The organism is Actinophytocola xinjiangensis (assembly GCF_001921215.1).
Taxonomy (GTDB): Bacteria; Actinomycetota; Actinomycetes; order Mycobacteriales; family Pseudonocardiaceae; genus Actinophytocola; species Actinophytocola xinjiangensis.
This window is the reverse complement of the sequence record NZ_MSIF01000002.1, coordinates 287,047-402,389: the sequence shown is the minus strand read 5'-3', so window position 1 is coordinate 402,389 and position 115,343 is coordinate 287,047. Positions and strand designations below refer to the sequence as shown.

Here is a 115,343-nt window from a genome sequence, read left to right as displayed (position 1 = left end):
CCTGCGTCCCGTCCGGCAGCTCCCGAGTGGTGGCCACCACGTCGTCCAACTGCAGGAACTGCCCCGGCGCCACCCCCACCGAGAACTCCAACGGACTGGCGGCGACCGTACCCACCACCAGCCCCACCGGGACTTCGCCCTGGTCAGGCCCGGTACGCACAGCCCCGTTGGGGTTCGGCTGGGTCACGCCTGATCGCTCCTCGGGTCGGGGAGCCGCCAGTCTATGTCCGCCCCCCGACGCAACCGAGCAGCGTCCGCTGGCCTGTCGCGCCGCGCGACCCGACCGTCACGGACACAGTCGTCTCCAATGACGGAACCAGTGCAGGACTTGCCGAATTGATCCACTCGGGTGAACGCCCGACAACGGGCTCATGCGGGGAGTAGATTACCCAATTCGCACGCGCCGAAAACACTGCCACCACAACCATTCCCGGCACAACCACTCCATCCGGAGCAGCAACAAGAAATCGCAGAAATACCCTGGATGAGCGCTACTCCAACTGAGTACATCCTGTAACAAGAATATGAGCGATGATGACAATTAATAGGAAGGTGATCCAGCCGACGGAGGTTCGAATGGCATTACGTCACGCAGAGGCGCGGACGCACACCGGCACCATCCGAGTGTTGATCGCCGAGGACATGCGGCTGCTGCGCACGGCGCTGGCCAGCATCCTCGGCGACGAGGAGGACATCGAGGTCGTGGCCGACCTGAAGTGTGACCTCAAGGTGGTGTCGGTGGCGCAGCGACTGCGCCCGGACGTGGCGGTGGTGTCGGCCGACGCCGCGCAGTCCGCGGATCCGTCGACCGTGTACGAGTTGCGCCGGCGGCTGCCGGACTGCCAGATCGTGGCGTTGACCTCCGCCAAGCCGCCCGGGCTGCTCAAGCACCTGTTGGCGGCCGACATTCCCGGCCTGATCGACCGCAACGCCCCGACCGCCCGCCTGCTGTCGGCGATCCGCGGGGTCGCCAGGGGCGGCACGGTGATCGACAGCAACCTGTTGGTGGCCGCGCTCGGCGCCGCCCGCAACCCGTTCACACCACGGGAACGGCACGTCCTGCGGCTGGCGGCCGACGGGGCCAGCGGGCCGGAGATCGCCAAGCAGCTGTCGCTGTCGCAGGGCACCGTGCGCAACTACCTGTCCAGCGCCATGAGCAAGGCCGGCGCCCGCACCAGGATCGACGCCATCCGCATCGCGCGGGAGTCCGGCTGGTTGTGACCGCCTCAGCCACCGGCGTGGGCGGGGACGTCGGCCGGGCGCCAGTGGCCGACCAGCTCACGGTAGAGAGCGGAGTTCTCGGTGAGCGCCGCGTGGTCCCCGTGCGCGGCCCCGGCTCCATCGAGAACCAACACCCGCCCCGCCCGCAACGCCGAACTGATCCGATGCGCGATCACGACCAGCGTCCGCCCCCGGTCGGCGAACGCCTCCTCCGCGACCCGCTCGGCCGCCGGATCGAGATGACACGTCGCCTCGTCCAACACGACGATCGGGGCCGGGGCGAGGTAGGCCCGCACCAGCGCCACCAGCTGCCGCTCCCCGGCCGACAGCCCGGCCGGCGCGAGGTCGGCGTCGTAGCCGCCGAGACGGTCGAGCAGCGGCCGGGCGCCGACGGCGTCCACCGCCGCGTCGAGCTCGTCGGGGGAGGCGTCGTGCAGGTAGGTGAGGTTGCGCCGGACGGTCGCGGTGAAGACGTACGCCTCCTGCGGGATCAGCACCCGATCGGCCGGTGGCAGCCGGGTGGCGGGGATCCCGCCGACCGTGACCGTCCCGGCGTCGGGCTCCACCAGCCCACACACCAGGCTCACCAACGTGGACTTCCCGATCCCACTCGGCCCGACGACCGCCAGGTGATCCCCGGCGGGCACGGTCAGGTCGAGATCCCGCAGCACCGGCTCGGCCCTCGGCCCGTAGGCGAACGTGACCCCCCGCAACTCGATCTCCCGACGACCCGCCCCGGACCCCGGCGACGGATTCGCGACCGGTGACGACCTTGCCCGCTCCCCCGGCCGCCCGGACGGCGGCGGTTCGGCGGCGTCGAGCAGGCGACCGAGGGTGACGACGAACCGCAGGCCACTGCCGCCGACCCCGCCGACCAGGTTCTGCAGGGCCGGCTGGAGGCCGAACAGCACATACGTCAGCCCGCCCATCAGCGCGCCGGCGGTCAGGCCGCCGTCGACGAGCCACCGGCCGGCGAACAGCAGCACCAGCAGCGGCGCCCACCCGCCGATGGCGAAGCACAGCGTGCGCAGCGCCGCCACCCCGGCCAGCCGGCGCTCGGCGTTGGCCTGGGCCGCGATCGGCGCGGCGACCAGGGCGGCGGCGTGTTCCTCGGTTCCGGTCGCCGTCACGTCCCTGGCTCCGGCGAGCACCGAGGACGTCACGGCGGCGAGCTGCTCGTCGGCCAGGACGGCGACGCGGTGGCGGCCGGCGGCCAGGCCGAGCATCCCCGCGAACGCGAGCAGCCCGAGGAGGAACGGCGGCACGATCAGTACGGCGATCACCGGCGACACCGACAACGACCCCACCACCACGGCGACGGCCGTCACCACGAACCCCCGGATGGCCACCAGCAGGCCGCCGAACGTGTCCCGCACGATCTCGACCTGGCGGGTGAGCCTGGCCAGCGCGCCGTCGTCACCGCGTCCGGCGACGGCGTTGCCCAGCGCCCCACCGACGACCCCGCGCACCAGCTCGTCGCGGAAGGGTTCGGTGACGTCGCCGAGGTGGCCGAACACCATCCGGGTTCCGAGCGCGCCGACGGCCGACACCAGCAGCAGCCCCGCCAGCCACACCAGTCCCCGAACCGGGTCGCCGGCGAGGAAACCGTCGTCCACCGCGCGCGCCACGACGATGCCGGACAGCGCCGTGGGCAGAACCTCCGGCAGCGACCACAGGCCCAGCCGCCACAACGACCCCGCCCGCACCTGGCCGGCGGCGAACCGGATCTCCCGCCTCATCGCGCCGCCAGGAGATAGCGCCGTCTCATCCGAACACCTTCCGGTAGTCCTGGTCCGCCCACAGCGTCCGGTGCGGCGCCAGGGCCCGCACCCGGCCGTTCTCCAGCCACAGGACCAGGTCGGCGCGGGCGGCCGTCGCCCGCCGGTGGGTCACCACCAGACGGGTGCGGTCGCCCTCGGTCAGGGTGTGGGTGATGTGCATTTCCGTGACCATGTCGAGACTTGACGTGGCGTCGTCCAGCACCAGCAGGCGGGTCGCGCGCCAGGCCCTGGCCAGGCCGAGTCGCTGGCGTTCACCGCCGGACATCGGCGCGGACGACAGCGGCGTGGCGTAGCCGTCGGGCAGGCGGGCGACGAAGTCGTGGGCGTGCACGGCCCGCGCCGCCGCCTCGACCTCCTCCGGCCCGGCACCGGGGTCGATGGCCTCGGCGACGGTGGCGCCGACCAGCACCGGACGTTCGAACGCGCAGCCGACGGCCGCCCGCAGCTCGCCGGGTGACAGGGCCGCCAGCGGCACGCCGTCCAGCAGGACCTCGCCCTCGTCGGGGTCGCGCAGGCGGACGGCCAGCGCCGCCAGCACGGACTTGCCGGCCCCCGACCTGCCGACCACCGCGACCGTCGCCCCGGGCGCGACGTCCAGGTCCACGTCGGTCAGCAACGCCACCTCGCCGGCCCGGACGCTCACCCCGCGCAGCTCCAGCCGGCCGGCGCCGGGGCCGAGAACGGCCTGGCCGTGCGGGGGTACGGGCACATCGAGGACCTCGCCGGCCCTGGCCGCGCCCGCCCTGGCCCGGGCGAGGCGGGAGAACACCCCGGTCAGGCCACCGAGGCCGGCGCCGAGCAGCGCGTACTGGCCGGCCGCGAACAACTCCCCCGGCGTGATCCGCCCGTGATAAAGGCCGAGTCCACCCGTGGCCAGCACCGCCACCAGCACCAGCGGCCCGGCGACCGCGCCCTGGGCGGCCGAGCTGGCCAGCACCTGCCAGGTGCGCCGGCCCTGCGCGTGCAGCTCGGGCAGCGGTTCGAGCACCCGCTCCCGCTCCCGCTCGACGGTCCCGGCGGCGGCGATCGTGCGGGCGCCGGTCAGCGATTCGCTCAGCCGCGCGGCCAGCCGGCCCTGCACCTCCAGGTACGCGGTGATCACCTCGGCGGTTCGCCGGGTGAACGTCCGCAGCACCACCCCGACCAGCGCCACCCCGGCGAGGAACGCCACGGCCAGCCACACGTCCAGGTAGGTCAGCAGCGCCAGGCTGCCGACCGGCGGCAGCAGCGCGGTGCCGACGGTCACCACGCTCGGTCCGGCCTGCGCGGCCTCCGCCGCGTTGCCCGACACCCGGCCGACGAGGTCGCCGGTGTCCAGCCCGCGCCGGCCGGACTCGCCGGCGGCCAGCACCCGGCGCACCAGCCGTTCCCGCAGCCACGCCGTGGTGCCGGCCACGCACGCGGTCCCGGCGAACGCGTCGGTCAGGTCGGTCGCGAGCCCGAGCACGACCAGCCCCGCGGCCAGCCCGATCCACAACCCACTGTCCACACCAGACACCAGGGCGTCGACGGCCCGGCCGAGCACGATCGGCAGCGCCAGCATGCCCAGCGTTCCGGCCAGCGCCGAGACTCCGATCACCGGCAACCACGGGCCGGCATGCCGAGCGATCGAGGTGAATGCGGTCAACGAGTCTCCCGAGGCTTAAACTCCTGCGTACGGGCCGCGGCCCCGGACGAACGCCAGTCGTCCGGGACCGCGGTTCCGCCTTCGGTTCAGCGCGTCACGCAGACGTCAGTGCCGACGTCGGTACCGACGTCGGTGCGGACGTCAGTGGCAGAGCAGCAGGCTCAGGCCGCTGGTGCCGCCGCAGAGCGCGGCGCTGACGTTGCTGGGGCAGCTGTGGCCCGACGAGGAGCTGCCACCGCTGTTGGTCTGCGGGGCGTTGTCCATACCTTGCAGGTCGAGAAGCGCCATGATGCTCTCCTTGGATCGGGTTTCCTACAGACCCGCACCGGTCGGCGCGGGAGACTTGAGGCCGAGGCCGGGCAGGCGCACCGGCCGGTCGTGCAGGGCGGCGCCGAGCGCGAGCAGGACCCCGGCGGTGCCGGTGGCGAGGTCCATCGACAGCCGCAGCAGGCCGTCGCCGGGGAAGGCCATGCCGCCGCCGTAGGGCAGGGCGTGCCAGGCGAGGTTGCGGACCTGCCGGTCCAGCGGCTCACCGGTGGCGGCGCGGCCGGCGAGGTAGAACAGGATCCCGGCGCGGCCGGTGAACAGTCCGGGCAGGATGTACATCGTGGACTGTGCCGCCCGCCAGGCGCCGGCGGCGGCCTCGGTGAACTGGTCGGTGAACGGGCCGTCGGGATCGCGGGCGAGGTAGGCGTCGAGCACCATGCCGATGCCGACGCTGCCGCCGTCCAGGTAGGGCATCGTGCGCCAGCCCTCGTCGACCTCCAGGGTGCCGCTGTCCCGGACGACGCAGCGCCGCAGGTCGTGGCGCAGGGCCAGCGCCGCGCGGTCGAGCAGCTCCCGCTCGCCGGTGAGGTCGTGGGCGCGCAGCAGGAGCATCGCCTGGCCGGCGCACCCGCGCAGCAGCCCGGCCCGTGGCTGGCCGCCGCCGGAGATCGGCCGGGGTTCGTCAGGGTCCGGTTCGGGCAGTGGTTCCAGTCGGGCGGCGACCAGTTCGGCGGCCCGCAGGCCGGCGGTGCGCAGCCCGGTCTCGCCGGTGGCGTCGGCCAGTTCGAGCAGGTTGAGCCCGACGCCGGACAGACCGCCGAACAGGTCGGGGCCCAGCTGCTCCCAGTCCTCGGCCAGGCACACCTCGACCAGGTCCAGCGCCGGCTGGCGGTGCCCGAGGTGGTCGAGGGCGAACGCGACGCCGTGCAGCCCGTCGTAGAGCCCGAGCCGGCTGCCCGAGGGCGGGTTCGCCGCGCCGCGCAGCAGCCACCGCTCGTGCTCGGGGTAGCGGCCGGCGCCGGTGACGTCCAGGGCGTAGAGGACGCCGGCGGCGCCGTGGGCCAGGCCCAGCCCGCCGACGGCGAACTGGCGGGGGTCGCCGGGGAAGAGCCGGTCCTCGCGGTGCGGGGTGGCGCTGGCCAGCACGGCCCTGGCGAGCTGGTCACGCACCTCGGTCCAGTCGGCGGGGTCGGTGCGCGGGTCGGGCGCGGCGGGCGTGTCCGGCGGCACGATGACATTGACGCCCCGGTCGAGGAAGGACCGCGAGATGGGGAAGTGCCCGGCGATGATCTCGGCGAAGTGGCGGGCCTTGAGCCGGTGCAGGCCGAGCAGGGTGGTCATCGGCAGGAACAGCGCCAGGCGCAGGCAGGCCAGCGAGTACCGGTCGATGTCGAACCCCCTGGCCGAGGAGGGCGCGGCGAAGCCGGGGTTGCCCAGTCCGGGCCGGCTGACCTCGTCGACCTCCGAGGTGACCTCGAAGTCGAGCAGGGCGATCGTGTCGTCGGGGCGCACGATGATGTTGAACAGGTGCAGGTCGCCGTAGACGATGCCCCGTTCGTGCACCTGCTCGATCGTCCGCGTGACCTGTTCGTGGATGCGCACGGCCCACTCGGTGAAGTCGGCGTACCGCTCGGGGGTGGCCGTCGGGTCGATCAGCGGGTACCGGGAGACGACGGCCTTGCCGAGCACGTCCCCGTCGATGTACTCCATGGCCAGGAACCGGTGTTCCCCCAGCCAGAACAGGTCGTGCACCCGGGGGATGCCGGGGATGCCGGCCAGCGCGCGCAGGGTGTCGTACTCGCGTCCGAGCCGCTGGACGGCGTCGTGTTTCCAGGCGTCGAGCCCGGCGTGCGGGCGGCCCTCCTTGAGCACGACCTGCTCGTCGGTGCGGGTGTCCCGGGCGAGGTAGATGCCGCCGCCGTTGGAGAAGTGCAGGACGCGCTCGATCTGGTAGGGCAGCTCGGTGGTGGTCACCGCGTTGCGCGCGGCGAGGTGCGGGGCGAGGAAGTCGGGCAGGGTCGCCCAGGCCGGCGGACGGAACACGGGGTCGCGCCGGTCGGGCACGAGGGTGCCGTCGGGGTCCTCGATCGCCTCGACGACCTCTCCCCGGTCGTCGACGGTGTAGCGGTTGGCGAAGGCGCCGTAGCGAACGTAGAGGGGGCCGGCGCCCCAGCGCAGGTCGCTGAGGATGTAGGGGCTGGGTTCGCCGTCGAGGAGGCGGCCGAGTTCGAGCAGGATGGTTTCGCAGGCGGTGTCGTTCTCGGGGTAGATGGTGACGAGCTTGCCGCTGTAGCCGCGCGGGGCGTACTTGGAGACGCGGGCGGTGAGCGCGGTGAGCGAGCGCAGGAACTTGAAGGAGATGCCCCGGGGGACGCAGTAGTCCCAGACGGCGCCCAGGACACGTTCGGCGTTGTCCACCGTGGCGGAGGCGTGGATCTTCCAGCCCTGCTGGGGGATGTCCTGGCGCTGGGCGGGGTCGACGACCAGCCAGTCGTCCTGGTCGCTGATGGTCCAGCCATCGGGCAGGGTCCGCGAGGCGGTCGCGAAGGACTCGCCGGCGGTCTGCTCGGAGTGCATGGCGTCGTAGAACGACGGGTCGGCCATGCAGAACTGTTGGTAGTCCTGTTCCATTCGACATCGCCCCGCTCGTCGGCCACAGTGGACGGGGCAATCCTGCGTCACGGTCGGACCCGACCATCAGTGCACAACGTCATGCCACGACCACGCATCTGTCATGCCCCAGGCCGTGCGAACCGCACGTAGTCTCGTGGCATGTGCCGAAACATCACCGCCCTCCGAGGCCTGGAACCAGCCGCGACACCCGAGGAGATCGAGGCGGCTGCCCGTCAGTACGTCCGCAAGGTGACGGGGGTCCAGTCGCTGTCCGACAGCACCCGGGGGCCGTTCGAGGCCGCCGTCGCGGCGGTCGCCGAGGCTACGGCCGCCGTTCTCGCCGAGTTGCCGGCCCGGCGCCAGCCGCCGACGACCGTTCCGCCGTTGCGGCGCCCCGAGGTTGTGGCCCGGATGGCCGCGCGACGGGGGTAGTGGGCCGGTCGTGGCTGGTCACCGCAGCGCCAGGTCATCCACGACGTCGGAGAGCAGACGACGACGTGAGTAGATCCGGCGCTGCCGATCGGCCCCGCCCCCCTGTTCCCGCAGTTTCGCCAAGCCGGCCCGAACGAACTCCGCGTCGTCCCCCAGAACCCCGGAGATCATCGCCAACAGGTCCCCCAGCTGTTCGTGAACAGGCACCGCCTCCCCGGTGACCGGATGCAGGCAGCACCCGCCCAACCCGTCCCGGGAGGCCCGCCACAGGTTGGCCCGCAGCACCGCCGGCGACACGTCGGAGCACACCGAGCCACCGTCGAGCACGTGGGCCACCAACCCCCGGACCAGCGCCGCGAACAACGCCGCGTCCCCCGCCGTGGCGGCCACGTCGGAGACCCGGAACTCCACTGTCGGCTGGTGTTCGGAGAGCCGAACGTCCCAGTAGACCATTCCCCGGTCGAGGATGGCCCCTGACCGCAACAGGCCGTCGACTATCGAGTCGTATTCGTCGAGGGAGGCGAACCGCGGCGGTGGGCCGGCGGACGGCCAGCGCGACCAGTTCTGGTAGCGCCAGCTCGCATAGCCGGTGTCCATGCCGTCGAAGGGCGAGTTCGCGGTGACCGCCAGCAGGGTCGGTAGCCACGCCCGCACCCGGTTGATCACCCATACCCCCAGCGCCCGGTCGGGCATGCCGATGTGGACGTGGCAGCCGCAGGTGGCACCGGCGCGGGTCGCCGCGCCGAAGTGTTCGGCGATGAGCAGGTACCGGGGCTTGGGGGTGATCGACAGGCGTCGTTCGGGCAGGACCGGCACCCCGCTGGGCACCAGCCGCAGCCCGTGGCGGCGGGCCGCCCCGGCCAGTTCGCCGCGCAGGTCGGTCAGCTGACCGAGGACGCCCTCGGGGGTGTCGCAGACGCCGGTGACCGCCTCCACCTGGCTGCACGTCAGCTCGGTCTCCAGCACCCCCTGGGGATCGTGTGCCGCACCGACCACCTCCACGCCCAGGCCCGCCAGCTCCCCATCAGCGTCCACCAGCAGGAACTCTTCCTCGACACCCATGGTCAGCGCCACCCGTGCGCCTTACCCCGCCACCCGTTCCGGCAAACGTTGCTGACAGAAAGTGTCGAGTAGGGGCAATACTGTGAAAATCTCCACCTTGACGGGTGATTGCTCTGTCCACACGCGACATCGCACTCTGTGTACAGCCCGGATCCCTGCCCCGGCACACCCGTGTGGAGGACCCATGCGAGCACTCAGAGCGCTCCTGCTCACCGCCCTCACCGCCGCCCTCGCCCTCACCGGCGCCCAGGCCGCCCAGGCCGCCGCCGCCCCCTACACCGCCCTCGGGGACTCCTACGCCTCCGGTGTCGGCACCCGCACCTACTACTCCGACAGCGGCGACTGCAAGCGCTCCCCCAGCGCCTACCCCGTCCTGATCTCCCAGCAGATCGGCGCCCCGCTGACCTTCGCCGCCTGCTCGGGCGCACGCGTCCCCGACGTGCTCAACCAGCTCGGCAGCCTCTCCGCGAGCACCGGCTTCGTCTCGGTCTCGGTCGGCGGCAACGACGCGGGCTTCGCCGACGTCATCACCCGCTGCGCCCTGCCGTGGCCGTGGCAGTGCACCGGCGAGATCAACAACGCCAACACCTTCATCCGCAGCACGTTGCCCGGCCTGCTGAACAACCTCTACACCCAGATCCGCACGAAGGCCCCCAACGCGACGGTCGCCGTGGTCGGCTACCCGCGCCTGTTCAACGGCGAGGAGTGCAACTTCGGCGCCCGCATCAGCTCCAACGAGCAGGCCCAGCTCAACGCCACCGCCGACCTGCTGGCCACCACCATCGGCGCCCGCGCCGCCGCGCACGGCTTCACCTTCGTCGACGTCCGCCAGGCCTTCATGGGGCACGCGGTGTGCGACGACGCCGAGTGGATCAACGGCCTGTCCAACCCGATCATCGAGTCCTACCACCCCAAGGTCGTCGGCCACACCTCCGGTTACGCCCCGGCGGTCCGGGCCGGGCTGACCTCGGTGCCGGTCAACGCCTGAGGGTCCGGCAACGGCCGGGCGGTGCTCCACTGCCCGGCCGTTGGCCACTCGTCCGGGTTCACCCGATCCAGGGTGCCAACCGGGGATCCGACCGCACAGCGGAGTCGCTGCCGCCTACGGTGTGACCTGAACATCCCGGGACTGGGCTGAAGGGTTTAACCGTGCGAGGATCAGGGAACGCGCCGGCAGCGGGGACCGGCCGGCCCTGCCAATCGACTTCAGTGCGGGGAGCCATCGTGGCGAAACAGCGACTGTCCGAAGACGTCCAACGGCAACCCCACGCTGACCCCACGCCCCGGCGACGCCCGCGCCCCGGCGACCGGCTGCGCCAGGCCGTCGACACCGTCCTCGTCGAGCTCGCCGCCGACGGCAACCCGGACGGGCCGGCCCGCCACCGCCTCGACGACCTGCTGGTCAGCGGCCTGGCCTGGGCCGCGGCCACCGGCGACACCTGCCGCATCGAACACGCCGTGCACGCCGTGCGCGACGCCAGGACCCACCTCGCCGACGCCGACCCCGACGGCGCCCGCACCGCGCTGCTGACCGCCAGGGAGGACCTCGCTCCTCCGGTGGCCCGCTGAACAGCCGGGGAATGGACGACCAACTGCGCGCACTGGCCGCCGCGCACGGCGTCGCGACCAGCTACGAGGACACCGAACACCGCCGGGTCGAGGTCGCGCCGGACGTCGTCGCCGACGTGCTCGCCCAGCTCGGCGTGGACGCCAGCACCCCGGCCACGGTGCGCACCTCGCTGTCCGACGCCCTGCGCCGCCACGGCCGGATCACCGTGCCGGACCCGCTGGTGGTCCGCGCCGGCCGCACCCCAGCGCTCGGCGAGCCGGGCGAGCTGACCCTGGAGGACGGCACCGTCCGCGCGGTCTCCGGCCGGCTGCCCGAGGACCTGCCGCTGGGCTGGCACACGCTCACGGTCGGCCGGCGCCGTGAACGGCGGATCCCGGTCGTGGTCACCCCGCCGACGCTGCCGCCGGTGCCGCCGGCCTGGGGCTGGATGGTCCAGCTCTACGCCCTGCACTCGGCCGGCTCGTGGGGCATCGGCGACTTCGCCGACCTGCGCACGCTGCTGACCCGCTCGGCCGCGCAGGACGCCGGGGTCGTGCTGGTCAACCCGGTGCAGGCGATCACCCCGGTCCCGCCGCTGCAACGTTCCCCGTACTCGCCGTCGAGCCGCCGCTTCGCCAACCCGCTGTACCTGCGGATCACCGAGACCGACGCGTTCCGCGACGCGCCGCCGGCCGTGCGGGCCGAGGTCGCCGCGCTCGCGCCGCGCCCGGGCGCCGAGCTGATCGACTACGACGCCGTGTGGGCCGCCAAGCTCGCCGCGCTCGAACTGTTGTGGCGGCACACCGCGCCGGACGTCGGGGACGTCGAACCGGACCTCGCCGAGTTCGCCGCGTTCTGCGCGCTGGCGCAGGAGCACGGGCCGGACTGGCGGACCTGGCCGCCGGCGCTGCGCCATCCGCGCGGCGCCGACCGGTCCGGTCCCGGGGTCGCCTTCCACGCCTGGGTGCAGCGGCTGTGCCGCGAGCAGCTCGCGTCGGTGCGGGCGGCCGCGCGTGAGGCCGGGATGGCCGTGGGTGTGGTGCACGACCTGCCGGTGGGCGTCGACCCGGCCGGCGCGGACGCGTGGGCGTTGCAGGACGTGCTGGCCTCGGAGGTGACCGTCGGCGCGCCGCCGGACGCGTTCAGCCAGCAGGGCCAGGACTGGAACCTGCCGCCGTGGCGACCGGACCTGTTGGCGCGCAACGGGTACACCCCGTTCCGGGACGTCATCCGGGCGGTGCTCGCGCAGGCAGACGGGATCCGGATCGACCACGTGATGGGCCTGTGGCGGCTGTGGTGGATCCCGCCGGGCCGCCCGGCCAGCGAGGGCACCTACGTGCACTACGACGCCGAGGCGCTGCTCGGGGTGCTCGCGCTGGAGGCCCACCGGGCGGGCGCGATCGTCGTCGGCGAGGACCTGGGCACGGTGTCGGCCGGAGTGCGGACCACGTTGCGCGAGCGGGGAGTGCTGCGCTCGGCGGTGCTGTGGTTCCAGCGCGACGAGGAGACCGAGGGCGAGCCGCTGCTGGACCCGGCGCGGTGGCCGGCCGACGCGCTGGCCTCGGTCTCCACCCACGACCTGCCGACCGCCGCCGGGTTCCTGCGCGGCGAGAACGTGACCGTCCGCGCCGAGCTGGGACTGCTGGAAGACCCTGCGGCGGAACGGAAACGCGCCGACGACGACCGCGCGGAACTGCTCGCCGAACTCGCCGCGCACGACCTGGCGCCGGCGGATCCGGCCAGCGAGGCCGACCTCGTCGTCGCGCTGCACGAACTGCTCGCCACGGCGGCCAGCACGCTGCTGCTGACCTCCCCGCAGGACGCGCTCGGCGAGCCCCGGCAGCCGAACCTACCGGGGACAATCGATCAATACCCCAACTGGCGGATCCCGCTTCCGGTGACGGTGGACGAACTTCTCCAGCACCCAGTAGTCGTTCGCGTGGTGGCTGCCCTCCGAAAGGCGCGACCCTCAACCCCGATCGAATGATCATTCGATCAAAGGTTCCGTTCGCGGTTTCGGCCCCCGTCCAGCATCTACCGTGGACAGGGAAGATCACCTCAGCCCCACCGAGGAGCACCCGTGCAACCCTGGCCCGGTTCCCCCTACCCGCTCGGCGCCACCTACGACGGCGCCGGCACCAACTTCGCGCTCTACTCGGAGGTCGCGGAGCGGGTCGACCTGTGCCTGTACGACTCCTCCGGTGAGGAGAAACGGGTGCGGCTGCCCGAGGTCGACGGTTTCGTCTGGCACGGCTACCTGCCGGCCGTCGGACCCGGCCAGCAGTACGGCTTCCGCGTGCACGGCCCGTGGGACCCGCAGTACGGGCAGCGCTGCAACCCGCACAAGCTGCTGCTCGACCCGTACGCCAAGGCCGTCGCCGGGACACTGCGCTGGGACGAGTCGGTCTTCGGCTACCCGTTCGGCCGCCCGGACGAGCGCAACGACGCCGACTCGGCGGCGTCCACCATCCGGGGCGTGGTGATCAACCCGTACTTCGACTGGGGCACCGACCGCGCGCCGAGGATCCCGTACAACGAGACGGTCATCTACGAGGCCCACGTGCGCGGGCTGACCAAGCTGCACCCGGCCGTGCCGGCCGAACTGCGCGGGACCTACTCCGGCCTCGCCCACCCGGCCATGATCGACTACCTGCTGGACCTCGGCGTCACGGCCGTGGAGCTGATGCCGGTCCACCAGTTCCTCGACGACCACGGCCTGACCGAACGCGGCCTGTCGAACTACTGGGGCTACAACACGATCGCCTACCTCGCCCCGCACGACGGCTACGCCACCAGCGACCTGCCGGGCAGCCAGGTGCCGGAGTTCAAGGCGATGGTGCGCTCACTGCACGAGGCCGGCATCGAGGTGATCCTCGACGTCGTCTACAACCACACCGCCGAGGGCAACCACCTCGGGCCGACGCTGTCGATGCGCGGCATCGACAACGAGTCCTACTACCGGCTCGTCGACGACGACCGGCGCTTCTACCTCGACTACACCGGCACCGGCAACTCGCTGAACGTGCGCAGCCCGCACACCCTCCAGCTGATCATGGACTCACTGCGCTACTGGGTCACCGACATGCACGTCGACGGCTTCCGCTTCGACCTGGCGGCCACCCTGGCCCGCGAGTTCTACGACGTCGACCGGCTGGCCACGTTCTTCGACCTCGTCCAGCAGGACCCGGTGATCAGCCAGGTCAAGCTGATCGCCGAGCCGTGGGACGTCGGCCCCGGCGGCTACCAGGTCGGCAACTTCCCTCCACTGTGGACGGAATGGAACGGCAAGTACCGGGACACCGTGCGCGACTTCTGGCGCGGCGAACCGGCCACGCTGGGCGAGTTCGCCTCACGCATCACCGGCTCGTCGGACCTCTACCAGGACGACGGCCGCCGGCCCTACGCGTCGATCAACTTCGTCACCGCCCACGACGGCTTCACCCTCACCGACCTGGTGTCCTACAACCAGAAACACAACGAGGCCAACGGCGAGGGCAACCGCGACGGCGCCGACGACAACCGCTCGTGGAACTGCGGCACCGAGGGCCCCACCGACGACGAGAAGATCCGCGACCTGCGGGCCCGCCAGCGGCGCAACCTGCTCGCCACCCTGCTGCTGTCCCAGGGCGTGCCGATGATCCTGCACGGCGACGAGTTCGGCCGCACCCAGCACGGCAACAACAACGGCTACTGCCAGGACAACGAGCTGTCCTGGGTCGACTGGTCGCTGCTGGCCGAACACGGCGAGCTGGTCGACTTCACCGGCGCGGTGATCGCCCTGCGGCACAACCACCCGGTGTTCCGCCGCCGCCGGTTCTTCGCCGGACGACCCATCCGCCGCGGCGAGGAACTGCGCGACATCGCCTGGTTCACCCCCGGCGGCGAGGAGATGACCGAACGGGACTGGGAGTCGGGCTTCGGCCGCTGCATCGCCGTGTTCCTCAACGGCGAGGGCATCCCCGACCTCGACCCGCGCGGCGTGCGGGTCACCGACGACTCGTTCCTGTTGTGCTTCAACGCCCACGACGGCGCCATCGACATCAAGGTTCCCGACCCGAGCTACGGCACCGGGTGGACCGTGGCCATCGACACCGACTCCGGCGAGGTCTTCGACGAGTCCGGCGGCCCGCTGGTCGGCGTCGGCGGCCCCGCCCGCACCGTCACCGCCGACGCCACGGTCACCGTCGCCGCCCGGTCCCTGCTGGTCCTGCGCCGCACCGGGGACCCGGCATGATCCCCACCTCCACCTACCGCGTCCAGGTCCAGCCGGCCTTCGACCTCGCCGCCACCGCCGGGCTCGCCGGCTACCTCGACCGCCTCGGCGTCGGCGCCGTCTACACCTCCCCGCTGCTGGCCGCCACGCCCGGCTCGGCCCACGGCTACGACGTCGTCGACCCCACCCGCACCGACCCCGACCGGGGCGGCGAGAATGGCCGGGCCACGCTGGTCGCCGCCACCCGCGAGTACGGCCTTGGCCTGGTCGTGGACCTGGTGCCCAACCACATGTCGGTCGAGGTGCCCTCGGCCAACCCGTGGTGGTGGGACGTGCTGACCCACGGCCGCGAGTCCCGCCACGCCACCTACTTCGACGTCGACTGGGCCCGCGGCCCGATCCTGCTGCCGGTCATCGGCGACGACACCCCGCTGGAGGTGCGCGGGGGCCGGCTCGCCTACCACGAGCACGAGTTCCCGATCGCCCCCGGCACCGGAGACGGCACCCCCGACCAGATCCACCAGCGCCAGCACTACCGGCTGGTCGACTGGCGGCGGGGCAACACCGAACTGACCTACCGGCGGTTCTTCGACGTCACGTCGCTGGCGGCCGTGCGGGTCGAGGACCAGGAGGTCTTCGACGCCACGCACGCCGAGGTGCTGCGCTGGGTGCGGGCCGGCGAGGTCGACGGGCTGCGCATCGACCACCCCGACGGTCTGTCCGACCCTGGCGGCTACCTGCGGCGGCTGCGCGAGCACACCGACTGCTGGCTGGTCGTGGAGAAGATCCTCGCGCCGGGCGAGGACCTGCCGGTGTCCTGGCCGGTCGACGGCACCACCGGCTACGACGCGCTGCGCCAGCTCAGCGGCGTGTTCGTCGACCCGGCGGGCCGCGCGGTGCTCACCGAGCTGGCCGCCACGCCCGCGTTCGCCGTCGAGGAGCACCGCAGCCGCCGGCTGATCACCGAACGGTCGCTGGTCGCCGAGGTGCGCCGGATCGCCGCGCTCGCGCAGGACGTCCCACCGGAGGCGGTCGCCGAGCTGCTGGCCGCTTTCCCGGTCTACCGCTCGTACCTGCCGGAAGGCGCCGCGCACTGGCACGCCGCCGTCGCGCTCGCCCGCGACCGGCGCCCCGACCTGGCCGGCCCGATCAACGCCCTCGACCACGCGGTGCGCGCCGACCCGCACGGCGAGCTGGCCACCCGCGTCCAGCAGACCTCCGGCATGGTCGTGGCCAAGGGCGACGAGGACACCGCCTTCTACCGCTACCCCCGGCTGACCGCGCTCAACGAGGTCGGCGGCGACCCGGCCCGGTTCGGCGTCGACCCGGCCGAGTTCCACGCCGCGTGCGCCGCCCGCGAGGCCACCTGGCCGGCCGGGATGACCACGCTGTCCACCCACGACACCAAACGCTCCGAGGACGTCCGCGCCCGGCTCGCTGTCCTGTCCGAGCTGCCGCACGAGTGGGCGCGGGCGGTGGGCCGCTGGTCGGCCCGGCACCCGCTCGGCGAGCCGACCCTGGCCCAGCTGGCCTGGCAGACGCTGGTCGGCGCGTGGCCGATCACCCCGGCACGGCTGGCCGCCTACCTGGACAAGGCCGCCAAGGAGGCGAAGCTGCGCACCAGCTGGGTCGACCGCGACGAGGGGTTCGAGGCCGCCGTGCGCGCCTGGCCGGCGGCGGTGCTGGCCGACCCGGTCGTGCGCGGGGAGGTCACGGCGTTCGCCGACCGGATCGCCGGCCCCGGCTGGTCCAACGCGCTGGGCCAGAAGCTGCTGCACCTGGCCGGCCCCGGCGTGCCCGACGTCTACCAGGGCACCGAGCTGTACGACCTGTCGCTGGTCGATCCGGACAACCGCCGCCCGGTCGACTTCGCCGCCCGCGACGCCCTGCTGACCAGGCTGGAGACCGGCTGGCTGCCCGGCGTGGACACCACCGCCGAGGCCACCGGCGCGGCGAAGCTGCACGTCGTGCGGACCGTGCTGCGGTTGCGCCGGGCCCGGCCCGACCTGTTCACCGGCTATCGCCCGCTGCCGGCCGACGGCCCGGCCGCCGGCCACGCGCTGGCCTTCGCCCGCACCGGCGTCGTCGCGGTCGCCACCCGGCTGCCGGTCACCCTGGCCGACACCGGCTGGCGCGACACCGTCCTGGCGTTGCCGCCCGGCCCGTGGACCGACCAGCTCACCGGCCGGGACGTCCCCCAGGTCGTGCCGCTGGCCGACCTGCTCGCCCGCTATCCCGTCGCGCTGTTGGTCAGGGAGCCGCGATGACCGACGAACACTTCTGGGTCTGGGCCCCGCACCGCGACCGGGTGCGGCTGGCCGTCGGGCCCGCCGAGCACCCCATGACCCGCGACGAGCGCGGCTGGTGGCACGCGCACGTCCCGGGCACCGGCGACGGCACCGACTACGCCTACCTGCTCGACGACGACCCGACCCCGCTGCCCGACCCGAGGTCACGCTGGCAGCCGGCCGGCGTGCACGGCCCGTCCCGCCGCTACGACCACCGCGCGTACCGCTGGGGCGACGGCGCCTGGACCGGGCGGGCGCTGGCCGGGTCGGTGATCTACGAGCTGCACATCGGCACGTTCACCGGGCAGGGCACGTTCAACGCCGCGCTGGAGCACCTCGACCACCTGGTCGACCTGGGCGTCGACTTCGTCGAGGTGCTGCCGGTCAACGCGTTCGACGGCACCGCCGGCTGGGGCTACGACGGGGTGGCGTGGGGCGCGGTGCACGAGCCCTACGGCGGGCCGACGGCGTTCAAGCGGTTCGTCGACGCGTGCCACGCCCGGGGTGTCGGCGTGCTGCTGGACGTGGTCTACAACCATCTCGGCCCGTCGGGCGCCTACCTCGACCGGTTCGGCCCGTACTTCGCGGGGCGCACGATCTGGGGCCCGGCGCTCAACCTCGACGGCCAGGACTCCGACGAGGTCCGCCGCTACGTCATCGACAACGCCCTGAGCTGGTTGCGCGACTTCCACGTCGACGGCCTGCGGCTGGACGCGGTGCACGCCCTGGTCGACCGGGGCGCGACCCATCTGCTCGAGGAGCTGGCCGCCGAGGTCGACGCGCTGTCGGCCGGCCTGCGCCGCCCGCTGCACCTGATCGCCGAGTCCGATCTCAACGACCCCAAGCTGGTCACCTCCCGCGACGCCGGCGGCTACGGCCTGACCGCCCAGTGGTGCGACGACCTGCACCACGCCCTGCACGTGGCACTGACCGGCGAGACCGACGGCTACTACCGGGACTTCGCGCAGCCGGGCGCCCTGGCGACCACGCTGCGCCGCGCGTTCTTCCACGCCGGCACGTGGTCGTCGTTCCGGGGGCGCACGCACGGGCGGCCGATCGACCCGTCGCGCCATTCCGGGCACCGTTTCCTGTGCTATCTGCAAACCCATGACCAGATCGGCAACCGGGCGCGGGGCGACCGTCTCAGCGCGACGATCTCGCCGCGACGCCTGCTCTGCGGCGCCGCGATCGTGTTCTGTTCCCCGTACACGCCGATGCTGTTCATGGGCGAGGAGTGGGCGGCGAGCTCACCGTGGCAGTTCTTCGCCTCCTTCACCGACCCGGCCCTGGCCTCGGCCGTCCGCGACGGTCGCCGAGCCGAGTTCGCGGCCCACGGCTGGGGCGAGTCGGAGGTGCCCGATCCCCTGGACCACCGCACGGTCGTGCGCTCGACCCTGCCGTGGGCCGAACTCCACGACCCGGCCCACCGCGCGGTGTACGAGACGTACCGGTCCCTGATCGCCCTGCGCCGTGCCCATCCCGCCCTGGCCGACCCCCGCCTGGACCGGTTCGGCGTCCACACCCGGGACAACTGCCTGATCCTCCGTCGGGGCGATCACCGGGTGCTGGTCAACCTGGGCCCGGACGAGACCACGGTCGTCCTGGACGTGCCCCCCACGCCCCCTCTTCTGACGGTGGGTGACGTGGAGACGACGGACCAGCGGGTCCGCCTGGCGCCCGACTCGTTCGCGGTCTTCTGACCCCCGTGCCAGCATGGATGCCATGGACGACCAACAGATCTCAGCCAGGATCACCGACCTGATCAAGGAGGAACACTCCCTCGAACAACACGACGAACCGGACCAGTCCCGCCTGCGCGACCTGGCGGTGGAGCTGGACCAGTGCTGGGACCTGCTGCGCCAGCGCCGAGCCCGCCGCTCCGCCGGCGAGAACCCCGACGAGGCCCAGGCCCGCCCAGGAAACGTCGTGGAGAACTACCTGCAGTAACCACCCGTTCGCCCCCGACCGTCCGCCACGGCGCCGGTCGCACCCCCCACCGGCGCTGCGTGAGCCACGCCTGTCGTGATCGCCGCACCGCCGCCACGGGCCCTGTTCACCCGCCCCGGCGCCACGCTCCGACAGCGCCCCTGGACCGGCTCTGCCGCCGCGGCTGGCGGGGCCGTGGGACCACGGGCCGTGCGTGCTGATGGTGAGCGGCCGACCGGGCGGGCTAGGTGATCGGGGGGAGGACCGCGCGGGCTTCCTCGTGACGTAGGCCGGTGGCCTGGAGGAGGTCGACGGCCACCGAGCGGAGTTGGGCGGCCACGACCTGGGCGGAGAATCCGCCGCCGGCCAGGTCGTCGGCGTCGATGGAGGCCGCGGCTTCGCCGATGGCCTGCCGGACCGCGCTGCGGTCGTGCCAGAGGTGGTCGCCGAAGGAGGTGGTGGCGGCGGACAGTTGGCGCAGGGCGGCGGGGATGGCGGCGGGAACGGGTTCGTCGTCGGCGAGGGCGGATCTGGTTCTGCGGAGCAGGACGCGGACGTTGCGCAGGGCGCTGTCCAGCGGCTCGGCCGCACTGATGTAGGCGCGCAACGGCTGACGCTGCCGCCAGTGGACCGGCGCGATCGCCAGGATGTCGCGGGCGGTGCGCAGCGCGTCCCGGTACTCCTCGATGGCCTGTTGGGACTGGATGCGCCGCAGTTCCCGCACGGCGACGTCCGGGTCGCGCGCGTCGATGGCGTCGGCCGCGGTGGTCAGACCGCTCGCCAGGGCCATGATCATCTGCCGGGCGTGGCGGCGGGCGACCTCCGGCGGGTTCCCCGGCAACAACGCGACGGCGGCGAGGCCGAGCAGCCCGCCGATGAGCGCGTCGACCATCCGGTCGAGACCGGACTGGTTGGCCGGCAGCAGCGCGGCGACCAGCACCGCCGACGCGCCGGACTGCACGGTGATCAGCGGCCCGCCGTCGAGCAGCACCGCCGCGGTCATCGCCAGCACGACGACCAGCGCGATCTGCCACGGCCCGGTCCCGATGGCCAGCACGATCAGGTCGCCGATCCCGATACCGACGCTGACGCCGACCACCAACTCGACCACGCGCCGCAGCCGCCGCTGCCCCAACCCGACCCCGATACAGATGATCACCGCGATCGGCGCGAAGAACGGCCGCTCATGCCCGAACACCCTGGTGGCGACCAGCCAGGCGACCCCGGCGGCGATCCCGCACTGGAGGATCGGCAGGGCCATGTAGCGCAGCGCGCGCACCCGCCGGCGCCCCGCCGACCGAACCCTGGCCCTGCTCACCAACCGCACGAACTCCGAGGCTAGCAACGCCCGGCCCGGGCCGCGGGTTTACCGAAGACACCCCCGGGTAGCCGAACAACAGCCGACGACCGGCGATGTGAGGTAGCGATGGACTACGACCCGGACAGGACCAGCCGACTCGACCCGTACACGGGAGAGCCACCCCCGTACGAGGACGAGTACGTCGAAGAGGGCGTCGTCAACTCCGACTACCGCCGAATCCGCACGGTGAACATCGTCTGCACCGTGATCAACGTGGTGACCGTGCTGTTCGCCGTGGTGCTGGCCGTACACATCGTGCTGGTCCTGGGGTCGGCGAACATGGGCAACGGCTTCGCGTCCTTCGTGGACAGTTGGGCCTCCGGGATCACCCTGGGCCTGACCGGTTTGTTCACACCCGCCAACGCGAACCTCGCGACCCTGCTGAACGAGGGACTGGCCGCGCTGCTCTGGCTGGCGATCGGCGGACTGCTGACCTACCTGGTCCGACGCTTCGCACTACCCAGCCGAGTACGCCACTACCGACGCGTCGTGCGGTGACCAAGGCGCCACCGCAGCCACTGCCAGCACCAGCGGGGAAGGCTTGAGCGAGGGCGCCGGCGGGGCACGGCGGGAAAGGCTTGAGGCACGAAACCAAGGCGCGAAAGAACAAAAGCCGGGCCTCGGCAGCCGAACCCCCGGACCGGCCGCCGAGACCCAGGTCCTCACACCCGCGGTGATCGCCTCAGTCCTCCGGCAGGCGCAACGGCCGCAACACGGCCCACAACGTGAACGCCACACTCACCAGGATCATCCCGAGCCCGGCCCACAGGTTGATGTTGACGCCCGCCGACCGATCGATCTCGGAATCCGGTGTGAACGCCACACCCATCACCGTCAGTACAACCCCATAGACACCGATCAGCAAAGCGATGACCAATCGGATGTCGAAGGCAGCAACGCGACTTCGCTTCGTAGTCATCAACAACTCCTAGAAGATGATGTTGAGCACGATCGTGATCACCAGGACGATCCCCGCCAACAGACCGGGGTTGCGGTACCACCCCGCGTCCTCACCGGTCGTGGACCGCTGGCGGGATTCCTTGGGCGTCAGCGACCAGACCAGCCCGACCAACTGGTCGGCCGGCTTGGGAGCCGTCACAGCGGTGACCGCGACGCTGACGACGATGTCGACCACGAACGCCGCGCCGGCGCCGACGAACGCACCGCCCTGCCCCGGAAGGACCCAGACACCGGACTCCGTGAGGACGAAGACGAGGACGGCCGTCGCGGTGCCGGAGACGAGGCCCACCCAGCCCGCCGCCGGGGTCATCCGGCGCCAGAACATGCCGAGGATGAACGTGGCGAACAGCGGCGCGTTGAAGAACGAGAACAGCTGTTGCAGGTAGTCCATCAGGTTCGCGTAGGTGGACGCGATGAACGCCGTGCCGATGGCCAGCACCGTGGCGATCACCGTGACCACCCGGCCCACGCGCAGGTAGTAGTCGTCGGGGCGGTTCCTGCGCAGGTAGGTCTGCCAGATGTCGTAGGTGAACACCGTGTTGAACGAGCTGAGGTTGGCGGCCATGCCGGCCATGAACGACGCCAGCAGGCCGGCGATCGCCACGCCGAGCATGCCGTTGGGGAGCAGGTCGCGCATCAGCAGCAGCAGGGCGTTGTTGAAGGTCGCTCCGCTGGGGGCCGGGTCACCGGCCAGCAGGGCAGCCTTGTTCTCGCCCTGCAACTCGGTCACGGCAACGCCGGCGACCATGCCGGGGATGATCACGATGAACGGGATCAGCAGCTTCGGGAACGCGCCGATGATCGGTGTGCGCTGCGCCGCGGACATGCTCTTGGCCGCCAGCGCACGCTGGACCTCGACGAAGTTCGTCGTCCAGTAGCCGAACGAGAGCACGAAACCCAGGCCGAACACGAGACCGAGAACCGACAGGAAGTTGTTCTCGAACCCGGTCAGCTGGTTGCCCGGCCAGCTCGACAGCTGCTCCGGACCGCCCGGGCCGGCACTCACCTTGTCGACCAGACCCTGCCAGCCGCCGACCTTGTACAGGCCGACGATGGTCAGCGGCAGCAGCGCGGCGACGATCACCACGAACTGCAGGACCTCGTTGTAGATGGCGGCCGACAACCCGCCCAGCGCCGTGTAGCTGAGCACGATCATGGCGGCGACGACGACCGACACCCACAGCGGCCAGCCCAGCAGCAGGTTCACCACACTCGCCAGCAGGAACAGGTTCGCGCCCGCGATCAGGACCTGGGCGGTGGCGAAGCTGATCCCGTTGACCAGGTGGGCCGTCTTGCCGAACCGGCGCAGCATGAACTCCGGGACGCTGCGGACCTTCGAGCCGTAGTAGAACGGCATCATCACGATGCCGAGGAACAGCATCGCCGGGACCGCGCCGATCCAGAAGTAGTGCGCGGTCGGCATGCCGTACTCGGCGCCGTTGGCCGACATGCCCATGACCTCGATCGCCCCGAGGTTCGCCGAGATGAAGGCGAGACCGGTGACCCACGCGGGCAACGACCGCCCGGACAGGAAGAAGTCGAGGCTGGTCGAGACCCGGCGTCTGGCCATGTAGCCGATACCGATGACGAGGAGGAAGTACATCGCCAGCAGCATGTAGTCGACCACGTTGGCGTTCAGCCGCAGGTCCGCGTCGGCCAGAACGGTCACCACAGCACCTCCTCGAGTCCGACCGCACTGGTACAGAGCCAACACCAGAACGCCGCCGGTCGCCCGCCGAGCGACCATCCACATCGGACGCGAAGTCGTCTTCAGTTGTGGGAAGGGCTCCTTTCGTCAGTCGGGCAGAACGGGCACCGAGAGGCCGGGGTCGCGGCCGAGCAGGGCCGCTCTGGTCACCGAGGACGTGCCGAACCGTTCACGGACACCGTCAAGGGCGGCGTCCAACGTGCCCGCCGGGGTGCCGTCGAAGGGCAGGGCGAGCTGGATCGCGTTGTCCCGGTCCAGGTTGGACAGCGCGACGCCGATGAGCGTGATGCCGCGCTCGTCGATCGTCGGCCTGGCGTCGTGCAGCAACCTCCTTGCGGTGTCGAGGATGAGTTGGGTGTCGTCGGTCGACTGGATCAGCGTGTGCGAGCGGGTGACCCGCGTGAAGTCGGCGAAGCGCAGCCGCAGCACCACCGTCCGGCAGACCCGGCGAGCGGTACGCAGCCGGCGGGTCGTCCGGTCGACCAGCGCCGCCAGGAAAGCCTCCAGGTCGTGCCTGGTCCTGGTGGAACGGCCGAGCGCGCGCTGGGCACCGATGGACCGGCGACGCTGGCCCACGCGGACCCGGCGGGGGTCCTGGTTGTGCGCCAGCGCGTGCAGGTGCCGGCCGGAGGCGCGGCCGAGCATGCCGACCAGGGTGGACTCCGGCAGGGCCGCCACCTGCCCGACGGTCAGCACGCCGCGCGCGTGCAGCTTCTCCGCGGTCACCTTCCCGACGCCCCACAGCCGTTCGACCGGCAGGGGGTGCAGGAAGTCCAGTTCGCCGTCCGGAGGCACCACGAGCAGGCCGTCCGGCTTGGCCACCCCGCTGGCGACCTTGGCCAGGAACTTCGTCCTGGCCACGCCGACGGTGATGGGCAGGCCGACCCGCTCGAGGACCTCCCCGCGTAATCGCTCGGCGATCTCGCGCGGGGTCCCCGCGATCCGGCGCAGGCCACCGACCTCCAGGAACGCCTCGTCGATCGAGATGCCCTCGACCAGCGGGGTGGTGTCGCGGAAGACCTCGAACACCGCCTTGCTGGCCGCGCTGTAGGCCGACATGCGCGGCGGCACGACGATCGCGTGCGGGCACAGGCGTAACGCGCGACCACCGCCCATCGCGGTACGCACGCCGTGGGACTTCGCCTCGTAGCTCGCGGCCAGCACGACACCGCCGCCGACGATCACCGGCCGCCCGCGCAGGCGGGGGTCGTCACGTTGCTCGACGGAGGCGTAGAACGCGTCGAGGTCGGCATGCAGGATGGTCGCTCCGGTCACGAACACATGTTCGCATCGGGCACCGACAACCGCGACCCGAAAGCGGCCTACGCCATGGTCAGGGGCCTACGCCATGGTGACGGTGACCAGCCAGGCCGGGTGGTCGGTGGTGCCCGACATGCTGATCGTCCGGCCGCTGACGAAGGCCAGGTCCTTGCTGGCGAACACGTGCTGCACCGACCCGTCGCCCTTGCGGTAGAAACCGCTCGGGTTGCAGTCCTGGACGTTGGGGCTGCCCCCGTAGCGCAGGTTCATGTCGCCGGACACCACGGCCGGGCCGTTGGCCGTGTAGCCGACGGCCCTGGCCAGCAGCTCACGGCACTGGGCCAGCGCGGTGGTGCCGCTGCGGGCCGAGAGGTGGCCGGTGCACGCGCTCAGCGCGCCGGCCGGCAGGCACGCCCACACCCGCATCTCGTTGCCGGTGTCCTGGGCGGTGAACCGGCCGCTGACCGCCGCGCCGCCGGCGAGGGACTCGGCGACCAGCACGATGTTGCCGTACTCCTGGCCGTTGGCGCAGCGCACGGCGGTGCCGTCGGGCCGCTGCGCGGCGACGAAGACCGACCGCGCCTGGCCCATCGCGGTGCGCAGCCGGGCGACGTCACCGGAGCAGGCCTCGTTGACCGTGACCACCTGCGGGCGCGTCGAGACGATCACCGAGACCGCCTTGACCATCACCGCGTCGCCGCTGAAGCAGGACACCGCGCCGCTGTGACACAGGTTGAGCTGGAGCACGCGGACGGTGGTCGCGGCCGAGGCCGCCGGACCGGTCGGGCTCACGCAGGCGAGCAGGGCCAACGACAGCACGGCGAGCAGCCGGGTGAAAGTGCGCACCCAGTGAGACAAGCAGGTGGGCGGGCCTGTGGCAATATCGGGACCGTGGCGGTATCGATCGAGGCGGCGAGGCGATTACTGGCGTCGCAGCCGTTCAGTGTGCTCGTCGGCGCGCGGCTGACCGCGTTCACCGACGGGGCGGCGACCATCGAGATCGACATCCGCGAGGAGCTCACCCAGCACGACGGCCTGGTGCACTGCGGGGTGCTGGCGTTCGCCGCCGACACGGCGCTGATCTTCGCCGGCGGCAGCGTGCTGGGTGCCGGGGCGCTGACCGGCGGCGTGAACATCTCCTACCTGCGGCCGGCGCGCGGCACGACACTGCGCGCGCACGCCGTGACCGGTGAGACGACCGGCCGGCGGGCCGAGTGCCGGGCGGAGCTGACCACGCTCGGCCCCGGCGGGCAGACCGTCGTGGCGACCGCCACCGGCACGATCGCCCTGCCGCGATGATCCGTCGGCCCAACCCGGTGTTGTGGGTGTACTACCAGTTCGGCGGGCGGCTGCCCGGCCGCTACCGCGACTGGGTGCGCCACGACGCCACCAGCCGCACGTGGCTGGTGCGGGTGCTGCTGCGGGTGCTGGTCCAGTTGGCACCGTTGTTCGCGGTGTTGCTGGTGGTGCTCTCCGGGCTGGAGGGGTCGTGGCCGATCGCGCTGGGGGCGACTCTGCTCGGGGTGCTGGTGAGCCTGCGGCTCGCCGTCGCGAACGCGCAGGAGAGCGTGGACGCGCGGCTCGCGAAGTACGGTTTCCCACAGGGACACGCCACGGCACTGCGCCGGCTGGCGGACGCCGAGGCGAACGCGGACCAGGCGGCGCGATACCAGGACAGGTGGCGGCGGGACGACAGTTCCACCTGAACGAGACCTCTGCTAGGCCATTCCCGTGTATTTCGGGGGGCCAGGGATACCGGCCGCGACAATTTGTTCAGCCGGCCCGGGGAACGACAGGTCCCGGTTTTCTCCGCTAGCGTCGAAAGTGGTTTCGCGAGGTGCGGAACTGTCCGGAGTACAGGGTGGAGGTGCTGCTGATCATCACAGGCTGGGCGGATTCGCCGGGGGCGGTGGCCACTAGTGGAAACATTGCCGCACACCGGTTTCTTCGCTTCCCCGTGGGCGCCCGGATCCCCGCCCCCCGATCGGTCCGGGCGCCCTCAGCCGTTTTCTTCTGACCGAGAAAGGCGCAGGTCACGGTGTTCGGATGGCCCGGACTCCGGAGCCTGAAGTGGTTTCGGAGAATGGTGAGGTCGCCGAAGCCGTTGGCGGCGAGCGCGGCGGCGACGACGGGGGTTGCGGAACGCGAACCGGTGGGGGCGGCGCCGTAGAGGACGAACAGTTCGCCGCCGGGGCGCAGGAGCTGGTGGAGGACGGACAGCTCCTGGACGGCGTCGGTCGTCCAGAAGACGTTCACGTTGACGGCGAACACCGTGTCGACAGGGGTGGGCGACGGATCGCGGGCAGGCGACGGAGACGCGAGACGCGGGTCGGTGGCACGTGGGTCAGCGGAGCGTGGGCCGGCAACGCGCGGCTCCGGAGCGGGCAACGGATCCGTGGCGCGCGGGGTGAGCAGGCCGGCGATGGTGGACTGGCGGACGGTCAGGCGACCGGCGGCCACGGAGGCCGCGTTGCGTTCACGGGTACGGGCGACGGCCACCGGGGAGCGGTCCACGGCGAGAAGGTGCCCTGTGGTGAGACGGGCACAGACCAGGGCCGCGGCGGCGCCCGGGCCGCAGCCCAGCTCCAGGCGGTGGTCATCGCCCGCCGGGGCGATGATGTCGACGGCCCAGCGGACACGGGGCGGGATCGCGGACATCAGGGGCCGACCTCCGGCGCGGTGGGCATCAGGGGTTGCCTTCCGAGGAGAGCCAGGTGGCGGCGTCGAGGCCGAAGAACGTGGCGGGGACGGCGGCGCGCAGGACCGCTTCCAGGTCGCGGATTCGTCGGGCGCCGAAGGTTCTGACCCATTCCGCGCGGAGGTCGTTGAAGATGGCGGCCGAGCGGGTGAGCATCTCCACCCCCAGGGGGGTCAGGCGGACGAGTTTGCGGCGGGCGTCGTGGTCGTCGTCGGCTCGTTCGACGTAGCCGAGGCGTTCGAGGCGGTCGACCGTTTTGCCGGCGGCCTGTTTGGAGACGCCGAGGCGGCGGCCCAGCTCGCTCGCGGTGGCGCCGTGGCGGCCGATGGCCTGGAGCGCGAACCCGTGCGCGGGCCTGGCCTCGGGGTGGCCCTGTCTGGCCAGTTCGGCGTGCAGCCGGTCGATGAGCAGGCGGAAGCCGGCGAACAACAGCAGCGGCAGCTCGAAACCTTGCCCATTGTCGTCAACCTGGTTTACTATCTCGTCAACCACGTTGTCCAACTTAGCGGGAGTGCGCCATGTTCGTCGACCACACCATCGACTCCGCCCCGCCGGCCGCGCGCCGCGCCATGACGGCCGTCGCGGAACGGCTGGGGTACCTGCCCGCGGCCGTGGGGCGGCTCGCCGAGTCACCGGCGGCGCTGGAGGGGTTTCTGCGGATGAGCGGGATGTTCGAGGCGACCTCGCTCGCGCCACTGGAGCGGGAGACGGTGATCATGACCGTCTCGGTGCGCAACCAGTGTGCGGTGTGCGTGGCCATGCACACGGCAACGCTGGTTCGGCTGGAGGCCGACGACGGGCTGGTGGCCGGCCTACGAACCGGGGCAGCGCTCGCCGCTCCGAGACTGGAGGCGCTTCGGCGGTTCACCGTCGACGTGCTCGACACCGCCGGCGGAGTCAGCGACGAGCAGCTGAACGCCTTCCTGGGCAACGGCTTCAGCCGGGAACAGGCACTGGAGGTCGTCCTCGGGATCGGCGCCTACACACTGTCCACAATGGCCAACCGACTGACCGGGGCCCCGGTCGACGAGGCGCTCACGCCTGGCGCGTGAACAGCACCATCGGGTACTCCTCGACCTCGAAGTTGGCCTCCGCGCGCCAGCCGTCGTGGCGGTAGAGGCGGGCCGCCGGTGCGTCGGGGTGGGTGCACAGCCACGCCGAGGGCCAGTCGGCCACGAACCGGGCCAGCAGCTCCCGGCCGATGCCCGCCCGCTGGTGGCCGGGGTCGACCATCAGCTCGGCGACGATCAGCGCCGGGGCGACGAGCCGGGCCGCCACCTCCGGGGTCACCGCCTCGGCCAGGGCGTCGTCGAAGGTCGAGCCGGTGGCCAGGTACGGGCCCGCCGGCCAGCCGTAGACCGCGCCGACGAGCTGGTCGCCGGCCTCGGCGACGAGGCCGGCGAACCCGCTTCGGCCGAGGTGGGCGGTGAGGCGGGCGGGGAAACCGGCGAGCCGCTGCGCCGACGCCAGCCACGGCGGCTCGGTGAAACACCTGCGGTACAACGTGTCCAGCCGCGTGGCATGCCGGCCGAGCTGGATCGCGTCGGTCGACCGCACCCTGATGCCCCTGTGCACAACCTGCAGGTTAACCCCGCGAAACGATCAACGATCGCCGCCCTTGTCGTCGTCCCGGTCGTCGTCCCAGTCATCGTCGTCGCCGTGGCGGTCGTCGTCACGGTCGTCGTCGTAGCGGTCGTCGTCGCGGTCATCGCTGTCATCGTCGTCGGTCTCGACGCGGGTGACCTCGCCGCTGCTCGCGTCGACGCGGATGTCGTAGGTGACGCCGTCCTTGGTGATCTCGACCTTCCACTCCAGGCGGCCGTGCTCGTGCTCGCGCTCCACCTCGTGTACCTGGCCGCCACCCAGGCGCTTCTGGACCAGGGCCACGGCGTCGTCGGGGCCGAGACCGGGCCCGGCGGGCGTGACCGAGGAGGAGGACGAGGAGGACGTCGGCGAGGTCGACGTGCTGGACGTGTCGCCGGTGGTGGACGTGGTGGTCGAGGACGTCACGGTCGGCTGGAGGGCCAGCGAGTCTGCGGCGTTCACGCTACGGTCGTTGGCCGCGAGCGCGATGGCGCTGCCGGCCGACACGACGAGTACCCCCGCGGCGGCCGCGACGATGATGGTCCTGCGGTTCATGGTGGATCCTTCCTCCTGGGATCGCGTACCCCACCACTGTCGCCGGCACCGGCCTAGCGCCGCGCTGCCCGCCGGTTAACGCGACCCTAAGAACGTGACGGTCACCGTCAGTCCGCCGCGCCGCCCGGGCGACAGCTCGACCGCTCCGCCCGTCCGTTCGGCCGCCCGCCGCACGATGTCCAGGCCGAGGCCGCTGGACCCGGATCCGCTGACGCCGCGCCGCAGCACCGGTCCGGCCGGCAGGCCCGGCCCGGAGTCGGCGACCACCAGCCGCGCCCCGCCGGGCACCGGGTCGAGCCGCACGGCGAACGCCGTGCCGTGCGGGGTGTGGGCGAACACGTTGCCCAGCAGGGCATCCACGCACGCCTCAAGGTCGGCCTGGCTGAGGGGGACCGGCAGCGGGCCGGGCCGCACGTCGACGGTGAGCGCGCGTTCGGTGTCCTCGGCGAGCACCGCCCAGAACGCGACGCGGGCGGTCACCACGGCGGCGGCGTCGGTGACGGCGGCCTCGGGGGCCACACCTCGGCGGCGGGCCTGCCCGATGACGTCGGTGACCGCGCGGTTCACCGCCTCGACCCCGGCGATGATCCGTTCACCGTCCTTCTCGGACAGTGACTCGGCGTCCATGCGCAGTGAGGTCAACGGGGTGCGCACCCGGTGGGACAGGTCGGCGATCGTCTCGCGTTCCTCGCGCAGGGCCTCGTCGATGCGGGTGGCCAGGCCGTTGAGCGCGCCGGCGACCACGCCCAGTTCGCCGGGGGCGGTCTCGTCGGCGCGGGCGTCGAGCTGGCCGGCGCCCAGCCGGTGGGACACCGCCGCGAGGTCCACAGTGGACTTGACGAAGGTGCGGGCCAGCCGGTCGGCGACCACCAGCGACACCGCCAGCAGCAGCAGTCCGAGCCCGCCGAGCAGCAGCCACGCCCTCGGCACGCCCTTGGTCAGGTCGGCGTCGGGCACGAACGTGCGGATCACGGCGGTCGTGGATCCCGGGCGCTGCACGGCGAACACGATCTCCTGACCGCCGGGCACGCTGGCCGACTCGCTGCGCCCGCGCCGCGCCAGTTCGACCAGCGGCGTGGGATCGACCGCGACGCCGAGGCGGGTGTCGTCGAGGAACACGGTGACGTCCTGGTCGGTGCGCGCGTTGACCTGCCGCACGGCCAGGTCCAGCGCCTCCCGGTCGGTGGTCACCACGAGCGCGGTCAGCGCCTGGGCCTGCACGGTCGCGCGCTGCACGGCCTGGTCGGCGGCGGCGTTGCGCAGCAGCATGGCCAGCGGCACGAGGAACGCGACCAGCACGAGGGTGGTGGTGGCCGCTACCAGCAGCAGCACGCGTCGGCGCACCGTCGCTCACTCCCCCGGCGCCGCGAGCCGCACACCGACCCCGCGCACGGCGCGCAGGTAGCGGGCCTGCTGGGCGGTCTCGCCGAGCTTGCGGCGCAGCCACGACAGGTGCACGTCGACGGTCTTGTCGGCGCCGCCGTAGGGCAGTTGCCAGACCTCGGTGAGCAGTTCGCGTTTGCTGACCACCTCGCCGGCGCGGGCGGCGAGGTAGTGCAGCAGGTCGAACTCGCGGGGGGTCAGTTCCAGGACGCGGCCGTCGAGCGAGGCGCGCCGCGAGCGCGGGTCGACCCGCAGGCCGCCGACGGTGACGGTCTGGTCGACGGGTTCGTCGGGGCCCCGGCGCAGCACGGCGCGGATGCGCGCGTCGAGTTGGGCGACGCCGAAGGGTTTGACGACGTAGTCGTCGGCGCCGGCGTCGAGCACGGCGACGATCTCGTTCTCGTCGTCGCGGGCGGTGGCGACCACGACCGGCACGGCCGACACGCCGCGCAGCATCCGCAGCATGGCGGTGCCGTCGAGGTCGGGCAGGCCGAGGTCGAGCACCACGACGTCGGGCCGGCCGCTGACGGCCAGTTCGAGGCCGGCCATGGCGGTCGGCGCGGACACCACGGCGTGGCCGCGTTCGGTGAGCCCGCGGATGATCGACGAGCGGATGGTGGCGTCGTCCTCGACCACGAGTACCTGGGCCATGTGGTCGAACACTAAGGCACGGACCCGCCGTGCACGTACCCGACAGGGGGCCGATAGGGCGGCGTTAGGACCACGTTAACCCTGGCGGCGGGCATACTCGGGGCATGCGGCGCGGACGGGTCACCACCGGTGTGCTGCTGTGGCTGGTGGCCGCGGCGGCGGCGACCGCGGTCGGCATGACCGCGGTCTCGGCGATCGGCACGGACATCTTCGGCAGCGGCCCGACGCCGCTCAGCCAGTCCGAAGTGGACAGCGAGCTGAGCACGGCGCCGTCGCCGACGTCACAGCCGCCGTCCTCGACGACCTCGCCGCCGTCCTCGCCGCCCGGCGGGGCGAGCCGGGAGACCACGACGGCCGGCGGCACGGTGATCTCCCGGTGCGAGGGCGGTCTGGTGCGGCTGCTGCAAACGGTGCCGGCCCAGGGTTTCCAGGTCGACGCGGACGACGACGACCTCGACGACCACCCGTCGGTGAAGTTCCAGTCCGGCGACCGGGAGATCGAGGTCCGCCTGCGCTGCGTGGACGGCGTGCCCCACGCCACGGTCGAGGAGGACGACTAGCGTCCGACCCGGTCCTCCAGCCGGTCCAGGCGCGCCAGGATCTGCTCCAGCGCCTTGTCCATGACCTGCGCGAGTTGGTCGCCCTGGTCGTGGTTGGTCCGCAGGTGCACCGCCCCGGACAGGGCCGCCGCCACGATCTGCCTGGTGCGCCGGGTTTCCACGCCGAGCCCGCGCAGCACCTCGCCGCCGGCGCCGTCCGGTTCGGCGACCAGGCCGAGCAGCAGGTGCTCACAGCCGACGTAGTTGTGGCCGGCGAGGATGGCCTCGACGACGGTCAGCTCCAGCGCGTTGGCGGCGGTGCGGCCCAGGCGGGTGCCCTCGCCGCCGGTGTCCTCGGTGGGCAGCCGTTCGACCTCGCGCAGGACGATCGCGGGGTCGACCTCCAGGGCGGCCAGCATGCGCAGGGCGAGGTTGGCGCCTTCGGTGAGGATGCCGTGCAGCAGGTCGCGGGTGCCGATCTCGGCGGCACCACGGTCGCGGGCGCGCGTGACGGCGAGCCGGAAGGCCTGCTTGGCCCTGGGGGTGAACTGGGTCAGCCCGGCGGTCGGGTCGGCCTGGTCGAGGTCGCCGATGGTGGTGGCGCGGATGGCGCCGACGCGTTTGACCGACTGTTCCAGTGCGCGCTGGCAGATGGCCGAGACCGGCAGGCCGGTCTCCTTGACGCTCTCGGCGAGGTCGTCCGGCACGTACACGTTCAGCTTCGGCATACACCCAGATATACCCCCTAATGGGGTTACGGGACAACTCCAGCTCATTGGTTAGGCTCCCCTTACCGAACTGGGGAGGAGCCCTTGTGCGCGAGCTGACCGGTGGCCGCCTGCTGCGCAGGTCGATCGGCCGACACCGCCGCCGGATGGCCGCCGCGGTGATCCTGCTGGCCGGTCACCAGGCCGCCGAGGCGCTGGTGCCGGTGATGATCGGGGTGATCATCGACCGGGCCGTCGGCACCGGCGACACGCTGGCCCTGCTGCTGTGGGTGCTGGTCCTCGCGGCCCTGTTCACCGCGCTGACCCTGTGCTGGCGGCACGGCGCCCGGCACGGCGTCATCGCCATGGAACGGGAGATGCACCAACTGCGGATGGAGGTCGTCACCCGGGTGCTCGACCCGCGCGGGCACCGCACCGGCCTGCGCACCGGCGAGGTCCTCCAGGTCGCCACCTCCGACGCCGAGAAGGCCGCCGCGGTCATGCACGCCGTCTCCATGGCCGCCGCCGCGACCACCGGGCTCGCCGTGTCGGCGGTGTCGCTGCTGACGATCGACGTGCCGCTCGGGATCACCGTCCTGGTCGGGGTACCGGTGCTGGTCGCCGGCCTGCACCTGCTCAGCCCGCTGCTCACCCGCCGCGCCGCCGCCGCCCAGGCCGCCGCCGGCGAGACGACCGCGCTGGCCACCGACCTGGTGCGCGGCGTGCGGGCGCTGCGCGGGATCGGCGCCCAGGCCAGCGCCGCCGACGCCTACCGCACCTCCAGCCGCACCGCGCTGCGCGCGAGCCTGCGCGCGGCCACCACCACCGGCGTCCAGCAGGGCCTCACCGCGGCGGTCAGCGGGCTGTTCCTCGCGGCGGTCGCCGGGTTCGCCGGCTGGCTCGCGCTCGACGGGCGGATCACGATCGGCGAGCTGATCACCGTCGTCGGGCTGGCCCAGTTCATCGCCGAACCGGTGCGCGTCCTCGGCTTCGCCGGGCCGATCCTGGCCAGGGCCCGCGCGTCGGCCGACCGGCTGGTGCGGGTGCTGACCGCGCCGCCGGTGGTCGCCCCCGGTACCCGCACCGCACTGCCGGACACCGGCGTCACGCTGCACGACGTCGGCTACCGCACGCTCGCGGACCTGAACCTCGACCTGGCGCCCGGGGAGACCGTCGGCGTCGTCGGCTACGACCAGCGCGACTGCGACGCGCTGCTGGAACTGCTCGCCGGGACCGTGCCGGCCGGGGACTACCGAGGGTCGGTGTCGGTCGGTGGCGTGCCGCTGGCCGAACTGGACCTCGCGGCCAGCCGGGGCATGGTGCTCGTCGAGCAGCACGACGTCGCGCTGTTCGAGGGAACGCTGCGCAGCAACCTCAACGCCGGCACCGAACACCCGGCGCACACCGTCGAGGCGGCCCTGGCGGCGGCCGCCGCCGAGGACATCGTGGCCGCGCACCCCGACGGGCTCGACCACCCGGTCACCGACCGGGGCAGCACGCTCTCCGGCGGGCAGCGCCAGCGCCTCGGGCTGGCCAGGGCGCTGGCGACCGGCCCGCCGGTGCTCGTGCTGCACGAGCCGACCACCGCCGTCGACGCGGTCACCGAGGAGCGGATCGCCAGGGGCATCGCGCAGTTACGCGGCTCGGCGTGCACGCTGCTGGTCACCGCGAGCCCCGCGCTGCTCGCCGTCGCCGACCGGGTCCTGGTGCTCGACGGCGGCCGGATCACCGCCGCCGGCACCCACGCCGAACTGTCCGAAGTGGATGAACGCTACCGGGAGGCGGTGCTGCGATGACCCGCGAACTGCTGCCGATCGCCTCCCCCCGCCGGACCTGGGCGGCGCTGTGGACCGAGGTCCGGGCGCTGCGCTGGCTCGGCGTCGCCACGCTGGTCACCGCGATCGGGGCCAGCGCCGGCGGCCTGGTCGCCCCCTGGGTCCTGGGCACGATGGTCGACGACATCGCCGGCGGCGCCGGCATCAACGACACCGCCGGCGGCGCCGGACGCGGCCCGGTCGTCACCGCCGCCGTGATCATCGCGGTCGCCGCGCTGGGCACCGGTGTGCTCACCGCCCTGTCCTCGGCCCTGCTCAGCCGCCTCGGCGAGACCGTGCTGGCCAGACTGCGGGAACGGGTGCTCGACCGCGCGCTGCACCTGCCGGGCGCCACCCTCGACCGGGTCGGCACCGGCGACCTGCTCTCCCGCGTCGGCGACGACGTCTCGTCGGTCACCACCGCCCTGGTCACCACCGGCCCGCAGCTGGTCTCGGCGCTGCTGACGATCGGGCTGACCGCCGGCGGCCTGTTCGCCCTGGACTGGCGGCTGGGCCTGGCCGGGCTGGTCGCCGCGCCGTTGTACGTGCTCGCCGTGCGCTGGTACCTGCCCAGGTCCGGCCCGTTCTACGCGCGGGAACGGGTCGCGGTCGGCGAGCGGGCGCAGGCGATGGTCAGCTCGTTGCAGGCCGGTCAGACCGTGCGCGCCTACCGGCTGGAGGACGAGCACACGTCGGCCGTCGAGCGGCGTTCGCGGGCGGCGATGGACCTGTCGGTCGGGGTGTTCCGGCTGTTCACCCGGCTGGTCGGGCGACTCAACCGGGCCGAGTTCGTCGGCCTGGCGGCCATCCTGGCCAGCGGTTTCCTGCTGGTGCGCGCGGATCTGGTGACCGTCGGCGCGACCACGGCCGCCGCGCTGTACTTCCACCGGCTGTTCAACCCGATCGGCGCGGTGATCCTGCAGTTCGACGAGATCCAGTCGGCCGGGGCGAGCCTGGCGCGGCTGGTCGGCGTCGCGTCACTGGACCGTCCGCGACCGCCGGCGGTGGTCCGCGAGCCGGAAGGCGCCGGGCTGGAGCTGACCGGGGTCGGGCACCGCTACGAGGACGGGCCGCGGGTGCTGTCCGGGGTGTCGGTGCGGGTCGCGCCGGGTGAGCGGCTGGCGGTGGTCGGCGCGTCCGGGGCCGGGAAGTCGACGCTGGCGGGGATCGTCGCCGGGGTGCTCGACCCGGTGGCCGGCGAGGTGCGGGTCGGCGGCGTGCCGGTCGGCGAGCTGGACCGGGGCCGGCACCTGGCGATGCTCAGCCAGGAGGTGCACGTGTTCTCCGGGCCGCTGGTCGCCGACCTGCGGCTGGCCTGCCCGGACGCCGACCTCGACGACGTGCGAGCGGCGTTGTCGCTGGTCGGGGCGATGGACTGGGTGCGGGCGCTGCCCGAGGGGCTGGACACCGTCGTCGGCGAGAGCGCCCACCGGCTGACCGCGGCGCAGGCCCAGCAGGTGGCGCTGGCCAGGCTGGTACTGGCCGACCCGACGGTCGCGATCCTGGACGAGGCGACGGCCGAGGCGGGCAGTGCCGGCGCGCGTGACCTGGAGCGGGCGGCGGTCGCCGCGACCAAGGGCCGCACGACGGTGATCGTGGCGCACCGGTTGACGCAGGCCGAACTCGCCGACAGGGTACTGGTGCTCGACCACGGTCAGGTGGTGGAAACCGGGACGCACGCGGATCTGGTGGCGGCCGGCGGACGCTACGCGGAACTGTGGCGGAGCTGGACGGGTGCCGGGTAGGGTTGCCTGGCTCCGATGCGCTTCCAGGGAGGCAGATGGGCGCCCCCACGGTCTACGACGTCGCCAAGCGGGCACAGGTGTCGATCGCCACGGTGTCACGCGTCTACCGCAACCCCGACACGGTCCGGTCGCAGACCAGGGACCGGGTGCTCGCGGTGGCGCGCGAACTCGGCTACGTGCCGAGCGGGAACGCGCGCGGGCTGGCCAGCCGCAGCACCGGTGTGCTCGGCCTGTGCTTCCCCGACTACGCCGACCCCGAGGTGGAGGACGACGGCGCGGCCGACGATCCCGAGCAGATGCTCTACGCCGACGAGATCACCCGGGGCATGGAGCGGGCCGCGCGCCGGCACGGGTACGCGCTGCTGATCGCCGCGTCGCTGGCCGGCGGCCCGGAGAGCCTGGTGGCGAAGGTCGCCGGCCGGGTCGACGGGTTCGCGGTGCTGGCGCGGACGGTGCCGACCGAGGACCTGGAGATCATCTCGCGGCGACTGCCGGTGGTGATGATCGCCGGGCCGCGCGAGATCGACCACCTCGACCACCTTGAGGTCGCCAACGCCGACGGCGAGTACGAGATGGCGACCCACCTGATCAGGGACCACGGCCTGCGGAGGCTGGCTTTCCTCGGCGGCACAACGGATTCGCCGGACGCGGAGGCCCGGTTCCACGGCTTCCAGCGGGCGTGCGCGGCGGCCGGCCTGGCCGTGCCGGACGAACCGGACACGCGCGGCAACTTCACCCAGGCCGACGGCCGGGCGGCGACCGACCGGCTGCTCCAGCGCGTCGGCCAGCCGCCGGAGGCGATGGTGTGCGCGAACGACCAGATGGCGCTCGGCGCGTTGCAGGCGTTGGAGCGTCAGGGTTTGCGCGTGCCACAGGACGTGGCGGTCGTCGGCTTCGACGGGATCCCGCTTGGCCGCATGGTGCGCCCGTCGCTGACCACCGTGACCCAGCCGATGCGCAAGCTCGGTGAGGCGGCGGTGGACCTGCTGGTGGAGCGACTGGGCGAGCCGAACCGGTCGCCGAGGTCGATGCTGCTGCCGGTGACCCAGACCCGGCGGGAGAGTTGCGGGTGCCCGTCACCGGCGCCGGAGGCCGGCCTGTCCCGGCTCGGCTGATGCCAGGCGAGTGGCTGCGCTGAGGTTTTCGTGCCTTGCCGGTGGCCGCGCGGGCCGCCTAGTGTATGCGCTTACAGGATGCGGGTACACGCGACGAGGGGCCGCCGTGAGCCAGGCTTGCGCAGCGAACCGACCACCACGCCGACCCCGGGGGCACGCGTCATGACCGACGCCCGCCCGCTGGCCGGGACCACCGAACTCCCCCCGCCGGCCACCCTCACCGCCACGGCCGGCACCGGCCTGGTCCGGCTCGACTGGCCCAGGGTGGAGCACGCGCTCGGCTACCTCGTCCACCGCGCGAGCCACCAGGACGGCCCGTTCACGCCGCTGGACCACCTCGGCGGCGACGTGCTCGCCGTCCCGCACCCGCCCTACGCCGACACCCTCGTCGAGCCGGGTGTTCGGTACCACTACCGGGTCGCCACCTGGTCGGACGGCTCGGCGGGGCCGCTGTCGGCGACCGCGTCGGCCGTCCCGCTGGCCGCCGGGCCGCTGCCGTCGCGGGCGCGGGTCGCCGTCGACGCCGGCGCGCCGCCGGGGCCGTTGCCGGACGTGTGGCGGCGGGTGATCGGGTCCGAGCACCTGTCCCTGCTGCTGTGGGACGGGCCCGGCCCCGGCGGTTCGGACGTCGCCGCCGAGTTCGCCGAGGCGTTGGGGATCATGCGTGACGAGATCGGGGTGGCGGCGGTCCGCGCGCACGGCACGTTCCTGCCGGAGACGGTCACCGTCAACGCCGACGGGACGTTCGACTTCACCGGGCTCGACGCCGTCTACGACCGGTTCCTCGGCCTCGGTCTCAAGCCCGTCGTCGAGCTGTCGTTCCTGCCACGGGAGCTGTGCGCGGACCCCGACCACACGGTCTTCGCCTACGGGGCGCAGGTGTCGGTGCCGGCCGACTGGTCACGCTGGGGCGACCTGGTGCGCGACCTGACCGTGCACCTGCGCGAGCGCTACGGCGCCGACGAGGTCGCCGGCTGGGACTTCGAGGTCTGGAACGAGGCCAACCTGGCGGTCTTCTGGAACGGCACCCAGGCCGACTACCTGCGCCTGTACGAGGTCGCCGCCCGCGCGGTCAAGGGCGTCGACCCGCGCATCCCGGTCGGCGGGCCGTCCTCGGCCGCCGCCGGCTGGGTCGGGGCGCTGCTGGAACACTGCCGGGCGGGCGAGGTCCCGGTCGACTTCGTCTCCACCCACACCTACGGCAACGCGCCGCTGGACCTGCGGCCGCTGACCCGCTCGTTCGCCGAGCACACCGGGCGGCCGGAGCCGAGGATCCTGTGGACCGAGTGGGGCGTCACGCCCACCCACTTCCACCGGGTCAACGACACCGTCTTCGCCGCGCCGTTCCTGCTGCGGGGCATGAAGAGCGCGTTGGACACCACCGACTGCCTGGCCTACTGGGTGGCCTCCGACCAGTTCGAGGAACAGGGCTGGGCGCCGGAGCTGCTGCACGGCGGGTTCGGCCTGCTGACCGTCGGCAACCTGCGCAAGCCCCGGTTCTGGGCGCTGGCCCTGCTTTCCGGGCTGGCCGGCGGCCGGGTCCCGGCGGCGGTCACCGGCGACGGCGCCGAGGCGATGGTCGAGGCGCTCGCCACCACCACGGAGTCCACAGTGGACGTACTGGTGTGGAACGGAACCCTCGACCAGTCCAAAATCGACGGTTGCCCGGCTCTCGACCGGACGGTCGACGTCGAGGTATCGGGCCTGACACCGGGAACCTACGAGCTGACCTCCCGGCGGGTCGACGAGCGGCACGGCAACATCGGCCGCACCTGGCGTGACCTCGACGGCCACACCTGGCCGACCGACACCCAGTGGCAGGCACTGCGACTCGGCGACACCCTCGGTGTCGACTACCTTGGCAGGGTGGAGACGACGGGCACCGCGACGGTGACCGTGGAGCTACCCATGCCCGGTATCCGATCCCTGCGCCTCACCCGGCGGCAGTGACGAGGAGGTTCGCATGCCCGACTGGTTGGCCGACGCCGTCCTGTACCAGATCTACCCGCAGAGCTACGCCGACAGCAACGGCGACGGCATCGGCGACCTCGCCGGCATCGAGTCCAGGATGGACTACCTGAGCTGGCTGGGCGTGAACACCGTCTGGCTCAACCCGTGCTTCGTCTCCCCCATGCGCGACGCCGGCTACGACGTCGCCGACTACCTGGCGATCGACCCCCGCTACGGCACCACCGACGACCTGGTCAGCCTCGTCGAGGCGGCCAGGGGACGCGGGATCCGGGTCCTGCTCGACCTCGTCGCCGGGCACACCTCCGACCAGCACCCGTGGTTCACCCACTCCGCCAACGACCCCGGCGACCACCGCTACATCTGGTCCGACCGCCCGGCCGAGGGTTTCCAGCCCTCGCCCGGCAGTCGCGAGGGCTACTACCTGCCCAACTTCTTCCCCGTCCAGCCCGCGCTGAACTTCGGCTACGCGCGGATGGACCAGGCCCAGCCGTGGCGCCAGCCGGTGGACGCCGACGGCCCGCGCGCCAACCGGCAGGCACTGCGCGAGATCATGGACCACTGGCTGCGCCTTGGCGTGTCCGGTTTCCGCGTGGACATGGCGGCGTCGCTGGTCAAGGACGACGCCGGCAAGGTCGAGACCGCCAAGCTGTGGCGCGAGCTGCGGTCGTGGATCGACACCACCCACCCGGACGCGGCGCTGCTCAGCGAGTGGGCCCAGCCACAGGTGTCGGTGCCCGCCGGCTTCCACGCCGACTTCTTCCTGCACTTCGGCTCCAGCCGGGCGTTCCGCTCGCTGTTCCACAACGGCGCGGCCTACGACAGCACCTGGCGGCCCCGGCCGTGCTTCTTCGACGCCTCCGGCGAGGGTTCGATCGCCGACTTCCTGGCCGAGTGGGCCACCGCCAGGACGATCATCGGTGACGGCGGGCACATCATCCTGCCCTCGGCCAACCACGACTTCCCCCGCCTGGTCGCCGGCTCCCGCACGCCCTACCAGGCCCGCACCGCCCTGGTGTTCCTGCTGACCTGGCAGACCCTGCCGGCGATCTACTACGGCGACGAGATCGGCATGCAGTACCAGCCGGGCCTGCCCGACTTCGAGGGCAGCGTGCTGGGCCCGGTGCACGCCGGCTACAACCGGGCCGGCTCGCGCACGCCGATGCAGTGGGACGCCGCCGACCCGGACGTCACCTACCTGCCGCCCGACCCGTCGCCGGAGCGGGCCAGCGTCGCCGGCCAGCGCGACGACCCGGGCTCGCAGCTCACCCTGGTGCGTGAGCTGATCGCGCTGCGCCGGGACAACCCCGCCCTGGGCACCGGCGGCGGCCTGGAGATCGTCAACCCCGGTCTGCCCCTGGTCTACCGGCGCGGCGAGTTCACCGTGGCGATCAACCCGGGTTTCACCCGGGCGACCGCCGACATCCCCGCGCCCGGCGACCGGGTGCTCGGCGAGGGCGTGCGGTACGAGGGCGGCCGGCTGGTGGCCGACGGTTTCGGCTACGCCGTGTTCCGCCGCTGACCACCTGGTGGGAGCCCCACCAGCGCGAACGTAGGCTGGGCGCATGGTGAGCTGGACGGCCGCTGCCGGGATCGCGCTGGTGTCGCTGGGCATGGCCCTGTCCCCCGGGCCGAACATGATCTACCTGGTGTCCCGGTCGATCACCCAGGGTCGCCGCGCCGGGCTGGTGTCGTTGCTCGGCGTGGCGGTCGGTTTCCTCGTCTACCTGGCCGCCGCGACGGCCGGGCTCACGGCGGTGTTCGTGGCGGTGCCGGCGGCGTACACGGTGCTCAAGATCGCCGGCGCCACGTACCTGCTGTACCTGGCGTGGCAGGCGGTGCGGCCCGGCGGGCGGTCGGCGTTCGAGCCGAGGGAGCTGACGGTGCAGCGGCCGCGCCGGCTGTTCACCATGGGCCTGGTCACCAACCTGCTCAACCCGAAGATCGCGGTGCTCTACGTGGCGCTGCTGCCGCAGTTCATCGACCACGAGCGGGGGTCGGTGGCGTTGCAGAGCCTGACCCTGGGGTCGATCCAGGTGGTGGTCGCGGTGCTGGTCAACGCCCTGGTGGCGCTGGGGGCCGGGTCGCTCGCCGGGTTCCTGCGCCGGCGGCCGGGGTGGCTGCGCGCCCAGCGTTACGTGATGGGTGGGGTGCTGGGTGGGCTGGCGGTCCGGCTGGCCACCGACCGCTCGCCGGCCCCGGCCTGACGTTCCGTTAGCGTGAGGCCATGTACCAGACCGACACGCCGACGTTCGTCCGCCGGTTCGCCGACGCGTGGGCGGCGCCGACCGTCGAGGGCCTGGTGGCGCTGACCCAGCCCGACGCCACGTTCAGCCAGCCGCTGTCCACGACGGCGCGCGGGCACGACGGCCTGTCGAACTTCCTCGACGAGTTGCTCCAGACCATCCCCGACCTGCGCGGGGAGGTGCTGACGTGGGCGTCGACCGGCGAGGACACCGTGTTTGTCGAACTCAAACTCTCCGGCACGTTCGGGCGACGCCCGATCGAGTGGGTCACCGTCGACAAGATTGTGCTCCGTGACGGCCTCATCGCCGAACGCGTCGCGAACTTCGACGGTCTGCGACTGCTCGGTGCGTTCGCCCGGCGTCCGCGCGGGTGGCCGACGTGGGTGCGAGCAAAACTCGATCGGTAAGCCAGGTCTACATCAATCGGGTGACGAGGTCACGATTGGTCAAGACCAAGCGTATCTGGCCGGGCCGAGGGGCACTCCTGTTGGGTAACAACTCGTTCGGAAACTTCGATGAAACCGATCGGGGTCAGCGAGCATCCAACGATCTGTCAGGGACGAGTGCTACAACAGACTCGCAGGGGAAGCCAACAGTACCGGGGAAAAGATGATGTCCGCCCTCGTCGTACCACTGCCAGAAGGTCTGAACCACCGAGCACTCTCGATGCTCCGCGCGGTCGTCGCCGGACGGGCGACCATCAGCTGCAGCAGCGAACCTGACCTGTTCATCGATGACGTGGCCTGCTGTGACCAGTACATGGCGCACTCACTGGCACACGCCGGCCTGATCGAACCCGTGGCCACCGGCGCGATCGGCGACCTGGTCCCGGCCAGACTGACCGAAGCCGGCGTCGCCGCATTGGCCCCAGCGGCCGCCTGACCCTTTTATTTCTCCGTTTTCTCAATAGAGCGCTGGTCTACCCGAAGTGGATGGTCGGCCGGAATCTCCACGATCACGATCCGCAACCCGTCCGGGTCCGCGATCCACATCTCCACCAGACCCCACGGTTCCCGCCGGGGCTCCCGCACGATGTCCACACCACGTTCAGTGAGCTCGCTGGCCGTGGCGGCCAGGTCCCGAACCTGCAACCAGAGCACGACGTCCGGCCCTGGCCCGGCGCTGCCCGTGCCGGACACCTCCACCAGCCCGTTACCGGCGAGGAAGACCGTTCCACCGGGGAACTCCCGGTAGATCGCCAGGCCGAGCGTGTCCCGGTAGAACCGCAACGACCGCTCCGGGTCACGCGGCCGCACAATGATCCGACTCCGCAGGAACTCCATGCCCTCCAGCATGCCCTGCCCACCCCGGTCGGCGCCGCTCCCCCGCCGGGAACGACCGGAGGCGGGGGCGGTCCACGGTGGACCGCCCCCGCTGTTCAGGTGGGCAGGGTGGCGATGGTGCCCGCACCCACCGTCCGGCCGCCCTCCCGGATGGCGAAACCCTGGCCGGGGGTCAGCGGGACCGGCCTGCCGAGGTGGACCGACATCGTGACCGAGTCGCCGGGGAGGGCGAGCGGGGTCTCGGTCAGGGTCACCGTGCCGGGAACGTCGGCCGTGCGGAAGTGGAACTGCGGGCGGTACTCGGACGTGAACCCGGTGCGCCGGCCACCCTCGCCGGCGGAGAGCAGGTACACGTGCGCGGTGAACGTCTCGTGCTCGGTGACGCTGCCGGGCACGCACAGCACCTGACCCCGCCGCACCTCGTCACGGCGGACACCGCGCAGCAGAACCGCGGCGTTGTCGCCGGCCTCGGCACGCGGCAACGACTTGCCGAACGTCTCCAGACCGGTGACCACACTGGTCCGGCCGGCGCCGAACCCCAACACCTCCACCGTGTCCCCGAGCGCGACCGTTCCGCGCTCGATCGCGCCGGTGACCACCGTTCCCCGGCCGGTGATCGTCATCGTGTTCTCCACCGGCATCAGGAACGGCAGGTCCAGGGCACGCACCGGCAACGGCACGTGCTCGTCCACCGCCGCCAGCAGGTCCCGCACGGCCTGGGTCCACCGCGGCTCCCCGCGCAGCGCCCCCAGCCCCGACACCCGCACGAACGGCACCGCCGCACCGTCGAAACCGTGGTGGGACAACAGTTCCCGCAACTCCAGCTCCACCAGGTCGAGCAGGTCAACGTCGGTCACCACGTCGGCCTTGTTCAACGCGACGATCACGTGCGGCACCCCGATCCGCCGGGCGAGCACGATGTGCTCGCGCGTCTGCGGCATCGCCCCGTCCTCGGCCGACACCACCAGGATCGCGGCGTCCAGCTGGGCGGCGCCGGTGATCATGTTCTTCACGTAGTCGGCGTGACCCGGCATGTCCACGTGCGCGTAGTGCCGCGTGGCCGTCTCGTACTCCACGTGGGCGATGTTGATCGTGATGCCCCTGGCCTGCTCCTCCGGCGCCCGGTCGATCCCCTCGAAGGCGACGTAGCTCGTGCTGTCCGGGTCGGACTCGGCCAGAACCTTCGTGATCGCGGCCGTGAGCGTGGTCTTGCCGTGGTCGACATGACCCATCGTGCCGATGTTCAGGTGCGGCTTCGTCCGTTGGAATTCCTTGCGCATCTCGTTTTCCTCTGGCCTGGCTGGAAAAGGGGGAACCGCTGGGAGGCCGACCCTCCCCGGGGGTTCCCCGGGACGCGTGTGAGGAGGGTCAGCGTCGGGATGCGGCCAGCCGATCCGCGACCGCACCCGGCAGGGCGATGCCCGCGGGTGTAGCGATCGTGGATGCCAGGAACATGGTGGTGAGGATGCCAGGTGGTCGCGGCGTCGTCATCCGGTTTTCACGACGACACTCACACGAAGAAGTGCTCGGCGTCCTGGGAGGACGAAGCGGCACCCGTGAAGTCACCCTGCACGGTCTCGACGTCGAGCCCGGCCCACCACTCGAACTGCGCCGCCGTGTCGACGTGCCCCACGATCACCGGCGTCCCCGCCTCACGCACCAGCGGCACCAACTGACGTATCGACCGCGCGAACAGCGAGGTCTCCCGCGCGACCCGGGCGACGACGGCCGCCGACATCTTCACCGCGGCGACCGACAGGTCCTCCAGGCAGGCGAGGTCTCCCCGGGTGGTGCCGAAGTTGTACAGGACAACGGAAATCCCCAAGTCCCCCAGCACTTCCAGGTTGTCCTCGGCGAGCCCGTCGTTCATACACAGGGCCTGGACCGGCATTCCCAGCCACAGTTGGTCGGCGCCGAGACCGGCCTCGGTCAGGACCTCCTGAACGCTGGACACCAGGTCGGGATCCGCAGCCACCTCGCGGCTCAACTCCACGTACAGCCTGGGTAAACCGCCGTCGAACCGGTCAGCCCATGACCTGAGTTGTTCGCAGGCCCTGGTCAGCAGCCAGCGGCCGATCGGCAGTGCCAGGCCGGTCTCGGCGAGGATCTCCTGGCAGCGTTCGTGGTCGAGGCGTCCGTGCTCCGGGTGGTCCCAGCGCAGGAGTGCCTGGACCGCGTCCACCGCGCGGCCGTTGACCGCGACGAGTGGCTGGTACTCCAGTTCCAGTTCGCCGTTCTCCCACGCTCCGGGCAGTGAACTGGCCAGGGAGAAGCGGGCGCGGTCGCGTTCGTTGGCCTCCAGGTCGACCATGCCCCACTGGCGGCGGCCCGTCGTCTTGAGCCGTTGGAGGGTGATGTCGGTGGCTCTCAGGACGTTGGCGGGCAGGGAGTCCCTGGGTGGGCGGTGCATGACGGCGATGCTCGCTGTCGCGGCCACGCCCTGGTCGCCGAGGTAGACCGGCTCCGCCAGGTCCTCGTTGATGCGGGCGGCCAGGTTCTCCACGCTGGGGGTGTCGGAGGTGTTCTCGACGAGGATGCCGAACTCGTCGCCGTCGAAGCGGGCGACCATCGCCTTCTCGGACCCGAACACGTCGCGAAGGCGGGCGGCCACGGTCTGGAGCAGGCGGTCCCCGACCTCTCTGCCCAGGCCGTTGTTGATCGCCCGGAAGCCGTCCAGATCCAGGTGGAACACGGTGACGTCGTCGTGCGACTGTCTTCCGCGCAGTGCCTCTTCGAGTCTGCCGATGAACCGGGGGCGGTTCACCAGGCCGGTCAGCGCGTCGTGGGTGGCCTGGAAGTGGAGTTGGTCCTCCAGCAGGTACTTGTCCGAGACGTCCTCGGCGGAGGTGACGAAGTAGCGCGCGGTCCCGTCCGGATCACGCAGGACCGAGGCTGACAGGAAGACCAGCGCCTCCTCGCCGTCCTCGCGGACCAGGCGGCGGCGTTCGCGGAACGGGATCGTGTCGTCGTCCAGCAGGACCTGGTAGCGCATCTTCAGGTACGTGGCGTCCTCGGGATGGAACATGTCCTCCAGGCGCGCCGTGGGCACCTTCTCCCGGTCCCGGCCGAGGATCTTGGTCAGCGCCCGGTTGGACCTGATCAGCGTCCCCTCCAGGTCGCTGATGGCCATGCCGGTCGACGACTTGGTGAAGATCTCCTCGAACCGGGCCTCGCTGTCCGACAGCGCGCGCTCGGCGTTCTCCCTGGCCTGGACCAGTGCCCTGGTCAGGTCCTCCTGCTCGTCGTAGAGCTTGCGCCGCAACCCCTCGCTGAAGCCGCGCGCCATCGAGCTGAACAGGCGCACGAGTCTGTCGGCCGTGTCGCCCCTGCCGTCGAGCTCAGGTAAGTGAGGCATGCCCGTACCCAGTACCTTGATCGACATCTCGAAACACTCGGAACTGACCAAGCCCAGTTCCACCAGTCGTTCCGCGACTGCCGTCGCCGGTTGTTCGTCGAACGGCTCGGCCGTGACGGTGCGCACGAGAACATCGAGCGCTGCCCCTAGCTCGCGCTCGATCGCGTCCCTGGACCTCGCGATGTAGATGACCTGAGCCAGCGCACCCGCCCAATCGCCGACCAACTCAGGTCGATCCACCGGAGCCGTCCATAGACCATGTCATCGGGATTCTCGTCGTCCTTGTCCGGTGAGCCGCGGGTTGACGCTACCAGCCCGGTTGTCACGCTCTCTGCACCCAAACGGTGTGCACCTGCACCCGCAGATGCACACCCTATGTGGTCGGCGCTGGGCCAAACGGGTGAACTACCGACGGTTACGGCGTCGCGGTTAACGGAAACACCGGAAATAGCGATTACTGCCCGACGCAGATCGCCGAATTGACGATACGCCAATAATCCTTACGGCTCAATCGCCCACGATGTGTTCCGGCCGGACCGGCACTCTGGTCAGCGCCTTTCCGGTCGCCGCCCGGATCGCCGCCACGATCGCCGGGGTCGAGGACAGCGTCGGCGGCTCCCCCACCCCGCGCAGCCCGTAGGGCGCGTGCGGGTCGGCCCGCTCCAGCACGTCGATCGGCATCGGCGGCATGTCCAACACGGTCGGTATCAGGTAGTCGGTGAACGACGGGTTCCGCACGACACCGCCGACCACCTGGATCTCCTCCATCACCGCCAGCCCCAGCCCCTGCGCCGACCCGCCCTGGATCTGGCCCACCACCGCGTCCGGGTTCATCGCCCGGCCAACGTCCTGCGCGCACGCCAGCTCCACCACCCGCACCAGACCCAGCTCCACGTCCACGTCGACCACCGCGCGGTGCGCCGCGAACGCGTACTGGACGTGCGCGAAACCCTGACCCGTCACCGGGTCCAGCGCCTCGGTCGGCCGGTGGCGCCACTCCACGGTGTGCTCGACCACCGCCTCACCGAGGACCTCCACGAGGTCGGCGAGCACGACGCCGGCGCCGTCGACGACCTTCCCACCGGCCAGGCCGGCCGCCGCGCCGCCGGCCAGCGCCAGCACGTCGGCCCGGACCCGCTCGCACGCCGCCCGCACCGCCCCGCCGGTCACGTAGCTCTGCCGCGACGCCGAGCTGGAGCCGGCGCTGCCGACGGCCGTGTCCGAGGGCAGGATCACCACCCGCGCCACTCCCAGCTCCGTCCGCGCGATCTGCGCCTTGAGCGTCACCAGGCCCTGGCCGACCTCGGCGGCCGCGGTGTGCACCGACACCACCGGCTCGCCGCCGGTGACCTCCAGGCGCACCCGCGCGGTCGAGTAGTCGTCGAAGCCCTCGGAGAAGGCGACGTTCTTGATCCCGACGCCGTACCCGACCCCGCGCACCACGCCCTCGCCGTGGGTTGTGTTCGACACCCCGCCGGGCAGCTCGCGCAGGTCGAACGTCGCGCCGCGCTCGGGCGGCAGCGGCCGGTCACGCACCAGCGCCAGCAGCTCGCCGACCGGGGCGGCGGAGTCAACGACCTGGCCGGTGGGCATCACCGAGCCCTGCTCGACGGCGTTGCGCACCCGCACGTCCACCGGCGACATGCCAAGCGCCTGCGCCAGTTTGTCCATCTGGGACTCGTAGGCGAAGCACGCCTGGACCGCGCCGAAGCCGCGCATCGCACCGCACGGCGGGTTGTTGGTGTAGACGCCGTAGCAGTCGATCTCGACGGTCGGCGCCTGGTAGGGCCCGGCGCCCAGGGTCGCGGCGTTGCCGGTGACCGCGGCGGTGGTCGACGCGTAGGCGCCGCCGTCGAGGATCATCGACGCGCGCACGTACACCAGGTCGCCGTCGCGGGTGGCGCCGTGCTCGTAGCGCAGCACGGCCGGGTGGCGGTGCACGTGGCCGAAGAACGACTCCTCGCGGCCGTAGACGATCTTCACGGGTTTGCCGGTCCGCAGCGCCAGCAGGCACGCGTGGACCTGCATCGACAGGTCCTCGCGCGCGCCGAACGCGCCGCCGACCCCGGCCAGGTGCAGCCGCACCTTCTCCTCGTCCATGCCCAGCGCGCGGGCGATCTGACGGCGGTCGGCGTGCAGCCACTGGGTGGCGATGTAGAGGTCGAGGCCGCCGTCCTCGGCCGGCACGGCCATCCCGGACTCCGGGCCGAGGAACGCCTGGTCCTGCATGCCGACGGTGTACTCGCCGGTGACCACGACGTCGGCGGTCAGCGGGCCGGAACCGTGGCGGATCCTGGCGTGGCGCACCAGGTTCCCGCCGGGGTTGTGCGGGTGCAGCACCGGTGCGTCGGCGCGCAGCGCGGCGGCCGCGTCGGTCACCGGGTCGAGCACCTCGTAGTCGACGCGGACCCTGGCGGCGGCGCGGCGGGCGGTCTCCGGGTGGTCGGCGGCCACGATCGCGATCGGTTCGCCCTGGTAGCGCACGACGTCGGCGGCCAGCACGGGCTGGTCGGGGTGTTCGAGGCCATAGATGTTCTCGCCGGGGACGTCCTCGTGGGTGAGCACCGCGTACACGCCGGGCACGGCGAGCGCGGCACTCGTGTCCAGGCCACGGATCCGCGCGTGCGGGTGCGGGCTGCGCAGCGTCGCCCCCCACAGCATGTCCTCGTGCCACAGGTCCGAGGAGTACGCGAACTCGCCGCGCACCTTGAGGTTCGCGTCCGGGCGCTGCGGGCTGTCGCCAACGCCGCCGGTGCCGGTGGAGGTCAACCCGCCCTGGCGGGTGGGGGCGCTCACCGGTCCACCGCCGCGAGCAGCCGGGCGCTCTCCCGGCGCAGGTTCGCCGCCACGTCCACGTCGGACACGTTCAGGGCGGTGTCCTCGCGCACGACCGGCCGGCCGCCGGCCAGCAGCAGCGCCAGGGGCGGCAGGGCACCGAACACCAGCGCGGCCACCGGGTCGGCGATGCCGGCGTGTTCGACGCCGTCGAGCCGCCAGACAGCGAGGTCGGCGAGCTTGCCGGGTTCCAGCGAGCCGAGTTCGTCGTCCCGGCCCAGGCAGCGCGCGCCGCCGAGGGTGGCCAGGCGCAGCGCGCCCCGGGCGGTCAGCGCGGCCGGACCGCCGCGCAGCCGGGCGAGGTAGGTGGCCTGGCGCAGTTCGACGCCCAGGCCGCCGTCCTCGTTGGAGGCGGCGCCGTCGACGCCCAGGCCGACCGGGGCACCGGCGCCGATCAGGTCGGCGATCCGGGCGATGCCGGTGCCCAGGCGGCCGTTGGAGGTGGGGCAGTGCGCCACGCCGGTGCCGGTGGCGCCGAGGCGGGCGACGGCGTCGTCGGACAGGTGCACGCCGTGCGCGAGCCACACGTCCTCGCCGAGCCAGCCGGTGCGTTCGGCGTACTCGACGGGCGTGCAGCCGTGTTCGGCCTGGCACTGGTCCTGCTCGTCGACGGTCTCGGCGAGGTGGGTGTGCAGCCGGACTCCCTTGTCCCGCGCCAGTTCCGCGGCCAGCCGCATCAGGTCGGTGGACACCGAGAACGGCGAGCACGGCCCGACGGCGACCCGGGTGAACGCCTGGGGCGACGGGTCGTGGTGGGTGTCGATGGCCTCAGCGGTGGCGGCCAGCGCCGTGTCGGTGTCCTCGATGACCGAGTCCGGCGGCAGGCCGCCGTGGGACTCGCCCCGGTCCATCGAGCCGCGCACCAGGTGCATCCGGGTGCCGACGGTGGCGGCGGCGTCGATCACGGCGGCGGCCAGGTCACCGCCGTGGCGCGGGTAGACGTAGTGGTGGTCGGCAACGGTGGTGCAGCCGGTCCTCGCCAGCCGCAGCACTCCGGCGACGGCGGCGGCGTGGGTGACCTTCTCGTCCAGGCCGGCCCACACCGGGTACAGCTCGGTGAGCCACTGGAACAGGGTGGCCTGCTGGGCCATGCCGCGCGTGGCCCACTGGTACAGGTGGTGGTGGGTGTTCACCAGGCCGGGCGTGACCAGGCACCCGGTGCCGTCGACCCGCTCGTCGACCGGGCCGTCGGGGGCGGGCCCGGCGCCCACGGACTCGATGAGCCCGTCGTTGGTGACGACGTGACCGGACGGGTACTCGCCCCCGGTGACGGTGACGATGGCGGCGTTCTCGATGACGATCCTCACCGCTGGACCCCCTTGGCCGCCAACCGGACCGCGTCCAGGATCTTCTCGTAACCCGTGCAGCGGCACAGGTTTCCGGCCAGCGCCTCGCGGATCTCGGCGTCGGTGGCGTCCGGGGAGCGGTGCACCAACTCGTGCGCGGCGACGATCAGACCCGGCGTGCAGAACCCGCACTGCACCGCGCCGGTGCGCACGAACGCCTCCTGCACCGGGTCCAGCTCGTCCTCGGTGCCCAGGCCCTCGACCGTGCGCACCGACCGGCCCTCGGCCTGGCCGGCGGCGACCAGGCACGCGCACACCGGGGTGTCGTCCAGGTACACCGTGCACGAGCCGCACTCGCCCTGTTCGCACGCGTTCTTCGACCCCGGCAGGCCCAGCCGCTCGCGCAGCACGTAGAGCAGACTCTCCCCCGGCCACACGTCGTCGGCGGTGTGCCGCTCGCCGTTGATCTCGATGTTGACCCGCACCCGCTACCTCACCCTCACGTCCTGCCAGGCCCAACGCAGCGTGCGCCGGGCGAGAACCGACAACGCGCGCCGGCGGTAGGCCGCGCTGCCGCGCACGTCGTCGATCGGGGTCGCGGCGGCCGCGACCAGTTCGCCGAACTCCCTGGCCACCTCGTCGGTCAGTGCCGGCGGGTCGTCCCAGGGCAGAACCTCCGCGGCGAAGTCCTCGGCCGCCGCCGCGCGCAGCGGGGTCGGGCCGGCCGACCCGATCCCGGTGCCGACCCGGCGCGTGCCGGTGTCCAGCGCGAGGCCGAACGAGCAGACCGCGATGACCATCGCGTTGCGCGTGCCGACCTTCGCGAACTGCTGCGGCCCGGCCGCGCTCGGCACGGTGACCGCCGTGACCAGCTCGTCGGCGGCGAGCACGGATCGCTTGGGGCCCAGGAAGAACTCGTCGGCCGGCACCGTGCGCACGCCCCGCACCGAGGCCAGCTCGACGGTGGCGCCGGTGGCCAGCAGCGGCGGGTGCGCGTCCCCGGCCGGGGACGCCGAGCCGAGGTTGCCGCCGACGCCGCCCCGGTTGCGGATCTGCGGCGAGCCGACGGTGCGCGCGGCCATCGCCAGGCCCGGCAGCAGGTCGCCGAGTTCGCCGACGATCCGCGCGTAGGGCACGGTCGCGCCAAGGCGCACGTGGCCGTCGTCGGTGCGCCAGCCGGACAGTTCGGCCACCCGGCCCAGGTCGAGCAGGGCCGGCGGGCGGCGTTTGTCGAAGTTCAGCTCGACCATGACGTCGGTGCCGCCGGCGATCGGGACGGCCTCGGGGGTCGCCGCCTTCATCGCGAGCGCCTCGTCGAGCGAGCCTGGCCTCAGGAAGTCCACGCGATCACCACCACGCCAGACCGGGATCCGGTGCGCCGTCCCGGATCACCTCGCCCTCGATCAACCCGTACGGCCGGTCCGCCGCGAAGAACACCTCGCCGGGGTTGTCCAGGTCGAACGGGCTCAGGTCGACCAGGAAGTGGTGCTTGTTCGGCAGCGAGAGCCGTATCTGCGCCAGGTCGGGCTGGCCGCGCAGCACCCGCTCGCCCATGGCGTGCAGGGTCTGCTGCAGCGAACGGGAGTGGGTGTCGGCGAAGGCCTCCAGCAGCGCGCCACGGGCGAGGCCGAACGACTCGGCCCAGTTCGCGGTGTCCGTGGCGTGGCGCCAGCGGGCGGTCACGGCGGTGGCGAGGATCCGGTCGGTCGCCTCGGGCAGGGTGGTGAACCGGTCGCGGTGGAAGCCGTGGAACTCCGAGCCGGTGGTGTTCATGACGGTCAGGTCGGTCAGACCGGACACGACCCACGCGGTGGTGCCGTCGTAGGTGACGGTCGCGGTGCGGACGCCGGCCGCCCTGGCGAACGAGTGGTGCGCCGGCTGGCCGTCGACGGTGATCCGCTCCCAGCGGTAGCGCTCCAGGTGGACCCGGGCCCTGGTGATCGTCGGGGTGGTGTCGACGAAGTGGCGCGCCAGCCGCAGCCCGAACTCCTCCGGCTCGCCGACGCCGTCGCGGGCGAACGCGTACACGGTGTTCTTCTGTGTGTCGGTCGGCAGGACGCCGCTGTTGTCGCCGGTGAGGTGGGTGGCGTCCAGGTCTCCGGCGAGCGCGGTGCTGACGTTGAGGTCGGTGACCGTGTGGCCGGCCTCGGCCCGGTCGACGCGCACCAGCCGCACCTCGGCCTTGCCGTACTGGTTGTCGCCAAGGCGTAGGTCCATCTCAGCTCCCTCGGTACGTGCTGTACCCGAACGGGCTGATCAGCAACGGGACATGGTAGTGCTCGGCCGGGTCGGTGATCCGGAAGGCGACGACCACCTCCGGGTAGAACGACTCCTGGCCGAAGTGGTCGCCGGTCGAGAAGACCAGCCGGTACACGCCGGGGGCGTCCACGCCCCAGCCGGACAGCCGGCCGTCGGCGTCGGTGCGGCCCTCGGCGACGGCCGTCCAGCCGTCGCCGGTACGGGCCTGCAGGCGCACCGGGACACCGGGTGCCGGGCGGCCGGCACTCGTGTCGAGCACATGGGTGGACAGACTCACGTCGCGAACGCCTTCCCCAGTCGCAGATCCACGATCCTGCCGAGTTCGGCGCGCACGACCTCCCGCTCGGTGTCCCGGTCGTTGCCCAGCCGCTCCCGCAGTCTGGACAGGATCGTCGCCGAGGACAGTCCTGTCGCGCAGATCAGGAAAACGTGGCCGAACCGTTCCTCGTAGGCGAGGTTGCCGGCCACCAGATCGTCGGCCGAGCCGGTGACACCGGACTGTTCGGCACGCGACCACCCGGCCTCGCGGGCGTCCCCGGCGGCCCGCTCGCCGATCCTGGGGTGGGCGGCCATGGCCTGCTCCACGTCGCCCCAGGACAGCCGCGCGAGCACCGTCGAGGAGACTTCGCGCAGCTCAGCGAGGTCGCGGTAGGGGCGGCGGGCGAGGATCTCGTCGGCCCAGCGACGGGCGGCGCAGCAGGCCAGCAGCTCCCGCTCGGCCGGGCCCGGCTCAGCGTGGTTGAGCCGGGCCAGCCCCGTGTCGTCGGACATCCATGGAACTGTACTTATTCGTTCAGCGATTCGCCGCCCCGACGCTGGAGTCCTGCTCAACCCGTTCGAACCGCACGCGGCTGAGCCAGCCGGGCAGATCGCTGAGCACGTACAACTCGCCGTTGGCGTCCGGCGCGATGGCCGTCGGCTGGATCGGCAGGGTGCCCACGACCGCGCTCTCGTAGCCGTTGTGCTTGGGGCGTACGGCGAAGGCGGTGGTCGAGCAGTAGTCCGAGGCGAGGTAGACGCCGCGTGCCTCGGGGGTCTGGCTGCCCCGGTAGACGACACCGCCGGTGATCGAGCAGTTGCCGTCGAGGTGGTCGTACTCGAAGACCGGGTCGACGTAGCGCTGGCCGTCGCGGCACTGGGCCTCGTCGAACACCGTGGTGCCCTCGCGGCAGGACCAGCCGAGGTTGGCGCCGCTCTGCCACTGGCGGACGTGGTTGACCTCCTCCAGCCAGCCCTGGCCGACGTCGCCGATCCACAGCGAGTTGTCGGCGGGGTCGATGGAGAAGCGCCACGCGTTGCGCACGCCGTAGACCCAGATCTCGGGCAGCGCGCCGGGGGTGTTGGCGAAGGGGTTGTCGTGCGGGATGCAGTAGGGCTTGGACCCGCACGGGCCGCCGACGTCGATGCGCACGATCTTGCCGAGCAGGGTGGTCAGGTCCTGGCCGGTGTCGAACGGGTCGTTGGCGTAGCCGCCGTCACCGAGTGACCAGTACAGGTAGCGGTCGATGCCGAAGGCGACCTGCCCGCCGTTGTGGTTGCCGTACTGGGAGTGGTCCTGGGTGAGCAGGATCTGTTCGCGGTCCGGCGCGGTGATCGGCATCCGGGACAGGGTGAGCCGGCCGTCGGGCAGGGCGGTGTAGGAGACGTAGAGCATGCCGGTGCGCGCGAAGTCGGGCGCCGGGGTGAGGCCGAGCAGGCCGCGTTCGTTGTCCGACGGGTCGATCCTGTCGGTGAGGTCGAGGATCGGGTCGGCGGCCAGTCCGGTGTCGGGGTGGTAGACGCGGACGGTGCCCCGTTTCTCGGCGATCAGCAGCCGGCCGTCGGGCAGGCCGGTGAGGGCGATCGGGCGTTGTAAGCCGAAGGCGACCTGTTCGTTGACCACGGTCAGCTCGGACAGTGACGCCACCGGGCCGGTGGTTGCGGTGGTGTCGGTGGTGGTGTCGCTGGCCTGGGCGGCCGGCAGCAGTGGGGCGGAGAGGGTGAGCACGAGCAGAGGGGCCAGCAGGGCCACCTGGCGACGGCGCCGTCGCGACATGGAGGGCTCCTAAGGGGGTCGCGAGAACTGGGAGCGCTCCCAACGGTACCCGGGAGATCGCCGGTTCCATCCCGCCAATCGGCGGCTTTTCGGGCCGATCGGGGCCCGCGTGTTGACAAGGACGGCATCGCGTGGCCACGATCGGTGGCGAAAACTGGGAGCGCTCCCAGATTCTCGTGGTCGTCATCGTCGTCACCACGGAAAGGACCCTGCCGTGTCTCGCCCGTTCCGTCGTCGCGCGGCCAGATCCGTCGCCGCCGGCACCGCCGCGCTCGTCGCCGCCACCCTGTTCCCCTCCGCCGCCGCCGCGCAGCCACCCGAACTGATCGACAACGGCACCTTCGACTCCGGCACCGCACCCTGGTGGTGGACCGACAACGCGCCGGCCTCGGTCGTCGACGGCCAACTCTGCGCCCAGATCGCCGGCGGCACCGTGAACCCGTGGGACGCCATCGTCGGCCAGAACGACCTGGCCCTGCAGGCCGGCGAGACCTACGAGCTGACCTTCGACGCCTCGGCGTCGGCCCCCGTCGGCGTGCTCGCCAAGGTGCAGCTCCAGGTCGACCCGTGGACCGAACGGCTCTCGGCGCCCACCATCCTGGACACCGCGCCGCAGACGTTCAGCTACACCTTCACCGCCGACACCGACAGCGCCGCCGACCAAGTGGCCTTCCAGGTCGGCGGCTCAGCCCAGCCGTGGACCTTCTGCCTGGACAACGTCTCCCTCACCGGCGGCGCCGAACCACCGGTCTACGAACCGGACACCGGACCACGGGTGCGGGTCAACCAGGTCGGCTACCTGCCCGACGGCCCGAAGAACGCCACCGTGGTCACCGAGTCCACCCAGCCGCTGGCCTGGACCCTGGCCAACGCGTCCGGCACGGCCGTGGCCACCGGGCAGACCACCCCGCGCGGCGTCGACCCGGCCTCGGGCCAGAACACACACAGCGTCGACTTCTCCCGCGTCACCGCCGAAGGCACCGGCTACACGCTCAGTGCCGACGGCGAGACCAGCTACCCGTTCGCCATCGGCGACGTCTACGCCGACCTGCGCTCGGACTCGTTGCAGTTCTTCTACATCCAGCGCAGCGGCCTCCCGATCGACGGCGCGCTCGTCGGCCAGGAGTACGCCCGCCCCGCCGGCCACCTCGGCGTCGCGCCCAACCAGGGCGACACCGACGTGCCGTGCCAGGCCGGGGTCTGCGACCACCGGCTCGACGTGCGCGGCGGCTGGTACGACGCCGGTGACCACGGCAAGTACGTCGTGAACGGCGGCCTCGCCACCTACCAGCTGCTCAGCACCTTCGAGCGGACCCGGACCGCGCCCAGCGCCACCCCGGGCGCCCTGGGCGACAGCACGCTGCGCGTGCCCGAACGCGGCAACCGGGTGCCCGACATCCTCGACGAGGCCCGCTGGGAGCTGGAGTTCCTGCTGCGTATGCAGGTTCCGGCCGGCCAACCACTGGCCGGCATGGCCCACCACAAGATCCACGACGCCGCGTGGACCGGCCTGCCGCTGGCCCCCGAGGACGACCCGCAGCCGCGTGAGCTGCACGCGCCATCGACCGCCGCGACGCTGAACCTGGCCGCCACCGCCGCCCAGTGCGGCCGGCTGTACCGGGGCTTCGACGCCACGTTCGCCAGCCGCTGCCTGAGCGCCGCGCGGACCGCCTACACCGCCGCGAAGGCCAACCCGGCCCGCTACGCCGACCCGGCCGACGGCATCGGCGGCGGCGCCTACAGCGACAACGACGTGACCGACGAGTTCTACTGGGCCGCCGCCGAGCTGTACCTGACCACCGGCGAACAGCGCTACCTGGCCGACCTCACCGCGTCCCCGCACCACACCGGCGAGGTGTTCGAGCCCAACGGGTTCAGCTGGCCATCGACCGCCGCGCTCGCCAAGCTGGACCTGGCGACCGTGCCGAGCCGGCTGTCCTGGTTCAAGCGGCTGATGATGGCCAGGGACGTGGTGTCGGCGGCCGACGAGTACCTGGCGACCATCGCCGGCCAGGCCTACGGGGTGCCGATCCCCGGCGCGGCCGACAGCTACTTCTGGGGCGGCAACGGCAACATCATCAACAACACGGTGGTGCTGGCGACCGCGTTCGACCTGACCGGTGACCGCCGCTACCGGGCGGGGGCGTTGCAGGGCATGGACTACGTGTTCGGCCGCAACGCGCTCAACCACTCCTACGTCACCGACTGGGGAACGAAGACGCCGCAGAACCAGCACAGCCGGATCTTCGGCCGCCAGCTCGACCCGAACTCGCCCAACCCGCCGTCCGGCTCACTGGCCGGCGGCGCGAACTCCGCTCTGGAGGACCCGTTCGCCGCCGACCTGCTGGACGGCTGCGCGCCACAGTTCTGCTACGTGGACGACATCCAGTCGTACTCGACGAACGAGGTGGCGATCAACTGGAACTCCGCCCTCGCCTGGATCTCGTCGTTCCTCGACGACCAGGCCTGAGGCCGGTGCCCCGGTCGGCGCATCGTCGCGCCGGCCGGGGCACCGCCCGTCAGTCCAGTACCGCCAGCGCGTCGATCTCCACCAGGAAACCGGCCGGGAGTCCCACGTAGACGGTCGTGCGGGCGGGGTAGGGCTCGGGCAGGAACGCCGCGTAGGCCTCGTTCAGCTCGGCGAAGTGCGCGGTGTCGGTGAGGTAGACGCGCAGCATCACCACGTCCTCGAAGCTGGCGCCGCCGGCCTCCAGGATCGCCGCGACGTTGGTCAGGCACTGGACGGTCTGCTCGGCGACCGTGGTGCCGACCACCTCGCCGCTGGCCGGGTCGAGCGCCACCTGCCCGGCGACCTGCAGGATGTTGCCCTTGCGGATGCCGTGGCTCAACGGCACCGAGATCCGCCGGTCCTCCGGCAGCGAGATCACGCTCTTGGTCACTGCGTCTCCTTGTCCTGACAGCCGTCCTGGTTACCGTTCTGGTACCCACACTCCGCCGACGCCCGGTCCGCGGCGGCACGCAGCGCCGGGACGAGGGCCAGCAGCCCGTCGCGGTCGAGCAGCACCACCGGCACCGACAGCGACAGCGCGGCGAGCACCTCGCCGCGCGCGCCGCGCACGGGGGCGGCCAGACAGTGGATGAAGTCCTCGTGCTCGGTGTCGTCCACCGCGAAACCCCGCGAGCGCACGGTCGCCAGCTCGGTGAGGAAGGCGGGCGCGCCGGTGATGGTGGCGGCGGTGAACCGGTGGTAGTCCAGGCCCTCGGCGATCCGGCGACGTTCCTCGTCGGGCAGCGCGGCCAGCAGGACCTTGGCCACGGCGGTGCAGTGCAGCGGGGCGCGCCGGCCGATGCGCGAGTACATCCGCACGTTGTGCCGGGACTCGTACTTGTCGATGTAGATCACCTCACCGTCCTCATAGGACGCGAGGTGGACGGTGTGTCCGGTGGCGGCGTTGAGTTCCCTGGCCGCCGGCTCGACCGCGCGGCGCACGTCGCGTTCGTCCAGGGCCCGGAAGGCCAGGTCGAACAGCGACGGGCCGAGCCGGTAGTGGCGCGCGTCGGCGCGCTGCACGAACCGGCGCGCCTCCAGCGTGCGCAGCAGCCGCAGCACGGTCGACTTGTGCACCCCGACCCGCACGGCGAGCTGGTCGAGGTTCTTGGGGCCGTCGGCCAGTTCGTCGAGCAGGGCCAACGCCCGGTCCAGGCTCTGGCTCACCGGATGTGGGCCGCCGCCCACTGCGCGTCGTCGGCGGCCAGCAGGCGCTCGACGGTGTCCGCCGGCAGGGGCCCGCAGACGTCGTCGCGGGTGCGCAGCACGGCGGCGGCCTGCAGGTGGCCGGCGCGCAGCCGGTGGCCGGGGCCGGCGGTGCCGTGCAGGGTGGCGGCGAGGAACCCGGCGGCGAACGCGTCGCCCGCGCCGACCTCCTCCACCACGTCCACCCGCAGCGCGGGCGTGAACACCTCGGGCCGGTCCTCGCCGGTGGCCGGGTCGCGTTCGATCAGCGTCGCGCCGTCGGCGGCCTGCTTGACCACGAGCGTGGCGGGTTCGGGCAGCAGGGCGCGGATCGCGGCCGGGCCGTCGGTGCCCCAGACGGTGGCCGCCTCGTCGGCGCCGACCAGCACGATGTCGGCGGCGGCGGCCAGCTCACGCAGCACGTCGGGGTCGCGGCCGGGCCACAGCGCCGGGCGCCAGTTGAGGTCGAAGGACAGCAGGTGGGTCCGTGGGAGCGCGAACAGCTCGCGCATCAACGCCAGGCAGGAGTCCGACAGGGCGGGCGTGATGCCGCTGGTGTGGACCAGCCGCACGCCGTCCAGCGGCAGCTTCGGCAGCAGGTCAGGGCCCAGCGCGGAGGCGGCCGAGCCGCGCCGGTAGTAGCGCACCGGGCTGCCGTCGGACTCCTTGACGTAGAGGCCGGTCGGCCGGTCGGGGTCGACCAGCACGCCGGAGACGTCCACGCCGTAGCCGCCGACGAAGGCGGTGACCGCGCGGCCGAACGCGTCGTCGCCGACGGCGCTGACCCAGGCCGACGGCACGCCGAGGCCGGCCAGGTGGCAGGCCACGTTGGACTCGGCGCCGCCGACGGTCCGTGACCAGGTGCGAACGGACTCGGGCGGACCGTCCTGCGCCGGCACGAACAGCGCCATGGACTCGCCCAGACAGAGCACCTCCACGCCGCTGACCTCCTCGGACTCGCGTTGACTGGTCGGGCAACGAGATGCTACACACCAGTGCGGCACATAGCGCAATAGCCGTTGCATATGACGCAATAGGAGCCTCATGGCCGGGCAGCTGGACCGAGACGCCGTCGCCGCGATCCGCGACGAACCCGTCGACCACCGCTTCAAGGGCATGCCGGACCTGCCGCCGGGCACGACCATCGGCGACCTGGTCACCGAGCGGCGCGAGCTGGCCACCGGCGGTTTCGTCCTGCCGCTGATGACGCTGGACGCCGGTGCGCTGGAACACAACCTCGCCACGTTCGCCGGCTGGTGCGCCGCCCACGGCCTCGCACACGCCCCGCACGGCAAGACCACGATGGCCCCGCAGCTGTTCGCCCGGCAGTTCGACCACGGCGCCTGGGGCCAGACCTGCGCGAACCTGAGCCAGCTGCGGGTCTACCGGGCCTTCGGCGTCGACCAGGTCCTGCTGGCCAACCAGCTGGTCGACCCCGCCGGGCTGGCCTGGCTGGGCAGGGAACTCGACCGCGACCCGTCATTCGGGTTCCGCTGCTGGGTGGACTCGGTGCGCGGCGTCGAGCTGATGACCGAGGGCCTGCGCGGCACCCGCCGGCCGGTGGACGTGCTGGTGGAACAGGGTGTCCCCGGCGGGCGGACCGGCGTGCGGGACCTGGCCGAGGGGGTGGCGGTCGCCGAGGCGGTGGCCGCGAGCCCGGCGCTGCGGCTGGTCGGCGTCGGCGGCTACGAGGGCCCGGTCACCCACGACACCACCGCCGAGGCGCTGGGCCGGGTGCACGCGTGGCTGGACGGACTGCGCACGCTGACCGGGGAACTGGCCGGGCGGGGACACTTCGACGGCGTGGCCGAGGTGATCGTCACCGCCGGCGGCAGCGCCTACTTCGACCAGGTGGCGCAGGTGTTCGCCGGGCCGTGGCCCGGCGGGCTGCCGGTGCTGCCGGTGGTGCGCAGCGGCGCCTACGTCACCCACGACGCCGGCACCTACCGCCGCCAGTCGCCGCTGGGCGAGTCACCCCGGATCAGCGACGCGGCGCCGCTGCGGCCGGCCGTGCGGATCTGGGCGGAGGTCACCTCCGCGCCGGAGCCGGGGCTGGCGCTGCTCACCGCCGGACGCCGGGACGTACCGTTCGACTCCGACCTGCCCAACCCGGAGGTGGTCCGGCGGCGCGGCGCCACGACCGAGGAGCCGCTGACCGCGACCGTGTTCAAGGTCAACGACCAGCACGCCTACGTCCGGCACGACTCGCTGGCGGTCGGCGACCGGGTCGGTCTCGGCATCTCCCACCCGTGTACGGCGTTCGACAAGTGGACGCTGATCCCGGTGGTCGACGACGGCATGGTCGTCGACCTCGTCCGCACCTACTTCTGATCAGTATCAAGGAGAACGATGGACCTGCTCGCCGAACTGACCGCCCGCCGCACGCTGTGCATCATCCGCGCGCCGGCCATCCCGGACCCGGTCGGGCTCGCCGGGACCCTGGTCGGGGCCGGCCTGCCGATCGTCGAGTTCGCGCTGACCACACCGGACGCCCCCCGGCTCATCGAGCAGGCGTCCACAGTGGACGGAATCGTGATCGGTGCCGGCACGGTCATGTCCGCCCAGGACGCCCGGGACGCGATCTCGGCAGGGGCGTCGTTCCTGCTCACCCCGGGCCTGCGCCCGGAGGTCGCCGCCGAGGCGGTCCGGCAGAAGGTGCCGGTGGTGCTCGGCGCGATGACCCCGACCGAGGTCGCCGCCGCCGTGGACCTCGGTGCGACCGCGGTCAAGGTGTTCCCGGCCGCGCGACTGGGCCCGGCCTACTTCAGCGACCTGCACGGCCCGTACCCGGACGTTCCGCTGGTCGCCACCGGCGGGGTCACCACCGGGAACGCGGCGAGCTACCTGGCCGCCGGGGCGCTCGCGGTCTGCGCCGGCAGCGGGGTCGTCGGTGCCGCGCTGGCCGCCGAGTCCCGGCTGGCCGAGATCGGCGAGCGGGCCAGGGAGTTCGTCGCGGCGGTGGCCGAGGCAGGCTGACGACATTGGTTTAGACCTTGTGCGGACCCCTTGTGGCGCCTAGCATCCGAAGTGTCCGGAGCGTCGCGGCTGCTGGGGGTCCGATGAGGTTTCGCCATGCCTGCGCCACCGTCCTGGTCGTCACCGTCGTTGCCGCGTGCGCGCCGCCGCAGGCGGACAACACCGGTGATCAGGGCGGCGGGGAGACCACCGGCGAGCTGACCGTGTGGCTGTTCCAGGAGGCCAGCAACGGTCCGAAGGAGGCGGTGGTCGACCGGGCCGTCGCCGAGTTCGAGCAGGCGCACGAGGGCGTCACGGTCAACGTCGAGTACCTGCCGGTCGACGGCCGCGCCCCCCGGTTCAACGGCGCGTTCAACGACCCGGCGAGCGCCCCGGACGTCGCCGAGTTCGGCAACACCGACCTCGCCGGCTACGCCGCGTCCAACGGCTTCGCCGACCTCACCGCCGACCTCGACGCCTGGGACGAGGGCGCCGACCTGGTGCCCGACGTGCTGGACACCGCCACGATCGACGACAAGGTCTACGGCGTGCCGTGGTTCACCGGCACCCGCGCGCTCTACTACCGCACCGACGTGTTCACCGAGCTGGGGCTCGAGCCGCCGGCCACGCTCGCCGAGCTGACCGAGACGGCGCGCGCGATCCGCGCGGCGAAACCCGACCTGTACGGGATCGCGGTCGGCGGCAAGTACCTGTTCGCCCTGCTGCCCTACGTGTGGGCCCACGGCGGCGACATCGCCGAACGAGACGGCGACGCGTGGTCGGCCACCATCGACAGCCCGGCCGCGCGTGCGGGTTTCGCCCGGTACGCCGAGCTGATCACGCCGGACATCTGCCCGCCGGCCCAGTGCGCGCAGCTCACCGGCAGCCAGTCGGTGGCCGCGTTCGCCGGTGGCAAGGCGGCGATGACCATCGGCGGCGACTTCAACCGGGCCGCGGTCGACGAGGGCGCGGTCAAGGGGAAGTACGGGGTGGTCCCGCTGCCCGGCACGACCGACGGCCAGATCGCCCCCGCCTTCGCCGGCGGCAACCTGCTCGGCGTGCTGCGCTCCAGCGACCGCCGCCAGCTCGGCTGGGAGTTCGTGCGACTGTTGGGCGGCAAGGACTACCAGCGCGCCATGTACGACGCGATGGGCACCATGCCGACCTTCACCGACGTCCAGGACGGCATCGCCGGTGACGACGAGTTCCTGGTGCCGTTCATCGAGACCGTTCAGGCCGGCACGCGTTTCGTCCCGGCCACCCCGGCCTGGACCCAGATCGACGCGCAGGCCGTGCTGCCGACCGCGCTGCAACAGGTCGCCACCGGCGAGCTGGACGTGAACACGGCGACCTCGGCCGCCGCGGCCGAGATGGACGCCGCGTTCGCCGGGTGACCGGCCGCTGATGGCGCCCCCGATCACCCCTGTCGCGCCGGACGCCCGCACCCGTGCGGCGCGACAGGGGCTCCACCGAGGCGAGACCCGCTCGGCGCTGCTGTACCTGGTGCCGGCCGGGGTGGTGTTGGTCGGCCTGCTGGCCTACCCGCTCTACCAACTGGTCGTCATCTCGCTCTACGACTACGGCCAGCCGCAGGCGGCCGGCGCGGCGCCGCTGGTGTTCCTCGGCTTCGAGAACTACGTGTCGCTGCTGGGCGACCCGCGGTTCTGGGACGTGCTGGCCGCGACCGTGCTGTTCGCGGCGGTGTGTGTCGGCGGCAGCCTGCTGGTCGGCACGGCGCTGGCGGTGCTGGCCACCCGGGCGAGCCCGTGGGCGCGCAAGCTGCTGTTCCTGGCGGCGCTCGGCGCGTGGGCGACCCCGGCGATGGCCGGCTCCTACGTGTGGCTGTTCCTGTTCGACCAGGACTTCGGCCTGGTCAACGAGGTGCTCTCGACGCTGGGCCTGGCGGTGGACGGGCATTCGTGGACCTTCGGCCGGTTCTCGGCGTTCGGCCTGGTCGCCGGGGAGATCATCTGGTGCTCGTTCCCGTTCGTCATGGTGACCATGTACGCCGGTATCAGCGCGATCCCGAGGGAGGTCGTGGAGGCGGCGGCGCTGGACGGCGCGTCGGCGACCCGCACGGCGACCTCGGTCCTGCTGCCGATCCTGCGGCCGCTGATCGCGATCGCGACCGTGCAGTCGACCATCTGGGACTTCAAGGTCTTCACCCAGATCTACGTGATGACCAACGGTGGCGGGGTGGCCGGGCAGAACCTGGTGCTCAACGTGTTCGCCTACCAGGAGGCGTTCGCCGGACAGCGCTACGGCCTCGGCGCGGCGATCGGTGTGGTGATGACGGTGCTGCTGATGCTGATCACCGTGGTGTACCTGAGGATCCGCCGGTGAGGCGGCGGGCGGCGAACGCCGCGTGCGTGCTGATCGCGGCGGCGGTGGCGTTCCCGCTGTACTGGATGGTGCTGGCCGCGCTGAAGCCGCCGGGCGAGATCCAGTCGGCCGATCCGAGGCCGTGGACGCTGGCGCCGTCGCTGGACAGCTTCCGCCGGGTGCTCGACGTGCAGAACTTCGGGCTGTACTTCGTGAACAGTCTGGTGGTGGCGTTGCTGGTGGTGGCGCTGTCGCTGGTGGCGGCGTTCCTGGCTGCGGTGGCGCTGACCCGGTTCCGGTTCCGTGGCCGCACGGTGCTGCTGGTGATGTTGCTGGTGGCGCAGATGGTGCCGGTGGAGGCGCTGACGATTCCGCTGTTCTTCCTGATGCGTTCGTTCGGCGAGGTGGTGCCGGCGGTGGGGCTCAACCAGCTGGGGTCGCTGGTGTTGGTGCATCTGGCGTTCAGTCTGCCGTTCGCGATCTGGATGTTGCGCGGTTTCGTCGCGGCGGTGCCGGTGGAGCTGGAGGAGGCGGCCGCGCTGGACGGCGCGTCGCGGTTCCGGTTCACCTGGCGGGTGCTGTTCCCGCTGGTGGCGCCGGGCCTGGTGGCGGCGAGTGTGCTGTCGTTCATCCACGCGTGGAACGACTTCCTGTTCGCCAGGACGTTCCTCATCTCCGGCACCGACAACCGCACGCTTCCGTTGGGGCTGTTGGTGTTCTTCAAGCCCGAGGAGCAGGACTGGGGCGCGATCATGGCGGGTGCGACGCTGATGACGGTGCCGGTGCTGGTGTTCTTCGTCGTTGTCCAACGCCACCTGGTCTCCGGCCTGGGCGGCGCACTCAAGGGGTGACACATGTTCGAGGCCCTGCTTCCCCGCCCGGTGCGGGTGGACCCGGCGGCCGGGGTGTACCGCCTGACCGGCCTGCCGTCCCAGGTGTCGACGGTCCTGACCGTCGACCCGGTCGCCGTCCCCCGGGGTTTCCGCGTCACCATCACCCCCAGCGCGGTCACCACCGTCGCCGCCGACGCGGCCGGCGCGTACTACGCCGAAGGCGCCCTGCGCCAACTGCTGGGTCCGGACGCCTTCCGCGCCGCCGACATCCACGAGGGTGAGTGGACGTTGCCCTGCGGCCTGATCGAGGACCATCCCCGGTTCGGGTGGCGGGGGTGTCTGCTGGACGTGGCCCGGCACTTCCTGCCCAAGGCGGGGGTGCTGCGTTTCCTGGACCTGATGGCGGTCCACCGCCTCAACGTCCTGCACCTGCACCTGACCGACGACCAGGGTTGGCGCATCGAGATCCCCGCCCATCCCCGGCTCACGTCGGTGGGCGCGTGGCGGGCGGGTTCGTGGGTCGGCCGCCAACCGGACGGAACGCCCGACCACGACGGGAGACCACACGGCGGCTACTACACGACCGATGACCTGCGCGAGATCGTCGCCTACGCGGCGGCCCGGCACATCACGGTGGTGCCGGAGATCGACGTGCCCGGCCACAGCCAGGCGGCGATCGCCGCGTACCCGTGGCTGGGCGTCACCGGGGCGGAGCTGCCGGTCTGGACGGCGTGGGGTGTCAGCGAGAACATCCTCAACCCCACCGACGAGGCGGTGGAGTTCTATCGCGAGGTCCTCACCCATGTGGCGTCGGTCTTCCCCTCCCCCGTGATCTGCGTGGGCGGGGACGAGGTCCCCACCACCCAGTGGACCGCGAGCCCGGCGGTCCGCCAACGCGCCGTCGACCTGGGTCTGCCGTCCCCGGCGCACCTGCACGGCTGGTTCGTCTCCCAGTTGGTGGACCACCTGGCCACCCTGGGCCGCCGCGCCCTGGGCTGGGACGAACTCCTCGACACCGGCCCGCTGCCCCCGTCCACCATCATCGGCGCCTGGCGCGACAACGGCCGCCGAGCCATCGAGTCGGGCCGCGAGGTGGTGTTGTGCCCCGAACAACACACCTACCTCGACCACCGCCAGTCCGACCACCCCGACGAGCCGATCCCCGTCGGCTACCTACGCACCCTGGCCGACGTCTACGCCTACGAACCGGCGGCGGGGGTGCTGGGCGCCCAGGCCCAGCTGTGGACCGAACACCTCGACACCCCCCGGCGGATCGACTACGCCGCGTTCCCCCGCCTGTCAGCCTTCGCCGAGGTCGTGTGGTCCGACGGCCCCCGCTCCTACGACGAGTTCCGCCGTCGGCTGGAACGCCACCACCTTCCCCGCCTCGACGCCCTCGGAGTCGAGTACCGACCGCTGACCGGCCCCCACCCGTGGCAAACCCGCCCCGGAGTACCGGGCCGACCCAGGAACCTCACGTGAGGGGAGCACGCTGGAGATCCGCCAGTAGTGCGGTGAACTCCGTTCCAGCGCCCGAGCCGTGGGAGCGGATCTCCCGTTCGAGTTCACCGGCGACCATCAGCAGGGACGGGCGGCTTCGACGGCCCTCCCGCAACGCCTCCAGGCCCAGGGACGTCGCCTCGTCCAGGTCACCCTGCCGTGCGGCGATGACGGCCAGCGTCAGCTGCGCCTCGGCACGGCGCATGGGTGAGACCACGACACCGTCGGAGTTCACACTGCGGCGGATCACCTCATCGGCGTTGCGCCCGGCCAGCCGGTCCTCGCCGACGATGCGGTAGATGTCCATGGCGTAGAAGTCCCACTTGTCTGGGTCGACCACGAAATGGTGGTCCGGTCGGTCCGGGTACGGCAGCTGGTCCAGCAGTGCCCGACCACGTTCCAGCGCCTCATGGACCTTCTCCGGCCTCCCCATCCGCGCGTGGGCCTTCGCCTGCTGGCCGAGCAGTTGCACCGCCACCGAGCGAGTGGGCGCGGCCCGGATTCCGGCGTCTGCCACGGGAAGTACGGCACGGTGGTGACCGGTCGTGAGCTGGAACCAGGCAAGCATCTCGTGGGCCCAGCCGACGAGGCCGGGATCACCGGCCTCCTGGCCCAGCGCCAGCGCCATCCGCCGGGTCGACTCGGCGGCAACCGCGTCGCCGAGGTCGTACTCCAGGCAGCCGACCAGCAGCGCAAGCATCCCGGCGTTGGTGAGTATCTCGCGGTGCTGGGCGAGCGAGAGTCGGTTCCCGAGCAGGTCGGTGACCTTGGCCAGCCATCCCCTACCGGCGGTGATGAGCGTGCGGGCGTCCGCGTGCTGGTAGTCGCAGCACAGCTGGTCCACGGTGATGGTCAGCGCGTCGACCGTCGCGGTGTCGATGGCCGACGTGCGCACGCGGTGCAGCAGTTCCAAAGTGTCCATACCGGTCGCCGCGATCAGCTCCTCGTTCGGAGACCCGGGCGTGCTCTCGCCACCCTGCGTACGCAGGTCTTGCAGGCGACTTCGTCCCGGAAGGTCGAACCAGAGCAGATGTTGCGGCAGATGGAGGATGCGCGCGTACTTCTGTAGCGTCTCGATGTTCTGTTCCGGCCGCTTGGCGTTCTCAATCTTGCTGACCTGCGTCTGGTTCAGACCCAGCCATCGACCGAGCAGCTCCTGGTTCAACGCCTTGCCGAACAACTGGAGATGACGAGGGTGGTTACGGAACGCCTTGAAGATCTTTCCGATGTGCCGGCTCTCGAACGCCAGCCAGAACTCGTCCGTCTCGAAGAACTCGTTCCTGAGCTGAGTCGGCGGTGTCCGTAGTTGGTCACGTTGCTCCCGATGGCACCTACCGCACAGACGTGCGGTGTTGTCACCGGCCAGCATGGTTCCGCAACCAGCACAACGCCGGCCCTGGTCGGCACCTCTCCACAGTCCGGACACGCTCATCTGCCCCCGCCGATGTCGACCGATCTGGCTCTGACCAGCGTACCTGCGCCACCAGAATCCACGAACGGGTGAACGCGTCCGAACGAGCCGGGCGGCTACCAGGCGCGATGCCCGCCAGGAGATAGGTCATGCCGAACGGGACATGGCCCGTCCCGGTTTCCGACCTGACGGTGGACACCTGATATTCGTCCATCATCGAGGTCCTCCTGTGCACGAACTCTCTGCCGTCGTGGTAGCTGTAGTACTGATCCTCGCCGCCGGGCTGATCGCCGGGTTGACTGTTCGAGGCACTGCCCATGATCAGCGGATGCCGCCGAGCACACCGCAGGTCGGCCAGGCGTGGTTCACCTGGATCACCGCCCAGAACAGCGCCCACGACCACGCGGTCACCGACAACGAGGCAGTGATCGGTCGCACTTTCGGGCACGGCCAGTACCGCGCCATGTGCGACACCATGTTCCTGCCGGCCCCCATGGAGCACGCGCCTCGCCCTCGATGCCCGCTCTGCCTGATGGCCTTACGACCCAGCCACCCGAAAACAGCCAACCAAACCCTGTAGCTACCCGCGAAAGGATTTGACCTCATGCATGCGTCACTGTTCAGCCTGATTCCTGTCGACAACCCCGAACAGATTTTCGCCTGGGGGATGGAGATCATCACCTCCGAGGATCCCGAAACATCGGAAACTACCCGAAAGACAATCGTCTACATCCACAATTCGAACGACACAGGTACTCTGGCACAGCACACGTCGGCCGAGGCCGCGTGCGCGCGTTGGAGCCAGATCGTTCCCGTGGACATCGTGTGGGACTCGGATGTCTGGGCCGCCGCCTACAGGTCGTCCGTGGGATAGAGGATGCCCAAGCTCGACCGAGAGACAATTCGGCGCTGGCTGGAGGATCACGATTGGTCAGTCAAACGTCTGGCCAATGAATGCAGCGTCCTCAGCGGTGAAGAATTCCCAGAAGGGACGATGCGCAACGTGATCAATGGAATCGACCCGGTGCGACCCGGGCGCATACGCCTGATCGCGAGAGTTACCGCCAAATACGGGGATGGCCTCTCCTACGCGACACTGCTCGCCAAAAATCAATAGCGTGGCAGTGGCAAACACAACGCCGGCGGACCACGTGGTGGTCCGCCGGCGTTGTCGTGCGCCGGTTTACTCGAAGATCTCGCCCTTCTCGGCCTTCTCGACCAGGGAGGCCGGGGGCTGGAACTGGTCGCCGTAGCGGTCGGCCAGTTCGCGGGAGCGGGTGACGAAGCCGGCGATCCCGCCCGGGTAGTTGTTGATGTACTGGATGACGCCGCCGGTCCACGGTGGGAAGCCGATGCCCATGATGGATCCGATGTTGGCGTCCGGCACGGACCGCAGGACGCCTTCGTCGAAGCACTTCACCGTTTCGAGGGCTTCGGCGAAGAGCATGCGCTCCTTCATGTCCTCGAACGGGATTTCCACGTCCGGCTTGGTGAAGTGTTCCACCAGGCCGGGCCACAGGCGCGTGCGCTTGCCGTCCTCGTACTCGTAGAACCCGGCCCCGGACGAGCGGCCCTTGCGGTCGAACTCCTCGACCATGCGGTCGACCAGGGGCTCGGACGCGTGGACGACCCACGTGCCACCGGCGGCCTCGACGCCCGCCTTGGTCTCCTTGCGGATCTTCTGGGGCAGGGTCAGGGTCAGCTCGTCCATCAGTTGCAGCGGCGGCGCGGGGTAGCCGGCCTGGGAGCCGGCCTGTTCCACCGACGCCGGGTGGGCGCCCTCGGCGACCATGGCGATGGCCTCGTTGAGGAACGTGCCGATGACCCGGCTGGTGAAGAAGCCGCGCGAGTCGTTGACCACGATCGGGGTCTTCTTGATCTGCTGCGCCACGTCGAACGCCTTGGCCAGCGCGGCGTCGCTGGTGCGGTCGCCGACGATGATCTCCAGCAGCGGCATCTTGTCCACCGGCGAGAAGAAGTGCAGGCCGATGAAGTCCTCCTGGCGCTTCACGCCCTCGGCGAGGCCGGTGATGGGCAACGTCGAGGTGTTCGACGCCAGCAGCGCGTCCGGCTCGACGAAGCCCTCGATCTCGGCGAACACCTTGTGCTTGAGCTCCTGGCTCTCGAACACCGCCTCGATCACCAGGTCGGCGCCGGCCAGGTCCTCCGGTCGCTCGGTGGGGTGGATCCTGGCCAGCAGCTCGTCGGCCTTCTCCTGGGTGGTCCGACCACGGGACACGGCCTTCTCACACAGCTTGACCGAGTAGTCCTTGCCCTTGTTCGCCGCCTCGGGCGTCACGTCCTTGAGGACGACGTCCATGCCGGCCCTGGCGCACACGTAGGCGATGCCCGCACCCATCATGCCGGCGCCCAGGACGCCGACCTTGCGGGCGGTGTACTTCTCGAAGCCGTCCGGGCGGGAACCGCCGGAGTTGATGTGTTGCAGGTCGAAGAAGAACGCCTTGATCATGTTCGTGGACACCGAGCCGGTGACCAGCTCGACCAGGTACCGGGACTCGATCACCTGCGCGGTGTCGAAGTCGACCTGGGCGCCCTCGACCGCGGCGGCCATGATCGCCTTCGGGGCCGGCATGTTGGTGCCCTTGAGCTGCTTGCGCAGGTTCGCCGGGAACGCCGGCAGGTTGGCCGCGAACTTCGGGTTCGACGGGGTGCCGCCGGGGATCTTGTAGCCCTTGGTGTCCCAGGGCTGCACGGCGTCCGGGTTGGCCCTGATCCACTCCTTGGCCTTGGGCAGCAGCTCGTCCACCGACGACACCAGCTCGTCGACCAGGCCGATCTCCAGCGCCTTGGCCGGCTTGTGCCGCTGGCCCTGCAACAGCACGCCCAGCAGGGCGTTCTGGATCCCCAGCATCCGCACGGTGCGCACGATCCCGCCGCCGCCGGGCAGCAGACCGAGCGACACCTCGGGGGTGCCGATCTGCGAGCCCTTCACGTCGGCGGCGATCCGCCGGTGGCAGGCCAGCGTGATCTCGCAGCCGCCGCCCAGCGCCGTGCCGTTGATCGCGGCGACGACCGGCCGGCCCAGCGTCTCCAGCCGGCGCAGCTGCGACTTCACCGTGCTGACGAACTCGAACGCGACCTCGGTGTCCTCCGGCCCGGCGACGACCATCTCGTTGAGGTCACCGCCGGCGAAGAAGGTCTTCTTCGCCGACGTGAGGACCACCCCGGTGATGTCGTCCTTCTCCGCCTCCAGCCGGTCGAGCGTCGCACCCATCGACGCCAGGTAGGACCGGTTCATGGTGTTCGCGGAGTGGTCCGGGTCGTCCATGGTGAGCACGACGATCCCGTCCGCGTCCTTGTCCCACCGGATGGTGCTGCTCTCAGTCATTGAGTGTCTTTCCTTGTCGCTGTGCGAAGGGATGCGGACTCAGACGCGCTCGATCAGGGTGGCGACACCCATGCCGCCGCCGATGCACAGGGTGATCAGCGCCCGGCGGGCCTGGCGCCGCTCCAGCTCGTCCACCATCGTGCCCAGGATCATCGCCCCGGTCGCGCCGAGCGGGTGGCCCATGGCGATCGCACCGCCGTTGACGTTGAGCTTCTCGCTCGGGATGTTCAGCTTCTTCTGGTAGTTCAGCACCACCGACGCGAACGCCTCGTTCAGCTCGAACAGGTCGATGTCCTCGACGGTGAGCCCGGTGGCGGCCAGCAGCTTCTCGGTGGCCGGGATCGGGCCGGTGAGCATGATCGTCGCGTCGGCGCCGGAGGTGGCGGTGGCGGCGATGCGCGCGCGGGGCGTGAGGCCCATCGCGGTGCCGGCGGCCTCGCTGGCGACCAGCACCAGCCCGGCGCCGTCGACGATGCCCGAGGAGTTGCCGGGCGAGTGCACGTGGTTGATCTGCTCGACGTAGTGGTACTTCTGCAGCGCCACCGCGTCGAAGCCACCCATCTCGCCGATCGCCGCGAACGACGCCGGCAGCTTGCCCAGCGACTCGACGGTCGACTGCGGGCGCATGTGCTCGTCGCGGTCCAGCACGGTCAGGCCGTTCTGGTCGACGACCGGCACGACCGAGCGGGCGAAGTAGCCCTGCTCCCAGGCGTGGGCGGCCCGCTGCTGGGAGGACACCGCGTAGGCGTCGACGTCCTCGCGGGAGAAGCCCTCGATGGTGGCGATCAGGTCGGCGCCGACACCCTGGGGCACGAAGTAGGTGTCGTAGGCGGTGACCGGGTCCATGGCCCACGCGCCGCCGTCCGAGCCCATCTTGACCCGCGACATCGACTCGACGCCGCCGCCGATGACGACCTCGTCCCAGCCGGCGCGGACCTTCTGCGCGGCCATGTTGACCGCCTCCAGGCCCGAGGCACAGAACCGGTTCAGCTGCACGCCACCGACGGTGTCGGGCAGGCCGGCGGCGATGGCCGCGGTCTTGGCGATGTCGCTGCCCTGGTCCCCGATCGGGGTGACCACGCCGAGCAACAGGTCCGACACCCGGTCGACGTCCAGGGTGGGGTTGCGCTTGCGCAGTTCGTCGATGAGGCCAACGACCAGCGAGATCGGCTTGGTCCCGTGCAGGGATCCGTTGTCCTTGCCCCGGCCGCGCGGGGTCCGGATCGCGTCGTAGACGAAAGCTTCGGTAGGCACGCTCAGGGTCCTCTCCTGCCGCTAATCCTCGTTAACATCGTGGCACCTCTCGCGCCGTTGTCAACGTCGGGCTCCTCGAGAGTGGCGCAGACAACAACAATCTCACCCGTACGCGAATGCTCGTTCACTTATCGGCCCACATCGGCCGATTGTCAACGGCTTGGACCTGGTTTAACGTCGCTAGTGACGCTTCACGCCGGGGAAGGATCGGAGTTGACGGGTACCGAACGCGTGCCGGCCCGCCGCCCGCGCAACCGCAAGGCCCAGCTGGCCGACTCGGCCGCCGAGCTGTTCCGCCGGCACGGCTACCACCAGGTCGGGGTCAACGACATCGCCGCCTCGGCCGGGGTCACCGGCCCGGCGGTCTACCGGCACTTCCGCGGCAAGCAGGACATCCTGGCGCACGTCCTGCTCTCCGGCATGGACGTGTTCGGCCTGGTCACCGACGAGGCACTGGCCCAGCCGGGCACCCCGGCCGAGCAGCTGGGCGGCCTGCTGCACGCGGTCGCCGCGCTGGCCGTCGAGCGGCGTGAGGTGACGGCGCTGTGGCGCTGGGAGGGCCGCCACCTCGACCGCGCCGACCAGACCAAGATCCGTCACCGGGGCGGCGAGCTGATGGCCCGGTGGGGCAGCGTGCTGGGCGACGTGCGCCCGGAGCTGGCCCCGGCGGAGATCCGGTTGCTGTGCTGGGCGGCGCTGAGCGTGTTCGGCAGCGTCTCGGTGCACCACGTGAGCCCGCCGCGACGCCGGTTCGAGGCGCTGTTGAGCGACCTCGCGCAGGCGGTGCTCGACTGGCCGGGGCTGGCCACCGACGCCGACCCGGAGCCGGCCAGGCCGGCGTCCTGGCAGCGGGTGGTCGCGCCGGCGTCGCGGCGCGCGGAGCTGCTGGCGGCGGCGACCGGGCTGTTCCGCGACCACGGCTACCACGCGGTGTCCATGGAGGACATCGGCGCCGCCGCCGGGATCGCCGGGCCGAGCATCTACCGGTACTTCCCCGGCAAGGCCGCGATTCTGGTGGCCGCCGGCTACCGGATGGCCGACCGGCTGGCCAGGACGGCCGAGGTGGCCATCGGCGAGGCCACCGACCCCGCCGACGCCATCGCCCGGCTCGCGGAGTCCTATGTGGACACCGTGTTGCGGTCGGACAACCTGATGGCGACCTTCGCCAGCGAACTGGGAAACCTGCCCGACCGGGACCGCAAGGAGCTGGTCCGGGTGCAACGTGACTACGTCGCACACTGGATCCGGCTGGTCCGCACGGTCACCCCCGACCTGCCGGAGCCGGACGCCCGGGTGACCGTGCACGCCGCCCTGACCATCGTCAACGACCTCGCCCGCACGCCACGCATCGTCACCCGCCCCCGGATCGCCGCCGAGCTGGCCTCGCTCGCGGTGACCGTGCTGTCCGCCAGGAAGTAGGTGCGCGCCATGGCACAGTCCACCGTGGTCCCTCCGCCGTACGACGTGGACCACACCCGCGTCAACGAGTGGCTGCTCAACCGGCGCCGGCCGGTCCGCGACCTCGCCGCGCCGCCGCCCGGCAGCGGGCTGCGCCCGGTCCCCGGCGACCCCGGCCTGCCGGTCATCGGCCACGGCATCGAGCTGCTGCGGCTGGGCATCAACTACGCCATGAAGCGCTACGAGCAGCACGGCCCGGTGTCCTGGGCGCGGGCGTTCGGGGTGAACATGGTGTCGGCCACCGGGCCGGACGCGGCCCAGACCGTGCTGGCCAACAAGGACAAGGCCTACTCCCAGCAGGGCTGGGAGTACTTCATCGGCCCGTTCTTCACCCGCGGCCTGATGCTGCTGGACTTCGAGGAGCACCTCTACCACCGCCGGCTCATGCAGCTGGCGTTCACCGCCGAGCGCCTGTCCGGGTACCTGGGCCAGGTCAGCGAGGTCGTCCGGTCCGGACTGGACGACTGGGCGCCGGGAACGGGCTTTCCCGTGTACCGCTCGCTCAAGCAGCTCACCCTGGACGTGGCGACCCGGGTGTTCATGGCGTCCTCGGTCGGCGCCGACGCCGACCGGGTGACCTCGGCGTTCGTCGACACCGTCCGCGCCGGCACCGCCCTGGTGCGGCTGCCGGTCGGCCGCTGGGGCGCCGGGCTGCGCGGGCGCCGCGTGCTGGAGGACTACTTCCGCGCCGCGCTGCCCGCCAAGCGCGCCTCCGACTCCGATGACCTGTTCGCGGCGCTGTGCCACGCGCGCACCGACGAGGGCGAGACGTTCACCGACGACGACGTCGTCAACCACATGATCTTCCTGATGATGGCCGCGCACGACACGTCCACCATCGCCACCTCCGCACTCGTCTACTACCTCGGCAAGCACCCCGAGTGGCAGGACCGGGTGCGCGCCGAGTCACTGGCGATGGGCGATCAGCCGCTGACCGTCGAGGCGCTGGGCCAGCTGCCGGCGCTGGACCTGGTGCTCAAGGAGTCGATGCGGCTCGTGGCGCCGGTGCCGTGGATGGTGCGCCGCACGGTCAAGGACACCGAACTGCTCGGCCACCACGTGCCGGCCGGGGTGATCGTCACGACCCTGTCGTGGGTCAACCACATGCTGCCCGAGTACTGGAGCGACCCGCTGCGCTTCGACCCGGAGCGTTTCGCGCAGGACCGGCGCGAGGACCGCTCGCACCGCTTCGCCTACATGCCCTTCGGCGGCGGGGTGCACAAGTGCATCGGCATGCACTTCGGCACCTACGAGGTCAAGACGCTGGCCCACGAGCTGGTGCGGCGGTTCGAGTGGTCGGTGCCGGCCGACTACCACGTGCGCTGGGACCCGATGGCGCTGCCGCTGCCCAAGGACGGCCTGCCGGTGACCCTGCGCCGCCGCTGAGCGGGCGGTCTCAGGACAGCCAGCCCCGGCGGTTGGCCTGGAGCCCGGCCTGGAACCGGGTCTCGGCGTCGAGCCGGTCCAGCAGCGCGCGCAGCCGGCGCTGCACGGTGCGGTGGCTGACCCCCAGGTGCTTGGCGATGGCGTCGTCGGTGATGCCGGTGGCCAGCAGGTTCAGCAGGCGCAGTTCCTCGTCGGTCGGCTCGTCGGGCGAGGCCCCGGTGCCGGTGCGCGCCTGCGGCAGGGCCAGCGGCAGCGCCCGGCGCCACAGGTCCTCGAACAGCGAGCACAGCGCGTCGAGCAGGCCGGACGGGTGCACCACGATCATGCTGACCAGCGACGCCGACGCCGGTTCGAGGGGGATCATCGCGATCCGGTCGTCGATGATGATCAGTTTGGTGGGGGTGTTGGTGAGCACCCGCGCCTCCTCGCCCAGGGCCATGCCGGCCTCCAGGTCGGGGCGCAGCTGGTGGAAGGACTCCAGGCCCGCGGTGTCGTAGATCACCCGGTAGCGGATTCCGGTGCGCAGCATCCGCGCCTCCACCGTGTCCTCGACCACCGTGGCGTCCACCGTGTCGACGGTGTAGGGCGGTTTGTCCACGCCCCGGAACTGGTCGCGGGCGCTGCCCTGCAACTGCTCGGACCGCTGGCGGATGGCCAGCCGGCCGGAGACGATCTCGACCAGTTCGGCGGGGTCGCGCGTGTCCGAGCGCTGGAACCGGGCGCTGAGCTGCCGGACGTAGCCGCGCGCCTGTTTGAGTCGGCGCTCCCGCTCCAGGAACAGCGCCTCCAGCGCGATCTCCGGCGCCACGGCGGCGAACCGCGCCGGGGTGCCGGGGATCCGGCTCACCAGCCCCCGCGCCTCCAGCGAGGCCATCACCGACGGCACCTCGACGTTGGCGGTGACCGTCGCCGCGAGCTCCGCGTGGGTCATGGCCGGCCCGTCGATCAGGGTCTCGTAGACGGCCTGGTCATGAGGGGTGAGGTCGAGGAGGTCGAGCATGCGCCCCTCCCTGGCTGGCGAATAGTGGTCAGTGTCCAGATCGCGCCACTATAGATCTTCTGCCTCCGGGGTCCGCACCACATGATTGGCCAAGGCAACGTCTCCCGTCCCCCTCACGGAGGTCTTCCCCCATGCGTCTCGCACATCGGTGGCGAGCTGTCGCTGTGGCGACGAGTTTTGTCGTCGCCTTACCCATGGCCGCCGCGTCGGCCGAGCCGTCCGCGTCCGGTCCGCCGACCGTCGAGGACCCCTTCCCGGCCGCCGGCCTGGCCGAGGCGTCCACTCAGGACGTGACCCTGATCACCGGTGACGTCGTCACCTACACCGAGCGCGCGGGCGCCGAGCCGGAAATCACCATCCGCGCGGCGAGCCGGCCGAACACCATGGCGATCAGCTTCGTCACCGAGCGGGTCGGCAAGGCCCACTACGTGATCCCCAGCGACGTGCGGTCCTACCTGGACGCCGGCACCGTCGACCGCGAGCTGTTCAACGTCAGCGGCCTCATCGAGCAGGGCCTGACCAACTCCGGCACCGACGCGCTGCCGCTGATCGTGTCCTACGGCAAGGGCGCGCGCACCGCCGCCGCGCTGCCCGCCGCCGGCAGATCCAGACCCCTGACCGCCATCAACGGCGCGGCCCTGGAGGTTGACCACGACAAGGCCGAGGAGTTCTGGCGGGGCATCGACGCGCCCGCCGGCGCGCCGACCACCCGCCTGGACCGGGGCGTCGCCTCGATCCACCTGGACCGGGTCGTGAAGCTGAACCTGGCCGAGAGCGTGCCGCAGATCGGCGCCCCCGAGGCCTGGTCCAACGGCTTCGACGGCACCGGGGTGACCGTGGGTGTCGTGGACTCCGGCGTCGACGCCGCCAACCCCGACCTCGCCGGCCAGGTCGTCGAGTCGAAGAGCTTCGTGCCCGACGAGCTCGACGGCAACGACCTCGCCGGCCACGGTACGCACGTCGCCTCCACGATCGCCGGTTCCGGCGCCGCGTCGGACGGCAAGTACAAGGGCGTCGCGCCGGGAGCGGACATCGTCAACGCCAAGGTGTGCAACCAGTACGGCGCCTGTGTCACGTCCTGGATCCTGGAGGGCATGGCCTGGGCCGCCCGCAACGGCGCCACGATCATCAACATGAGCCTGGGCAGCGACGCGCCCTCCGACGGCTCGGACATCATGTCCACCACTCTCGACTCGCTCACCGAGGAGACCGGCGCGCTGTTCGTGGTCGCCGCCGGCAACGCGGGCGGTGACGTGACCATCGGCTCGCCGGCAGCGGCGCGCTCCGCGCTGACCGTCGGCGCGGTCGACAAGTCCGACGCGCAGGCCCCGTTCTCCAGCCGGGGTCCCCGGCTCGGTGACGGCGGCGTCAAGCCGGAGATCACCGCGCCCGGCGTGAGCATCTTCGCCGCGCGTGCCAAGGACGGCTTCCCGCAGGTTCCGCCGGAGGCCAAGTACGTCGGCCTGTCCGGCACCTCGATGGCCACCCCGCACGTCGCGGGCGCGGCCGCCATCCTCAGCCAGGTCAAGCCGGGGTCCTCGGCCACCGAGCTGAAGAACGCGCTGACCTCCAGCGCCGTGGACGTCGGCGGCTCGTGGTTCGAGCAGGGCGCCGGCCGGGTCGCCGTTCCCGCCGCGCTCGCGGCGCTGTCCGGGGTGAGCGGCCCCTCCGCGGTCAGCGTCGGCCGCGTCGAGCGGGACGCCGGGACCACCTCGACCCCGATCACCTACACCAACGCCACGGACACCGACGTGACGCTGGCCCTGTCCTACTCGGCCAACGGCTGGGACGGCCGGGACGGCACCGCCGCCCTGTCGGCCAGCACGCTGACCGTGCCGGCCGGCGGCAAGGCGGACGTGACGCTCACCGTCGACCCGGCCGCCGGTGAGCCGGGTCTCTACGGCGGTGTCCTGGCCGCCAAGGCCGAGGGCGTCGCGCTGCGCACCCCGGTGAGCTGGTACACGCCCTACCCGGCGACCACCGCCGGCACGATGACCGTGCGGGTGCTCGACAGCGACGGCAACCAGGTCAAGGCCGACCCGTGGGACTCGCCGCTGTACGCGATGCGCGACGGGGCGGCCACCGAGAACACGCCCAACGACCCGTTCCTCGACCCGAGGACGGTCTCCCGCGGCGAGGCGAACGCGTCCGGCGACTGGGTGTTCCAGCTGCCGGAGGGCAAGTACACGGTCCTGCACACCCTGCGCGACGTCCGCCACGACAAGCACCGGATGACGATCCTGGCCAAGACGAACGTCGCGATGTCGGCCGACCTGACCGTCACCCTGGACGCCCGCGAGGCCATCTCCTCCGATGCGCGGACCAAGGAGAAGGTCTACGCCTACGACCGGCAGATGGAGGTTTACGCCCAGGACGGCGACAACATCTCGGGCGTCATGTCCTCGGTGGTCCTCTCGCCGATGGAGGACGTCGAGGTGTACGTGACCCCGGCGCCGGCCCCGGCCAGGGGCCGACTGCTCTACCAGCAGCACTACGTGCTGGGCACCGAGTTCGTGACGATGTCGGCCGGCGGTGTGCGGCTCACGCCGCAGTTCGACCCCTACCTGGTCACCAGCAGGCTGGCCGGCAGGCACAAGCTGCCGCTGGTGTTCGCCGGCGCGGGCACCGCCGAGGACCTCGCGGCGGTCGACGTCCGGGGCAAGGCCGCGCTGGTGCGCCTGCCCACCCCCGAGCGCGACGACCAGCAGGGCATCAACGAGGCCCGCGACCTGGCGCTGGCGGCCGCCCGCCGGGCCGCCGAGGCCGGCGCGACCGTCCTGGTCCCCTACCTGGACCTGACGGGCGGTCTCGCCACCGACGCGCCGTACCCCCGCGGGCCGGGCACGACCGTGCCGATCCCGGTCCTGTCGGTCACCAACGCCGACGGGGAGAAGCTGCGGGCCGTGGCCGGCCGGGGCGCCGACCTGGACCTGCGGGTGGAGCGCAACCCGGCGGCGATGTACGTGCTGAACTACGCGACCACCGACGGGATCGGCAAGGAGGTCAACCGGCAGGTGGACAAGTCGGCGCTCAAGCGGACCAACAGCCGCTTCCACGCCGATGTGGACGGTCTGGCCCTGTACCAGTGGTGGTGGGGCTACCGCACCGGTGACCGTGGGTCGTCGAGCACGAACCCGCGCATGTACCTGCAGGCCCCGGCCGAGATCGACACGTTCATCGGCCCGATCGTCGAGAACCAGAAGTGGAGCCGCACCAGCGCCCTGCAGCCTGGCGACGGGAGCGACGGCAACTTCTCCCAGGAGTCGGAGTTCGGGTACCACGGCCCGGTCGAGGACTGGTTCGCCGGCCCGATCGCGCCGACGTCCCCGGCGAGTGTCGGTGACGGCTACGCGGGCTTCATGCGCAGCGGGACCGGGGAGCTGTACTCCACGCCGTACCTCACCGACTCCACCAGAGGCCACTACACCGCGGTGGACTGGGGCGCGTACCCGATGCGGCACAAGCTGTACCGCACGGGCCCGGACGGTGACACGGAGGTTCCGGCGGTCGGCGCGCCGGTGCCGTCGTTCTACCTGCCGGACGAGCAGGCCCGCTACCGGATGGAGAGCACGTTCGTGCTCCCCGAGTCCGACTGGCAGGTCCCCAGCAAGGCGGTGCGCACGCTCTCACCCCGGGTGGACAACGTGTGGACGTTCACGTCGGGGCCGGCCACGGACTACGAGTGCGTGCGGCCCTCGGCACTGATCTGTCGGGTGGAACCGTTGCTGCAGACCCAGTACACGCTGGGCCTGGACCTGAACAACCGGGCGCGGGCCGGGCTGCCGCACGCCATCGAGGTGTCGGCCGCGCCGTCGCACGGCTCGGTCGGCGGCGGGAAGGTCAACCGCCTGTCGGTCAGCTACTCGACCGACGAGGGCAGGACGTGGGTCCGCGCCCTGACGTTGCCGGTGGGCACCGGGAAGTTCGCGGCGTTCCTGTGGCACCCGAGGTTGTCCAAGACCGACGGGTACGTGTGGTTGCGCACCGAAGCCTCTGACACCAAGGGGAACACGGTGAAGCAGACCGTCCAGCGGGCTTACCAGCTCCGCTAGACCTCACACGGAGACAGGGTGGCCGCGCCGACCGCGCGGCCACCCTTTCTCATGCCGTCAGCTGGTCGCGCAGCGCGCGGCCGGCGGCCAGGTGCTCGTCGGCGGTCGCCGGGTCGGAGTCGGCCAGCACGGCGGCGATTCCCTCGTGGGCCAACGCCTGCGCGTGCCGGAAACCCAGGCCCGGGGCCAGCTCCAGGGCCTGGCGGTGCAGGGCCAGCGCCCGGTCGGGATCGCCGGCCAGCCGGCACGTCTCGGCGTAGCCGTCCAGGAAGTGGATCTTCCAGTGTTCCTCGAACAGCTCGTCCAGCAGTGCGAAGGCCCTGGCGTGGCTGGCGAGGGCGTCCTCGTACCGTCCGGCCTGGCGCAGGGCGACGCCCAGACAGTTCAGGCACCAGGCCTCGTTGTGCCGGTGCCCGTCCTCCACGGCCAGGGCCAGTGCCCGCTCCAGGTGCTCGACGGACTCGTCGGGGCGGTCGCGGGCCAGCGCCAGGCCCAGGGTGATCCGGGCGGTCATCGTCGGCGGCCAGGCCGGGTCGGTGTGCGGGACGGCCAGGGCGGCGCGGGCGAGATCCGCGGCCTGGTCGCGGTGCCCCAGTTGGAGCATGGCCCACGCCTCGTAGGCGGCGGCGTGCGCGGCACCCATCGGGCAGTCGGCGTCGGTGTAGAGGCGGCCGGCGCGGCGGAACAGGTCCAGCGGCTCGTCGACCCCACCCTCGTCCCACCGCAGGTAGCCCCGGCGCATGGTCAGCTCGGCACGGCCGCGCGGGTCGGTGATCAGCGGGGCGGCGGCGTCGTAGGCGGCGGTGGCCTCGGCCAGCCGGCCGGCGTTGTAGCGGGCGAAACCGAGGTCGCTGTGGGCCTCGGCCAGGTGGGTCGGGTCACCGAGGCGGGTGGCGGCGGCCAGCGAGTGTTCGAACAGGACGTTGAGGTGGGTGGTGCCGCAGCGGCGGGCGAAGTACGCGCGCATGAACCGGGGCAGCTCGCAGACGTGCCCGTCGGCGCCGGCCGCCGCGGCGGCCTCGAACACGCCCATCAGGTTGGTGTACTCGGTGACGAACCAGAACAGCGCCGCGTGTTTGCCGGCGAAGACCGGCAGTTCGGCCGGCGGGGTGCCGACAGTGACGCCGTGGACGGGCGTCACGTAGGACATCACGGCGTCGGCGGCGGCCGCCGCGTACAGGTAGTAGTCGAACACCCGCCGCAGGGCCTCGGCGGGTTCGTCCGTGGTGGTGGCGGTGCGTCGGGCGTGACCACGGACCAGGTCGTGCAGCCGGTAGCGGCCGGCGGCCGGCTGCTGCACGAGGTGCGCGTCGAGCAGGTCCTCCAGCATCTCGCGGACCACCCGCAGCGGCTGGTCGGCCAGGGCCGCCACGACGTACTCGTCGAACGTCGAGCAGGGCAGGTGGCCCAGCAGGCGGAACAGCCGCTGCCGTGGCCGGTCCAGCTGCCTTACCGACATCGCGACGGCCGTGTCGAACTCGGTGGCGCCCTGCGCCAGCCGCTCCACCAGGATCCCGGCCGTCCACCCAGGACGGTGCCGCAGCCGGGCGCCGGCCAGCCGCAGCGCCAGCGGCAGGTGCCCGCACAGCCGCAGCACCTCGGCGGCGGCCTGCGGGTCGCGGCCCAGCCGCCCGTCCTCACCGCCGGGGTCACCGCTGGCGCGGGCGAGCAGTTCGGCGCTCTCCTCGGGGCTGAGCACGTCCAGCGACACCGGCGGTACCTCGTCCAGGCCCAGCAGCCGGTTGCGGCTGGTGATCAGCGCGACCGACTCGCCGGCGCCCGGCAGCAGCGGCCGCACCTGCTCGGCGTCGACCGCGTTGTCGAGCACGACGACGGCCCGCCGGTGGGCCAGTTCGGCGCGCCAGCACGCGGCCAGCGGCTCCAGCCCACCGTCCTGCGGAATGCGTTCCGAGGCGACTCCCAGCGCGGCCAGCAGTGTGCGCAGCGCCGGGTCGGGTCCCAGCGGTTCGCGCCCGGCGGTGAACCCGTGCAGGTCGACATAGAGCTGGGCGTCCGGGTAGTCGGCGGCGAGGCGGTGCGCGGCGTGCACGGCCAGGCAGGTCTTGCCAACGCCCGCCATCCCGTCGACGGCGACCACCCTGTCCCGCTCCACGGCGGTCAGCACGGCGTCCAGCGCGGCGCCCCGCCCGGTGAAGTCGGGAACGTCACGCGGCAGGTCGTTGCGCGGCGGCGCGCCGGGTGGCTGCACCTGCCGGCTGGCCCGCGGCGGCGCGGGCAGCGGGCTGGCGGCGCGTTCCCACAACGCCCGCAGCTGGCGGGGGTCGCGGCGCACCTGGTGGCACAGCGCGATCACCGCCGGCCAGGGCGCGACGGTCTGTCCACTGAGGTACCGCGACAGTGACGAGGAGCTGAGCCCCGCGTCGCGGGCGAGGGCGCGAACACCGCGCCCGGACAGCTCGTGCACCAAGCGTAACCGTGCGGCGAGTTCGTCCTGTGGATCGTCTGTACCCACCGTGCCTCCGTCCCACTGCGACAGGACCTTTTCGGGTCGAGTTCTAGCAGGTCAGAGCTGTCTCACCTGTCCCAGGGTGTCCCACCGCCCTCGCCATCGTAGGTCGGTCCGCGCTGTGCTGGTCACAACACCGAGCAACACCCACAGGAGGACAGCATGAGGTCACGGATGCAGAACCCGGCAGCACTGCTCCCGGGGGCGATGCAGGGCATCCAGCAGATCATGGGCGCGACCCGCCAGGGCGACGTGCCCCCGGCGATCCTGGACCTGGTGCACCTGCGCGTCAGCCAGATCAACGGGTGCAGCGCGTGCGTCGCCGGTGGCGTCACGTCAACCCGCAAGGCAGGTGCCACCGAGGACCAGCTGGCCACCGTCGTGGCCTGGCGCGACGCCCCGTACTTCTCCGACGAGGAACGTGCCGCCCTGGCCCTGGCGGAGGCCGCGACCCGACTGGCCGACCGCCCCGACGCCGTGAACGATGAGATCTGGGACACGGCAGCGACGTACTTCGACGAGAAGCAACTGGCCGCGATCGTCCTGACGATCGCCACCACCAACCTGTTCAACCGACTCAACGCGACGACCCGACAGATCGCCGGGGCGTGGGGGTGACCACCATGGCAGACAAGAACTACGAAGGCTTCAGCACCGAAGAACGCGCCGCGATGAAGGACCACGCGAAGGAGTTGAAGAAGAAGGCCACCAGGAACCCGGCCAAGGCCAGGGAGGACGGCACCAGGGACGTCCTGGCCCGCATCGCCGAGATGGGCGACGCCGACCGCGAACTGGCGCAGCGCATCCACGAGATCGTCACCACGAACGCCCCGGAGCTGGTCCCCCGCCTCTGGTACGGCATGGTCGCCTACTCGCGTGAGGGCAAGGTCCTGTGCCACTTCCAGGACTCCGCGAAGTTCAAGACCCGCTACGCCACCTTCACCTTCGCCGACAACGCCTCGCTCGACGACGGCGACCTGTGGCCGGTCTCCTTCGCCATCACCTCGATGACCCCGAAGACCGAGGCGACCCTGGCCACCCTCGTCACGAAGGCGACGGCCTGATGCGCAGGGGGCAGGGCCGGGCGCCCTGCCCCCTCCGGTCAGGACCAGGGAACGAGAACAGGAACCAGGGACGACGGCAGCGCGGAGGTGTGCACGACCCCCACCCGCTGGGTGGCCCGGGTCAACGCGACATAGAGATCGGCCTCCCCCGCCACCCCACCCAGGATCTCGGCGGGCTCGACGATCAGCACCGTGTCGTACTCCAACCCCTTGGCCTCCCGGGGGGTGACCACGGGAACCCCGAGATCCAACCCGGCGGGCCCGATCACGGCCACGGTCCCCTCCCCGTCCACCGCCGCGACCTCGGCCCGCACGACCTCCGCCAACTCCTCCGGCGAACAGGCCCGGGCCCACGGCCGAACTCCCGTACTGCGCACCGATGTCGGCACCACCATCGACGGATCGGACAGCACCCGCCCGGCGACGTCCATGATCTCCGCCGGCATCCGGTAGTTGATGGTCAACCGCCGGTAGGTCCAGCGCCCGGGGACGTAGGCCTCCATCATCTGTCCCCAGCTGGACGCCCCGGCCGGTGACTCCCGTTGCGCGAGGTCCCCGACGATCGTCATCGACCGGCTGGGGCAGCGGCGCATCACGACTCGCCAGTCCATTTCGGACAGTTCCTGGGCCTCGTCGACGACGACGTGCCCGTAGGTCCATTCGCGGTCGGCGGCGGCGCGTTCGGCCAACGTCCGGTGGTCCCGCTCCTCCTGCCTCTCGGCCAGCAGCTCCGAGTCGATCAGGTCGACGGCCCGCAGCACCTCCCCGTCGGGGTCCTCCTCGGTGTCCAGGATGTCCAGCACCCCGCGCGCGTAGCGCCGCTCGGCCCGGCGCAACCGCTCCGCGACGCCGTCCTCCCTGGTCAGCGGGCCGATCAGCTCCACGGCCTCGTCCAGCAGCGGCACGTCGGACACCGTCCACGCCGAGCCGGCCTCGCGCGCCAGCGAGTCACGGTCGTCGTCGGTGAGGATCCCCGCGCAGGCCGTGGCCAGCCGAGCGGGCGACCCGTACAGCTCCACCAGCAGCCCGTAGGGCGTCAGCCGGGGCCAGAGGGTGTTCACCGCCACCGACAGCGCCCGGCTGCGGGACAGTTCCGAGCGCACGTCGGCCCGCAGGTCACCGGCCAGTTCGGGCACCTCGCGGGTGTCCAGCCAGTCGCCGCCGATGCGGTCGACGGCCTGCTCGGCGAGGTCGAGGATCAGCGAGTCCCGGAACACCGGCCTGGCCTGGTTGTGCCGCACGCCGGTGGCGCGCGCCCGCGCCCTGGCCCGCGCCGCCACCTCGGCGTCGATCTCGACGGTGACGTCGTCCAGTTCGATCTCGATCGGGGTTTCGGGGAGTTCCTGGCGGTCGGCCACGGCGGCCTTGAGCACGTCGACCATCGCCAGGCCGCCCTTGACGCGGCGGGTCAGCGGCGGGTCGGCGACGTCGGTCTCCAGCCCGGGGTGCAGCTCGCCGGGGGTCGCGAACACCGTGTCGGTCTCGCCGAGGGAGGGCAGCACGTCGCCGATGTAGCGCAGGAACCCGGTGTTGGGCCCGATGATCAGCACGCCCCGGCGCGACATCCGTTCGCGGTGCGCGTACAGCAGGTAGGCGACCCGGTGCAGCGCGACGACGGTCTTGCCGGTGCCCGGCCCGCCGTCGATGACGACCACGCCGGTGTGCCCGAGCCGGATGATCTCGTCCTGCTCGGACTGGATGGTGGCGACGATGTCGCCCATGGTGTCCGCGCGCGGGGCGTTGAGCGCGGCCAGCAGCGCCTCGTCACCGGCGGCGACACCGTGGTCGAGGACGTCGTCGTGGAAATCGAGGACGCGGCGGTCCCGGGTGCGGAAATGGCGCCGGCGCGTCACCCCTTCCGGATTAGCGGCGGTAGCGGTGTAAAATGGCCGGGCGACCGGGGCCCGCCAATCCGTGAGCAGTGGCCGGTAATCGTCGTCCTCGTCGAACAATCCGATTCGGCCGATGTAGGTCAGATCACCGCCGGTCCGGTCGAGCCGGCCGAAGCACAGCCCGCTGTCGGCCACCCGCAGCCGGCCGAGGCGCGCGGACAACGTGCCGGTCGCGACCTCGCGTTGCCACAGGTCCTCGGTGGTCTCGGTGGACGACCTGGCCAGCACACCGGTCATCTCGCTGTTCACGGCGGCCCGTTCGGCGTCCAGCCGGCCGTACAGGAACTCGATGTGCCGGCGCTCGGCCGCCAACTCGATGTCGTGCCATTTCTGCGTTCCCCGAGCGCCTGACACTGCCTTTGACAAAAGTGCCCCTCATCCGTTACAATCGCCACACTCGACATTTCCGACGATATCCAGAAATTGTCGGTCTTACGATTATTACCCGGATGTCAAGTCACACGGTTCGCGCGTCCCCGACCGCGGTGTCGAGCATCGTCGCCCACTGTCGCAGCACCCGCGCCCGTCGCCGGGTGTCGTCACTGAGCAGGTTCGCCAGCCCCAGCCCGCGCGCCATGTCCAACGTGGCCTGCACGGTCTCGCGCACCCCCGGCACCGTCTCGTCCACCCCGAGCAGTTCCAGCGCCACCCGGTGGGTCTCCCGGCCGACCTGCGCCTCCAGCACCAGCACCCGCTCGCGCAGCCGCTCGTCGGAGGACGCGGCCACCCACAGGTGGATGGCCGCGCGGAACAGCGGACCGGTGTACATGTGCTCGACCATGTCGATCACGGCCTGGGTGCGGCCCGGGCCGGTCGGCAGGTCGACGGCGTGCTCACGCAGCCGCGAGAGCCGCTCCTGGGACACGTACTCCACCGCCGAGGTGACCAGGTCCTCCCTGGTCGGGAAGTGGTGCTGGGCGGCCCCGCGGGACACGCCCGCGCGCTCGGCCACCACCGCCACCGTGCTTCCCGACCAGCCGACCTCGGCGAGGCACTCGATCGCCGCCTCGAGCAGCCGCTTGCGGGTGGCGCGGCTGCGGTCCTGCCTCGGCTCGCGTAGGGCCTCGGTCATGTCGTCACGACTCAGTACGACTTGGGCAGGCCCAAGGTGTTCTGGGCGACGAAGTTGAGGATCATCTCCCGGCTGACCGGCGCGATCCGGTTCACCCGCGCCGCCGTGACCAGCGCACCGAGGCCGTACTCGGCGGTCAGGCCGTTGCCGCCGTGGGCCTGGACGGCGGCGTCCACCGCCTTGATCGACGCCTCGGCGGCGGCGTACTTGGCCATGTTCGCCGACTCGCCGGCACCGGCGTCGTCGCCGGCGTCGTAGAGCGCGGCGGCCTTCTGGGTCATCACCTTGGCCAGTTCCAGCTCGATCTTGGCCACCGCCAGCGGGTGCGCGACACCCTGGTGCGCGCCGATCGGCGTGTCCCACACCTTGCGGGTGTTGACGTAGCCGACGGCCTTGTCCAGGGCGTAGCGGCCCATGCCGATGGCGAAGGACGCGGCCATGATCCGCTCCGGGTTGAGCCCCGCGAACAGCTGCATCAGCGCGGCGTCCTCGGAGCCGACCAGCGCCCCGGCGGGCAGCCGCACGTCGTCGAGGAACACCATGAACTGCTTGTCCGGCGAGACGATGTCCATCTCGATCGGCTGGTACTCCAGGCCGGGGGTGTCGGTGGGCACGATGAACAGCGCCGGCTTGAGCCGCCCGGTCCTCGCGTCCTCGGTGCGCCCGACGATCATCACGGCGGCGGCCTCGTCGACACCGGAGATGAACACCTTGCGCCCGGTGAGGATCCAGTCGTCACCGTCGCGGCGGGCGGTGGTGGTGAGCTTGTGCGCGTTGGAGCCGGCGTCGGGCTCGGTGATGGCGAAGGCCATCCGCAGCGAGCCGTCGGCGAACTTCGGCAGCCAGGTCTTCTTCTGCTCGTCGGTGCCGAAGCGGGTGATGATCGTCGCGCAGATCGCCGGGGACACGACCATCAGCAGCAGGCCGCAGCCGGCGGCCGACAGCTCCTCGCACACGGCGGCGAGGTCGCCGATGTTGCCGCCACCGCCGCCGTACTCCTCGGGCACGTTCACGCCGAGGTAGCCGAGCTTGGCGGCCTCGTCCCACAGCTCGGCGGTCTTCTCCCCGCCCCTGGCCTTGCCCTGGAACCAGTCGCCGCCGTAGCGGCGGCCCAGTTCGGCGACCGCCGCGCGCAGCGCCGTGCGCTCCTGCGACTCGGTGAATGCGTTCATCACGTCTCCTCCGCCTCGACGACCGCGAGCACGCGGCCGACCTCGACCTGATCTCCCGGTTCGACCCCCACCTCGGTGACCACACCGTCGGCCGGGGCGTTGATCTGGTGTCGCATCTTCATGGCCTCCAGCCACAGCAGCGGCTGGCCGGCGTTCACCCGCTCCCCCACGGTCACCGCGACATGCGCGACCGTGCCCGGCATCGGCGCGAGCAGCGAGCCGGGCGCGGCCTGGGCGGTGGGGTCGGGGAACCGGTCGACCGGCACCAGCGCCACCGAACCGAGCGCGGAGTCCACACAGCACAGCCCAGGGTGGCGGGCGACGGCGAACGTCCGGCGCACGTTGTCGATCACCAGGACGACGGACTCGGGGGTCACCTCGGTCGCGTTCGCGTGGTCCGGGGCGTCGCCCAGCAGACGGCCGTCACTGGTGAACGAGTACCGCACCTCGTGTTCGGTGTCGCCGTGGGTGAAGCGTTTGCGCTGCCCCTGGGAGCGGACGTTGCGCCAGCCGCTGGGGATCCTGCCCTGCACGCGGGCCTCGGCCCGGTTGGCGGCCGAGTCGGCCACGGCGGCGGCCAGCAGCGACAGCCGCACCGCGCGGTCGTCGGCCAGCGGGGCGGCCAGGGTGTCCAGGCCGTGCCGGTCGAGGAACGCGGTGTCGGTGTCGCCGGCCAGGAACGCCTCGTGGGTGAGCACCCGCACGAGCAGGTCGCGGTTGGTGGTCACGCCGTGCACCCTGGCCCGGCGCAGCGCCGAGGCCAGCGCCCTGGCGGCGACGTCGCGGGTCGGCGCCACCGAGATCAGCTTGGCCAGCATCGGGTCGTAGAACGGGCTGACGACGGTCCCACTGTCCACACCGGAGTCCAGGCGCAGCCCGGTGCCCAGTGGCACGGTGAACTCGGCGGCCACGCCGGGGATCTCGAACCGGTGCAGGGTGCCGCTGCTGGGGCGCCAGTCGGCCGCCGGGTCCTCGGCGTAGAGCCGGACCTCGATGGCGTGGCCGAGCGAGGGCGGCGGCCCGGCCGGCAGCGGACGGCCCTCGGCGATCCCCAGCTGGAGGCCGACGAGGTCCAGGCCGGTGACGCACTCGGTGACCGGGTGCTCGACCTGCAGGCGGGTGTTCATCTCCAGGAAGTGGAACCGGCCGTCCTCCTCGACGAGGAACTCGACCGTGCCGGCGCCGACGTAGCCGATGGCCCTGGCGGCGTCGCGGGCCGCGCCGAACAGCCGCTCCCGCAGGTCGGGCAGCCGCTCGGCCAGCGGCGACGGCGACTCCTCGATGATCTTCTGGTGCCGGCGCTGGATGGAGCACTCGCGCTCGCCGACCGCCCACACCGTGCCGTGCGCGTCGCACAGGACCTGCACCTCGATGTGCCGCCCGGCAGGCAGGTAGCGCTCCAGGAACACCGTGCCGTCGCCGAAGGCGGACTCGGCCTCCGCCCGCGCGGCCGCCACCTCGGCGTCCAGGTCGGCCAGCGCGGTGACCACCCGCATGCCGCGCCCGCCGCCGCCGGCCGACGCCTTGACCAGCACCGGCAGGTCGGCCTCGGTGACCCGCTCGGCCTCCAGCTCGGCGAGCACCGGCACGCCGGCCTTGGCCATCAGCCGCTTGGCCTCGACCTTGGAGCCCATCGCCTCGATCGCGTCCGGCGGGGGGCCGACCCACCGGTGGCCGCGTTCGATGACGGCCCGCGCGAACGCCGCGTTCTCCGACAGGAACCCGTAGCCGGGGTGCACGGCGTCCGCGCCGCTGGCCCGCGCGGCCTCCAGGACCCGCTCGATGTTCAGGTAGCTCTCGGCCGGGGCGTTGCCCGGCAGGCGCACGGCGGTGTCGGCGGCGCGCACGTGCGGCGAGCGCTCGTCGGCGTCGGTGTACACGGCGACGGTGCCGATGCCCAGCGTGTCGCAGGTGCGGAAGATCCGTCGGGCGATCTCGCCCCGGTTGGCGACCAACAGTCTGGTGATCACGGCCGTCACATCCGGAAGACGCCGAAGCCGTCGGCGCCGCTGACGGGTCCGTTGTGGATGGTCGACAGGCAGATCCCGAGCACGGACCTGGTGTCGCGGGGGTCGATGATGCCGTCGTCGTAGAGCATGCCGGACAGGAACATCGGCAGGGACTCCGCCTCGATCTGGTTCTCCACCATGGCGCGCATGGCCGCGTCGTGCTCCTCGCTGTAGTCCTGGCCCCGGCTGGCGGCGGCCTGCCTGGCGACGATGGACAGCACCCCGGCCAGCTGCGCCGGGCCCATGACCGCCGACTTGGCGCTGGGCCAGGCGAACAGGAACCGGGGGTCGTAGGCGCGCCCGCACATGCCGTAGTGGCCTGCGCCGTAGGAGGCGCCCATCAGGATCGAGATGTGCGGGACCTTCGAGTTGGCCACCGCGTTGATCATCATGGCGCCGTGCTTGATGATCCCGCCCTGCTCGTAGGAGGCGCCGACCATGTAGCCGGTGGTGTTGTGCAGGAACAGCAGCGGGGTGTCGACCTGGTTGGCCAGCTGGATGAACTGGGCGGCCTTCTGCGACTCCTCGCTGAACAGCACGCCCTGGGCGTTGGCCAGGATGCCGACCGGGTAGCCGTGGATCCGCGCCCAGCCGGTGACCAGGCTGGTGCCGTAGAGGGGTTTGAACTCGTCGAAGTCGGAGTCGTCGACGATCCGGGCGATCACCTCGCGCGGGTCGAAGGGCGCCTTGAGGTCGGCCGGCACGAGGCCGAGCAGGTCCTCGGCGCTGTGGAGCGGTTCGCCGTAGTCGGTGACCGGTTCCGGGCCCTGTTTGCGCCAGTTGAGCCGGGAGACGATCCGCCGGCCGAGGCGGATGGCGTCGTGCTCGTCCTCGGCGAGGTAGTCGGCCAGGCCCGAGGTGCGGGCGTGCATCTCGGCGCCGCCGAGGGACTCGTCGTCGGACTCCTCGCCGGTGGCCATCTTGACCAGCGGTGGGCCGCCGAGGAACACCTTGGCGCGTTTCCTGACCATCACCACGTGGTCGGACATGCCCGGCAGGTAGGCGCCGCCGGCGGTCGAGTTGCCGAAGACCAGCGCGATGGTCGGGGTGCCGGCGGCCGAGGCGCGGGTGAGGTCGCGGAAGATCCGGCCGCCGGGGATGAAGATCTCCTTCTGGGTCGGCAGGTCCGCGCCGCCGGACTCGACCAGGTTGATCGTCGGCAGCCGGTTCTGCGCGGCGATGTCGGCCGCCCGGAAGCACTTCTTGGCGGTCCAGGGGTTGCTGGAGCCGCCCTTGATCGTCGGGTCGTTGCCGCAGATCATGCACTCCACGCCCTCGACGACACCGATGCCGGTGACGACGCTGGCGCCGACGGTGTAGTCGCTGCCCCAGGCGGCCAGCGGGGACAGCTCAAGGAACGGCGAGTCGGGGTCGAGCAGCAGCTCGATCCGTTCGCGGACCAGCAGCTTGCCCCGGGCGCGGTGGCGTTCGACCTTCTTCTCGCCGCCGCCGGCGACGGCGTTGGCGAACTCGTCGTCGAGCGCGGCCAGTTTGACGATCATGGCCTGCCGGTTCTCGCCGAACTCGGCCGACTGGGTGTCCAGTGTGGATCGGAGGGTCGTCATGCGGTGTATCCCAGTACCTTCGCTGCCAGGTCGGTGAGGATCTCGGTGGTGCCGCCACCAATGCCCAGTATCCGGATGTCGCGGTAGTGGCGCTCCACTTCGGACTCGCGGGTGTAGCCGAGGCCGCCGTGCAGCTGCACGGCCTGGTCGACCACCCACTCGCCGGCCTCGACGGCGGTGTTCTTGGCGAAGCACGCCTGGGCGATCACCTGCTCCCCGGCGGCGTGCCGCACGGCGACGTCCCGGACGTAGGTGCGGGCGACGTCGGTGCGGCGGGCCATCTCGGTGAGCCGGTGCCGCACGACCTGGCGGGAGATCAGCGGCCGGCCGAAGGTCTCCCGCAGCCGGCACCAGTCCAGCGTCAGGTCCAGGGCGCGTTGGGCGGTGGCGTAGGCCTGCACCGCCAGCGCGAGCCGTTCGCCGACGAAGTGGGTCGCGACCTGGGCGAACCCGGTGCCCTCCTCGCCGACCAGGTTGCCGACCGGCACCCGACAGTCCACATAGGACAGTTCTGCGGTGTCCGAGCAGAGCCACCCCATCTTGTCCAGCGTGCGGGTGACGGTGAACCCTGGCGTGCCGCGCTCGACGACCAGCAGCGACAGCCCCTGCGCGCCGGGCCCACCGGTGCGCACGACGGTGGTGACGAAGTCCGCGCGGGCCCCGGAGGTGATGAACGTCTTGGCCCCGTTGACGACGTAGTGGTCGCCGTCGCGGGTGGCGGTGGTGCGGACGCTGCCCACGTCGGAGCCGCCGTCGGGCTCGGTGACCGCGAGCGAGCCGATCAGCTCACCGGCCAGCGTGGGCACCACCCACCGGTCGAGCTGGCGCCGGTCGCCGGCCGTGACCAGGTGCGGCAGCGCGATCCCGGAGGTGAACAGCCCGGCGACCACCCCGCCGGACCCACCGGCGTAGTGCACCTCCTCGGTGACGGTCAGCGCGTCCAGGACGTCCCCGCCCCCGCCGCCGGCCGACTCGGGGAAGGCGACGCCGAGCAGGCCGAGCTCCCCGGCCCGGCGGTGCAGCGCGCGCGGAAGCTCCCCGGCGCGCTCCCACTCGTCGAGGTGCGGCCGGATCTCCCGCTCGACGAACCGGCGGGTGGTCTCCCGCAACGCGATGCGCTCGGGGGTCCGGAACGGGTCGCTCACAGGAAAGCCTCCGGGACGTCGACGTGGCGGGAGCGCAGCCACTCGCCGAGGGACTTGGCCTGCGGGTCGAAGCGGGTCGACGCGGCGACGCCCTGACCGAGCAGGCCGTGCAGGACGAAGTTGATCGCGCCCAGGTTGGGCAGCGGGTGGCGGTCGATGTCCAGGCCGGCGGCCTCGGGCAGCAGTTCCCGCAGGCGCTCGACGGTCAGCTCGTGGACCAGCCACGGGTAGGCCGCCGGGTCACGGACCCAGACGCCCAGGTTCGCGTCGCCGCCCTTGTCGCCCGAGCGGGCGCCGACGATCGTCCCGAGCGAGATTCGGCGGGTGGGGCCCGGGGTGAACGCCGGGTCGGCGGGTGTGTCGGCGACCGGGCCGGCGAAGACCGTCGGTGGCTCGACCGGCCGGCGGGTGCCGTCGGGGAGCACGGCGACCTGGTCGATCCGGCTCTGGGGCACGAACTCCGGGCGGTAGACGCCGACGGGGGTGCCGTCGCCGGGCGGGGAGGTGAGCGTCGCGCCGGGATAGGAGGCCAGGGCCAGCTCGACCGACGCGCGGGAGAACGCCTTGGCGCGCTTGGCATCGGGGGTCTTGACCGTCACGTGCAGCAGGGCGCTGGCGGCCTGCTCGGTGTCGGCGTCGGGGTGGTCGGTGCGGGCCAGGGTCCAGTGCAGGCCGTCGGGGCCGACGGCGGCGTCGAGCTGACGCCGGACCAGGGCGGCCTTCTCCTCGATGTCGAGTCCACACAGGACGAACGTCATGGAGTTGCGGAAGCCGTCCAGGGTGTTCACGCAGACCTTGACGGTCTCCGGTGGCGGCTCGCCGCGCGTGCCGGTCAACGCGACCCGGTCGGGGCCCTCGGGCGCCAGGGTGATCGTGTCGAACCGGGTGGTGACGTCCGGGCCGAGGTAGCGCGGGCCGGCGATCTCGTAGAGCAGCTGCGCGGTGACCGTCTCGACGGTGACCGCGCCGCCCGTACCGGGGTGCTTGGTGATCACCGACGAGCCGTCGGCGGCGATCTCGGCGATCGGGAAGCCAGCGTGGGTCAGGTCGCCGATCTCGGTGAAGAACGCGAAGTTCCCGCCGGTGGCCTGGGTTCCGCACTCGATGACGTGCCCGGCGGCGGTGGCCCCGGCCAGGGCGTCGAGGTCCGCGCGCGTCCAGCCGTGGTGCGCGGCGGCCGGGCCGGCGACCAGCGACGCGTCGGTGACCCGCCCGGTGACCACGACGTCCGCCCCGGCGTTGAGGCACTCGACGATGCCCCAGCAGCCGAGGTAGGCGTTGGCGGTCAGCGCGCCGGGGAACCCGTCACCGAGCAGGTCGTCGCCCTCGACGTGGGCGACCCGCACGTCCAGGCCCTGGCGTGTGGCCAGCTCCCGGATCGCGGCGGCCAGCCCGGCGGGGTTGAGCCCGCCGGCGTTGGTGACGATCCGCACGCCCCGCTCGACCGCCAGGGCCAGGCTCTCCTCCAGCTGGCGCAGGAAGGTCCTGGCGTAGCCCAGGTTCTGGTCGCGCAGCCGGTCGCGGCCCAGGATCAGCATGGTCAGCTCGGCGAGGTAGTCGCCGGTGAGCACGTCCAGGTCGCCGCCGGTGAGCATCTCGCGCACGGCGTCGAACCGGTCGCCGTAGAAGCCGGAGGCGTTGCCGATACGGATCATCGCGGTGTCCGTCCCTGACCGGGCGGCCCGGCGAAGGCCTGGGCGATGTCCAACCACCGGTCGGCATCGGCGCCGGTGGCGATGAGCGCGGTGTCGGCGCGGTGCACCCGCTGGGTGGCGAGCAGGCAGAAGTCCAGCGCCGGCCCGGTGACCCGCTGGGCGGCGTCGGCCGGGCCCCAGGTCCAGGTGTCGCCGGCCGGGCCGGTCAGCTCGACCAGGAACGGCTCGCCGGGCGGGGGTTCCTGGCGTACGAGGTAGGCCCAGTCCCGGGTGCGCACGGCGATGTGCGCGACGTGGCGCAGCCGCCCGGTCGGGGTGCGGGTGTGGTCGAGCGCGTCGGCGACGTCGTTGCCGTGTGCCCAGGTCTCCATCAGCCGGGCGGTGGCCATCGACGCCGGGGACATCGGCGGGCCGTACCAGGGCAGTTTCGAGCCGGCGGGAACGCCCTCGATGGCGGTGGCCAGGTCCTCGCGGCCCTGGCGCCAGTGCGCGAGCAGGTCGGCGGGCGGGAGCGTCGCGCCCTCGTCGGCGCCCTGGTCGACGACCTTGTCCAGCTGGTCGAGCGGGGTGGTCGCGGCGATCTCGGCGAACTCGGCGTGGAAGGCGTCCGGGTCGGTGATGGCCAGCAGGGACCGCTGGTCGGTCCACGCGAGATGGGCGATCTGGTGGGCGACCGTCCACCCGGGAGCGGGTGTCGGCCGCGCCCAGCCGGCGGCGGGCAGGTCACGGACCAGACCGTCCAGTTCGGTCCCCTCGGCGCGCAGGTCAGCGACCAGCGTTGTCAGCTCAACCACGGTTCCACCCTGGCACGCCGGACCAGTTCCAAGCAAGCGTGCATGCTTTTTTTCTCCACCGACGTCCCGGCCGCGTTCTGGACACTCAGGCGCGCAGGTCACCCCGGTGGCGTTGCCAGTCGGTGACCGTGTCCAGGCCGGCGGCGATCTCCTCGTCCAGGAGGGCGACCCGGGCGTCGACCATGGCGTCCCCGAGCAGGGTGCGGGCCAGGGCCGAGCCGTGCAGGGCGGCGCGGGCGGCCCACGGGGTGTCGTGCAGTCGCCCGGGTGGAGTGCCGGTCGGGCCGTGCCGGCCGGCGGCCAGCAGGGCGGCGACCACCAGGTGCGGTGGGGCGTCCGCACCGGCCAGCCGCACCTCGACCCGGCGGTTCGCGCCGGTGCCGGCCAGGCGCAGGGCCGCGGTGCGGTCGTCGACACCGACCCGCAGGTCGCGGGGGGCGAACGGGGCGGTGCGCAGCCGGACGTAGGAGTTCCAGGTGGGCGCCCAGATCGCGGTCAGGTCGGCCGCGGCGGCCAGGACGCCGGCGACGAACCGGTCCAGGTCGGCCGGTGAACCGTCCCGCCGCGACAGCGAGAGGTGGACGTGGCAGGAGCTGCCGGCGCCGGCGGTCTCGGCGGCCAGGTAGCCGGCCCGCACGCCGCGCGCGGTCGCCGCCCGGCGGATGAGCAGCTGCTGGAGCATCGCGTCGTCGCAGGCGGCGAGGGCGTCGCGGTGGCCGAGCACGCTCTCGTACTGGCCGGGGTGGCACTCGCCGCGCCGGGACTCCACGTCCAGGCCCGCCTCGTCCACCTCGGACCCGACGGCGTTCAGCAGGGGACGCAGCCGGTCCAGGGTGGCGTAGTCGAGGCCGTCGGTGACCAGCGGCTCGCCGGCGGCGTCGGTGAAGGTGACCTCGTGCTCGATGCCCACCGACGGCACCAGGCCGAGTTCCTCGACGGCCGCCAGCTGGCCGCGCAGCGCGGTGCGCGGGGCGATCGGCACCGGTTCGCCGCCGGGCCACTCGACGTCGCAGACCACCAGCCAGGTCCCGGGCTCGCCGGGCAGCGGGGTGAGCGTGGCCAGGTCGGGGCGCATCAGCAGGTCGCCGTAGGTCGCGGTGTAGGGGGCGAAGACCTCGGCGCTCACCGCCTCGCGGGCCGGGTTCCAGGCGAACACGTACGAGCACACCCCGTATCCGCCGGCCAGCACGGTGTCGACGAAGAACCGCGCGCCCAGCTCCACCGAGGCGAACCGGGCGTGCGGGTCGGGCACCAGCAGCACCAGCGACCGCACCGCCCCACTGTCCACTTCGGAGCGCAGGGCGTCGGCCAGGTCGGCGGCGGTCGCCGCGCGGTCGGCGAGGGTACGCGGGCCGCGCGGGCGCCGGTTGGTGATCACCAGGCGCCGTCCGGGTCGGCGCCGGCCAGCGGGTTGCGGGCGCGGCCGTACCGGACGTCGAACTCGTCGTCGCGGTCGACCTTGTCGAAGCCCTGGCCGGCGAGGTGTTCGCGGTTGAGCGTCACCCGCTCCACGTCGGGGGCGAACAGCTGGCAGGCGTCGAAGCGGGCGGCCAGGTCGGGGTGCTCGTCGCGGTAGCGGCCGACGATCTCGCGGACCGGCGTCCACAGGCCGGCCCGGGGATGGCCGAGGTCGTCGAGCAGCAGTTCGGCCCAGAACCGCAGCTGGCCGGCGAACACCGAGCTGAACAGCGACTGGGCGAGCAGCCGGCCGGGCCAGCGGAGCATGTCGGCGTTGGCGTCGCCGTCGAGGAAAGCGTATTCCGGAAGGTCCTCGTCGAGCAGGTCGACGCCCTGGGCGAAGTCCTTGATCGCCACCCGCAGGGGGGTGCCGTGCTCGTCGGCGATCAGGATCAGGTTCTGGCCGTGCGGGCAGAACCCGACGCCGTAGCGCAGCAGCCAGTGCAGCAGCGGGGTGAGCAGCAGGTCCAGCAGCCTCACCAGCCACACCCCGGTGTCCATTCCGGACTCGCGGATCAACCGGACGAGCACCGCCTCGCCGTCGGGGCCCCGGTAGGGCAACGCGGCGAAGGAGATCGCCCGCTCCCCCGGCGCCAGGCGCGCGCCGATCGGCTCGCGCCACAACGCGCCGAGCGTCTCGTGGAACCGGTAGGGCAACTCGTCGAGATGACCCAGCAGCGGGTGGCGCACCGAGACGCTGGCGACCTCGCCGAGCAGCTCGAACCGGTAGCGCCGCGCCAGCAGCGGGTCGGCGGCGTCGATGCGCCGCAGCCAGGTGGTGACCGACGGCGCGGCCAGCGTCGCCGCCTGGGCCAGCCCCCGGTAGACCAGCGTGTTGCGCACCGACACGGCGGTCTTGACGTCGCGGCGGTGCGGCGAGGTGCGGTTGGCCAGCGTCCGGATCGTCTGGTGTGGACGGTAGTGGTCGGTGCCCTCGCCCAGCGGCACGACCACGCCGTTCGCCAGCTCACCGGCGTAGAGGGTGCCGATGATCTCGTCGGCCTGCCACGGGTGCACCGGGACCAGGACGTAGGAGTCCGGGTCGGCCAGCGGTGCGCGTAACCGGGCCAGGTCCTCGCCGAGCTCCTCGGTCAGCAGGCCCTGTTCGGTCAGCCCGGCGACGGCGCGGAACGAGGCGTGCTCGCGGTGCACGGCGAACCAGCGCAGCGGGAACTCCCGGCCGGACTCGGGCGCGTAGCGGTCGCGGTCGGACGCCGAGAACCCGACCCGGCCCTTGTTGAGCACCAGCCGGGGGTGACCGGTGAGCATCCCGTCGGCCACGTTGTAGTCCAGTGTGGACAGCTCGGTGGCGTTCGGGGCGGTGGCCAGCCGGGTGGCCTCGTTGGTGACCGTGGCGGTCAGCTCGGCGAGCACGTCGGCCAGGCGCAGGCCGGTCAGGCCGAGGCGCTGGCGCGCGTCGACCACCAGCACGCGCGGGTCGTGCGCCGGCTCGCCGTCACGGGTCGCGCTGCCCGGCTCGACGTGCCAGGACTCGAACGCGCCCCGCCTGGCCAGGAAGCGGTAGCGGGCGCCAGGGAACTCCAGCAGCCAGCCGTCGCCGTCGGGCACCGGCTCGAACAGGCCCTCGTAGCTCAGCTCGCCCAGCATCTTGTGCACCACGAGCGAGCCGGCCGCGCGCCAGGAACTCATGGAACCTCCCCGAGTCCGAAGGTGGTGAACGCCGTGCGGGCCGGCAGCCGGTGGACCTCCCGCCCGCACACGGTGTTCAGGATGCGCGCCGAACGCCACGCCACCAGCCCCAGGTCGGGCGCGCCGACCCCGTGGGTGTGCCGCTCGGCGTTCTGCACGAACAGCGGGCCGCCGGCCCGCAGCCGTACCCGGTAGTCGGCGTCGACCGCCAGGCGCCCGGCGGCGTCCCGCTCGACCAGGTCGGCCAGCGGCGCGAGCAGTGCGGCGGTGTCCCGTTCGCGGTAGCCGGTCGCGCAGACCACCGCGTCGGTGCGCACGCTCGCCGCGGCGCCCTGAGCGACGTGCCGCAGCGACAGCTCGATCCGCCCGTCTCCCTCGCCGGCCGCCACGACCTCGACGCCGGGCAGCAGGGCGGTGTTCGGCCAGCCGCCGCCGACCGTGCGCCGGTACAGCTCGTCGTGGATCTCGGCGATGGTCTCCGCGCTGATCGCCTTGTACAGCTGCCACTGCGCGGGCACCAGCCGGTCACGGGTCGGCTCGTCGAGGCCGTGGAAGAACCGCACGTAGTCCGGGGTGAACTGCTCCAACCCCAGCTTCGAGTACTCCATCGGCGCGTACGCCGGCGTGCGGGTCAGCCAGCGCAGCGTGCCGTGGCCGGACGGCCTGGCCCGCAGCAGGTCCAGGAACACCTCCGCCCCGGACTGCCCGGAACCCACGACCGTCACGTCCGGCGCGGCCAACAGCCGCCTCCGGGCCGGCAGGTAGTCCGCCGAGTGCACGACCCCGTTGCCGGCCAACGGTTCCAGCGGCGCGGGCAGCACCGGCTCGGTGCCGACGCCGAGCACCACCGCGCGCGCCCGCACCACGCCCGCCGGCTCGACGTCCAGCTCGAACACGTCCCCGGCCCAGCGCACCGAACGCACCCGCTGCCCGTACCGGCAGGCCGGCAGCCGCGCCGAGGCCCAGGCGCAGTAGTCGTCGTACTCGGCGCGCGGGATGTGGAAGTTCTCCGCGAGGTAGAACGGGAACAGCCGCTCCCGGTCGCGCAGGTAGGCCAGGAACGACAGCGGGTTCACCGGGTCCACCAGCGACACCAGGTCGGCCAGGAACGGCACCTGCAACGTCGTGCCGTCGATCATCAGCCCCGGGTGCCAGCGGAACCGTGGGGACTGCTCGAAGAACGCCGTGCGCAGGCCATCGACCGGGGCCGCGAGCGCCGCCAGCGACAGGTTCGCCGGGCCGATCCCCACCCCGGCGAGGTCCAGCGGTGGGTCCAGTGGCGGGTCCGTCACGTCGCGACCGAGGCCACGAGATCGAGCAGTTCGACGTGCGCCGCCTCGTCGGCCTCGGGGTTGAGCAGGGTCAGCTTCAGCCACACCCGACCGTCGACCGTCGCCCGGCCCAGCACCGCGCGGCCATCGTCGAGCAGGTCGCGGCGGATCCCGGCGACGGCCGTGTCGCCGGCCTGGTCGTCGGTGGCGCCGGCCGGGCGGAACAGCACCGTCGAGAGCGCCGGGCGCCCCCACAGCCGCAGGCCGGGATGCCGGTCGATGGCCTCGGCGAGGTCGGTGGCCCGGCGGCAGCACCGCTCGACCAGCGCGCCGACGCCCGCGCGGCCCAGCGCCCGCAGCGTCACGGCGATCTTGAACGCGTCCGGCCGGCGGGACGTGCGCAGCGACCGGCCCAGCAGGTCGGGCAGGCCGGCCTCCATGTCGTCGTCCGGGTTGAGGTAGTCGGCACGCACGTCCAGCGCGGTGATCGGCTCGCGGGTGGCCAGCAGCCCGGCGGCGATCGGCTGCCACCCGAACTTGTGCAGGTCCACGGCCACCGAGTCGGCGCGGGTGAGCCCGTCGAGCAGCGGCGCCAGCCGGCGGCTGAACAGCAGCGCGCCGCCGTAGGAGGCGTCCACGTGCAGCCACGCCCCGGCCCGTTCGGCGACGTCCGCCAGCGCCGGCAGCGGGTCGATGGCGCCGGTGTCGGTGGTGCCGGCCGTGGCGACCAGCACCGCGCCGGCCGGCAGCCGGATCCCGTCCGGGTCCTCGGTGTCCACGACGGTCGGGGCCGGCAGGCCGAGCAGCCACGCGGCCCGGTCGACGCTGTGGTGCGCGTTCCGCCCGCGCGCCACGTGCCGGACGCCGGCCTCCCTGGCCAGCAGCAGGCCAAGCAGGTTGGACTCGGTGCCGCCGCTGGTGACCACCGCGTCGGGCACGGCGGCGTCGGGGTAGCACAGCCGGGCGAACGCGGCCGTCAGCTCCCGCTCCAGCTCGCTGGCCACCGGCGCCTGGTCCCAGGAGTCCATCGACGGGTTGAGCATGCTGGCCACCAGGTCGGCGGCGGCGGCCACGGCCAGCGTCGGCCCGTGCAGGTGCGCGGCGCACCACGGGTGGGCCGGGTCGACCGAGCCGGCGGTGAGCAGCCCGGTCAGCTCACCGAGCGCCGAGGCCGACCCGATCCCCTGCTCCGGCAACACTCCCGTGTCGGCCAGCGCCCCGGCCAGCACGTTCGCGACGGCACGCGGGCCGCCGGCCGGGATCGGGCCGGGGCGCTCCCCCGAGGCTCGGGTCACCGCGTCCAGCGCCACGCCCACCAGTTCCCGCACCCGTTGGGCGCCGGCGGCTCCACCGGCCAACGCCGGGTCGGTGGAGGTGCCCGATTCGAACAAGCTGACCCCATTCTTAGGTTTGCCTAACCAGAGCCAGAATACGGCCGGCGTTCACGGAGCCAGCGACCGCACCAGCTCCAGTGGATCAGCGCCGGTCGGCAGCACGGAGATCACCGGCGTGTCCAGTCCGGCCTCCAGGTAGGCGGCCACCCGCTCGCGGCAGTACTCGACCGGACCGTGCACGATCAGGTCGTCGACCACCGAGTCCGGGATGGCCGCGTTGGCCCCCGCCCGGTCGCCCGCCGCCCACGCCGCGTGCATCGGCGCCAGCACCTCGCCCCGGCCAAGCCAGTCGTGGAACGCCGCGTACACCGGCACCGTCAGGTAGCTGCTGATCAGCATCCGGCCCAGGCCGCGCGCCGCCTCCGCGTCCTCGGTCGGGCAGACGAACACCCTGGCGACCAGCTCACCGGCCGCCCCCAGCTCGGCCCGCACCTGGGGCACGTCGCCGGGCGCGAGCCAGTTGGTGATGGCGCCGTCGGCCTCCCGCGCGGCCAGCCGCAGCATCCCGGGACGCAGCGCGGCCAGCAGGATCGGCGGCGGCGGTGTCGGCGGACGCTCCAGCCGGAACTTCGACACCGCGAACGTCGGGTAGTCCTCGCTGACCTTGTCCCCGACCAGCGCCGCGCGCAGGAACCGCAGGGTGTCCCTGGCCCGCGCGTACGGGTCGGTGAACGGCACGGCGTTCCAGCCGGTGACGATCGTCGGCGTCGAGGTGCCGACACCGAGCACGAACCGACCCGGCGCCAGCTCCGCGATCGTCGCCGCCTGCATCGCCAGCAGGCCCGGCCCCCGGGTGTAGACGGGGGCGATCGCCGTGCCCAGCCGCAGCCCCGGCGCCCACTCGCTGGTCAGCGCCAGCGGGGTGAACGCGTCGGTGCCGGCGGTCTCGGCCGACCAGACGTCGGTGTAGCCAAGGCCCTGGAGCTCGCGCACCAGCTCGCGGTGCGCGGCCAGCGGGATCCCGGTCAGCGGCAGCGTGATGCCCCAGCGTTGGACCTTCACCGCGCCACCCCCAACGCGTCCTTGAGCCAGCTGACCTGCATCGTCATGAAGTTCTCCGCCACCTCGTCGTCCTGCGGGGTCATGTGGGTGACGCCGGGCAGCGGCAGCAGCGCGTGCGGCCGGCCGGCGGCCACCAGCGCGGCCGACATCCGCACCGAGTGCGCCACCACCACGTTGTCGTCGGCCAGCCCGTGGATGATCAGCAACGGGCGCTTGAGGTTCGGCGCGTCGTCGACCAGCGAGTTGCGCGCGTAGACCTCCGGGTACTCGTCGGGATGGCCGAGGTAGCGCTCGGTGTAGTGGGTGTCGTAGAGGCGCCAGTCGATGACCGGTGCGCCGGCGATCGCCGCGTGGAACACGTCCGGGCGGCGCAGCACGGCCAGCGCGGACAGGTAGCCGCCGTAGGACCAGCCCCGGATGGCCACCGTGGACAGGTCGAGGTCGGGGTGGTGTTCGGCGGCGGCGTGCAGCGCGTCGACCTGGTCGTCGAGCGTCGCGCCGGCGAAGTCGAACGCGATCTCCCGCTCCCACACCGATCCCCGGCCCGGCGTGCCCCGGCCGTCGGCGATCAGCACGGCGAAACCCTGGTCGGCCAGCCACTGCGCGCCAAGGTAGGCGTTGCGCGAGGACAGCACGCGCTGGGCGTGCGGGCCGCCGTAGGGGTCGAGCAGCACCGGGAGCTTGCCGCTGCCCGGCACGTGCCCGGCCGGGTAGAGCAGCGCCGCGCGCAGCTTCCGCTCGCCGAGCACCATCAGGTGCGGTTCGGGGGCGACGCCGGGATCCACGGCGTGCGAGGCGATCCGCGCGATCTCCTCGTCACCTCCCTGGTCACCGCGCAGCACCCGCACCACCGGCCCCGACCGGTCGAGCGACCACGAGGCCAGCACGGTGTGCGCACCGGACCGGGACGCGCCGTGCACACCGTCCGATGTGGACACACGAGTGACGGTGTCGCCGGCCCGGTAGACGTGAACCTGGGTCGGGTCGTGCGCCGAGGCGGTGAACAGGATGTCGTCACCGGCGTCGAGCACCGCCCGCACGAACAGGTCCGGCGGCGTGATCTCCTTGCCGTCCACCACGATCCGGTTCGCGCCGTCGACCACCGCCACCCGCACCAGCCGCCCGTCCGGCGTCCAGGCCGGCACCCCGGGCACGACCTCCACCCAGTGCTCGTCGGTCTCCTGCGCCAGGACCTCGGTGGCGCCGGTGTCCGGGTCGACCGACCGGACCTGCATCCGCTTCTGGTCCCGGGGCGCCAACGCCAGCAGCGGCGGCCCGCCCGCCGACCAGTGCGCCTCGACCAGGTACGGCAGGTCGGCGTGGTCCCAGTCGACGTCCACGCGGGACCCGTCCAGGCCCAGCACCGCCAGCCGCACCTCGACGTTGTCGGTGCCGGCGGCCGGGTAGGACACCACCGCCGGCTCGGCCTCCGGGTTGGCCGGGTCGGCGATGTACCAGCGGCGCACCGGGCTGGCGTCGGTGAACGCCACCAGCAGTCGGGTCCCGTCCGGTGACCACCAGTACCCGCGCGAACGCCCCATCTCCTCGGCCGCCAGGAACTCGGCGACCCCGCACGCCTGGTCGGGTCCGGCCGGCTCGGCCAGTGCCCGGTCACCGGTGCCGTCGACCCCGATCACCCGCAGCGCGTTGCCGGACACGTAGGCGACGTGCGTGCCGGTCGGGTCGGGCCGGGGGTCGATCACCCCGGCCGCCGCCGGCAGCTCCCGCGCGGTCCCGTCGACGGCGTCGGCCACGAACAGCTTGCCGGACAGGGCGAACGCGACCGTGCGCACGGCGGCGTCGGTGGCGTTGCCGACCACGCCACCGGCCTGCTCGCGGCTGCGTTCGCGACGCGCGCGCTCCTGCAGCGGGAGCTGCTCGTCGCCGTCGCCGCCGAGCAGCCGTGCCGGGTCGGCCAGGCGGGACTCCTCACCGGTGGTGAGGTCGAGTCGCCAGAGCAGGTGCTGGCGGTCCTCGCCGGAGGCCGAACGCAGGAACAGCACCCGCCGGCCATCGGGTGAGACCTGGAAACCACGGGGGGTGCCGAGGGTGAACCGCTGTGTTCTGGCCTGCCTGCGCAGGAATGAGCTCTCGTTGGTCACCACCGCACCCTATGTCCCGTAGCGTGTCCGGGCATGGAGGTCGTCGGGCTGGTTCTGGTGCTCATCGGGCTGGGGGTGCTGGCGATCGCCGTGCGGGAGGTGCTGGCGCTGCGCCGCGAGGTGGCGACGCTCACCACGCGGGCCTCGGAGGTCGCCGAGCGGATCGAGGCGCTGCCGCCGGAGCTGCGCGGCGCGTTCGGCACCGGGGCGCGGCACCTGATCACCGTGGAGCTGCTGAACCTGTTCGAGCTGGCTCACCAGCACAGCGCCCTGACCCGTCCGCTGACCGCACTGACCCCCAGGCTCGTGCGGGATGTGGTGCACCGCAAGCTGATCGACCGGGTGCGGGCGGCGCTGTCCGGCGCCGGGGTGCGGGCGGACGTGCGGTTGCACCGTGCTGACCGTCGTCCTTAGCTGTGTGCTGACCGCCGGCGCCGCCGCGCTGCTGGTGGCGGCGCGGCGGATGCGGGCGCGGGTGCGGCGGGCCTCGTGGCTGCTCACCCGGGCCGAGGTGGCGGCCGCCGAGGCGCGGCGGGCGAGCGTGGTGGCCGGCGGGTCAGCTCTGGTCGAGCACCTGCTGGGCATCGTTGCTGGGGATGGCGAACCCGATCCCGACACTGCCCGCTGACCCGTCGGCGCCGACGACCGGCGAGTACATCGCCGAGTTGATGCCGATGACCCGGCCGTTGGCGTCGAACAGCGGACCGCCGGAGTTGCCCTGGTTGATCGACGCGTCGGTCTGGATCGCGCGATAGCTGACCGACTGGTCGCTCACCCGGTTGTTCTGCCCATGCCCCGCCGGCACCTGAACCTCCCGGTCCACCGCGCTGACGATGCCCGTGGTGACCGTGCCCTGGAGGCCGTCCGGCGACCCGATCGCGATGACCTCGTCGCCGACCCGGACGTCGTCCGAGTTCCCCAACTCGGCGGCGGTGAGCCCGGACAGGCCGTGCACCTGGATGACCGCGAGGTCGGAGGTGGGCGCGGTGTCCAGCACGGTCGCGCCGGCCGTCCGCCCGTCCGACAGGGTCACGGTCAGCTCCCCCGCGCCCGCGACGACGTGGTTGTTGGTCAGGATCCGGCCGTCACCGCTGACGATCACCCCCGACCCGATGACCTCGCCGCCGGCCGTGCGCCCCGAGATCTGGACGACGCTGTTCTGGACCTTGGCCACGACGGAGCTGACGTCCGTCGGCGCGTTGGCGGTCGTGGCGGTGGCGGTGGTCGGGGTGGCGGTGGTGTCGCCGCCGCCGAGCGTCGCCCCCACGACGCCGCCGACCCCGCCCCCGGCCAGGACGGCGGCCGCCACCACAACGACGACGTTGCGACTCAACCGGCGGGACCTCGCCGGCTGGTGCGGTGGCTGCTGGGCGGACCACCACGGCGGCGGTTGCTCACAGGGCGGCTGGTGGGGCTGGGGTGGCTCGTAGCTGGTCATGCCTCCACGGTGGGCGCGTTGTCTGGGAATCAGCTGTGCGCCGCCGAAGGGTCGCCCAAGAACCCGGTCAGCCGAGGAGGGCCCGGTGCATGTCCTGGAGGCGTCTGACCAGGTCGGTGCGGGTGGCGGGGGCGACGAGGACGTTGTGTTCGCCGCCGCCGGCGTCGGTCATGTGGTTGAGCCAGCGGCCGGCGTCGGTGTCGACGTAGCGCAGCGGGTAGGGCGCGGTCCGTCGCCGCCCGGTGCGGTCACGGACGGCGACGTTGAGTTCACCGCCGCCGGTGGTGGGCTGGGCCATGATCTGGTGGACCGAGCGGACCGGCCCGTCGTCGTCGGTGCGGTGCCTCCCGCCGGACGCGGCGAACACCTCCGACCGCAGGAACGCGAACGTGTCGCCTCTGGCCGGCAGCACGTCCGGCGCCTGCGCGACCAGGACGTCGGGCAAGGCGTCCGCCCTGATCTGGTTGATCGTGACGGTGTCCCGGTCCCGGATGGCCAGCACCGCGTCCCGCCCGGAGGCGGCCGCCAGCACCCCCCGGGTCCGCTCGCCCTCGCTGATCCACCCGTAGAACTCGGCCCCCGGCCGGCACAACAGCCCGAACGTCGCGGCGACGTCCGGGTCGAGCCGGCCGCTGTCGTCGATGAGGCCGAGCCCGAGGAACTCGTCACGTTCGTCGGCCTCGAGCTGCTCCTGGTCGGGTCGGGGCCGCCACCGCGCCAACGGCCGCAGCGTGACATGCAGGTCCCCGAGCCGCTCGGCGCGGACAAGCCGCCCCAACGCGTCGGCCGACAGGGTCAGTGGACTGGCGATAACCACGGTTCTACTCACCGATCACCGGCGGCGAGGTGACCGCGTCGGTGCCAAAGGTCTCGTGATGTTCAGGTTCGAGCAGGAAACTGGGCCGCTCCTGCTCCACCCGCTGCGGAGGTTGCCCGCCGTCAGCGGCGTCGGCGGCCGGCGTCGTCTCCAACGGCCCGTACCCGCCGACGAAACTGCTGCTACCTCCCGGCCCGAACCCCCCACTCCCCTGAGGCCCGAACCCGCCCGAGAAGTCCATCGGCGTGGGCGGCGGCGCCACCGCCCGAACCACCGGCGGCGGTGGCGGTGGCGGCGACGGGGGCACGGGAGCCGGCGACCCCGGCCCGAAATCCAACTGCGCCAACGAAGCCGACTGAGACGCACCCGGCCCCGCCTGAACAGGCAACGGCATGGACGGAGGCTGCTGCCCACCCGCACGGTTCCAACCCTGCCCAGCCGGCGACCCAGGCGGCGGCCCAGGCGGCGACCCAGCCGGCGACCCAGGCGGCGGCCCAGCCGGATTCCGTCCGCCACCCGGCCCAGACACGTTCCGCCCACCGCCGCCCGAAGCCATCTCCGGCCGATTCACACCGCCGATGCCTTGTCGGGCAGGCATCTCAGGCTGGTTCCGCCCACCAGGTGGCTCAGGCAAGGTCCGACCACGAGGCCCACCAGGCACTTCCAGCCGACCACCCGTCCCATCGGCCCGATTCACCCCACCAGCCCCACCCGGCACGCCCGGCACGCCCGGCACGCCCCGACCATCCACCACATCGGACGGACCCCGCCCACCAGGTGGCTCAGGCACACCCCGCCCACCCCGCGACGCCCCCTCGTTCCCACTGCCCGCCGCATCAGGCACACCACGCCCACCGGGCGATTCCGGCGCGCCACGGCCATCCGGCCCACCTGGGGACTCCGGCAGGTTCCACCCACCCGACGCATCGGGCCGATTCAGGCCACCAGACACCTCCGGCACACCACGCCCACCAGGCGACTCGGGCAAGTTCCGGTCCGGCCACTCGGGCCGGCTCAGGCCGCCGGGTCCACCCTCGGCCGGGGCACGGCCCGGCCCAGTCACGCCACCGGCCGCGCCCAGTCCGCCGCGCGGGTCCGGGGGACGGTTCCGATCGCCGGACGCGTCGGGCATCGCGGGCAGGTTCCGGGCGCTGCCATCCGGACCGGCGGGTGAGTTCCAGCCACCTGGCGGATTCTGCCCGCCTCGGCCGGCCGCCGGATCAGGGTGAGGCCGGCTGCCGCCCAGGTCCGGGGCGCCGGTGCCCGGCACCGCACGGGCACCGTCGGGCGGGCCCTGGTTGCCCGGCCGGTCAAGCCTGCCTCGGGCAGCCGGCGCACTCGGCCCCGCCGGGGAATCAGGTAATCCCCGACCGGGCGCGGGCGCCTCGGGAAAGCCGCCCGGCGCTTGTCGACGGGCCGGCGGATTCCCGCCAGCCGGCGCGCCGTTCGACGACTCCGGCAGTGTCCGCGCGCCCGGCACCGCGGGAAAACCCTGACCGCTCTGGGAATCGGGCCGGAACTGACCGCCCGGCGCATTCGGGAGACCACGTCCGTCGGACGGGTCGGGCCTGGTCGGACCGTTCCTGCCGTCAGGCGGCCCCGGCCGGCCCCGGCCTCCCGAGGCGTCGGGCCAGCCGCCGGGAACTCCGTTCCCCTGCGGCACACCACGACCGTTCGGACCAGGCGCGTTCCAGCCACCGGACGGACCGTTCCGGCCGCCCGCCACCTCGGTCGCGTTCCGACCACCGGCCGGCTCCGGCCAGTTCCGCCCACCCGACGGCTCAGGAACGCTCCGATTCCCCGGCGCCCCAGGCAGATTCCCGCCACCAGGCCGATCGGACGCGGTCCACCTGCCGGACTGCTCAGAAAAGCCACCGGACGGATCCGGCACAGGCCGACCGCCAGGGACCTCGGACGGACCACGACCACCGTGCGAATCAGACGACGGCCCACCACCAGACGCCTCAGGCCAACCGTTGGACGCCCCACCCGACGCATCAGGCACGATCCGGCCACCAGACGAACCACGACCACCATGCGAATCAGGCGGTTGCCCACCACCGGACGCCTCAGGCCAGCCATTGGGCGACCCACCCGACGCGTCAGGCACGTTCCAGCCACCGGACGAACCCGGCGCACCTCGTCCACCAGCCACATCGGACAGGTCCCGACCGGACGGCCAACCACCCGGCGCCTCGGGCCACCCCACCGAAGGCCCGCCGCCGGACCCGCCGGCCCCGTCCCCCGGCGGGTCGGGCCAGGCCGGGGCGGGCGGGGGCGTCCCACCAGGACTGTCGACCGGCCGGGACGCCGCCTCGTAACGCTCCATCACGGACACGTTGAACTCGTTCGCCGCGTTGATCTGGTTGAGGAGGGTTTCGTGGCTGCGGGTGGCACCCGCCGCCGAGGTCAGGTTGTCCCACAGTCCGGGTCTGCCCGGCACCGGCGGCACCTCGCGGACCGCCTGGCGCGCGTCCTCGAACGCGTCGGCGGCGCCGATGGCCAGGGTGTCGTTGTGGAAGGTGCGGTAGATCTCCGCGCCGGTCAAACCCGCCCCGACTGATGTGAACACGGACAGCTACCGCCTCGCCCGCCGGGCCGGGCGGGGCGGGGCGTGTGGCGGCGGCGCCGTCGGCTCCTGGCCGTCGACGGTGTCGGCGTCCGGTTCCGCCCCGGTCGCGGTGCGGGCCGCCGCCTCGGCCGCCCGGCGGCGGGCGTCGGTCATCGCATCAGTCATGGTGCCCCCTCGTCTCACGGTGGCACCTTACGACGCCCGGCCGGCCGGCACGCGGCGATCAGGTCAGTCGTTGCGGGGGAAACCGAGGTTGACGCCGCCGTGCGACGGGTCGAGCCAGCGGCTGGTCACCACCTTCGTCCTGGTGTAGAAGTGCAGGCCATCGGGGCCGTAGGCGTGGCTGTCACCGAACAGCGACGCCTTCCACCCGCCGAAGGAGTAGTAGGCGACCGGCACCGGGATCGGCACGTTCACGCCGACCATCCCGACCTCGATCTCGTTCTGGAACCGTCGCGCGGCACCGCCGTCGTTGGTGAAGATCGCGGTGCCGTTGCCGTACGGGTTGGCGTTGACCAGGTCGACGGCCGCCGCGTAGCTGGAGGCGCGTACCACCGACAGCACGGGGCCGAAGATCTCGTCGGTGTACACCGTCATCTCGGGTTTGACGTGGTCGAACAGGGTCGGGCCGAGCCAGAAGCCGCCGGGTTCGCCGTCGATCGGGTGGCCTCGACCGTCGACGACCAGCGACGCGCCCTCGGCGACCCCCGTCTCCACATAGGACGCCACCTTGTCCCGGTGCGCGCCGGTGACCAGCGGACCCATCTGGCAGCCTGGCCGGCGGCCGTCGCCGACGTGCAGGTCGGCGATCCTGGCCCGCACCTTCTCGACCAGCTCGTCGCCGACCGGGTCGACGGCCACGACCACCGACACGGCCATGCACCGCTCGCCGGCCGAGCCGAAACCGGCCGAGACGGCCGCGTCGGCGGCCAGGTCGAGGTCGGCGTCGGGCAGCACGACCATGTGGTTCTTGGCCCCGCCGAGGGCCTGGACGCGTTTGCCGTGGCTGGTGGCGGTCTCGTACACGTACCGCGCGACCGGCGTCGACCCGACGAAGGAGATGCCGCGCACGGTCGGGTGGGTCAGCAGCCCGTCGACGGCCACCTTGTCGCCGTGCAGCACGTTCAGCACGCCGTCGGGCAGCCCGGCCCGCGCCCACAGCTCGGCGACGAAGTTCGACGCCGACGGGTCCTTCTCCGACGGCTTGAGCACCACCGTGTTCCCGCAGGCGATGGCGATCGGCACGAACCACAGCGGCACCATCGCCGGGAAGTTGAACGGCGAGATCACGCCGACGACCCCCAGCGGCTGACGCAGCGAGTACACGTCGACCCTGGTGGAGGCGTTCTCCGAGAAACCGCCCTTGAGCAGCGCCGGGATGCCGCAGGCGAACTCGGCGTTCTCCAGCGCCCGGCCGACCTCGCCGGCCGCGTCGTCGAGCACCTTGCCGTGTTCGGCGGTGACGATCGCCGCCAGCTCGTCGCGGTGGGTGTTGAGCAGTTCACGGAACGCGAACAGGACGCGGGACCTGGCGGCGAGTGAGGTGTCGCGCCAGCCGGGGAAGGCCCGCGCGGCCGAGTCGACCGCCAGGTCCACCTCGGTCGGGCCGGCGAAGTCGACCTGGCCGGTGACCTCGCCGGTGGCCGGGTCGTACACCTCGCCGTGCCGGGCCGGCACGCCGTCCCAGGGCTTGCCGTCGATCCAGTGGCTGATCCGGCCCATCACCGACCTCCGTCCGCCGCCGCGACGGCTTCGCCCAGGATGCCCAGCGCCTCGTCGAGTTCCTCGGCGGTCAGGGTCATCGGCGGGGCGAGCCGGATGACGTTGTTGTGCAGGCCGCCCTTGCCGACCAGCAGGCCCAGCCGCCGGCATTCCTCCAGCACGGTGACCGCCGCGGCCGGCGCGGGTGTGGTGCCGCCGGGTTCGACCAGTTCGATGCCGACCATCAGGCCCTTGCCGCGCACGTCGCCGACCACCGGGTGCCGTTGCGCGACGGCGCGCAGCCCGGCCAGCAGCCGCGCGCCCAGCCTCGCCGCGTTGGCCTGGAGGTCGTGGTCGAGCAGGTAGTCCAGGGCGGCGCGGGCGCCCGCGGTGGACACCGGGTTGCCGCCGAAGGTGGAGATCGAGTTGGACGCGATGGTGTCCATGATCGAGCCGCGGGCGACGACGCCGCCGATCGCCAGGCCGTTGGCCAGGCCCTTGGCGAAGGTCATCATGTCCGGGGTGACGCCGTGCGCCTCGATGCCCCAGAACGTGTCGCCGGTGCGGCCCCAGCCGGTCTGCACCTCGTCGGAGACGAACAGGATCCCTTGCTCGGCAAGGACTTCGTGGAAGGCGCCGAACAGCCCGTCGGGCGGGGAGGTGAACCCGCCGACGCCCTGGATCGGCTCGACGATCATGCAGGCGACGTCGCCGGAGGTGCCGGTGAGCAGCACGTCACGCAGGTCGTCGGTGCACGCCTTGACGTAGTCGGCGTCGGAGTAGCCGGCGAACGGCCCCCGGTAGCGGTAGCCACCGTGCACGTAGGACACCTTGACCGGCGACAGGGCCGAGGCCGACCAGCCTCGGATGCCGGTGACGCCGACGGTGGCGAACGCCCGCCCGTGGTAGGAGTTGCGCAGGGCCAGGACCTGGTTGCTGCGCCGGTACTGGGTGGCCAGCATCAGCGCGGTCTCGTTGGCCTCGGTGCCGGAGTTGGTGAAGAACACCTTCGCGTCCGGGATGCCGGACAGGCGCGCGATCTGCTCGGCGAGTTCCACCTGGCTGCGGATCAGGTACAGCGTGGAGGTGTGCAGGATCCCCGAGTCCAGCTGTTTGCGCACGGCGTCGCTGACCTCGGCGACGTCGTAGCCGATGGCGTTGGTCAGGATGCCGGCGAAGAAGTCCAGGTAGGACTTGCCGGTCGCATCGGTGACCCGGCGCCCGTGACCGTGCACGATCTCCAGCGGGTCGTCGTAGTAGAGGGCGAGCCAGTCGGGCATGACGGCTCGGTGGCGGTCGATCAGACGCGGTTCGGCCATGGTCCCGAGTGTGGCGGCGCGATCGTTGGCGCGCCATGGACAGTCTGTATCCGCACGCCCGTAGAGTGTGCACAACATGTACCCGACCATGGCCGACGTGCTCGCGCTGCCGGTGATCCGGCAGGGCTTGGCGACCGTGGTCGCCGGCGCCGACGGGCTGGAGCGGCGGGTCCGCTGGGTGCACATCGCCGAGGTCGCCGACATCGCCGGGTTGCTGCGCGGCGGCGAGCTGGTGCTGACCACCGGCATCGCACTGTCCGACGACCCGGACGAGCTGACCCGCTACGTCGACGAGCTGGCCGAGGCGGGTGTGGTCGGGGTGGTCGTCGAGCTGATCCGGCACTGGAGCCGCGAGCTGCCGCCGGCGCTGGTCGCCGCCGCCGACCGGCACGAGCTGCCGTTGGTGACGCTCTCGCGCGAGACCCGGTTCGTGGCGGTCACCGAGGCGGTCATCGGGCTGATCGTGGACGCCCAGGTCGCCGAGCTGCGGGCGGCCGAACGGGTGCACGAGACGTTCACCGCGCTGACGGTGGCCGGCGCCGAGCCGCCGGAGGTGCTGCGCGAGGTGGCCCGCTCGTGCGGGCTGCCGGTGGTGCTGGAGACCCTGGGCCACGACGTGCTGGCCTACGACGCGGCCGGCGCCGACCCCGGCGAGCTGGTCGCCGACTGGGCGGGGCGGTCCCGCACGGTCACCCCGACGACCCGCACCAGCTACGACCCCGACGCCGGCTGGCTGGTCACGGTGGTCGGCGCGCGCGGCAACGACTGGGGCCGGCTGGTGCTGGTGTGCCCGTCCGAGCCGCCGCACCGGGTGGTGGTGATCGCCGAGCGGGCGGCCTCGGCGCTGGCCGTGCACCGGCTGGTGGCCCGCGACCGGGAGAGCCTGGAGCGCCACGCGCACCGCACGCTGCTCACCGAGCTGCTGTCCTCGCCGACCACCCCGGCCGACCTGAACGCGCGGGCCGGGGCGCTGGGCGTGCCGCTGCTGCGGCGGCGGCTGATCGGCGTGTCGGTGCGGCCGAGCACGGTGGCCGCGTCGCCGGCGATGGCCACCCAGGAGGTGCTGCGTGACCTGGCGGAAGCGACGGCGCTGGCCGCCCGCCGGGCCAGGGTGGCGGCGCTGGTCGGGGTGGTTGACGACATCTCGGTGCGGGCGCTGCTGTCGCTGACCCCGCAGGCCGACGAGTCGTCGGTGGTCTGCCGGCTGGCCAGGGAGATCCACCAGACGGCCAGTTCGGTGCCGCCGGTGGTGGTGGCGGTGGGCACGACCGTCGAGTCGGTGACCGACGCGCGGCGCAGCCTGGTCGAGGCGGCGCACGTGGCGAAGGCGGCGCTGCGGTCGGCCGCCGAGCGGCCCTACCACCGGCTCGACGACGTGCGGCTGCGTGGGCTGCTGCACCTGCTGGCCGACGACGACCGGGTGAGCGCGTTCGCCGCGCGGGAGCTAGGGCCGCTGCTGGCCAGGGACGCCGCGCACGCGAGCAGGCTGCTGGCGGCCCTGCGACACTTCTGTGAGCACGGCGGCAACAAGTCGGCGGCGGCGTCGGCCGCGCACATGTCCCGCACGGCCTACTACCAGCAGCTGGCGCGGGTCGAGCAGGTGCTCGGCGTGTCCCTGGACGACCCGGAGTCGGTGCTGTCGCTGCACGTGGCACTGCTTGTGCACGAGAGCGGAGCGCCATGACCAGGCGGGACGGTGACGGCCTCGTCGAGTGTGGACAGGGGCACACCCACTGGGGGCGTTTCGGCGCGGCCGGGCTGCTGGTTCACCACGACGGGTTCGTGCTGCTCCAGCACCGGGCGAAGCTGACGATCGGCGGCGACACCTGGGGGGTGTTCGGCGGGGCCCGCGACAGCGACGAGACCCCGGTCCAGGCGGCGCTGCGGGAGACCTCCGAGGAGTCCACATTGGAGGTCTCGACGGTGACCGTGCGGGCGGTGATGCACGAGGACCACGGCGGCTGGGCCTACGACACGGTGATCGGCACGGTGGCCGGGCGGGCGGAGGTCGGGCCGGCGTCGTGGGAGTCGGCCGGCGCGGCCTGGGTCCCGGTGGACGAGGTGGCCGACCAGGACCTGTTCGGGCCGTTCGCCGACGCCTGGCCCCGGCTGCGGCCGTGTCTGCGCCGGCCGGTGCTGGTGGTGGACGTGGCGAACGTGATGGGGTCGCGGGCCGACGGCTGGTGGCGGGACCGGGCGGGCGCGGCGGCGCGGCTGCGGGACGAGGTGGCGGCCGTCGGCGGGGTCACCGGGATGGGCCCGTTCGACCGGGCGTTCCCGGAGAAGGTGCTGGTCGTGGAGGGTAAGGCGCGTGGAATCGGCGCTGGTGGGACGTCGGTCGACGTGGTGTCGGCGGCCGGGGACGGCGACGACCAGATCGTCGCCTCGGTCCGCGGGATCCTGGCCGAGGACCCGGGCGCGCTGTGTCTGGTGGTGACCGCCGACCGGGAGCTCAAGGCCCGCTGTCGGGCCGCCGGCGCCGAGGTGACCGGGCCCCGCTGGCTGCTGCACCAGCTCTGATTCGCTGTCTACACAGGACAGATCGTCAAGAGGCAGACTGTCAACAGAACCCGCCAACGGCCGACACTCTGACACTCCCCTGGTCCGAGCCGGACACTCAACGATGCCCGTTGTCGCACCATCGGCCCAGACACCTGCGGAGTAGCGATGGCACCGGTTAGCAGCACCGCCACCACCCATCCCGACGGCCGGGTCGACCTCGCCGACCACTCGGGCATCAGCGACAGCCGGTTCTACAACTCCGAGCTGGCCCCCGTGCCGATCGAGAAACGCACCTGGAACACCTACAACTACACGGCGCTGTGGATGGCCATGGCGTTCTGCGTGCCCAGCTACTCGCTGGCCGCCGGGCTGATCCTGTTCGGGATGAACTGGCTCCAGGCGTTCCTGACGATCACCCTGGCCAACCTGATCGTCCTGGTCCCGATGCTGCTCAACAGCCACGCCGGCACCAAGTACGGCATCCCGTTCCCGGTCTACGCCCGCGCCTTCTTCGGCATGCACGGCGCCAACCTGGCCGCCCTGCTGCGCGCCCTGGTCGCCTGCGGCTGGTTCGGCGTGCAGACCTGGATCGGCGGCTCGGCGATGTACTCGATCATCGGCAGGATGACCGGCGACGGCTGGACCGAGGCCGCGTCGCTGGCCGGCAAGCCGTGGACGCTGTGGCTGTGCTTCGCGTTGTTCTGGTTCGGCCAGATGGTGTTCATCTGGCGCGGTATGAACGCGGTCCGGTGGCTGGAGAACTGGGCGGCGCCGATCCTGGCGCTGAGCCTGATCGCGGTGGCCGTGTGGATCGTCGGCGAGGCCGGCGGCATCGGCTCGATCTTCTCCCAGGAGTCCCGACTGGGCTGGGGCGCTGATTTCTGGAAGGTGTTCGCGCCCTCACTGATGGGGATGATCGCGTTCTGGGCGACGCTCTCGCTCAACATCCCCGACTTCTCCCGCTTCTCCGCCAGCCAGCGCAAGCAGACCATCGGCCAGATCCTCGGGCTGCCGACCAGCATGGCGTTCATCGCGCTGCTGTCGATCATCATCACGTCCAGCGCCGTCGAGGTCTACGGCGACGAGCTCGGCGACAACCTGAACTCGCTGTTCGACCCGGTGAACCTGATCAACCGGTTCGACAGCGGGCTGGCGGTGTTCGTCGGCCTGCTGGTGGTCATCCTGGCGACGGTGTCGACCAACATCGCGGCCAACGTCGTCAGCCCGTCCTACGACTTCTCCAACGCCTTCCCGAAGCGGATCAGCTTCCGGGTCGGCGGGCTGATCACCGGGATCATCGGGGTCGTCATCCTGCCGTGGAAGCTCTACGAGGACCCCGACATCTACATCTTCGCCTGGCTCAACACCTACGGCGGGCTGCTCGCGCCGATCGCCGGGGTGCTGGCCGCCGGCTACTGGGTGCGCGCCCGCACCCACCTGGACCTGGCCGACCTGTACGCCGAACGGGGGCGGTACTGGTACCGCGGCGGATGGAACTGGGCGGCGCTGGTGGCCGCGGTCGTCGGCGCGCTGCTGGCCGTCGGCGGCGCCTACTCCACCGTCGACGACCAGGGAGTCAAGTCCGGACCGTTCCCGGTGGACGGCCTGATCCCGTTCCTCAAGGACCTGTACGACTACAGCTGGCTGGTCGGTTTCGTGGCAGCATTCCTCGTGTACCTGGTGCTGACCGCAGGCCGGCGCGACGAGGCTGCCGCCGGGCAGCGAACGGAAGGAGAACGCTGA

At 72.3% G+C, this 115,343-nt stretch carries 101 protein-coding genes (2 of these 101 only partly in view); 44 read left to right on the top strand and 57 right to left on the bottom strand.

The annotated features are described in order from the left end of the window. Window positions 1-187 carry the beginning of an ATP-binding protein gene (locus BLA60_RS06620; protein WP_075131830.1) on the bottom strand. 1,601 nt of this gene lie to the left of the window's left edge, so only the first 187 of its 1,788 coding nucleotides appear in the window; the start codon lies at window positions 185-187; its stop codon lies off the left edge, out of view. Between the two features lie 389 nt (window positions 188-576). On the opposite strand from BLA60_RS06620, the gene BLA60_RS06615 reads away from it, so the two are divergent. Next, complete coding sequence (locus BLA60_RS06615; protein WP_075131829.1) at window positions 577-1,221, top strand: response regulator transcription factor; 645 nt, start codon at window positions 577-579, stop codon at window positions 1,219-1,221. A gap of 5 nt (window positions 1,222-1,226) precedes the next feature. Here BLA60_RS06615 and BLA60_RS06610 read toward each other — a convergent pair whose 3' ends face one another. From BLA60_RS06610 to lanKC, 4 genes are all read right to left on the bottom strand, one after another. Then, complete coding sequence (locus BLA60_RS06610) at window positions 1,227-2,960, bottom strand: ATP-binding cassette domain-containing protein (protein WP_075131828.1); 1,734 nt, start codon at window positions 2,958-2,960, stop codon at window positions 1,227-1,229. A 25-nt stretch (window positions 2,961-2,985) separates the two neighbouring features. After that, complete coding sequence (locus BLA60_RS06605) at window positions 2,986-4,629, bottom strand: ABC transporter ATP-binding protein (protein WP_075131827.1); 1,644 nt, start codon at window positions 4,627-4,629, stop codon at window positions 2,986-2,988. A gap of 141 nt (window positions 4,630-4,770) precedes the next feature. After that, window positions 4,771-4,917 (bottom strand): SapB/AmfS family lanthipeptide, encoded by a 147-nt coding sequence (locus tag BLA60_RS43040; protein WP_154814173.1) that lies wholly within the window; start codon window positions 4,915-4,917, stop codon window positions 4,771-4,773. A 24-nt stretch (window positions 4,918-4,941) separates the two neighbouring features. Then, window positions 4,942-7,527: a class III lanthionine synthetase LanKC gene (lanKC, locus tag BLA60_RS06600; protein WP_075131826.1), complete on the bottom strand. Its 2,586-nt coding sequence runs from the start codon at window positions 7,525-7,527 to the stop codon at window positions 4,942-4,944. Window positions 7,528-7,668: 141 nt separating this feature from the next. Between lanKC and BLA60_RS06595 the strand changes: the two genes are divergently transcribed. Then, window positions 7,669-7,941 carry a DUF2277 domain-containing protein gene (locus tag BLA60_RS06595; RefSeq protein ID WP_075131825.1) on the top strand — a complete coding sequence of 91 codons (273 nt, stop codon included), beginning with the start codon at window positions 7,669-7,671 and terminating at the stop codon, window positions 7,939-7,941. Between the two features lie 18 nt (window positions 7,942-7,959). Here the strand turns inward: BLA60_RS06595 and BLA60_RS06590 are convergent, their stop codons facing one another. Continuing rightward, on the bottom strand, window positions 7,960-9,003 hold the full coding sequence (locus BLA60_RS06590; RefSeq protein ID WP_075132102.1) for a carboxylate-amine ligase: 1,044 nt from the start codon (window positions 9,001-9,003) through the stop codon (window positions 7,960-7,962). A 184-nt stretch (window positions 9,004-9,187) separates the two neighbouring features. Between BLA60_RS06590 and BLA60_RS06585 the strand changes: the two genes are divergently transcribed. The 7 genes from BLA60_RS06585 to BLA60_RS06555 all read left to right on the top strand — a co-directional run bounded on the left by BLA60_RS06585 (window position 9,188) and on the right by BLA60_RS06555 (window position 19,000). Next, a complete protein-coding gene (locus BLA60_RS06585; RefSeq protein ID WP_075131824.1) occupies window positions 9,188-9,991 on the top strand; it encodes an SGNH/GDSL hydrolase family protein in 804 nt (267 codons plus the stop codon). Window positions 9,992-10,227: 236 nt separating this feature from the next. Further along, window positions 10,228-10,572 (top strand): hypothetical protein, encoded by a 345-nt coding sequence (locus tag BLA60_RS06580; RefSeq protein WP_154814172.1) that lies wholly within the window; start codon window positions 10,228-10,230, stop codon window positions 10,570-10,572. Between the two features lie 11 nt (window positions 10,573-10,583). Beyond that, entirely contained in the window at window positions 10,584-12,539 is a 1,956-nt protein-coding gene (gene malQ, locus BLA60_RS06575; protein ID WP_075131822.1) for a 4-alpha-glucanotransferase, read from the top strand. A gap of 93 nt (window positions 12,540-12,632) precedes the next feature. After that, a complete protein-coding gene (gene glgX / locus BLA60_RS06570; protein WP_075131821.1) occupies window positions 12,633-14,786 on the top strand; it encodes a glycogen debranching protein GlgX in 2,154 nt (717 codons plus the stop codon). Then, complete coding sequence (gene treY / locus BLA60_RS06565) at window positions 14,783-17,032, top strand: malto-oligosyltrehalose synthase (protein WP_075131820.1); 2,250 nt, start codon at window positions 14,783-14,785, stop codon at window positions 17,030-17,032. Before glgX ends, treY begins: the two co-directional genes overlap by 4 nt. Next, window positions 17,029-18,753 carry a malto-oligosyltrehalose trehalohydrolase gene (gene treZ, locus BLA60_RS06560; RefSeq protein WP_075131819.1) on the top strand — a complete coding sequence of 575 codons (1,725 nt, stop codon included), beginning with the start codon at window positions 17,029-17,031 and terminating at the stop codon, window positions 18,751-18,753. The genes treY and treZ overlap by 4 nt, the downstream gene beginning before the upstream one ends. Window positions 18,754-18,775: 22 nt before the next feature. Beyond that, entirely contained in the window at window positions 18,776-19,000 is a 225-nt protein-coding gene (locus BLA60_RS06555; RefSeq protein ID WP_075131818.1) for a DUF2630 family protein, read from the top strand. A gap of 223 nt (window positions 19,001-19,223) precedes the next feature. Here BLA60_RS06555 and BLA60_RS06550 read toward each other — a convergent pair whose 3' ends face one another. Further along, window positions 19,224-20,306 (bottom strand): FUSC family protein, encoded by a 1,083-nt coding sequence (locus BLA60_RS06550; protein WP_245811847.1) that lies wholly within the window; start codon window positions 20,304-20,306, stop codon window positions 19,224-19,226. A gap of 99 nt (window positions 20,307-20,405) precedes the next feature. On the opposite strand from BLA60_RS06550, the gene BLA60_RS06545 reads away from it, so the two are divergent. Next, window positions 20,406-20,837 carry a hypothetical protein gene (locus BLA60_RS06545; protein WP_075131817.1) on the top strand — a complete coding sequence of 144 codons (432 nt, stop codon included), beginning with the start codon at window positions 20,406-20,408 and terminating at the stop codon, window positions 20,835-20,837. A gap of 184 nt (window positions 20,838-21,021) precedes the next feature. On the opposite strand, the gene BLA60_RS06540 is transcribed toward BLA60_RS06545, so the two are convergent. The 4 genes from BLA60_RS06540 to BLA60_RS45345 all read right to left on the bottom strand — a co-directional run bounded on the left by BLA60_RS06540 (window position 21,022) and on the right by BLA60_RS45345 (window position 25,113). After that, on the bottom strand, window positions 21,022-21,258 hold the full coding sequence (locus tag BLA60_RS06540; protein WP_075131816.1) for a hypothetical protein: 237 nt from the start codon (window positions 21,256-21,258) through the stop codon (window positions 21,022-21,024). Window positions 21,259-21,267: 9 nt separating this feature from the next. Next, window positions 21,268-22,968 carry a sodium:solute symporter family protein gene (locus BLA60_RS06535; protein ID WP_075132100.1) on the bottom strand — a complete coding sequence of 567 codons (1,701 nt, stop codon included), beginning with the start codon at window positions 22,966-22,968 and terminating at the stop codon, window positions 21,268-21,270. 126 nt (window positions 22,969-23,094) lie between these two features. Continuing rightward, window positions 23,095-24,288: a DNA polymerase IV gene (dinB, locus tag BLA60_RS06530; RefSeq protein ID WP_075131815.1), complete on the bottom strand. Its 1,194-nt coding sequence runs from the start codon at window positions 24,286-24,288 to the stop codon at window positions 23,095-23,097. A 60-nt stretch (window positions 24,289-24,348) separates the two neighbouring features. Beyond that, on the bottom strand, window positions 24,349-25,113 hold the full coding sequence (locus tag BLA60_RS45345; RefSeq protein ID WP_154814171.1) for an endonuclease/exonuclease/phosphatase family protein: 765 nt from the start codon (window positions 25,111-25,113) through the stop codon (window positions 24,349-24,351). Between the two features lie 45 nt (window positions 25,114-25,158). On the opposite strand from BLA60_RS45345, the gene BLA60_RS45340 reads away from it, so the two are divergent. Both BLA60_RS45340 and BLA60_RS06515 read left to right on the top strand, forming a co-directional pair. Continuing rightward, entirely contained in the window at window positions 25,159-25,566 is a 408-nt protein-coding gene (locus tag BLA60_RS45340) for a PaaI family thioesterase (RefSeq protein WP_075131814.1), read from the top strand. After that, entirely contained in the window at window positions 25,563-25,973 is a 411-nt protein-coding gene (locus tag BLA60_RS06515) for a DUF5313 family protein (RefSeq protein ID WP_075131813.1), read from the top strand. The genes BLA60_RS45340 and BLA60_RS06515 overlap by 4 nt, the downstream gene beginning before the upstream one ends. A 106-nt stretch (window positions 25,974-26,079) precedes the next feature. On the opposite strand, the gene BLA60_RS06510 is transcribed toward BLA60_RS06515, so the two are convergent. Both BLA60_RS06510 and BLA60_RS06505 read right to left on the bottom strand, forming a co-directional pair. Further along, window positions 26,080-26,925 (bottom strand): class I SAM-dependent methyltransferase, encoded by an 846-nt coding sequence (locus BLA60_RS06510; protein ID WP_075131812.1) that lies wholly within the window; start codon window positions 26,923-26,925, stop codon window positions 26,080-26,082. A 28-nt stretch (window positions 26,926-26,953) separates the two neighbouring features. Continuing rightward, entirely contained in the window at window positions 26,954-27,466 is a 513-nt protein-coding gene (locus tag BLA60_RS06505) for a MarR family winged helix-turn-helix transcriptional regulator (RefSeq protein ID WP_075131811.1), read from the bottom strand. Window positions 27,467-27,483: 17 nt separating this feature from the next. Here BLA60_RS06505 and BLA60_RS06500 point away from each other — a divergent pair, with 17 nt between their 5' ends. Next, a complete protein-coding gene (locus BLA60_RS06500; protein WP_075131810.1) occupies window positions 27,484-28,017 on the top strand; it encodes a carboxymuconolactone decarboxylase family protein in 534 nt (177 codons plus the stop codon). Here BLA60_RS06500 and BLA60_RS06495 read toward each other — a convergent pair. The 4 genes from BLA60_RS06495 to BLA60_RS06480 form a co-directional block, all read right to left on the bottom strand. Then, window positions 28,001-28,540 (bottom strand): GNAT family N-acetyltransferase, encoded by a 540-nt coding sequence (locus tag BLA60_RS06495; protein WP_075131809.1) that lies wholly within the window; start codon window positions 28,538-28,540, stop codon window positions 28,001-28,003. The genes BLA60_RS06500 and BLA60_RS06495 overlap by 17 nt on opposite strands. Before the next feature lie 27 nt (window positions 28,541-28,567). Next, window positions 28,568-29,104, bottom strand: coding sequence for a PepSY domain-containing protein (locus BLA60_RS06490; protein WP_075131808.1), 537 nt, complete (start codon window positions 29,102-29,104; stop codon window positions 28,568-28,570). Window positions 29,105-29,179: 75 nt separating this feature from the next. Further along, the gene (locus BLA60_RS06485; RefSeq protein WP_075131807.1) at window positions 29,180-30,448 is read right to left on the bottom strand and encodes a HAMP domain-containing sensor histidine kinase; all 1,269 of its coding nucleotides are present in this window, start codon (window positions 30,446-30,448) and stop codon (window positions 29,180-29,182) included. Window positions 30,449-30,454: 6 nt separating this feature from the next. Continuing rightward, window positions 30,455-31,138: a response regulator transcription factor gene (locus BLA60_RS06480; protein WP_075132098.1), complete on the bottom strand. Its 684-nt coding sequence runs from the start codon at window positions 31,136-31,138 to the stop codon at window positions 30,455-30,457. Window positions 31,139-31,242: 104 nt separating this feature from the next. Between BLA60_RS06480 and BLA60_RS06475 the strand changes: the two genes are divergently transcribed. Next, window positions 31,243-31,698, top strand: coding sequence for a hypothetical protein (locus tag BLA60_RS06475; RefSeq protein ID WP_075131806.1), 456 nt, complete (start codon window positions 31,243-31,245; stop codon window positions 31,696-31,698). On the opposite strand, the gene BLA60_RS06470 is transcribed toward BLA60_RS06475, so the two are convergent. Continuing rightward, the gene (locus tag BLA60_RS06470; RefSeq protein WP_075131805.1) at window positions 31,695-32,405 is read right to left on the bottom strand and encodes a Clp protease N-terminal domain-containing protein; all 711 of its coding nucleotides are present in this window, start codon (window positions 32,403-32,405) and stop codon (window positions 31,695-31,697) included. The two genes, BLA60_RS06475 and BLA60_RS06470, sit on opposite strands and share 4 nt — an antisense overlap. Window positions 32,406-32,491: 86 nt before the next feature. Here BLA60_RS06470 and BLA60_RS06465 point away from each other — a divergent pair, with 86 nt between their 5' ends. The 8 genes from BLA60_RS06465 (at window position 32,492) to BLA60_RS06430 (ending at window position 42,154) form a co-directional block, all read left to right on the top strand. Continuing rightward, window positions 32,492-34,180, top strand: a complete 1,689-nt coding sequence (locus tag BLA60_RS06465; protein ID WP_211288621.1) for an ABC transporter ATP-binding protein — start codon at window positions 32,492-32,494, stop codon at window positions 34,178-34,180. Beyond that, a complete protein-coding gene (locus tag BLA60_RS06460) occupies window positions 34,177-35,943 on the top strand; it encodes an ABC transporter ATP-binding protein (RefSeq protein WP_075131804.1) in 1,767 nt (588 codons plus the stop codon). The genes BLA60_RS06465 and BLA60_RS06460 overlap by 4 nt, the downstream gene beginning before the upstream one ends. A gap of 35 nt (window positions 35,944-35,978) precedes the next feature. Next, window positions 35,979-37,058 carry a LacI family DNA-binding transcriptional regulator gene (locus tag BLA60_RS06455; protein ID WP_075131803.1) on the top strand — a complete coding sequence of 360 codons (1,080 nt, stop codon included), beginning with the start codon at window positions 35,979-35,981 and terminating at the stop codon, window positions 37,056-37,058. A 117-nt stretch (window positions 37,059-37,175) separates the two neighbouring features. Further along, window positions 37,176-39,008, top strand: a complete 1,833-nt coding sequence (locus BLA60_RS06450; protein WP_211288620.1) for a GH39 family glycosyl hydrolase — start codon at window positions 37,176-37,178, stop codon at window positions 39,006-39,008. A gap of 13 nt (window positions 39,009-39,021) precedes the next feature. Further along, complete coding sequence (locus BLA60_RS06445) at window positions 39,022-40,548, top strand: alpha-amylase family glycosyl hydrolase (RefSeq protein ID WP_075131802.1); 1,527 nt, start codon at window positions 39,022-39,024, stop codon at window positions 40,546-40,548. A 43-nt stretch (window positions 40,549-40,591) separates the two neighbouring features. Beyond that, window positions 40,592-41,233 (top strand): LysE family translocator, encoded by a 642-nt coding sequence (locus tag BLA60_RS06440; RefSeq protein WP_075131801.1) that lies wholly within the window; start codon window positions 40,592-40,594, stop codon window positions 41,231-41,233. 20 nt (window positions 41,234-41,253) lie between these two features. Beyond that, window positions 41,254-41,679 (top strand): nuclear transport factor 2 family protein, encoded by a 426-nt coding sequence (locus tag BLA60_RS06435; protein ID WP_075131800.1) that lies wholly within the window; start codon window positions 41,254-41,256, stop codon window positions 41,677-41,679. A 259-nt stretch (window positions 41,680-41,938) separates the two neighbouring features. Then, complete coding sequence (locus tag BLA60_RS06430) at window positions 41,939-42,154, top strand: hypothetical protein (RefSeq protein WP_342744706.1); 216 nt, start codon at window positions 41,939-41,941, stop codon at window positions 42,152-42,154. Between the two features lie 5 nt (window positions 42,155-42,159). Here the strand turns inward: BLA60_RS06430 and BLA60_RS06425 are convergent, their stop codons facing one another. The 11 genes from BLA60_RS06425 to BLA60_RS06375 form a co-directional block, all read right to left on the bottom strand. Then, a complete protein-coding gene (locus BLA60_RS06425; protein WP_075132094.1) occupies window positions 42,160-42,555 on the bottom strand; it encodes a VOC family protein in 396 nt (131 codons plus the stop codon). A 95-nt stretch (window positions 42,556-42,650) separates the two neighbouring features. Next, the gene (gene tuf / locus BLA60_RS06420) at window positions 42,651-43,835 is read right to left on the bottom strand and encodes an elongation factor Tu (RefSeq protein WP_075131799.1); all 1,185 of its coding nucleotides are present in this window, start codon (window positions 43,833-43,835) and stop codon (window positions 42,651-42,653) included. A gap of 230 nt (window positions 43,836-44,065) precedes the next feature. Beyond that, a complete protein-coding gene (locus BLA60_RS06415; protein ID WP_162292910.1) occupies window positions 44,066-45,910 on the bottom strand; it encodes a putative bifunctional diguanylate cyclase/phosphodiesterase in 1,845 nt (614 codons plus the stop codon). 507 nt (window positions 45,911-46,417) lie between these two features. Continuing rightward, the gene (gene pucD / locus BLA60_RS06410) at window positions 46,418-48,706 is read right to left on the bottom strand and encodes a xanthine dehydrogenase subunit D (RefSeq protein ID WP_245811846.1); all 2,289 of its coding nucleotides are present in this window, start codon (window positions 48,704-48,706) and stop codon (window positions 46,418-46,420) included. Further along, on the bottom strand, window positions 48,703-50,052 hold the full coding sequence (locus BLA60_RS06405) for an 8-oxoguanine deaminase (RefSeq protein ID WP_075131797.1): 1,350 nt from the start codon (window positions 50,050-50,052) through the stop codon (window positions 48,703-48,705). The genes pucD and BLA60_RS06405 overlap by 4 nt, the downstream gene beginning before the upstream one ends. Next, window positions 50,049-50,516, bottom strand: coding sequence for a (2Fe-2S)-binding protein (locus BLA60_RS06400; protein WP_075131796.1), 468 nt, complete (start codon window positions 50,514-50,516; stop codon window positions 50,049-50,051). The genes BLA60_RS06405 and BLA60_RS06400 overlap by 4 nt, the downstream gene beginning before the upstream one ends. A gap of 3 nt (window positions 50,517-50,519) precedes the next feature. Then, complete coding sequence (locus BLA60_RS06395) at window positions 50,520-51,374, bottom strand: FAD binding domain-containing protein (RefSeq protein ID WP_075131795.1); 855 nt, start codon at window positions 51,372-51,374, stop codon at window positions 50,520-50,522. A gap of 4 nt (window positions 51,375-51,378) precedes the next feature. After that, window positions 51,379-52,248: a factor-independent urate hydroxylase gene (pucL, locus tag BLA60_RS06390; protein ID WP_075131794.1), complete on the bottom strand. Its 870-nt coding sequence runs from the start codon at window positions 52,246-52,248 to the stop codon at window positions 51,379-51,381. A gap of 1 nt (window position 52,249) precedes the next feature. Then, window positions 52,250-52,567 carry a hydroxyisourate hydrolase gene (uraH, locus tag BLA60_RS06385; protein WP_075131793.1) on the bottom strand — a complete coding sequence of 106 codons (318 nt, stop codon included), beginning with the start codon at window positions 52,565-52,567 and terminating at the stop codon, window positions 52,250-52,252. Then, a complete protein-coding gene (uraD, locus tag BLA60_RS06380) occupies window positions 52,564-53,061 on the bottom strand; it encodes a 2-oxo-4-hydroxy-4-carboxy-5-ureidoimidazoline decarboxylase (protein ID WP_075131792.1) in 498 nt (165 codons plus the stop codon). The genes uraH and uraD overlap by 4 nt, the downstream gene beginning before the upstream one ends. A 22-nt stretch (window positions 53,062-53,083) precedes the next feature. Next, entirely contained in the window at window positions 53,084-54,325 is a 1,242-nt protein-coding gene (locus BLA60_RS06375; RefSeq protein WP_075131791.1) for a PQQ-dependent sugar dehydrogenase, read from the bottom strand. A 214-nt stretch (window positions 54,326-54,539) separates the two neighbouring features. Here BLA60_RS06375 and BLA60_RS06370 point away from each other — a divergent pair, with 214 nt between their 5' ends. Continuing rightward, window positions 54,540-56,795 (top strand): glycoside hydrolase family 9 protein, encoded by a 2,256-nt coding sequence (locus BLA60_RS06370; protein WP_075131790.1) that lies wholly within the window; start codon window positions 54,540-54,542, stop codon window positions 56,793-56,795. A gap of 49 nt (window positions 56,796-56,844) precedes the next feature. Here the strand turns inward: BLA60_RS06370 and BLA60_RS06365 are convergent, their stop codons facing one another. Genes BLA60_RS06365 through BLA60_RS06355 form a run of 3 tightly spaced genes read right to left on the bottom strand, consistent with a single transcriptional unit; the run spans window position 56,845 to window position 58,930 of the window. Continuing rightward, window positions 56,845-57,225, bottom strand: coding sequence for a RidA family protein (locus BLA60_RS06365; protein ID WP_075131789.1), 381 nt, complete (start codon window positions 57,223-57,225; stop codon window positions 56,845-56,847). Next, window positions 57,222-58,001: an IclR family transcriptional regulator gene (locus tag BLA60_RS06360; RefSeq protein WP_075132091.1), complete on the bottom strand. Its 780-nt coding sequence runs from the start codon at window positions 57,999-58,001 to the stop codon at window positions 57,222-57,224. Before BLA60_RS06360 ends, BLA60_RS06365 begins: the two co-directional genes overlap by 4 nt. Then, window positions 57,998-58,930 carry a sugar kinase gene (locus BLA60_RS06355; RefSeq protein ID WP_245811877.1) on the bottom strand — a complete coding sequence of 311 codons (933 nt, stop codon included), beginning with the start codon at window positions 58,928-58,930 and terminating at the stop codon, window positions 57,998-58,000. The genes BLA60_RS06360 and BLA60_RS06355 overlap by 4 nt, the downstream gene beginning before the upstream one ends. A 133-nt stretch (window positions 58,931-59,063) precedes the next feature. Here BLA60_RS06355 and BLA60_RS06350 point away from each other — a divergent pair, with 133 nt between their 5' ends. The 6 genes from BLA60_RS06350 to BLA60_RS06325 all read left to right on the top strand — a co-directional run bounded on the left by BLA60_RS06350 (window position 59,064) and on the right by BLA60_RS06325 (window position 65,611). After that, the gene (locus BLA60_RS06350) at window positions 59,064-60,350 is read left to right on the top strand and encodes an amino acid deaminase (protein WP_075131788.1); all 1,287 of its coding nucleotides are present in this window, start codon (window positions 59,064-59,066) and stop codon (window positions 60,348-60,350) included. An 18-nt stretch (window positions 60,351-60,368) separates the two neighbouring features. Next, complete coding sequence (locus BLA60_RS06345; RefSeq protein ID WP_075131787.1) at window positions 60,369-60,995, top strand: bifunctional 4-hydroxy-2-oxoglutarate aldolase/2-dehydro-3-deoxy-phosphogluconate aldolase; 627 nt, start codon at window positions 60,369-60,371, stop codon at window positions 60,993-60,995. A gap of 83 nt (window positions 60,996-61,078) precedes the next feature. Next, window positions 61,079-62,368: an extracellular solute-binding protein gene (locus BLA60_RS06340; protein ID WP_075131786.1), complete on the top strand. Its 1,290-nt coding sequence runs from the start codon at window positions 61,079-61,081 to the stop codon at window positions 62,366-62,368. 10 nt (window positions 62,369-62,378) lie between these two features. Continuing rightward, complete coding sequence (locus tag BLA60_RS06335) at window positions 62,379-63,317, top strand: carbohydrate ABC transporter permease (RefSeq protein ID WP_084734699.1); 939 nt, start codon at window positions 62,379-62,381, stop codon at window positions 63,315-63,317. Further along, window positions 63,314-64,147: a carbohydrate ABC transporter permease gene (locus BLA60_RS06330; RefSeq protein ID WP_075131785.1), complete on the top strand. Its 834-nt coding sequence runs from the start codon at window positions 63,314-63,316 to the stop codon at window positions 64,145-64,147. The genes BLA60_RS06335 and BLA60_RS06330 overlap by 4 nt, the downstream gene beginning before the upstream one ends. Window positions 64,148-64,150: 3 nt before the next feature. Next, complete coding sequence (locus BLA60_RS06325; protein WP_075131784.1) at window positions 64,151-65,611, top strand: beta-N-acetylhexosaminidase; 1,461 nt, start codon at window positions 64,151-64,153, stop codon at window positions 65,609-65,611. On the opposite strand, the gene BLA60_RS06320 is transcribed toward BLA60_RS06325, so the two are convergent. Further along, window positions 65,604-66,998: an NsdA family TPR-like regulatory protein gene (locus BLA60_RS06320; protein ID WP_075131783.1), complete on the bottom strand. Its 1,395-nt coding sequence runs from the start codon at window positions 66,996-66,998 to the stop codon at window positions 65,604-65,606. The two genes, BLA60_RS06325 and BLA60_RS06320, sit on opposite strands and share 8 nt — an antisense overlap. A gap of 271 nt (window positions 66,999-67,269) precedes the next feature. Here BLA60_RS06320 and BLA60_RS43025 point away from each other — a divergent pair, with 271 nt between their 5' ends. From BLA60_RS43025 to BLA60_RS43020, 3 genes are read left to right on the top strand one after another with little or no spacing between them, the layout of a single operon-like run. Then, a complete protein-coding gene (locus BLA60_RS43025) occupies window positions 67,270-67,620 on the top strand; it encodes a hypothetical protein (protein ID WP_154814170.1) in 351 nt (116 codons plus the stop codon). A 24-nt stretch (window positions 67,621-67,644) separates the two neighbouring features. Continuing rightward, entirely contained in the window at window positions 67,645-67,914 is a 270-nt protein-coding gene (locus BLA60_RS06315) for a hypothetical protein (protein WP_075131782.1), read from the top strand. Between the two features lie 3 nt (window positions 67,915-67,917). Further along, window positions 67,918-68,157 (top strand): hypothetical protein, encoded by a 240-nt coding sequence (locus tag BLA60_RS43020; RefSeq protein ID WP_154814169.1) that lies wholly within the window; start codon window positions 67,918-67,920, stop codon window positions 68,155-68,157. Between the two features lie 66 nt (window positions 68,158-68,223). Here the strand turns inward: BLA60_RS43020 and BLA60_RS06310 are convergent, their stop codons facing one another. Further along, complete coding sequence (locus BLA60_RS06310) at window positions 68,224-70,389, bottom strand: 3-hydroxyacyl-CoA dehydrogenase NAD-binding domain-containing protein (protein ID WP_075131781.1); 2,166 nt, start codon at window positions 70,387-70,389, stop codon at window positions 68,224-68,226. A 39-nt stretch (window positions 70,390-70,428) separates the two neighbouring features. Beyond that, on the bottom strand, window positions 70,429-71,643 hold the full coding sequence (locus BLA60_RS06305; RefSeq protein WP_075131780.1) for an acetyl-CoA C-acetyltransferase: 1,215 nt from the start codon (window positions 71,641-71,643) through the stop codon (window positions 70,429-70,431). Window positions 71,644-71,856: 213 nt separating this feature from the next. Here BLA60_RS06305 and BLA60_RS06300 point away from each other — a divergent pair, with 213 nt between their 5' ends. Next, window positions 71,857-73,062 carry a TetR/AcrR family transcriptional regulator gene (locus BLA60_RS06300; protein ID WP_075131779.1) on the top strand — a complete coding sequence of 402 codons (1,206 nt, stop codon included), beginning with the start codon at window positions 71,857-71,859 and terminating at the stop codon, window positions 73,060-73,062. A 9-nt stretch (window positions 73,063-73,071) separates the two neighbouring features. Next, entirely contained in the window at window positions 73,072-74,487 is a 1,416-nt protein-coding gene (locus BLA60_RS06295) for a cytochrome P450 (RefSeq protein WP_075132089.1), read from the top strand. Window positions 74,488-74,497: 10 nt separating this feature from the next. Here the strand turns inward: BLA60_RS06295 and BLA60_RS06290 are convergent, their stop codons facing one another. Further along, complete coding sequence (locus BLA60_RS06290; protein WP_075131778.1) at window positions 74,498-75,487, bottom strand: helix-turn-helix domain-containing protein; 990 nt, start codon at window positions 75,485-75,487, stop codon at window positions 74,498-74,500. Window positions 75,488-75,651: 164 nt separating this feature from the next. Here BLA60_RS06290 and BLA60_RS06285 point away from each other — a divergent pair, with 164 nt between their 5' ends. Further along, window positions 75,652-79,539, top strand: coding sequence for a S8 family peptidase (locus BLA60_RS06285; protein WP_162292909.1), 3,888 nt, complete (start codon window positions 75,652-75,654; stop codon window positions 79,537-79,539). Window positions 79,540-79,588: 49 nt separating this feature from the next. On the opposite strand, the gene BLA60_RS06280 is transcribed toward BLA60_RS06285, so the two are convergent. Next, window positions 79,589-82,012: an ATP-binding protein gene (locus BLA60_RS06280; RefSeq protein WP_342744705.1), complete on the bottom strand. Its 2,424-nt coding sequence runs from the start codon at window positions 82,010-82,012 to the stop codon at window positions 79,589-79,591. Between the two features lie 156 nt (window positions 82,013-82,168). Between BLA60_RS06280 and BLA60_RS06275 the strand changes: the two genes are divergently transcribed. Together BLA60_RS06275 and BLA60_RS06270 are read left to right on the top strand one after the other, a co-directional pair. Beyond that, window positions 82,169-82,624 (top strand): carboxymuconolactone decarboxylase family protein, encoded by a 456-nt coding sequence (locus tag BLA60_RS06275; protein ID WP_075131775.1) that lies wholly within the window; start codon window positions 82,169-82,171, stop codon window positions 82,622-82,624. Window positions 82,625-82,629: 5 nt separating this feature from the next. Then, on the top strand, window positions 82,630-83,070 hold the full coding sequence (locus tag BLA60_RS06270; RefSeq protein WP_075132088.1) for an iron chaperone: 441 nt from the start codon (window positions 82,630-82,632) through the stop codon (window positions 83,068-83,070). A gap of 38 nt (window positions 83,071-83,108) precedes the next feature. Here the strand turns inward: BLA60_RS06270 and BLA60_RS06265 are convergent, their stop codons facing one another. From BLA60_RS06265 to BLA60_RS06200, 14 genes are all read right to left on the bottom strand, one after another. Beyond that, window positions 83,109-85,316 (bottom strand): AAA family ATPase, encoded by a 2,208-nt coding sequence (locus BLA60_RS06265; RefSeq protein WP_075131774.1) that lies wholly within the window; start codon window positions 85,314-85,316, stop codon window positions 83,109-83,111. Between the two features lie 103 nt (window positions 85,317-85,419). Continuing rightward, on the bottom strand, window positions 85,420-86,034 hold the full coding sequence (locus BLA60_RS06260; protein ID WP_075131773.1) for a TetR/AcrR family transcriptional regulator: 615 nt from the start codon (window positions 86,032-86,034) through the stop codon (window positions 85,420-85,422). Between the two features lie 11 nt (window positions 86,035-86,045). After that, complete coding sequence (locus BLA60_RS06255; RefSeq protein ID WP_075131772.1) at window positions 86,046-87,206, bottom strand: acyl-CoA dehydrogenase family protein; 1,161 nt, start codon at window positions 87,204-87,206, stop codon at window positions 86,046-86,048. Next, complete coding sequence (locus BLA60_RS06250; RefSeq protein WP_075132086.1) at window positions 87,206-89,176, bottom strand: acetyl/propionyl/methylcrotonyl-CoA carboxylase subunit alpha; 1,971 nt, start codon at window positions 89,174-89,176, stop codon at window positions 87,206-87,208. Before BLA60_RS06250 ends, BLA60_RS06255 begins: the two co-directional genes overlap by 1 nt. 5 nt (window positions 89,177-89,181) lie before the next feature. Continuing rightward, the gene (locus tag BLA60_RS06245; protein ID WP_170108384.1) at window positions 89,182-90,780 is read right to left on the bottom strand and encodes an acyl-CoA carboxylase subunit beta; all 1,599 of its coding nucleotides are present in this window, start codon (window positions 90,778-90,780) and stop codon (window positions 89,182-89,184) included. After that, complete coding sequence (locus BLA60_RS06240) at window positions 90,777-91,925, bottom strand: acyl-CoA dehydrogenase family protein (protein ID WP_075131771.1); 1,149 nt, start codon at window positions 91,923-91,925, stop codon at window positions 90,777-90,779. Before BLA60_RS06240 ends, BLA60_RS06245 begins: the two co-directional genes overlap by 4 nt. After that, window positions 91,922-93,580 carry an acyclic terpene utilization AtuA family protein gene (locus BLA60_RS06235; protein WP_075131770.1) on the bottom strand — a complete coding sequence of 553 codons (1,659 nt, stop codon included), beginning with the start codon at window positions 93,578-93,580 and terminating at the stop codon, window positions 91,922-91,924. Before BLA60_RS06235 ends, BLA60_RS06240 begins: the two co-directional genes overlap by 4 nt. Beyond that, window positions 93,577-94,374, bottom strand: a complete 798-nt coding sequence (locus tag BLA60_RS06230; RefSeq protein ID WP_075131769.1) for a TIGR03084 family metal-binding protein — start codon at window positions 94,372-94,374, stop codon at window positions 93,577-93,579. The genes BLA60_RS06235 and BLA60_RS06230 overlap by 4 nt, the downstream gene beginning before the upstream one ends. Before the next feature lie 85 nt (window positions 94,375-94,459). Further along, the gene (locus BLA60_RS06225) at window positions 94,460-95,752 is read right to left on the bottom strand and encodes a type I glutamate--ammonia ligase (protein ID WP_075131768.1); all 1,293 of its coding nucleotides are present in this window, start codon (window positions 95,750-95,752) and stop codon (window positions 94,460-94,462) included. Beyond that, a complete protein-coding gene (locus BLA60_RS06220) occupies window positions 95,749-97,482 on the bottom strand; it encodes an IucA/IucC family protein (RefSeq protein WP_075131767.1) in 1,734 nt (577 codons plus the stop codon). Before BLA60_RS06220 ends, BLA60_RS06225 begins: the two co-directional genes overlap by 4 nt. Continuing rightward, complete coding sequence (locus BLA60_RS06215; protein ID WP_245811844.1) at window positions 97,479-98,774, bottom strand: lysine N(6)-hydroxylase/L-ornithine N(5)-oxygenase family protein; 1,296 nt, start codon at window positions 98,772-98,774, stop codon at window positions 97,479-97,481. Before BLA60_RS06215 ends, BLA60_RS06220 begins: the two co-directional genes overlap by 4 nt. Continuing rightward, window positions 98,771-100,144: a pyridoxal phosphate-dependent decarboxylase family protein gene (locus BLA60_RS06210; RefSeq protein ID WP_245811843.1), complete on the bottom strand. Its 1,374-nt coding sequence runs from the start codon at window positions 100,142-100,144 to the stop codon at window positions 98,771-98,773. The genes BLA60_RS06215 and BLA60_RS06210 overlap by 4 nt, the downstream gene beginning before the upstream one ends. A 51-nt stretch (window positions 100,145-100,195) precedes the next feature. Further along, a complete protein-coding gene (locus BLA60_RS06205; RefSeq protein ID WP_075131766.1) occupies window positions 100,196-101,149 on the bottom strand; it encodes an LLM class F420-dependent oxidoreductase in 954 nt (317 codons plus the stop codon). Further along, window positions 101,146-103,251 carry a S9 family peptidase gene (locus tag BLA60_RS06200; RefSeq protein WP_075132083.1) on the bottom strand — a complete coding sequence of 702 codons (2,106 nt, stop codon included), beginning with the start codon at window positions 103,249-103,251 and terminating at the stop codon, window positions 101,146-101,148. Before BLA60_RS06200 ends, BLA60_RS06205 begins: the two co-directional genes overlap by 4 nt. Window positions 103,252-103,284: 33 nt before the next feature. Here BLA60_RS06200 and BLA60_RS06195 point away from each other — a divergent pair, with 33 nt between their 5' ends. Together BLA60_RS06195 and BLA60_RS43015 are read left to right on the top strand one after the other, a co-directional pair. Further along, a complete protein-coding gene (locus tag BLA60_RS06195) occupies window positions 103,285-103,665 on the top strand; it encodes a hypothetical protein (RefSeq protein WP_075131765.1) in 381 nt (126 codons plus the stop codon). Then, window positions 103,646-103,879, top strand: a complete 234-nt coding sequence (locus BLA60_RS43015) for a hypothetical protein (RefSeq protein ID WP_154814168.1) — start codon at window positions 103,646-103,648, stop codon at window positions 103,877-103,879. The genes BLA60_RS06195 and BLA60_RS43015 overlap by 20 nt, the downstream gene beginning before the upstream one ends. Here the strand turns inward: BLA60_RS43015 and BLA60_RS06190 are convergent. From BLA60_RS06190 to BLA60_RS43010, 3 genes are all read right to left on the bottom strand, one after another. Then, window positions 103,808-104,689: a S1C family serine protease gene (locus BLA60_RS06190; RefSeq protein ID WP_075131764.1), complete on the bottom strand. Its 882-nt coding sequence runs from the start codon at window positions 104,687-104,689 to the stop codon at window positions 103,808-103,810. The genes BLA60_RS43015 and BLA60_RS06190 overlap by 72 nt on opposite strands. Before the next feature lie 67 nt (window positions 104,690-104,756). Next, entirely contained in the window at window positions 104,757-105,518 is a 762-nt protein-coding gene (locus BLA60_RS06185; protein WP_084734696.1) for an ESX secretion-associated protein EspG, read from the bottom strand. Further along, the gene (locus BLA60_RS43010; RefSeq protein ID WP_154814167.1) at window positions 105,511-105,660 is read right to left on the bottom strand and encodes a hypothetical protein; all 150 of its coding nucleotides are present in this window, start codon (window positions 105,658-105,660) and stop codon (window positions 105,511-105,513) included. The genes BLA60_RS06185 and BLA60_RS43010 overlap by 8 nt, the downstream gene beginning before the upstream one ends. A 2,185-nt stretch (window positions 105,661-107,845) precedes the next feature. Between BLA60_RS43010 and BLA60_RS43005 the strand changes: the two genes are divergently transcribed. After that, entirely contained in the window at window positions 107,846-108,037 is a 192-nt protein-coding gene (locus BLA60_RS43005; protein WP_154814166.1) for a hypothetical protein, read from the top strand. 47 nt (window positions 108,038-108,084) lie between these two features. Here BLA60_RS43005 and BLA60_RS43000 read toward each other — a convergent pair whose 3' ends face one another. From BLA60_RS43000 to BLA60_RS06170, 3 genes are all read right to left on the bottom strand, one after another. After that, window positions 108,085-108,243, bottom strand: coding sequence for a hypothetical protein (locus BLA60_RS43000; protein WP_154814165.1), 159 nt, complete (start codon window positions 108,241-108,243; stop codon window positions 108,085-108,087). Between the two features lie 63 nt (window positions 108,244-108,306). Then, a complete protein-coding gene (locus tag BLA60_RS06175; protein WP_162292908.1) occupies window positions 108,307-109,803 on the bottom strand; it encodes a CoA-acylating methylmalonate-semialdehyde dehydrogenase in 1,497 nt (498 codons plus the stop codon). Beyond that, entirely contained in the window at window positions 109,800-111,098 is a 1,299-nt protein-coding gene (locus tag BLA60_RS06170) for an aspartate aminotransferase family protein (RefSeq protein WP_075131760.1), read from the bottom strand. Before BLA60_RS06170 ends, BLA60_RS06175 begins: the two co-directional genes overlap by 4 nt. 76 nt (window positions 111,099-111,174) lie before the next feature. On the opposite strand from BLA60_RS06170, the gene BLA60_RS06165 reads away from it, so the two are divergent. Further along, the gene (locus BLA60_RS06165) at window positions 111,175-112,782 is read left to right on the top strand and encodes a PucR family transcriptional regulator (RefSeq protein WP_075132082.1); all 1,608 of its coding nucleotides are present in this window, start codon (window positions 111,175-111,177) and stop codon (window positions 112,780-112,782) included. Further along, a complete protein-coding gene (locus BLA60_RS06160; protein WP_075131759.1) occupies window positions 112,779-113,618 on the top strand; it encodes an NUDIX domain-containing protein in 840 nt (279 codons plus the stop codon). The genes BLA60_RS06165 and BLA60_RS06160 overlap by 4 nt, the downstream gene beginning before the upstream one ends. 147 nt (window positions 113,619-113,765) lie before the next feature. Beyond that, window positions 113,766-115,343 (top strand): NCS1 family nucleobase:cation symporter-1, encoded by a 1,578-nt coding sequence (locus tag BLA60_RS06155; protein WP_075131758.1) that lies wholly within the window; start codon window positions 113,766-113,768, stop codon window positions 115,341-115,343. Next, window position 115,343 carries a 1-nt sliver of a nitrilase-related carbon-nitrogen hydrolase gene (locus BLA60_RS06150; RefSeq protein WP_075131757.1) on the top strand. Its footprint extends 842 nt past the window's final position, so only 1 of the gene's 843 nt is visible here; its start codon straddles the right edge of the window (only 1 of its three bases is visible, at window position 115,343); its stop codon lies off the right edge, out of view. The genes BLA60_RS06155 and BLA60_RS06150 overlap by 1 nt, the downstream gene beginning before the upstream one ends.

What these genes read in the sequence shown, in the direction of transcription:
- BLA60_RS43020 (WP_154814169.1), top strand. Translation starts at nt 67,918, where the DNA reads ATGCCCAAGCTCGACCGAGAGACAATTCGGCGCTGGCTGGAGGATCAC.
- BLA60_RS06315 (WP_075131782.1), top strand. Translation starts at nt 67,645, where the DNA reads ATGCATGCGTCACTGTTCAGCCTGATTCCTGTCGACAACCCCGAACAG.
- BLA60_RS06445 (WP_075131802.1), top strand. Translation starts at nt 39,022, where the DNA reads ATGCCCGACTGGTTGGCCGACGCCGTCCTGTACCAGATCTACCCGCAG.
- tuf (WP_075131799.1), bottom strand. Translation starts at nt 43,835, where the DNA reads ATGCGCAAGGAATTCCAACGGACGAAGCCGCACCTGAACATCGGCACG.
- BLA60_RS06260 (WP_075131773.1), bottom strand. Translation starts at nt 86,034, where the DNA reads ATGACCGAGGCCCTACGCGAGCCGAGGCAGGACCGCAGCCGCGCCACC.
- BLA60_RS43000 (WP_154814165.1), bottom strand. Translation starts at nt 108,243, where the DNA reads ATGACTGATGCGATGACCGACGCCCGCCGCCGGGCGGCCGAGGCGGCG.
- BLA60_RS06615 (WP_075131829.1), top strand. Translation starts at nt 577, where the DNA reads ATGGCATTACGTCACGCAGAGGCGCGGACGCACACCGGCACCATCCGA.
- treZ (WP_075131819.1), top strand. Translation starts at nt 17,029, where the DNA reads ATGACCGACGAACACTTCTGGGTCTGGGCCCCGCACCGCGACCGGGTG.
- BLA60_RS06460 (WP_075131804.1), top strand. Translation starts at nt 34,177, where the DNA reads ATGACCCGCGAACTGCTGCCGATCGCCTCCCCCCGCCGGACCTGGGCG.
- BLA60_RS06270 (WP_075132088.1), top strand. Translation starts at nt 82,630, where the DNA reads ATGGCAGACAAGAACTACGAAGGCTTCAGCACCGAAGAACGCGCCGCG.
- BLA60_RS06345 (WP_075131787.1), top strand. Translation starts at nt 60,369, where the DNA reads ATGGACCTGCTCGCCGAACTGACCGCCCGCCGCACGCTGTGCATCATC.
- BLA60_RS06295 (WP_075132089.1), top strand. Translation starts at nt 73,072, where the DNA reads ATGGCACAGTCCACCGTGGTCCCTCCGCCGTACGACGTGGACCACACC.
- BLA60_RS06555 (WP_075131818.1), top strand. Translation starts at nt 18,776, where the DNA reads ATGGACGACCAACAGATCTCAGCCAGGATCACCGACCTGATCAAGGAG.
- BLA60_RS06255 (WP_075131772.1), bottom strand. Translation starts at nt 87,206, where the DNA reads ATGAACGCATTCACCGAGTCGCAGGAGCGCACGGCGCTGCGCGCGGCG.
- BLA60_RS06320 (WP_075131783.1), bottom strand. Translation starts at nt 66,998, where the DNA reads ATGCTGGCCGGTGACAACACCGCACGTCTGTGCGGTAGGTGCCATCGG.
- BLA60_RS06510 (WP_075131812.1), bottom strand. Translation starts at nt 26,925, where the DNA reads ATGTCCGCGATCCCGCCCCGTGTCCGCTGGGCCGTCGACATCATCGCC.
- BLA60_RS06430 (WP_342744706.1), top strand. Translation starts at nt 41,939, where the DNA reads ATGCTCCGCGCGGTCGTCGCCGGACGGGCGACCATCAGCTGCAGCAGC.
- BLA60_RS06500 (WP_075131810.1), top strand. Translation starts at nt 27,484, where the DNA reads ATGTTCGTCGACCACACCATCGACTCCGCCCCGCCGGCCGCGCGCCGC.
- treY (WP_075131820.1), top strand. Translation starts at nt 14,783, where the DNA reads ATGATCCCCACCTCCACCTACCGCGTCCAGGTCCAGCCGGCCTTCGAC.
- BLA60_RS06190 (WP_075131764.1), bottom strand. Translation starts at nt 104,689, where the DNA reads ATGACCAGCTACGAGCCACCCCAGCCCCACCAGCCGCCCTGTGAGCAA.
- pucL (WP_075131794.1), bottom strand. Translation starts at nt 52,248, where the DNA reads ATGGACCTACGCCTTGGCGACAACCAGTACGGCAAGGCCGAGGTGCGG.
- BLA60_RS06165 (WP_075132082.1), top strand. Translation starts at nt 111,175, where the DNA reads ATGTACCCGACCATGGCCGACGTGCTCGCGCTGCCGGTGATCCGGCAG.
- BLA60_RS06355 (WP_245811877.1), bottom strand. Translation starts at nt 58,930, where the DNA reads ATGGCGCTGTTCGTGCCGGCGCAGGACGGTCCGCCCGAGTCCGTTCGC.
- BLA60_RS06595 (WP_075131825.1), top strand. Translation starts at nt 7,669, where the DNA reads ATGTGCCGAAACATCACCGCCCTCCGAGGCCTGGAACCAGCCGCGACA.
- BLA60_RS06610 (WP_075131828.1), bottom strand. Translation starts at nt 2,960, where the DNA reads ATGAGGCGGGAGATCCGGTTCGCCGCCGGCCAGGTGCGGGCGGGGTCG.
- BLA60_RS06375 (WP_075131791.1), bottom strand. Translation starts at nt 54,325, where the DNA reads ATGTCGCGACGGCGCCGTCGCCAGGTGGCCCTGCTGGCCCCTCTGCTC.
- BLA60_RS06490 (WP_075131808.1), bottom strand. Translation starts at nt 29,104, where the DNA reads ATGAACCGCAGGACCATCATCGTCGCGGCCGCCGCGGGGGTACTCGTC.
- BLA60_RS06440 (WP_075131801.1), top strand. Translation starts at nt 40,592, where the DNA reads ATGGTGAGCTGGACGGCCGCTGCCGGGATCGCGCTGGTGTCGCTGGGC.
- BLA60_RS06545 (WP_075131817.1), top strand. Translation starts at nt 20,406, where the DNA reads ATGGACTACGACCCGGACAGGACCAGCCGACTCGACCCGTACACGGGA.
- BLA60_RS06155 (WP_075131758.1), top strand. Translation starts at nt 113,766, where the DNA reads ATGGCACCGGTTAGCAGCACCGCCACCACCCATCCCGACGGCCGGGTC.
- BLA60_RS06245 (WP_170108384.1), bottom strand. Translation starts at nt 90,780, where the DNA reads ATGACGACCCTCCGATCCACACTGGACACCCAGTCGGCCGAGTTCGGC.
- BLA60_RS06170 (WP_075131760.1), bottom strand. Translation starts at nt 111,098, where the DNA reads ATGGCCGAACCGCGTCTGATCGACCGCCACCGAGCCGTCATGCCCGAC.
- BLA60_RS06195 (WP_075131765.1), top strand. Translation starts at nt 103,285, where the DNA reads ATGGAGGTCGTCGGGCTGGTTCTGGTGCTCATCGGGCTGGGGGTGCTG.
- BLA60_RS43040 (WP_154814173.1), bottom strand. Translation starts at nt 4,917, where the DNA reads ATGGCGCTTCTCGACCTGCAAGGTATGGACAACGCCCCGCAGACCAAC.
- BLA60_RS06515 (WP_075131813.1), top strand. Translation starts at nt 25,563, where the DNA reads ATGATCCGTCGGCCCAACCCGGTGTTGTGGGTGTACTACCAGTTCGGC.
- BLA60_RS06350 (WP_075131788.1), top strand. Translation starts at nt 59,064, where the DNA reads ATGGCCGGGCAGCTGGACCGAGACGCCGTCGCCGCGATCCGCGACGAA.
- BLA60_RS06310 (WP_075131781.1), bottom strand. Translation starts at nt 70,389, where the DNA reads ATGACTGAGAGCAGCACCATCCGGTGGGACAAGGACGCGGACGGGATC.
- BLA60_RS06325 (WP_075131784.1), top strand. Translation starts at nt 64,151, where the DNA reads ATGTTCGAGGCCCTGCTTCCCCGCCCGGTGCGGGTGGACCCGGCGGCC.
- BLA60_RS06425 (WP_075132094.1), bottom strand. Translation starts at nt 42,555, where the DNA reads ATGGAGTTCCTGCGGAGTCGGATCATTGTGCGGCCGCGTGACCCGGAG.
- BLA60_RS06235 (WP_075131770.1), bottom strand. Translation starts at nt 93,580, where the DNA reads ATGATCCGTATCGGCAACGCCTCCGGCTTCTACGGCGACCGGTTCGAC.
- BLA60_RS06585 (WP_075131824.1), top strand. Translation starts at nt 9,188, where the DNA reads ATGCGAGCACTCAGAGCGCTCCTGCTCACCGCCCTCACCGCCGCCCTC.
- BLA60_RS06540 (WP_075131816.1), bottom strand. Translation starts at nt 21,258, where the DNA reads ATGACTACGAAGCGAAGTCGCGTTGCTGCCTTCGACATCCGATTGGTC.
- BLA60_RS06290 (WP_075131778.1), bottom strand. Translation starts at nt 75,487, where the DNA reads ATGCTCGACCTCCTCGACCTCACCCCTCATGACCAGGCCGTCTACGAG.
- BLA60_RS06340 (WP_075131786.1), top strand. Translation starts at nt 61,079, where the DNA reads ATGAGGTTTCGCCATGCCTGCGCCACCGTCCTGGTCGTCACCGTCGTT.
- BLA60_RS06160 (WP_075131759.1), top strand. Translation starts at nt 112,779, where the DNA reads ATGACCAGGCGGGACGGTGACGGCCTCGTCGAGTGTGGACAGGGGCAC.
- BLA60_RS06455 (WP_075131803.1), top strand. Translation starts at nt 35,979, where the DNA reads ATGGGCGCCCCCACGGTCTACGACGTCGCCAAGCGGGCACAGGTGTCG.
- BLA60_RS06335 (WP_084734699.1), top strand. Translation starts at nt 62,379, where the DNA reads ATGGCGCCCCCGATCACCCCTGTCGCGCCGGACGCCCGCACCCGTGCG.
- lanKC (WP_075131826.1), bottom strand. Translation starts at nt 7,527, where the DNA reads ATGGAACAGGACTACCAACAGTTCTGCATGGCCGACCCGTCGTTCTAC.
- BLA60_RS06220 (WP_075131767.1), bottom strand. Translation starts at nt 97,482, where the DNA reads ATGAGTTCCTGGCGCGCGGCCGGCTCGCTCGTGGTGCACAAGATGCTG.
- BLA60_RS06590 (WP_075132102.1), bottom strand. Translation starts at nt 9,003, where the DNA reads ATGGGTGTCGAGGAAGAGTTCCTGCTGGTGGACGCTGATGGGGAGCTG.
- BLA60_RS06480 (WP_075132098.1), bottom strand. Translation starts at nt 31,138, where the DNA reads ATGGCCCAGGTACTCGTGGTCGAGGACGACGCCACCATCCGCTCGTCG.
- uraD (WP_075131792.1), bottom strand. Translation starts at nt 53,061, where the DNA reads ATGTCCGACGACACGGGGCTGGCCCGGCTCAACCACGCTGAGCCGGGC.
- malQ (WP_075131822.1), top strand. Translation starts at nt 10,584, where the DNA reads ATGGACGACCAACTGCGCGCACTGGCCGCCGCGCACGGCGTCGCGACC.
- BLA60_RS06435 (WP_075131800.1), top strand. Translation starts at nt 41,254, where the DNA reads ATGTACCAGACCGACACGCCGACGTTCGTCCGCCGGTTCGCCGACGCG.
- BLA60_RS06475 (WP_075131806.1), top strand. Translation starts at nt 31,243, where the DNA reads ATGCGGCGCGGACGGGTCACCACCGGTGTGCTGCTGTGGCTGGTGGCC.
- BLA60_RS06415 (WP_162292910.1), bottom strand. Translation starts at nt 45,910, where the DNA reads ATGCCTCACTTACCTGAGCTCGACGGCAGGGGCGACACGGCCGACAGA.
- BLA60_RS06275 (WP_075131775.1), top strand. Translation starts at nt 82,169, where the DNA reads ATGAGGTCACGGATGCAGAACCCGGCAGCACTGCTCCCGGGGGCGATG.
- BLA60_RS06470 (WP_075131805.1), bottom strand. Translation starts at nt 32,405, where the DNA reads ATGCCGAAGCTGAACGTGTACGTGCCGGACGACCTCGCCGAGAGCGTC.